The organism is Streptomyces sp. NPDC050448 (assembly GCF_040655295.1).
GTDB lineage: Bacteria > Actinomycetota > Actinomycetes > Streptomycetales > Streptomycetaceae > Streptomyces.
The window spans coordinates 36,369-147,500 of the sequence record NZ_JBFAJR010000013.1 but is presented as its reverse complement, the minus strand read 5'-3'; the positions used below and the strand labels follow the sequence as shown (position 1 = coordinate 147,500).

Below are 111,132 nucleotides of genomic sequence, written 5' to 3'. Positions count from 1 at the left end.
AGCATTTCCTTGGGCGTCGCCTTGGTCGCCGGAAGGAAGCGGGTGCCGAGACCTGCGGCCGGGATCACGGCCTTCTTGATCACAGGGTGCAACTGATTCATGGGCAGAACGATAGTGGGTCGCGCAGACCACTCCAGGTTTGATTCCGGTAAATAGCTCCAGGCTTGCCCCTATTTGAAAGGAATTCAGAGTCAGCTGTGGTAAAGAACCCGCCGCCCCCGTCCGAAAAGGCAGAGCTGCGCCGAGAACTCCTGGCCGCCCGCCGCGCCTTGTCCCCCGCATTCCTGCGTACGTCGGCCCGCGCGCTCTCCCGCTCCGCCCTTGAACTGCCCGAACTGGCCGATGCCCGCACCGTGGCCGCGTACGTCTCCGTCGGCAGCGAACCCGGCACGCGCGATCTGCTCGACGCCCTGCGCGCGGCCGGGAAGCGCGTGCTGCTGCCCGTCCTGCTGCCCGACAACGACCTCGACTGGGCGGCGTACGAAGGCCCGGGCAGCCTCGCCGAGGCCGCCCACCCGGGCAAGATGCGGCTGCTGGAGCCGGCCGGGCCCCGGCTCGGGCCGGGCGCGGTCACCGGCGCCGACGCCGTCCTGCTGCCCGGACTGGCCGTCGACGGCCGCGGGATGCGCCTCGGACGCGGCGGGGGCTCGTACGACCGGGTGCTGGCCCGCCTCATGCTCGCCGGGGCGCATCCCGCGCTGGTCGTGCTCCTCTACGACGAAGAGGTGGTCGCGCGGGTCCCGGAGGAACCGCACGACCACCCCGTTCAGGCGGTGGCCACCCCGTCGGGGGTGGTCAGATTCACGGCTTGAGGGTCAGCGTCTCCACCGTCGCCTTGTCCACGGACTCCTTGCCGAACGGCCAGTCCAGCAGCTCGCCCTTGGCCCACATGTCCGTCTGGTCCGTGTAGTTGTCGTGGTACGCGTGGCCCGAGGCGCCGGTCAGGTTGATCCAGCGGGACTTGTCCAGGTCGCCGAGGTTCACGACCATGCGCATCGACGGGACCCAGGTGACCCCGTACCCGCTGGAGGCGTTCCAGCCGGTCGCGTTCACGGTGGCCTCGCCGCCGCCCAGGTTCCACGGGCCGCGGTTGAGGAGCCACTGCAGGAAGCCGGGGCCCTCGGTGCCGATGGTCTGGTTCTTCAGCGTCAGCTGGTGCAGGCGGCCCCAGCTCCAGGTGGACTGGTCCTTGCCGAGCTTGGCGGTCAGCTCCCAGCGGGCGTCCTTCATGGCCCGCGCGAACAGCTGGTCGCGGGTGGCGGTCGCCGGCTGGTTGCGGGCGGCGGGCGTCTGCCACCAGGCCGACTTCTCGTCCTTGACCAGGCGGCGGACCACCTCGAACCAGCGGTCGCCGCCGTCCGGCTGCGCCGAGTCGGGGCCGCGCGTACCGCACTCGCGGACCGTCTTGGCCAGGTCGTCGACCGGACCGCTGCTCTCCTCCTGGACGTTCATGCAGCTGCCCTCGATCCGCAGCTCCTTCGGCATCTTGTCGCCGAAGGACAGCTTGAGGATGTTGCGCCAGACCGCGTTGAAGTACGCGGCCGCCGCCGAGTCGGGCTCCTGCGTGTAGTTCCAGCCGTCCAGGAGCTTCTGGGCGGAGCGCACGTCCGGGTCGGAGACCTCGATCTTGGCCAGCATCGGGGTCAGCAGCGCGGCGATCTCGCTGCTGTTGTCCATCTGCATGGTGCGCATGTCGTCGGTGGAGATCTTGCCGCTGTCCTTGGTCTTCGCCTCGATGAGGTCGTTGATCCGCTGGCTGCGGGCGCCGTAGCCCCAGTCGGTGGTCAGCACGTACGGGTACTTGCCCGGGCCGGTCCCGTTCTCCACGACGGCCTGGTTCGCGGTGACGATGTAACCGCGCGCCGGGTTGTAGTCGTACGGCATCTCGTCCTGCGGGATGTAGCCCGCGTTGCCGTCCTTGCCGCCCTTCCAGGCGTACTTGGAGTCCCAGCCGGGGGCCGGCATGCGGCCGTCGCCGGCGCCGCGGATCGGGATGCGGCCCGGGGCCTGGTAGCCGATGTTGCCGGCGGGGCCCTTGTTGTCGGCGTAGATCAGGTTCTGGGACGGCACCTCGAAGTCGCGGGCGGCGGCGCGGAAGCCCGCGAAGTCCTTGGCCCGGTCGAGGGCGAAGACGGCGTCCATCGACTTGCCGGGGTCCAGGGCGGTCCAGCGCAGGGCGACGGCGTAGCCGTTGCCGCGGTCGGGGGCCGAGCTGGAGACGGGGGCGCGGCTGCCGACCGTGCCGAGCTCCTCGCTGCGGTCGGAGATCAGCGGTCCGTTGTTGGTGGTGCGGACCGTGATCTTCTTGCTCGTGCCGCCCGCGATCTTGATGACCTCTTCACGGGTCGTGAAGGGGACCACCTTGTTGTCGTAGACGTAGCCCTCGGGCTTGACCTGCTCGAGGTAGAGGTCGGTGACGTCGGCGCCGAGGTTGGTCATGCCCCAGGCGATGTCGGCGTTGTGGCCGATGACCACGCCCGGCATGCCGGAGAAGGTGTAGCCGGCGACGTCGTACTTGCACTGGTTCGAGACCGCGCGGCAGTGCAGGCCCATCTGGTACCAGACCGAGGGCAGCTGCGGGGACAGGTGCGGGTCGTTCGCGAGCAGCGGCTTGCCGGTGGTCGTGTACTTGCCCGAGACGACCCAGGAGTTCGAGCCGATGCCGCTGCCGTTGGGGCCGAGGATCGCGGGGATCTTGTCCAGCGTGGCGGCGAGCGAGGTGAGGGAGGTGCGCAGGCCCGCGGTCGCGCCCTGGGCGCTCGCGTTGTCGGCGAGGCCGCTCGCGTCGGATGTTGCGGTGGCGGAGGCCGCCTGGGCCTGGGAGCCGGACGCGCTGCCGGAGCCGGCGGAGCCCGAGCCGGAGCCCGATGCCGTCGAGCCGGCGGCCGCGCCGCCCTGGGGGGCGTACTTCCCGCCCTCTATCTTGCCCGTGTCGACGATCGGCTTGTTCCGGTCGAAGGGGTACGGCGGGTAGAGCTCGTCGATCTGCGCCTGCGTGAGCTTGTTGGACATCAGCGCGCGGTCGATCTCGTCCTGCATGTTGCCGCGCAGGTCCCACGCCATGGCCTTGAGCCAGGCCACCGAGTCCACCGGCGTCCACTGCTCGGGCTGGTAGTCGTCGCTGAGCTTGAGGGCGGAGTGCTCGACGGAGAGGTCCTTGCCGGACTTCCCCTTCAGGTACGCGTTGACCCCGTCGGCGTAGGCCTGCAGGTACTTCTTCGTCTCGGCCGAGAGCTTGGTGTCGTACTCCGCCTGCGCCACCTGGCGCCAGCCGAGCGTGCGCAGGAAGGCGTCGGTCTCGACCTGGCCGGGCCCGAACATCTCGGAGAGCCGGCCGGAGGTCATGTGGCGGCGGACGTCCATCTCCCAGAAGCGGTCCTGGGCGTGGACGAAGCCCTGCGCGCGGAAGAGGTCGTCGTCGTTGTCGGCGTAGAGCTGGGGAATGCCGTGGGAGTCGCGCTTGACCTCCACGGTCCCGGTGAGGCCGGGGACCTTGAGGGTGCCGGTGGCCTGGGGGAACGAGGCGCGGACGTTGTCCATGCTCCAGTACGTCCCGTACCCGAAGCCCGCGAGGAGCGCCAGGACCAGCACGAGCACGATCAGACGGGCGCGTCGTCCCTTCTTTTTGACGGAAGGGGCGGTTTCGTTGGCGGGCATCGCTGTCCTTAGAGGGGCAGGGTGGTCCTGGGAGTGCTGGGAGCAACCATAGGCGCAGGACCGGTCTCGTTGATCCGCCAGGGGTCGAGGTGACGAGGACAGGGCCCAACAGGCGTTTCACAATGTGGTTATCACGTAAAGAGCGCGTCAAATATTAGGTAAGGTAACGAAGTACTTGCTGATCTTGTCGGACTTGTCGCCTGGAGGAACGTTCCGCCTGGCGCCTTGAGGAAAGGGCCGCCCGCTGACCGTCCACACGCTCAATGAGCTCCTGCTGGTCTGCTCGCTCGTGCTGCTCGTCGCCGTCGCGGCGGTACGCATCTCTTCACGCAGCGGCCTCCCCAGCCTGCTCATCTACCTCGGCATAGGCGTAGCGATAGGCCAGGACGGGATCGGCAACGTCGTCTTCGACAACGCCGAACTGACGCAGGTCATCGGTTACGCCGCGCTCGTCGTGATCCTCGCCGAGGGCGGTCTGGGCACCAAGTGGAAACAGATCAAGCCGGCCCTGCCGGCCGCGATCGTCCTGTCGCTGATCGGCGTCGCGATCAGCGTCGGCGTCACGGCGGCCGGCGCGCACTACCTGGTCGGACTGGACTGGCGGCAGGCCCTGCTGATCGGCGCGGTCGTCTCCTCGACCGACGCGGCGGCCGTCTTCTCCGTCCTGCGCAAGGTGCCGCTGCCCTCCCGGATCACGGGTGTGCTGGAGGCGGAATCCGGCTTCAACGACGCCCCCGTCGTCATCCTGGTCGTCGCCTTCGCGACCGTCGGCCCGGTGGACCCGGGGTACATCCTGGTCGCCAAGATCGCCCTGGAGCTGGCGATCGGCGTCGCGATCGGCCTGTCGGTGGGCTTCCTGGGGGCGTACGGCCTGCGGCACGTGGCACTGCCCGCCTCCGGCCTCTACCCGATCGCCGTGATGGCGATCGCCGTGACGGCGTACGCGGCCGGCGCGCTGGCGCACGGCTCCGGCTTCCTCGCCGTCTACCTGGCGGCCATGGTGCTCGGGAACGCGAAGCTCCCCCACTGGCCGGCGACCCGGGGGTTCGCGGACGGGCTCGGCTGGATCGCCCAGATCGGCATGTTCGTCCTGCTCGGCCTGCTGGTCACCCCGCACGAGCTGGCCCAGGACTTCTGGCCCGCCGTGGTCATCGGGCTGGTGCTGACCACGGTGGCGCGGCCGCTGGAGGTCTTCGTCAGCCTGCTGCCGTTCCGGATGCCCTGGCAGGAACAGGCCCTGATGTCCTGGGCGGGCCTGCGGGGCGCCGTGCCCATCATCCTGGCCACCATCCCGATGGTGACCGGGATCGCGGGCAGCGACCGGGTCTTCAACATCGTCTTCGTGCTCGTCGTCGTCTACACCTTGGTGCAGGGGCCGACCCTGCCGTGGCTGGCGCGCAAGCTCAACCTCGGCGACAGCGACGAGGCCGCCGCGGACCTGGGCATCGAGTCGGCGCCGCTGGAGAAGCTGCGCGGGCACCTGCTGTCGTTCTCGATCCCGGACGCCTCGCGGATGCACGGCGTCGAGGTGAGCGAGCTGCGGCTGCCGCCGGGGGCGTCGGTGACGCTGGTGGTCCGGGACGCGAAGAGCTTCGTACCGCTGCCGTCGACCGTGCTGCGGCACGGGGACGAGCTGCTGGTGGTGGCCACGGATCCGGTACGGGACGCGGCGGAGGCGCGGCTGCGGGCGGTGGCCCGGGGCGGCAAGCTGGCCGGATGGCTCGGGACGGGCTCGAACGGATCTTGATCGGGGCTCGGTCCGCGCTCGAACGGAGAGTTAGAGCGTCGTTCTAATTCTACGTTTTCGGGGGTTTGCGGGCCGTTTCACCCCGCTTCGAAGGATTGTGGACTGCGAACTTCCAGTTAATCGCAGGTGAAGACACTTGCTGTCGCCGGAATCACAGGACGCAACGCCGGGCTGCCTGTACGATAAAGGCACACCACATCGAACCAACTCTGCCTGACGCAGAGCTGGCGCGACCGCAAAGCGGCCGTGGCACCCTCCCGCAGTGGGCGCCCAGGTATCACTCGGTTCTGCGCAAGAGGACAGCTCTCGGGGCTCCCACATGTACGGGTGCGGTCGCTCACAAGGCGGCACACCGTCCGCAGACGGGGACGCTCTACCAGGCAGCGGAAAGGCCAGGCCGTGACATCCGCGGTCACGACCGACAAGTCCGCACGCCCCGGTTACGGGCAGCTCCTGCGCACGCCCGGCGCCATCGGCTTCGTTCTCCCGGGATTCGCCGCCCGGCTCCCCTTCGGCATGCTGACCATCAGCATCCTTCTGCTCGTCCAGCACACCACCGGTTCCTACGGCAGCGCCGGCATCGTCGCCGCCGTCACCGGCGTCTCGATGGCGCTGTCCGCCCCGGTGATGGGCAAGCTCACCGACCGCCGCGGCCAGAGCGCCGTCCTGGTCCCGGTCGTCCTCATGCACTCCGCCGCCGTGAGCACGCTCGTGGCGCTCGCGCTCCTGGGCGCCCCCGTGTGGGCGCTGGCGCTCGCCGCCGTCCCCGCCGGCGCCTCCGTCCCGCAGGTCGGGCCGATGGTCCGGGCCCGCTGGGCCGCCAAGCTCGAGGGCTCCCCGCTGCTGCCGACGGCCGCCGCGTTCGAGTCCGTCACCGACGAGTTCACCTTCGTCGTCGGCCCGGTGCTGGCGACCGCCCTGTGCACCGGCGTCCACCCGGCCGCCGGCCTGATCACCGAGGCCGCGCTGACGCTGGCCGGCGGTCTGGTCTTCGCCGCCCAGCGCGCCACCCAGCCGAAGCCGCACGCCCAGGCGGCGGGCGGTGAGAAGCACGCCTCGGCGCTCTCCTTCCCGGGCCTGCGGGTCCTGATCGTGGCGTTCCTCGGCATCGGCGCCGTCTTCGGCGGCATGCAGGTGTCGCTGGCCGCCTTCTCCGAGGAGATCGGCAACCCGGGTGCGAACGGCCTGCTCTACGGCATCTTCGCGGCCGGCAACATGACCGCGGGCATCGCCTGCGGCGCCATCGCCTGGAAGATCGGCCCGCGGCGCCGGCTGCTGCTCGGCTACGCCGGCCTCACCGTGGCCGCGTCGGTCCTGTGGACCGCCCACTCGATGATCCTGCTGGGCGCGCTCGGCCTGGTCGTCGGCCTGTGCATCGCCCCGGCCCTGATCACCGGCTACACGATGATCGAGTCGCTGATCCCGGCGAACGCCCGGACCGAGGCCTTCACCTGGCTGACCGGCGCGGTCGCCTTCGGGCAGGCCACCGCCGTGACCCTGGCCGGCCGCCTGACGGACGCGCACGGGTCCTCGTACGGCTTCCTGGTGCCCATGGCGGGCACCGTGCTGGCGCTGGCGACCCTGCTGGCGCTGCGGTCGAAGCTGGCTCCGAAGGCCCCGAGCCGGGTCATCAACTCGTCGACGGGACCGGCCGCGAACGCGACCGCCGCCCCGGCCGGGCAGGCCCCGGCTGCGCGGGTGAACGAGCGTGGTCTCGGTCACCGCGTGCCGGTGACGGTGGACTGATCGGCCGGAATACGTCACCATGGAACGTCGTTAGCACTCATCGAGTCAGAGTGCCAGGAGGAAATTCGTGCCGACCTACCAGTACCAGTGCACCGAGTGCGGTGAGGGCCTTGAGGCCGTGCAGAAGTTCACCGATGACGCACTGACCGAGTGCCCGAACTGCAGCGGACGCCTGAAGAAGGTGTTCTCCGCGGTCGGCATCGTCTTCAAGGGATCCGGTTTCTACCGGAACGACAGCCGCGGCGCTTCGTCGAGCAGCACCCCTGCCTCGAAGCCGTCGACGCCTGCCGCCCCGGCCGCTTCGTCGACGTCCAGCACGTCTTCGGCGTCGAGCTCGAGCAGCAGCTCCACCTCGGCTGCCTGATCCCCGTTCTCTGATTTCGTTCGTTTTCCGCAAGGCCCCGCCGCCCCTTCCGGGCGGCGGGGCCTTGCGCATGCCCGGTTAGGGTGACGGCATGGCTAACGCAGAGATCGGTGTCATCGGCGGCTCGGGGTTCTACTCCTTCCTGGAGGACGTCTCCGAGGTCCGGGTGGACACCCCGTACGGGCCCCCGAGCGACTCCCTCTTCCTCGGCGAGCTGGCCGGGCGGCAGGTCGCCTTCCTTCCCCGCCACGGCCGCAGCCACAAGGTCCCGCCCCACAAGATCAACTACCGGGCCAACCTGTGGGCGCTGCGCTCGATGGGCGTGCGGCAGGTGCTCGGCCCGTGCGCGGTGGGCGGGCTGCGCACGGAGTACGGTCCGGGCACGCTGCTCGTTCCCGACCAGCTGGTCGACCGTACGAAGTCCCGGGCCCAGACCTTCTTCGACGGGGAGCCGCTGCCCGACGGAACGGTGCCGAACGTCGTGCACACCACCTTCGCCGACCCGTACTGCCCGGTCGGCCGCTCGGTGGCACTGGCGGCGGCCCGGGACCGCGCGTGGGAGCCGGTGGACGGCGGCACGATGGTCGTGGTCGAGGGCCCGCGGTTCTCGACCCGCGCCGAATCGAAGTGGCACGCGGCGATGGGCTGGTCGGTCGTCGGAATGACGGGCCACCCGGAGGCGGTCCTCGCCCGCGAGCTGGGGCTCTGCTACACGTCGATGGCGCTGGTGACCGACCTGGACGCGGGCGCGGAGACGGGTGAGGGCGTGTCCCACACGGAGGTCCTGAAGGTGTTCGGCGAGAACGTCGGCCGGCTGCGCGAGGTCCTCTTCGACGCGGTGGCGGCGCTGCCGCCGACGGAGTCCCGCGCCTGCCTGTGCACGCACGCGCACGACGGCTGGGACCTGGGCATCGAACTGCCGTAACCGGCGACGCGGCCTCCTTCGCAGCGGTGCAGTTCGCCGCCGCGGGGACTCCCGGGGAAATCTGACCCAGGGCTGTCACATTCCGGCGGGCTGTCCGGTCTCGGCTGGTGAAGAAGCACCGAGACCGACGGACCGCTCCAGGAGGCGACCGACATGCCGCGTATCTCGCTCACCCCGCCCCGCACCCTCCTCATGCGCATCGGCGCCTGGTACTCGCGCCGCAGGTACGGCAAGGTGCTCGACCCCGGCCAGGCGTACGGGCACAACTCGCGCGTGCTGTTCGCGTACGTCCGCCTCGAGCAGCGGGCGGCGAAGTGGAAGGCCCTCGACGCCGGGCTCAAGCACCTCGCGGTGATGGCCGCGGCGGCCCGTATCAATTGCTCGTGGTGCATGGACTTCGGCTACTGGGAGGGGCTGGAACGGGGGCTGCCGGCGCGGAAGATCGAGCAGGTGCCGCGGTGGCGAGAGGCCCGCGAGGCGTTCACGGAGCCGGAGCTGCTGGTGATGGAGTACGCCGAGGCCATGACCGAGACCGAGCCGGCGGTCACGGACGAACTCGCCGCGGAGCTGATCGCCCGCCTGGGCGAGGCGGCGTTCGTCGAACTCACCGCGATGGTCGCGCTGGAGAACTTGCGCTCGCGGGCCAACAGGGCCTTCGGCCTGACCAGCCAGGGCTTCGCGGAGGCCTGCGAGATACCGGCCCGGCCGTGAACGGCACCATGGCGGGGTGATCAACGACAACAGGACGATCGTCGCCCTCGACTTCGACGGCCGCCGGGACGCCGAGGCGCTCGTCACCCGGATCGGGGACGCCTGCGACCACTACAAGATCGGCCTGGAGCTCCTCACCGCCGCCGGGCCCGGCCTCGTCGAGGACCTCGTCGGGCGCGGCAACGAGGTCTTCCTCGACCTGAAGCTCTTCGAGATCCCGAACTCCGTGGCCGGCGCCGTGCGCGCCGCGGGCGCGCTGGGTGCGTCGATGGTGACCGTGCACGCCATGGGCGGTACGGGGATCATGGCCGCGGCGGTGGAAGCGGCCCGGGAGTTTCCGCGGCTGCGGGTGCTCGCGCTGACGGTGGTGACGAGCATGACCGGGAGCGACCTCGCCGACATCGGCATCGACGCGACGACCGACGAGCAGGTGCTGCGGCTGGCCCGGCTGGCGGCGGACGCCGGGTGCGACGGGGTCGTCGCCTCGCCGCGCGAGGCGGGCGTGCTGCGGGACGTACTGGGGCCGCGGCCGCTGATCGTCACGCCGGGTGTGACCCTGCCGGGCGGGGAGGCGGGCGAGCACGCCGCCCGGGCCGGGACGGCGCGGGCCGCCTTCGCCGCCGGGGCCTCGCACGTCGTGGTGGGCCGGCCGGTGACCCGGGCCGCCGACCCGGTGGCGGCGCTGCGGCGGGTCCGGGAGGGGGCGGGCGGGTAGCCGGCAGCCGGGTGGCCCCCGCCTCGCGCCCCCGGCCTCATTCCCCCGCGACGCGCAGCAGCAGCTTGCCGGTGGTGGCGCGGGTGTCCATCAGCCGGTGCGCCTCGGCGGCCCGGTCGAGGGGGAACTCGGCGGTGACCGGCAGCTCGACCTTGCCGCTCGCGGCGAGCCGGAAGGAGTCGGCGGCGAGGGCGCGCAGCGCCTCGGGGTCGTCCTGGGCGAGGGTGAGGACGGAGAAGCCCCCGACGGAGAGCCCGCGCGGATTGAGCTCGGGCTGGCCGATCTGCCAGGGTGCGGCTCCGCCGGCGTTGCCGAAGGCGACGAGGCGCCCGAAGCGCGCGAGGGAGTCCAGGCTGCGGCGGAAGGTGTCGCCGCCGACGGGGTCGAGGGCGAGGTCGACTCCGCGGCCTCCGGTGGCACGGCGCACGCCCTCGGTGAACCCGTCGCCGACGAACACCTCGTCGTAGCCGTACTTGAGGGCTTCCGCGGCCTTCTCGGGGCGGGATACGACGCCGTAGACGGCGCGCGCTCCGGCGAGCCGGGCGACCTGGACCGCAACGGTTCCGACGCCGCCGGCCGCGCTCTGGACGAGTACGGTCTCCCCGGCGCGCAGCCGGCCGACCTCGTGCACGAGCCCCTGGACCGTGGGCAGGACGGTCGGCAGGGTGGCGGCGGTGCGCAGGGAGATGCCCTCGGGGAGCGCGAAGACGGTCGCGGCGGGGGCGACGGCGACCTCGGCGTAGCCGCTGTGCGAGGTGAGGGCGGCCACCTCCTGGCCCGGGCGCAGCCCCTCGACTCCGGGGCCGACGGCCCGGATCCGGCCGGAGATCTCGAGGCCGGGCCGGAAGGGCAGGGCCTGGACCCGGTAGCCGTCGGCCCGGGCCAGGACGTCGGCGAAGTTGACCCCGGCGTAGGCGACGTCGACGGTCACCTCGCCCGGGCCCGGCTCGGGAACGGGTACCTCGGTGATGTGGAGGACCTCGGGTCCGCCGAACTCCTGGAGCTGGACTGCGCGCATGGCTGGTACCCCCGGCTAGACTGTTCAATGAAAAGCGAACACTGCGGTACGGCGACTGTACGGTTTTCATCGAACATTGCGCAAGGCCGCAGACCTGCAGGGCCGCAAGGGATCCAGGGAGGAACCGCGATGGGACACCGGGCCGAACCCGAGCACACCCACCCCGACGACGTACCCGTCCAGGCCGCCCTCGCCGCACTCGCCGACCCGGTGCGGCTGCGGCTCGTACGGGAACTCGCGGGCGCGGCCGACTGGGAGCGCAGCTGCGGCACCTTCGACGTGCCGGTGGGCAAGGCGGCCCTCAGCCACCACTTCGCGGTGCTGCGCGCGTCCGGGCTGCTGGAGCAGCGCGACCAGGGGCGGGGGCGCGTCAACCGGCTGCGGCGCGCGGAGTTCGAGGCCCGTTTCCCCGGGCTGCTGGCCCTGGTCCTACGCGAGGAGAGCGCCGAAGCCTGACGGCTGCTCACTCCTGTGGGTGACGGCATTGTCCACAGGCTGGGGATTGTCCACAGGCGCGAGCGGGATTTCGCGGGGCGGCGGATCGTAAGGGGTGTCCGGGCGCTGGGCCCGGGCACCGGAAATCGACTCGCTGGCGGTGGCCGTCATGTCCAAGACCTCGTACGTCTCTTCTCCTTCCGCCCCTTCCGCCCCTTCCGCCCTTTCCGCTCCTTCCGCTCCTTCCGCTCCCTCTACGTGTCCCCCTGCGCGCCCGGTACCGCCCTTTCCCCCGCTTCGCGTCGGCCGGGGCGGAGACCGGCTGCGCCGTGCCGTACGGCGCCGGCGGCGTGCCGCATCGGCCGGGCTGGCCGTCCTGGCGGCCGCGCTGGCGGTGGTGGGCGGGACGGAGGCGCAGGCTTCGCGGGGCGCCGCGCCGCCGGAGGTGAAACCACCGCCTGCGGCGGTGCGGTGGGTGTCGGCGCCGGTCCGCATCGCGGACGCGGCGACGGTGCGGCTGCTGCGTCCCGGGGACCGGGTGGACGTGGTCGCGGCGGAGCGCGCGGGGCCACCGCGGGTGGTGGCGGCGGGGGCCCGGGTCGTCGAAGTGCCCGATCCGGAGAAGGGCGTTGGGGACGGCGGGGCGCTGGTGGTCCTGTCGGTGCCCCGGGACACCGCGCGGGCTCTCGTGGGGGCGGGCGCCGTGGCACGACTGGCGGTGACGTTGTGCTGAACCGGGCGGGCGTGCGGTCAAGTCACCACAAGCCGGGCACCGATTGGACACGCCGCGCCCGGACTGCCGTAGCTTTCGGAACCGTTGGCTCCATGTCTGGCGGATTCGAAGAGAGGCTCAGTGGTGAGCGAGAAGAAGAAAGAGAGCGTCCTGGCGGGCTTCAAGGCCTTCCTGATGCGCGGCAACGTGGTCGACCTGGCGGTGGCGGTCGTCATCGGCGCCGCGTTCACGAACATCGTGAACTCGGTGGTGAAGGGGATCATCAGCCCGCTGGTGGGCGCCGTCGGCACGAAGAGCCTGGACGGCTACACGTCCTGCCTGAAGGGCCCCTGCGGCATCGACGCGAAGGGGGACGCCATCGGCGTCAACATCCTGTGGGGATCGGTGCTGAACGCCGCACTGACCTTCCTGATCACGGCCGCCGTCGTCTACTTCCTGATGGTGCTGCCGATGGCGAAGTACCTGGCCAAGATGGAGCAGCGCCGCCGGGCCAAGGAAGGCGTCCAGGAGACCATGGAGATCACCGAGCTGGTGGTCCTCAAGGAGATCCGGGACGAGCTGATCGCCCAGCGCGCTCAGAACGGCCAGGGCGGCCAAGGCGGTCAGGGCGGTGGGGGCGGTTACGGCGGCCACGGCGGTTACGGCGGCCAGGGCGGCTTCTCCGGTGGGCCCGGTTCGGGGTACTAGCAGGTCAGAGGTGGTGCGGCGGCTTCTCGTCGAGGAAGCGCGCCAGGTCTGCGGCGCTCCCGCCGGCGGGCGGCCGCTCGCCCCATCCGCGGTCGGTGTCGTCCGAGGACTGCTGGTCCAGCGGGTCGTCGAAGACGAGCCGGGGCTTGGGCTTCGCCGCGGGCGCACCCTCGGGCCGGGAGTCGGGCTGCGAGGACTGCGGGTCGGAGGCGGGGGCGGTGCTCATGCCTCCAGGGTACGGCCGCCCCCGGCCGGGCCTGCGGTCCCGCGCCCTTCCTCGCACTCGGGCCGCCGGTCACCGGTGGCGGCACCGGGCTGGTAGGTCTCCCGGCGCTGCGAGCGCACCCGAGCGCCTGCCCCTTCGCCTCCCCCACCGTGCGCAGGCCAGGAGGTTCCGCCGCCCGGCAGGCCGCGCGCCTCGCCTGCCCACCGGCGTACGGCTGCTGTCCTGGCGGTATGACGTACGTACCAATGACCTCCCGCAGCCGGGACGAGGGCCACCGGGCCTCGACCCCGCTGGAGCTGTTCTTCGACCTCTGCTTCGTCGTCGCGGTGGCGCAGGCCGGCCGGCAACTGGTCCACGCGCTCGCCGAGGGCCATGTCGGCGCCGGCATCACCGGCTACCTCTTCGTGTTCTTCGGCGTGTGGTGGGCCTGGATGAACTTCACCTGGTTCGCCTCCGCCTACGACGTCGACGACGTGCCGTACCGGCTCGCGACCCTGGTGCAGATCGCCGGTGTGCTCATCTACTCGGCCGGGATCCCGCGCGCCTTCAACGACAACGACTGGACCATCGCCGTCGGCGGCTACCTGGTGATGCGGCTCGCGCTCACCGTGCAGTGGCTGCGCGCCGCCGCAGGGGAGCAGGGCGCCGCCCGGCGCTGCGCGCTCACCTACGCGGCGGGGCTGGTGGTCTGCCAGGCCGGCTGGACGGCGCTGCTCGCGGCCCCCGAGCACTCCCGCAGGTGGCTGTTCCTGGTGCTGGTGATGGCGGAGCTGCTGGTTCCGGTCATCGCCGAGCGCGGCTACCAGACCCAGTGGCATCCGCGCCACATCGCCGAGCGGTACGGCCTGTTCACTATCATCGTGCTCGGCGAGACCATCGCCGCCAGCACGGTCGCGGTCCAGTCGGCGATCGACGAGCACGAGGCGCTGGGCGAGCTGCTGCCGATCGCGGCGGGCGGGCTGCTGCTGGTCTTCGCGGCCTGGTGGATCTACTTCGCCGTCCCCGCGCACGACCGGCTGCGGAGCAACCGCGAGGCCATCCCGTGGGGGTACGGGCACTTCGTGATCTTCGCATCGGCCGCGGCCATCGGGGCCGGCATCGAAGTGGCGATCGAGCACGCTGTCGGCAAGGCCCACATCTCGGCGCTCTCCGCCAATCTCTCGGTGACCGTGCCGGCGGCGCTGTTCCTGGCCTTCGTCTGGCTGCTGCACTCCCGCCACTTCAAGCGCGGTACGGCCCAGCAACTCGTACTGCCGGTCGCGGCGCTGGTGATCCTCGCCTGCGCGTGGACCGGCGGGCTGGCGGTGCTGTGGGCCGGGCTGGTCGCCGCGGCCACCGTCGCCGTGGGCGTGACCTTGGCGCAGCACGAGCGTTCTGGTGCGTGAGGACGGCGGGCGGCGACCGCCGCGGCGGCCCCGGCGAGCGCGCCGGCGACAGGAAGAAGACACGATGAAGGTCCCGGTACAGCGGTACGCGGACACGGGCTCGGGCCCGGCGGTGGCGGAGTACGGGGAGCTCGCCGACCCGGCGTTCTGGCAGCAGCCCCCTGCCGCGCGGCTCGCGGCGTTCGCCCGGCTGCGGGCGCTGGACTCCCCGATCTACGTGCCCGAGGGGAAGGGCCGCGGGCACTGGGCCCTCGTACGGCACGCGGACGTGCAGGAGGCGAGCCGGCTCCCCAAGGTGTTCGCCAGCGCGCCCGGGGTGACCACGCCCGAGCCGGCCCGGTGGGTGCGGGCGCTGTTCGGGGACTCGATGGTCAACCTGGACGGTGCGGACCACGCCCAGCTGCGCAAGATCGTGCAGCGGGCCTTCACGCCGCGGCTGCTGGCGGCGGCCGAGGAGGACATCCACGCGGTGGCCGCCCGGATCGTGGACGACGTACTGGAGGGCGAGCCCGACGAGTTCGTCTCGGCGGTGGCCTCCCGGCTGCCGCTCGAGGTCATCTGCAACATGATGGGCATCCCCGAGTGCTACCGCGCCGAGATCGCCGACCGCGTCAACCACGCCTCGGAGAACATCGGTGTCGAGCGGGGCCTGGCCTCAAGGCTGCGGATGCCCGGGCGCGGGCTGCGGGCCCTGGCCCGGATGCAGCGCATGGTCGCGGGCATCGGGCGGGAGCGGCGCAAGAACCCCACCGACGACCTGATCTCGGCGCTGGTCTGCGCAAACGTGGACGGACAGGCCCTGGGCGCCCGCCAGCTCGGCGCGTTCTTCTCACTGCTGATGGTGGCCGGGGTGGAGACCACCCGCAACGCGATCACGCACGGGCTGACCCTGCTGACCGACCACCCCGGACAACGGGACCTGCTGCTCGGGGACTTCGAGACGTACGCGGACGGCGCGGTGGACGAGATGATCCGGCACTCGACACCGATCATCCAGTTCCGCCGGACGGTGGCCGCCGAACACACCCTGGGCGGGCACCTGTTCCGGCCCGGCGACAAAGTGGTGCTGTACTACGCGTCCGCCAACCGCGACGAGGCCGTCTTCCCCGATCCCGACGCCTTCGACATCACCCGCTCGCCCAATCCGCACCTGGGCTTCGGCGGCGGCGGCCCGCACTTCTGCCTGGGCGCGCACCTGGCCCGGGTGGAGATGAAAGCCCTGTTCCGCGAACTGCTGACCCGGCCGGTCGGGCTGCGGGCGGTGGGGCTGCCGGACCTTGCGGGGTCGAACTTCGACAACCGGGTCCGCTCACTCCGCTTCGCCTTCGAACGCCCGTAGGGCCCCGCATTCGGCGACGGGCCCCGGCACGGAGAACCGGCCACCGGGCGGGCTGGGGCCCGGCGGCCGGAGCGGGGGGACGGGCGGGGCGGGTGGGCCCGGCGCAGTGCGTGGACACACCCGTGCGCGGCCCCTACTGGAGGCGCCGGACGGCGAGCACGCAGTGGGCGCTGCCCGTGAGCACGGCCTCGTCCCCCGCGAACTCCTGGAGGGTCTTCGGCTCGACCGGCCGCCCCGGGACCGCCTCGGGCCAGGCGCGGGTGGCGAACAGGAAGTAGGCCTGGCCGCTCTCGTTCGCCGCGGCGACCCACTCGTCCGGGGCGGTGCAGGTCGCGTTCAGCCCGGGGAGGGTCAGCGCGACCTGGTTGTCCGCCAGCACGATCTGCACCGGGAAGGCGGCCGGGTTGCGGGTGCCGTCCATGACCACGTCACCGATGGGCAGGCCGATCTCCTCCAGCAGCCCGCGGGCGGCCGCCTCGCCGGCCTCCCGCCCCTTCGGTCCGTCGCCGAGGGTGTAGGCGAGCAGATACGGGATGTCGTGGCCCTCGGAGGGGTCGCCGATCCAGGCGAGCACCGAAAGGGTGCCGAGCTGGGACCGGTCGATTTCGGCTTGAGTTGAAGTCATGCGCCGCACCCTAGCCGCCTCTCCCCCCACCCTTTCACGGCCTTTCACCCGAGCGGGCTACACCGCCCAGAATCCCTCTCCGGAATTCGCCCGCATGTTCGCGTCCTGGTACTGGAGACGCACAATGCGCGCCTTTTCCGGGATTTCGAACACCACCCATCCTTCGGCCCGCTCACCGACGGCGAGGGAACCGAAGACGAGCGGTTTGCCGGTCGTCAGCTCACCGGTCGGCACCACCGGGTGGCGACCCCCCGCGCTGTCGTACGCCCACATGCGTCCGAGGGCCCCGTACGAGGCCCCGCCGACGTTGACGAACGACATCGAGGCGGCCACCCAGCGCTTGCCGGCGGGCGGGGCGTAGTCCTTCTCCACGCTGACCGCGGGGTCGACGTACGCGGTGAGCACGGCCTGGAGGTGCCGGCCCACCTGGCGGCCGCGCACCCGTACGGAGTCACCCACATGGGCATCCTTCGAGGCGGCCTGGACCGCCCCCGGGGCCGGGGCCAGGGCCGCCGGATCCTCCTCGGCCCCCGGCGCACCGTCGTCCACCGGGACGGCGGGCGCCGCGGCGGGGGCGAGCGCGGCCCCCTCGGGGGCGCCGGAGCAGGCCGTGGCACCGAACAGCAGGAAGGGCAGGAGAGCGGCGGCGAGGACGGAAGCGGACTGGCGCATGCGCGATCCCTTCGGGGACCTTCGGGGATGTAATTCGGCCAGTCTCACGCGCCCGAGCGGGCAATTGCACACAGCGACACGGGTGTACGGAAGGAGTTGCCCGCCATCTGCCAGCACAATGCGTTTCGGCGCTTTTGCGCCGACCCACCCCCCATGGAGGATTCATGCGAGTTTCCACCCGCCGAATGGCCGTGACGGCGCTTTCCGCGCTCGCCGCGGCCACCGTTTTGACCACCCCCGCCGGCGCCCGGGCCCAGGGCGATGAAATTTCCGTACAGAAATTCGGTCACATCTCCGGAGACGGCCAGGTCACCCTTTTCGGGACCTACACGTGCGCACCCTCGTCACCCCGTGGAGTGCAGATCCAGGTCACTCTCGTGCAGGACGGAACCCGCCTCGGCTTCGGCGGCGAGGAGGCCGTCTGCGACGGAGGGCAGCACGACTGGTCCGCGACCACCTCACTGCGCCTGACCCCCGACGTGCACCCGGGTCCGGCCGGCGCGGAGGCCCGGCTCCAGTCGGCGAACCTGCACTCCGGGATGACCCTGCGCGTGTCCTACCTGGCACAGGCGGAGCGGGACGTCGTGCTGGAGCGCAAGGACCGCTGACCCGGCCCGCGCCCGGTAGCCGCCGCTACCGGCAGGCGGGAGCCACGCCGGTCATCGACATGAACGCGACCGTCCGGCAGCCGGGATCCGTGTGCGGGCGCTCCGCCGTCCGGTGCACGGCCGCCGGCACCCCGACGGCCAGCAGGAGCAGTGCGAGCAGAGCGGTCGTGGCGCCCTTGCCCGGCCGCTTGTTCAGCCGGTGCACGGCGGGATCCGGGTCCATGTGGTCGTCCGTTCCATGGACCGCATCATCACTCCGGCCCCGGGACGCCACAACTCGGCGTGAGCAGCCGGTCACCCCATGCTCCGCATGCTCCCCGCGACGTCGAACTCGCACCACACGGCCTTGCCGTCACCCCGGGACTCCACTCCCCAGTGCGTGGCCAGCGCGTCCACCAGCAGCAGCCCGCGCCCGGTGGTCGCGGCCTCCCCCGGGGTGCGCCGGCGCGGCCAGACACTGGAACGGTCCTTCACCCACAGCCGGATCCGCCGGACCGGCTCCGGCAGCACCTCCATGGTCAGCACCGCCCCGCCGTCCGTGTGCAGCAGGGCGTTGACCAGCAGTTCCCCGGCCGCCAGTTCCACGTCGTCGGCGAGCTCCGGCATGCCCCAGTCGCGCAGGGCCTGGCGCAGGGCGTAGCGGGCCTCCGAGAGGCCCTCCGGGTCCGCCTGGTGGATGTACTGGTGGATCCGCGGGGCCCGGTGGGTGCCCGGGTCGGGGGCCCGGCGCAGCACCAGCAGGGCCACGTCGTCGCCGGAGCCCCAGCGCTCCCAGAGCCGGTCCGAGAGGTGGTCGGCGAGCGCCCCCGCCTCCTGCGGCCCGCTGCGCACGGCGTGGGAGAGGGCCTCCATGCCCTGGGTGATGGCGGTGCCGGGCTCCTCCACCAGGCCGTCGGTGCACAGCACCAGCGTCTCCCCGGGGACCAGGTCGAGCCGGGTCTCGGGGAAGTCCTCCTGCTCGAAGACCGAGGCCAGTCCGAGCGGCAGTCCGCCGCGTACGTTGGGCCAGCCCGTACGCCCGTCGGTGTGCCGGATCAGCGGCCCGAGATGGCCCGCGCGGACCGCCCGTACGCCGCCGGTCTCCAGGTCCACCTGTGCGTACATGCAGGTCGCGAAGCGCTCGGTGTCCAGCTCGGCGAGGAAGCGCGAGGCCCGGGCCAGCACGGTCGACGGCGGATGCCCCTCCCCCGCGTACGCCCGCAGCGCGATCCGCAGCTGGCCCATGATCGCCGCCGCGTGCGTGTCGTGGCCCTGTACGTCGCCCACGACGATGCCGACCCGGTCGCGGGGCAGCGCGATCACGTCGTACCAGTCCCCGCCGACCTCCCGCCCGCTCCACGCGGAGTGGTAGCGCACCGCGATCTCCCCGCCGCTGATCTCCGGGATCCGGCGCGGGAGCATCGAGGCCTGCAGGCCCGTCGCGAACTCCCGCTCCTGGTCGAACAGGAGCGCCCGCTGGAGGGACTGCGCCACGATGCCGGCCAGGCCCAGGCACAGGTTGCGCTCCTCCGGGCTGAACTCGGTGCGCCGCCGGTAGAACAGCACGAGCCCGCCGATGGCCTTGGCCTGCGCGATCAGCGGCAGATAGGCGGCGGCGTCGAAGCGGATCCGCCGCAGGTAGTCCGCGAGCAGCGGGAACTCGCCCGCCAGGTCGGTGAGGGAGGTGACGAACCGCGCCTTGCGGGTCAGTACCGCCTGCGACAGCGGAAGCGAGCCGTCCAGCCGGGTGAACCTCCGCTCGCTGAGGATCTCCAGTGACTCCCCGCTCAGCGCGATGATCTTGATGGCGCCGTTCTCGACCAGCCCCAGGGCCAGCCCGTCGGCACCCAGCCGCTCCAGCGCTCCCGCCCCGGTCAGCGTGGCCGTGACGTCGTCGACCGTCACCGCCCGCGACAGGGCCTCCGTCGTCCGCTGCACGATCGTGGCCTGCTGGGCCCGCGCCGACTCGAGCTTGCGCAGGATGGTGGCGTGCGCGAGCTCGGCCGTCGCGTCCCGCACGATCCCGACGATCCGCCGGGGCCGCCCGTCGGCCTCCCGCAGGATCCGGCCCTGCGTGTGCGTCCACTGGTCGACGCCGTCGCGGCGCTGCACCGTGAAGTACGAGCCGTACGTCTCCCCGCCGCCGTCCAGCGCCGCCAGCGTGGATTCCGACAGCCGGGCGCTGTCGTCGGCCGGGATCCGCAGCCCCAGCCCCTCCGGGGTGTCGTCGAACTCCTCCCGCTCGAGGTCGAAGACCACGAGCCCGGCCTCGTCCAGCGTCAGGGTCCCGGCATCCAGGTCCCACTCGAAGCTGCCCATGCCGTTCAGCGCGAGCCGCTCCCCGGGCCCGGTCACAGGGGCCCGGCTGCCCTGCTCGGATCTGTCGCGCTCCGCCGCTGCCAAGAGACACACCACCTAACGGCCGGGCCAGCACGGCTGGGAGATCAGCCGCTCCCACTCCTCGTCAGGATGCCCCGGGAGGGTGCGCCCGGCCTCCCGCCAACGCCTGACGAGGGAGAGGTAGATCGTCGGCTGGTCCGGTGTCGCGTACGCGGGAGGGGCGTACGGCGAGGCGGTCCTGGGCGCGCCGGGCTGCTCCGCCCGGCTGGCGGGGATGCGTACCCAGCCCCGGCCCTGTGCTCGCTGCTCCGCACTCATCGCGGACCCCTCTCCACCTCACCGCAGAGACGTCTTCGGATGCCCGGCACCGGCCCGGTCGGGGCGTACGGTCCCGGTGGAGCCCGTCGGCCTGCCCCGGGCGCCGAGGCGCTTTCGGACTCCTTTGACCAGTCTCCCCGCCGTGAAGCCCGCACCATGCACGAATCGCATGGAAGGGCCGAATGAGGGAGCGGTCAGCAGCCCCGCGAAGAACAGTCCGGGCCAGGAGGACTCGAAACCGGCGCTCAGCTCCGGCGCGCCGGAGTCCCCGACGGTTTCGAGGGCGGCCCGCAGCCGGGCGTCCAGCAGCTCGAGGCGGCCCAGGTGCGGGGTGAACCCGGTGGCCGCGACGACGTGCGCGACGTCCAGAACGACGGACTCCCCGGCCGCGGTGGTCAGCCCGAGCCGGGTCCGCTCGCCCACCGGCACCGCCCGGTGCAGCCGGTGCCCCAGCAGCACCGGGACGCTCCGCTCGAAGCGGTCCCGCAGCCACCAGGCCCCGGCGGGCCCGAGCGCGGTCGCCGCGATCCGCTCCCGGGCCGGGGCGGGCAGCCGGCGCACCGCCCAGGGCGCCTCCGACCACACCCAGCTGCGCCAGCCGGTGCCGAGGCCGCTGTGCGGATCGCGCAGGGAGCGCAGGGCCGGACGCTCCAGCGGCTGGGGGACGGTGTTCCAGTTCAGCCGGGACCGGCGGGCGACGAGACAGGGCCGGGCCCCGTTCTCGGCCAGCAGGGCGGCGGTCTCCAGGGCCGCCTGACCGGCCCCGATCACGGCGACCTCCCGGCCGGCGAACCGGGCCAGGTCGCGGTGGCCGCTGCTGTGCGAGCCGTGCCCGGGGGGCAGGTCCCGCAGCGTCTGGGGGAGGTGGACGAACGGCATCACCCCGACGGCGAGCGCGACCGTGCGGGCGAGGAGCGGCGGCCCCTCGGCGGTGCGGATCAGGAACCCGTCGCCCTGCGGGGTGACCTCGGTGACCGTCACCTCCTCCACCTCGGGCACGGCGTGCCGCGCGAACCACATGCCGTACGAGCTGAAGGTGCCGATCGGGAGCGGGCTGCCGTGCTCGGCCGCCAGCCCGCGGGTGGCGCAGTACGCGGCGAGGGTGTGCCGGCCGTCGGGCGAGGACAGGTTGGAGGACCAGGGCTCCGACTTCAGGTACATGCCATCGGGCATGTGGTCCCGCCACGAGGCCATGGGCCGCCCGAGCACCCGTACGCCGAGTCCGGCCGCCACCGCGTGCGCGGCGATCGACAGCCCGTACGGCCCGGCGCCGACCACGACAAGATCGTCCATCCGCGTCACCGCTGTCCCTCCAGTCTCATGGACTCCCCGCCTGTGTTCACTCCCGCCCGCCCGGACGCTTCCGGGCGGGCGGCGGACGGCGGGCGTCATCTGGTCACCAGTTCGTCCGGTTCGGCGGTGGCCGGCGGGGTCAGGCCGCGGGCACGCTGGCGCGGGGTCCGGACCACCGCACGGGCCGTCCGGCGGCCGTGGGCCGGGACACCGCGCAGGGCGCGCGCACCCTTCCCCGCGCCCCGGCCCAGGAACGCGGCGAGCATCGCGAAGAACGGCATCGGGTCGTCGGCGGCGAACCAGGCCGCCTCCACCCGGCCCCGCTCCGCCCGCGGCGCCATCCGTACCGGCCCGGGCCCGCCGCCCCCGGCGCGATCCTGCCCGGCCGTACCGGCTCCGGGCCGTCCCGGGGCCGGAACGCGGCCCGCGCGGCGGCCCGCCCGGCCCGCGGGCCCCGGTGCGGAGTCCGCGAGGCGGCCGGCCGGGCTCCCCGCAGCCGCGGCCGAGCCGGTGCGGCCGGATGCCGAGGGGGCCGGGAGCGGTGGGCGGGCCGGGGACCGCCCGGGGAGCCGGCGGCCGCGGACCGCCGCCAGCAGGGCGTAGTTCTCCGCGACGAACACCCGGCCCGGACCGCCCGAGGGCTCCGGGACCCGTTGCCCCGTCAGGTCCAGGTACATCGCCTGGACCACGTCCAGCCCGCCCGCATCCGTGAACAGCCGGAACTGCGCGCCCGGCCGGGGGTTGAAGTCCACCAGCCGGAAGCAGCCGCTCTCGTCCCGGCGGAAGTCCAGGTCCAGGATCCCCTGGTAGCCCAGCCGCTGCGCGATCCGCAGCCCCGCCTCCTCCACCGCCGGATCCGGCAGCCAGCGCCCCACCGCCGTCAGCCCCGTACGCACCGGCCACGACAGCTCCTTGCGGCCCGACCCCGCGAGCAGCGGACGCCCGCCGCGGGTGAAGGCGCCGTGGAAGAACCAGTCGGTGTCCGTCCCGGCCGGCAGGAACCGCTGGAGCAGCAGCCGGCTCCCGGCCTCTCCCGTGCGCTCGTACAGGCGCCGCGCCTCGGCGGGGGTGTGCACGAGCGTGGTGCTGCGCAGCCCGCCGCCCGCGGGCAGCAGCCAGGGCCGGCTCCACTTGGCCACCACCGGCAGGCCCAGGCGCCACGCGGCCTCCGCCGCCTCGGCCCCGGTCGCCGGGATCACGGTCTCCGGGTGCGGGATGTCCCAGCGCGCGCACAGCCGCGACAGCTCGGCCTTGTCCGCCACCCGGGCCGGCAGCCCGTCGGGCTGCCGGGGGATCCGGAACCGCCGGTCGAGCATCGGCGCGATCCGCGCGACGGCGATGGCGCTCAGGTCGTCCATCGCGACGAGCACCGCCGGCCTGCCGATCCGCTCGGACACCCCGACCAGGCACTCCAGCAACGTCTCCGGAGCGTCGGGGTCCAGCCCACCGGCCGGCCCGGCATGCGCGGCGTGCAGGTAGCGCGAGCGCCCCATGGGACCTCCCCCGGCCTCGACGACGGCATGGACCTCCACGCCCCTGCGCCCAAGAGATCTGACGGCGCCGAGGGTTCCGTGGTGGAACGGATTCCGATCGAGTCTGAGCACTACAGCGGGCACATGGCTGTCGAACGCGTGCATGGGAACGGTGTCTTTCACCTAGTCGGAGCAAGCGGGGAGGATACGCAGCTGCGAATGGCCTACGCAGCGGTCACCGGACAGGCCATTCGTCAGATGTGATGCCTAACGTCTTTGACAAGCACACCGATTCAGGAAAGTTCGGGAGACGCCATGCCCAGACCACACCGCCGACTGGCGAGCACCTGCATCGGTACGGTCACGGCCGGACTGCTCGCCACCGGAGCCGCGCTCGCGACCCCCGCGACGGAGCAGCCCAAGGGCTCCGGCGTCGCCATGGGCGCCTTTCTCGACTCCGGTCCGACCGGAGTCGCCCGGATCCCGCACCTGTCGCGCTGGCTGGGCGGCAAGGAGATCCGGGTCGGCCACACCTATCTGCCCGGAGACCGCTGGGCCCACATCGAGGGCCCCGACTTCCTTGAGCCCTGGGCCAAGTGGCGCCACGCCAAGTCGAACCGGCTCTTCGTCCTGAACGTGCCCATGCAGGAGCACAACGAGGACCGGATCCCCGACCGCCGGGTGGCCCAGCTGATCCGGGCGGGCGCGGAGGGCGAGTTCGACCGGCACTTCAAGAAGCTCGCCGAGCGGCTGGTTCAGCTGGGCGTCCCGGACACGGTGATCGTGCTCGGCTGGGAGATGAACGGCGCCACGTACACGCACCGCTGCGGGCCGGACCCGGAGAACTGGAAGGCGTACTGGAAGCGCATCGTCAACACGATGCGCTCCGTCCCCGGCCAGCATTTCAAGTTCGATTTCACTCCCAACCGCGGTACGGACGCGATCGGCTGGACCAAGTGCTACCCGGGCGACGACGTGGTCGACGTCATCGGGATGGATTCGTACGACCAGGCCCCCGGCCGGACCTTCGACGAGATGATCACCCAGCCGTACGGGCTCCAACAGCACGTCGATTTCGCGAAAGCGCACGGCAAACCGATCTCGTACCCGGAGTGGGGGCTGTTCCGGCACGGGGACAACCCGGAGTACGTACGGCGCATGCTGAAGTGGATCGAGCAGCACAAGCCGCTCTACCACACCATCACCGACTACTGCCCGCACGGCGTGTGGCAGTGCAAGCAGAACCCGCAGTCCGCGAAGGCCTTCCGCGCCGCACTCGCGCCCGAACGGCCGGACCCGGTCCCGACCCCCGTGGTGCCCACGCCGGTCATCCCGACGCCGGTGATCCCGACCCCGGTCGTACCGATCCCCGAGATCCCGACCCCGGCCGTGCCGACCCCCGAGATCCCGACCCCGGTCGTACCGACCCCCGAGATCCCCGTGCCCCTCCCGGCGATCCCGTCGCCGGAGGTCCCGGTGATCCCGGTGATCCCGAGCCCGCAGGTCCCGGTCCCCTCGCCGGAGGCCCCGAGCCCCGTCCCCGAGCCCGAGCCCGTGCCCTCGCCGGAGGCCCCGAGCCCCGTCCCCGAGCCCGTGCCCTCGCCGGCCGTTCCGTCGCCCGAGACCCCGGTGAGCCCGGATCCGGACCCCGTCCCGGTGCCGGTCCCGTCGCCGGAGATCCCGAGCGCGGTCCCGAGCCCGAGCCCGGTCCCGAGCCCGGTCCCGAGCCCGGTCCCCAGCCCGGTCGTGCCGAAGCCCCAGCCGACCGAGCCGCCCGCCAACAGCATGGAGTGGTGCGTGCCGGTCAACTTCGGCGAATGGCTCTCCAAGCTGCTCGGCAATCACTCGGTCTGCATCAAGATCGACTGGGGCAAGGACTCCGGCTTCTGGCCCTGGTAGACCCGTCATCGGACCCGCAGTTCGTTGAGCCGCGCCCGCCAGTCCCTGGCGGCCGGCAGGGCCTCGCGCAGCGCGTCCACCGCCCGCTCGCGCCCCGCCACCTGCGATTCGTGCAGGCGGAGCAGGGGTGCGAGCGTCGTCCTGGCCAGCAGGAACCGCTGGTTGACGACCGTCTCGGGCCGCCAGTGGTTCTTGTACGGCTCGTTGCCGCGCAGGAAGCTCACCACCGGGCGGCCCTCCGCCAGGGCGCGGCCCGCCTCGTAGCGCAGCAGCAGCGTCGCCACGTCCACCTTCCGGGTCCGCAGGTCCGGATCGGCCCCGTACAGGTAGCCGCCGCTCAACGCCCCGGACAGGAGCGTGACGTTGGCCGCCACCACTTTCCCGTCCAGCCGGAACTCGGTCAGCCGGCCCTCGCCGGCCCGCACCATCCGCCGGGTGGCCCGGGTCAGGTGCTCGGCGAAGCGGGGCCTCAGGTGCTCCGGGGTCACCCCGCGGCCGCGCCACTGCTTCTCGTGGAGCCGCAGCAGCGTCCGTACGGCGCGCGGCACTTCCTGCTCGGTGACCTCGCGCTCCTCGATACCGGCCGCGTCGGTCTTGCGCAGCTTGGCCCGGACCCGCTGGGCCCCGGACGCCGGCATCCGCTTGACCAGCTCGTCGAACGGCAGCGCGGGCAGCTCCATGCAGGTGGAGTCGGTGAGCTTGCTGCGGATCCCCGGCCACTGCCCGTACAGCGCCTCGGCAGCGGCCCCGGGCCGTACCTCGCGCAGGTCGACGACCGCGCCGCGGGCGGCCCGGTGCAGGCCGCGGGCCAGCGCCGGGACGACCTGGCCGGCGTACTCGTCGGCCACCAGGACGTCGAAGTAGTCGGTGATGCCGCCGCCGAGCGGCACCAGGAGCGGCAGCGGCCGGTGGACGAGCATCAGCGCACACGCGCCGACGAGTTCCCCGCCGCGCCGTACGAGCACGATCCGGAGCCGCCCGTCCCGGCCGTACGAGAGCCACCAGGAGTGCAGCCAGGCGTGGCTCTGGAAGGGGGTGGCGGTGGGACAGGCCCGGAAGAGCCGGTTCCACGGCTCTTCCAGCGCGGCGAACTGCCGGGGGTCGCGGCACAGCGTCACCGACAGGGCCCCGGCGGAGCCCGTAGTCATCGCACGGACTCCTTCTCCTTGGTCTCGTTGTGGTCGCCCTGGGCGGGCAGGGAGGCGTACTCCTCGATGACCGGCTGCCCCTCGGGCCGCCGGGTGCGGCGGGGCCGGGCCAGCATCCACAGCCCGCCCAGCAGCCCGCCGGCGCACAGCCCGACGGCCCCGCTGATGGCGGCGGACGGCGAGGCGGGGTCGCTCGGCGCGACGGCCTGGTTGAACAGCAGCAGCTGGACGCCGGTGTTCTTGGCGGCCTGGTTGCTGCTCAGCGAGAGCGCGTCGGCCACGGCGTTGGCGATGTCGGCGGCCTCGGCCGGGCTCTTCGACGTCCCCGTGATGGCGATCATCGGGGACTCGGGGGAGGTCTCGGCGCGCACCTGTGTACGGAGCCGGCGGGCGGGGATGCCCGCGCGGGGCTGGGCGTACGCGAGGGTGGAGCTGCTGGTCGCGATGCGCGCGTACGCCTGGGCGAAGCCGAGGGCGGTGGCCGGCTCGGTGGTGTCGTCCGGGACGGCGACGACGTAGCTGGTGGCGGCGTACTCGGGTGCCTTGAGCACCCCGTACGCCCCGCCCGCGGCCAGCCCCAGCACGGCGGCGGCGGGCAGCGGCCACCACGCGGGCGGCGGCAGCAGCCGTACCTTGCGGCGACGGCGGTCGGTCTTCTTCTGATCGGCGGTGTCGGCCATGTGCGTGCCTTCCTGAGGGGATGGGAGTTCGTTCGGGCCCCGCTTCGGGAAGCCCTTCGGGGGTGCGTGGATCAACCGGCCCCGGCCGGCCGGCCCGGCTGCCCGGGACCTGCGTCGTGCGCTCGGCCGGCCGCATCCCGCCCGGCCGCCGCCTGCGCCGCGGTCGGCGTCGGAGAGGCGGAAGCGGGCTCCGGCCCCGCCCCGGCGGCAGTGGCGGGCACTCCCCGCCCGGGCTGCACGGCCCGCCCCGCCTGGGGGCCCCTCCCGGCGGTGGCCGGGGGAGAGTGCGGCGCGGGGTCCGGGGCAGCGCCCCGGGAGTCCGGCCCGCGGCCGGACGCCGGCCACACCCCAGCGGGCTCCGGGGCACAGCCCGGCAGCTCAAGCCCCGCCGGTGTCTGAGCCACCGGGCCGGGTGCGGAAGCGGACGGCACCCTGGGGGTCCCGGGGGCGGCGGGCCCGCAGCCCGGCTCGGCCGGGGTCCCGGCCGAGCCGGCGGTGCGGCCGGACAGGGCCAGGCCGTAGACGGCGAGGAGTTGGTCCGCACTGCGGGCGATGTCGTAGCGGCGGACCACCGGTGGCGGCGGCAGCCGGCGCGCTCCGGCCTCCATGTGCCCGCGCAGGGCGGCGACCAGCTCCTCGGTCCCGGTCCCGATCCGCCGCGCCCCCGGCGCCTGCGCGGCCGGCAGGTCGTCGATCGCCGGGCAGGTGACGTGCAGGACGGGCAGCCCCGCCGCCAGGGCCTCCACGACGGCGAGACCGAAGGCCTCCTCCCTCGACGGGGACACGAAGACGTCCATCGCGGCCAGCAGCGCCGGAATCCCCGGCGTCCGCCCGTCCCCGCTGTCGCCCAGCGGGTCCCGCTCCCCCAGGAGGTGGATCCGGCTCTGCGCGCCCAGCTCCGCGGCCAGCCGCCGCAGCGCCGCCCGTTCCGGCCCGTCCCCGGCCAGCAGCAGATGCGCGCCCGGCAGTGCCGCCACCGCCCGGACCAGCGAGTCGAACCGCTTGCCCGGCACCAGCCGCCCGACCCCGCCGACCACGAACGCCCGCTCGGACAGCCCGGTCCGGGCCCGCGTGGCCCTGCGGGCACCCTCGTCGAAGCGGAAGCGCGCGGCCTCGATCCCGTTCGGTACGACATGCACCCGCGCGGCCGGGACCCCCCACCCCACCAGCCTCGCCGCCACGGTGTCCGAGACCGCCACGGTCGCCGCGCCCAGCCGCTCACTGCCCAGGTACAGCGCCCGCACCCCGCCCGTCAGCGGCCGGCCCTCGATCTCGCCCTCGCCGAGGGAGTGCTCGGTCGCCACGGTCGCCCCGACCCCCGCGAGCCGCGCCGCGAGGCGCCCGTACACGCAGGCCCGGTACAGGTGCGTGTGCACGAGGTCGTACTGCCCGCGCCGGATGAACCGCACCAGCCTCGGCAGCGCCCGCAGGTCCCGGTTGCCCCGCATCCCCAGGTGCACCACCCGGACGCCGTCGGCCCGCAGCCCCTCGGCCACCGGCCCGGGGTTGGTCAGCGTCAGCACGTCGCAGCGCATCGGCATGTGCCTCAGCAGCAGCCGCAGTTGCTGCTCGGCGCCGCCGACCCCGAGCCCGGTGATGACGTGCAGCGCGCGCACGGACTTCATCGGTGCACCGCCCGCCGCAGCTCCCGCATCCGGTGCCGCAGCTGCTTGATCCGCAGCCGCCCGGCCCCGTCCGCCTGGCTGACGTGGGTGCGCGGCAGGGCGTGCGGGCCCGCGAGCCGCCCGGGGTCGATCGCGCAGGCGTACCCGTACCCGGCGGCGCGCGTCGCCGTGACGACCCGCTCGTCGAGGTGCCCGTACGGGTAGCAGAACCCCTCCGGCAGGGTCCCCGTCAGCTCCCGGATCAGCTCGCGGCTGCCCCGCAGCTCCTGCTGGAGGATGTCGTCGGCGGCCGCGGTGAGGTCCTGGTGGAGCAGCCCGTGCGAGCCGATCTCCTGTCCGGCGGCGGCGACTTCGCGGATGCCCTCGGCGGTCAGCAGGGACTTGCGCGGGCCCAGCGGGTCCCACGCGTTGTCCACCCCGAGCCGCCCGGGCAGGACGAACAGCGTGGAGGTGCAGTCGTGGCGGCGCAGCAGCGGCAGCGCCCGGGTCAGGTAGTCGGTGTAGCCGTCGTCGAAGGTCAGCCCGACCAGACCGGCGCCGCGCCCGGCCGCGTGGGCCCGGAGCAGTTCGCCGACGGACACTCCGCGCAGGCCGCGGGAGCGCAGCCACTGCAGCTGGGCCTCCAGCGTGCCCGGGGTGACGGTGATGCCGTACGGGTCCTCGGCGGGGTCGGTGAACTCGGCGACCGAGTGGTACATCAGGACCCACGGCGAGGCGGTCCGGCGGGCGGGGGCCATTGCGGCGGCCGGCGCCGTGCGGGTGTCAGCGGGCATTGCGGAACCTCTGGGTCATCTGGGTGATCTGGGCGGTCAGGGAGGTGATCTCGAGCGCCCGTATGGCCATGCCGCAGGCGCCGAACATGGCCGGGACGAGCAGGCAGCCGAGTGCGGCGCTGAGCAGCGGGTCGGGGATCATCGGCCCGGCGATCCAGCCGGTGCCGCAGGCGCCGACGGAGGCGAGGGAGAGCCGGCCGATGCTGAGCGCGACCCGGCGGACCTGGATGGCGACGATCCGCGAGCCGAGCCCGGTGAGCAGCAGGGCGGCGGTGGTGGTGATGCCGGCCGCGTTGGCGCCGGCGATGCCGGACGTGCCCCACCAGCGGACGGCGAAGGCTCCGGCCACGATGTTGACGAGGAGTCCGGCGCCCATCGCGAGCGCCGGGAACCAGGTGGGCCGGGCGGTCGAGAAGAAAGGCCGGGACAGCGCCCCGACGAGGCAGTGGCCGAGGAGTCCGAAGCCGTAGACCCGCATGACGGAGGCGGTGGCCAGGGTGTCGCGGTGGGTGAAGGCGCCGCGTTCGAAGAGGACTTGGATGATCTGGGGTGCGTACCCGATGACGAGGGCGCTGCCCATGAGGACGGCGAGGGAGGCCAGCGCGAGGTCCTGTTCGACGCGCCGCCGGGCCTTCTCGCGCTCGCCGCCGGCCATGGCCTGGGCGACGACGGGGAAGGTGACGGTGCAGATCATCAGGGACAGCACCATCGGCATCTGCGCGACCTTCTGCGCGTAGTTCAGGTGCGAGATGGCCCCGGGCGGCAGCGAGGCGGCCAGGAACCGCTCGACCAGGACCTGCGACTGCCGGAACACGGCGAAGAAGATCACCGGGGCGATCAGCCCGAACGCCATCAGGGTGGGCCGGTCCCGGTCGCGCTGGCTGCGCGGCGCGCCCTCGGCGCGGGACGGGCCGAAGCCCACGTTCCGGATGAACGAGGGCAGTTGGACCAGCACCATCAGCAGTCCGCCGACGGCGACCCCGGCGGCGGCGGCCCGCACCCCCCACACCGCGTGCAGGGCGACCATCGTCCCGATGATCCCGACGTTGTACGAGACGTAGATCGCGGCCGGCGGCACGAAGGAGCGGTGTGCCCTGAGCGCGGCGCTGAAGTACCCCGCGACCCCGAAGGACAGCACGGTCAGCGCGGTCATCCGGGTGCACTCCACGGCCAGGTCCGGGTCCGGCAGTCCGGGCGCGAGCACGGCGACGACGAGCGGCGCGGCAACGACGAGCAGGGAGGCGACGGCGGCCAGGAGCATCGCCAGCCGCGGCAGGGTCGCCGCCACGAGCAGCCGTACGGGGTCCTGTGCGCGGGCCTCCTTGCGGGTGAGCCCGGCCCGGACGGCCGCCCGCCGGGCCAGGGCATGGCTGAACGCGGGCACCATCAGCAGCGCCATGGCGTCCTCGATCAGCAGGGTCGAGGCCATCTCGGGCACGGTCCAGGCGATCAGGAAGGCGTCGCTGTCGTGCCCGGCCCCGAAGAGGTGCGCGATGGTCTGGTCCCGGACCAGCCCGAACACCGCCCCGGCGGCGGTCAGTCCCGCGGTGACGGCGGCGGCCTTGGCCAGGAACCGCCCCAGCGGAGCCGGTGCGCTCCCGCCCGGGGAGCCGGTGCCTGCGGGCATCCCGGGTGCACCGGCCGCCCGCGCACGGGCCGGGTCGGGGTGCGGCGGACGGCCCGCAGCCGCGGCGACTTCGGTCGCCGCGGCTGCGGGCCGCCGCCAGGGCGTCGTATCCGTCACCGGCCGTCCGCACCCGGTACGGCGCGCAGGCCGGCCGCAAGGCCGGTGCGCCCGCCCGCGGCTGCGGCGAGGCCGGAGGCGTCGCGCCGGGAAGGCAGGGCCCACCAGGCCGCCAGGCCGATGATCACCCCGGTCAGGACGGTCGACGGCCCGCCGATGTCCGCGTACAGGAAGTCGGTGAGCTGCCAGACGAACAGCCCGATCGCGATCAGCCCGCAGTCCCGGATCCCCCCGCCGGACGCGTACCGGCGGATCCCGGCGACGAGCAGCGCCGCCCAGCCTCCCGCCAGCGCGGTCAGCCCGACCAGGCCCTGCTCGCTCAGCACGAGCAGGTACATGTTGTGCGGGGAGAGCAGCGGCTGGCGGATGTACGCCTGCCCCGCGCCGGCGGTGTCGCTGCCGGAGGACAGCCCGAGCGAGGAGTGCCCGTCCCGGTTGGCCGGGAAGCCCTTGAGGCCCACCCCGACCGCCGGCCGCTCGCGCCACATCGACTCGGCGGCGGCCCACATCGTGTAGCGGTCGGTCACCGACTGGTCGGGGGCGCTGGAGACCTGGGTGATCGAGGTCAGCCGCTCCACGACCATCTCGGAGCCGACCCCGAGCCCGCCCACCAGGACCACACCGGCCGCGGCCAGCGCGAGGAGCACCTTCAGCGCCCGCCGGATCCCGGCCAGCACCATCACCAGCACCGTCGCGCCGGCCGTGGCGATCCACGCGCCCCGGCTGAACGACAGCACCAGCGGCACCACCAGCACCAGGGCCGCGCCGCCCGCCGCCCGCCGTACCCGGCGCGGCAGTCCCGGAGCCAGCGCCGCGGCGGTCGCCACGACCAGCCCGTACGCCACCACCGTGGCCATGCCCATCACGTCGCCGGGGCCGAAGGTACCGACGGCCCGCACGTCCTCGCCCTGGTACGAGGCCCCGGTGTGGGTCGCGTACTGCACGACCCCCACCGCGCCCTGCACCAGCGCCAGCACCACGAAGCACCCGGCGGCCAGCCGGAACTCCCCGGCGTCGCGCACCAGCAGCACGATCGCCGCCGGGACCAGCACGAACACCTGGAGGTAGCGCACGAAGCCGGGCAGCGCCGCGTGCGGGTCCCCGGCGGTCGCGGTCGCGACGGCCAGTCCCACGGCGGGCACACCGAGGACCACGACGCCCAGCGGGCTCAGCTCCCGCACCCGGCCGCGCAGCGCCTGCACCGCGCACACCAGCACCAGCACCAGCGAGGCGGCATCGGCCGGGCCGACCTTGCCGGAGGTGCTCGCGTCGCCCGCCGCGATCGGGGCGAGGAGCAGCAGGACGGTCGCGGCGAGCGGCAGCAGCGGCCAGTGCCGCCGCAGCAGCCCCGCCGCGTCGGGCCGGAAGCCGCCGGGGGATACGGCGAGGCTCATCAGCTGCCCCCCAGCCGGAAGCGGAAGAAGGAGGCCGCGGTGCGGGCGAGGATCCACACGTCCTGCCACAGCGACCAGGTGTCGATGTAGTGGTTGTCGAAGCGGGCCCGGTCCTCGATGGAGGTGTCCCCGCGCAGGCCGTTGATCTGGGCGAGCCCGGTGATGCCGACGGGCATCCGGTGCCGGGCCTCGTAGCCGGGGTGCACGGCGGCGAACTTCGCCACGAAGAAGGGCCGTTCCGGCCGCGGTCCGACCAGGCTCATGTCACCCCGTACGACGTTCCACAGCTGCGGCAGCTCGTCCAGCGAGGACTTGCGCAGGAAGGAGCCGATGGGGCTCATACGGTGGTCCCCGGCGACCGTCCACCGGGTGGCGGACTCGTGCTCGTCGGCGCGCAGGGTACGGAACTTCAGCAGGGTGAAGGAGCGCCCGTACAGGCCGACCCGCTCCTGCCGGAAGATCACCCCGGGCCCGTCGGAGATCCGTACGGCGAGCGCGCACACGCCCATCACGGGCGCGGCGGCGATCAGCGCGATCGCGGCCAGCGCCCCGTCGACGGCCCGCTTGACCCAGCGCTCCACCGGCCGGGACGGGCGCGGCAGCAGCGGCTGCACGGCGTACCCCCACAGCTGGTCGGCGGGCTGCGCCACCCGCATGCCGGTCACCTTGGCGGTGCCGGCCGGGTCGGCGAGCCAGAGCCGGCAGCCGTGGTCGTGGAAGAGCCGGACGAGGGAGGCGGTCCGCTCGTCGGCCTCCGGCGGGCAGGTGAACACCGCGTGCCGGACCGAGTTCTGGATGACGGCGCGCCGGATGTCCTCGTGGGTGGCGAGCACCGGCACGGCGGCGGCGCTGTCCTCGGCGGCGGTGGTGTCGGCGAGCCCGACGGGCCGCAGCCCGTACTCGGGACGCCCGTGCAGGGCGGCGGCGACCGCACTCGCCCCGGCGCCGGGACCGACGACGAGGGCGGAGGCGGGGCGGAGGCGGGCGGAGCGGCGGCGGAGCCGGTTGACCAACCCGCGGCCCGCGCACGTCAGGACGATCTGCAGGCAGACGGCGCTCAGCAGGGCGGACCAGCCCAGGGCCTGGCCCGGTGCCGCGGCGGCCACGACGGCGGCGGCTGCGCACCACAGGACGGCTGCCCTCCCGGCCAGCGCGGGCAGCTCGAGCAGCGCGGAGGGCGCGAGCCGCGGCCGGTACAGCCCGGCCTGCGCGTGCAGCGCGGCGAGCAGCACGGCGACCGGGGCGGCCGCCTCGGGCGGCACCGCCGCCCCGGGCCGGGCCAGGAGCGTCGTGGTGAGTACGGCCGCCAGCGCATCGGCGGTCAGCAGCGGGACGGCCCCGTCGCGGCGCCGGACCCGCTGCGGCCGCACCAGGGGCCGGGCCTGGTCGGCCCTGGACCGGCGTGGGGGGTGGATGGCGGTCACGGACCGTCGGACGGCTGCGGTGCCGGCGGCGGCGCCGCCCGACCCCGTGCCGCCCTGCCCGGTGTGCCGGGCGGGTGCGCTGTCCATCGTCATCGGCTGATGCGCTCCTGGTTCAAGGGCCGGGGCCTGCCCAGCAGTTCGTGGTACAGACCGGTGACCGCGTCCGAGGTCCGTCGCACGTCGAAGTCGGTCCGGGCGTGCTGCTGGGCCTGCTCCCCGAGTTCGGCGAGCAGCCCCGGTTCGGCGAGCAGCCGTCCCAGGGCCTTGGCCAGGGCCGTCGGGTGCTCCGGCGGTACCAGGCAGAGCCGTCCCTGGCCGGGCGGCAGGCTCTCCCTGGCACCGCTGACGTCGCAGACCACGACCGGTCGGCCGCAGGCCATGGCTTCGAGCGGGGCGAGCGCCATGCCCTCCCACCGCGACGGCAGTACAACGAGATCGGCGGCCCGAAGCCACGGTCGGATGTCGGAGGCGGCCCCCGCGAAGAGCACTCCGGGTGGAGCGCTGCGGCGCAGGCGCTCGGCGTCGGGGCCGTCGCCGACGAGCGCGAGGCGGGCGTCGGGAAGGTTGCCGAGCACCTCCCGCCAGGCCCGGAGCAGGATGTCCTGGCCCTTCTGCCGGCAGAGCCGGCCCACGCAGACGGCGAGCGGCCCGTCCCCCAGGAAGGCGGTGGGCAAGGGGAGTTCGGTTCGCGCCCGGGCCCGGTCCGCGTCCCGGTCGGGGCCGCCGGGGCGGAAGTGGTCGAGGTCCACGCCGTTGCGGATCACCGACCAGTGGGCGGAGATCCCCTCGGACTCGCCGACCCGGCGTTCGGCCTCGCTGACGCAGAGCACCCGGTCGGCCCAGCGGGCCCCGAACCGCTCCCAGCGCAGGGCGAGCGCGGCGGTGGCCCCGCCGACGGCGTCGAAGGACCAGGCGTGCGGCTGGAAGACGGTGGGCACGGCCCCGCGCACGGCCAGCCGGCCGGCCAGCCCGGCCTTGGCGCTGTGGGCGTGCAGGATGTCGGGCCGGACCCGGCCGATCACCCGCCGGGCGCCGAGCACTTCGGCGGGCAGGTCGGGCCCGGGGGCCCGCCCGGCGCGCCAGGTGAGCACCTCGGCCCCGGCCGCGCGGGCGGCGTCGGCGAGCCGTCCGCCGCGCGGGCAGCCGACGGCGGTCCGCAGGCCGGCGGCCGTCTGGGCACGGACGAGGTCGACGACGACGCGGGCGACACCGCCGTCGACGGGCTGGACGAGATGCAGGACGGACAGGGGGCGGGGAGTCGGAGCCTGCGCAGGGGAGGACCTTGCAGGGGGAGGCTGTGTCGGCACGCGGAGCGGTCTCCTACGTTCAGCGGCGCGCGTCTGTCTGAACGAAGAGCACGCCGAGGAATTGACCCTGGCTTTCGCCCGTGAACCTGAAGCTCAGGCTGCGGGCGCCACCGGACAGGGCGGGACTCAGGTCGAACACGTCCGCGTCATATCCGAGATTATTCATATGTTCGGGCTGTCGCACGAAAGAGGGATGCCCGAATTCCGTGATCGTGGAATTCATAACATCATTAAAAGGATTTTCGGCATCGCTGACTTTGACCCGGCGGCCACTGTCGGAGGTCACCGTGAGTGAGTCCCCGAGCGTTCCGCGGTCCCCGTCGTACGCGACCACCCCGGCCTTCCCCGCGGACCCGGCGGCCGCGTTCAGGCCGGCGATCTCGACCGTCTCGCCCGCCGCCTCACCCGCACCCGCGGCGAGCGCCTCGAAGCCGTCCCACAGCGAGATCCGGCGTACCGGCTCCTGCGGGTGCTCGTAGGCCACGACCAGCGTCCAGCCGCCCCAGGCCCCCACCTCGGAGTTGCCCATCGCGATGTTCAGCTGGGCGACCGTCCACATCCCGGCGCCGCCCTTGCGGACCAGCGGGGTCACGTCGGCCGAGGCCTGGTAGGCATCGCTGCCCGCGTCCGTGCGGTGGCCGATCACGGTGTCGGCGAGGATCTCCGTGTAGGCCCCGCCCGGCTCGGCGACCAGCACCCGGCCGTTGTCCTCCGGCGGCTTCTGCTCGCCCACCCGCAGGTTCCCGCCCCAGTACAGGCGGGCGTACGAGACCTTCGCGCCCTGCGGGACCTTGAGCTCGGCCCGGGTGGAGTTGTAGGTGTCCGGGTCCTTGTCGACCTCGCTGTAGAACATGTCGAAATCACTGTTGACCCCGTCCGCGCCGCGCTTGACCTCGGCGCACGGCGCGGCGTCCGGCGCCTCCTCGCGGCGGCAGGCGATGGAGGAGTTGGAGGCCCGAACCAGCCCGCCGCGCTGGACGGCCTGGTAGCGCTGCGTGAACGGAACCTTGGGCATTTCCCTCACAGCGGGTGCCGCGGGGCCCGGCGGGGCAGCGGCACCCGCAGCGGGGACGTTCACCGAAAGTACGAGGCAGGACAGCAGACCGAGCGTGCCGAGGATTCTGCGGGACGAACCCATGACCCTGTCTCCATTTTCGATCAAGGGGACAAAACAGGAGTGAACTTTGTCAGAAATCAGGCGGGAAATCACGCCGGACTCGCTCGTACGGCCTTTTGGGCGATAACACGCACCCTCGCGGGCGGCGGGTCGTTATGCGGTTGCACCATCGTTCGGGCCGAAAGGGAAATCGGAGATGCAGAAGAGGCTGATGCGCGGCACCACCACGGCGGTCGCGGTCGCTGCGGTGCTGACGGGCGGCGCGGGCCTCTCCTCCGCGCACGGCGGCGCGACGACGGAGGGCTTCGCGGCGGGGTCCCCCGGCGTGGCGAGCGGCAACCTGCTCCAGGTCCCCCTCGACGTCCCGGTCAACGTCTGCGGCAACACCGTCAACGCGATCGCCCTCCTGAGCCCCGCGTTCGGCAACACCTGCGTCAGCGCCTGACCGTCAGCGGTTCGTCAACCGCGCCAACCCCAAACGTCGGCATCCGGGTGAATCCACGCAACCCGAACCGGATCCCGGCCGTTGATCCGGGTGCTCCACTACCGGGCAATCCAGCAAAAAAGGGACGATAATGATCAAGAAGATGATGGCCACTGCGGCTGCTGCAGCCTCGGTCGTGGGCATCGGTGCCGCCATGGCCCCGCAGGCGATGGCCGTCGGGAACGACAATGGCGTCAACACCGTCAACGGCAACGGCGCCTCGCAGATCTACGGCAACCAGGCCACCTACGGCACCATGAGCCCCCAGATGGCGCTCATCCAGGGCTCCTTCAACAAGCCCTGCATCGCACTGCCCGCGAAGGCCAACCTCCAGGGGCTGCTCGGCGCCTCCCCGATCAACCTCCAGGACATCAACGTCCTGTCGAACCCGCAGAACCAGCAGTGCACCGAGAACTCCACCCAGGCCAAGGGCGACGAGGCCCTCTCGCACATCCTGGACAACATCCCGATCCTGTCGGGCAACGGCTCCGCCGGCAGCTGATCGCACCCGGTGTCAGCGAGGCCGTCGCACCCGTTCGGGTCGCGGCGGCCTCGCCGCTTGTCGGCTCCGCGAATACCGCGTAAATCCGCCGAGAATTCCGGGAGGCGTACGTTGGGGTGAATTGCGGAGCCGCCCGCGAAAATCTGCGGTTTCTTTTTCCGGACCCACTCGTTGTTATTTCTGCAGTGGACACGCCCCTGCGGGAAGGATCGAAACAAATGACGTACAAGAAGGCAGTGGTGCTGGCCGCCGGCGTTCTGATGGCCGCCGGTGCCGCCTCGCCCGCCATGGCCGACGCGGCCGCCGACGGCCAGGCCATCGGCTCCCCCGGCGTTCTGTCCGGCAACCTGGCCCAGTTCCCGGTCCACGTCCCGGTCAACGTCTGCGGCAACACCGTCAACGTGTCCGCCCTCCTGAGCCCCGCGTTCGGCAACACCTGCATCAACGCCTGACGAAGCGCCTGCCCGCAAGGGCAAACCTCCTCGGGGGTGGCCTCGGAGTGCACGGCGGTGCACTCCGAGGCCGCCTTCGATTCAGCACCGGCGGGAGTGCCGGTAGACAGGGAAGGACCCATGCGACAGGTACTGAGCCGACAGGTACTGGGCAAGGGAGTGCTGACGGCGGCTGCCGCCTCGAGCCTGCTGTCGATCGCGACCGGCGCGGCCTACGCGCACTCGGGGGCGATGGCCGAGGCCTCGCATTCGCCGGGTGTGCTGTCCGGCAACAGCGTCTCGGTACCGATCACCCTCTCGCCGAACGTGTGCGGCAACAGCGTGGACGGCGGAGGGGCGCTCAACCCCTCGTTCGGGAACAAGTGCGCCACCACGTCCGGTTCGGACGCCCACCACGCCGACCACGACCGCTACCTCAGCCCCGAGCACGCCGAGGCCTTCGAGCACTACCTCGAAGAGCGCCAGGGCGGCCGGCACGCGCTGCCGGAGCAGCGTCGCGAGGAGCCCCGCCACGAGGAGTCCCGCCGCCAGGCACCGCGTCACGCGGCACCCCGGTACGAGGAGTCCCGCGACGAGGGCGGCTACGGAAGCTCGGACGAGCAGGGCGACCGGAGCCACGGCGGACCACGCGGGCAGGGCGGCTCGGACGAGGAGGAGTGCGACGAACACCCGCACGCCCTCCCGGCCCCGGCGGCCCACCACACTCCCCCGGCGCCCGAGCGGCCGCAGCCTCGGCCCCATCCGAAGCCGAAGCCGGAGGCGGAGCACCCGGCTCCGAAGCCCGTCCCCCATCCGGCCTCGAAGCCCGTTCCGGTCCCCGAGGCTCCCGTGGCGCAGACGCCCGCGCTGCCGCAGCCCGCGCCGGCCCCGGTCCCCGCCCCGGTGCCCCTCCCGGCCCCGGTCGCCAAGGAGGCGCCTGCCCCCGCACAGGTGTCGGCGCCGACGCTCGCCGAGACCGGCGCGGGTCAGCTCGGCGCCGCGGCGGCCCTCGCCTCGGCGCTGGTCCTGGGCGGCGCCATTCTGTACCGCAGGTCCCGTATCGCCTGACCGGCAATACCGGTAATCAGAAGAAATATCGGCCGGAGAATCCCTTGTCGGATTCTCCGGCCGTTGCCGTACGCGTTTCCGGAGCGGCGGGGAATCGTTACCCAGGGCGAAAGCGGCGCGACGGTCGCCGCTGACGCCCTTGTCCATGAAAGAAGAGGATTTCGATAATGAAGCTCACGAAGGTCGCCGCGGTCATCGCCGGCTCCGTTGCCGCGCTCGGCGCGTCCGCTCCCGCCTTCGCCGCCGAAGCCCCGGCCGCGATGCCCCCCATGAGCCTGACGGGCGGGGCCACCGAGGCCTTCAACTCGCTCGCCCCGGTCACCGAGTCGCTCCCGCAGACCCTGAGCAACGGAGTGGCCGAGCAGGGCGAGACCGTCACCAAGGTCGTGGACACCGCACAGCGCGTCAACACGATCCGCAACAATGCGCCGGGCGAGGTGCTCGGCATGGCGAACGGGGTCACGCAGGCGTCCCCGCTCCTCGGCGGCGTCCAGCTCAACGGCGGGGCGCACTGAGCCGGTCGAGTCACCCGCCCCGGCACAAACCGCTGTGGGCGCCACCGGCAAGGCCGGTGGCGCCCACAGTCAGGTGTGCCGGCTGACGTCAGTTGTTGACGCAGACGTTGCCGAACGAGGGGTTCAGCGCAGCGGGCCCGTTGGCGGTGTTGCCGCAGATGTTGACCGGGACGTGGACCGGGAACTGGGCCAGGTTGCCCGAGAGGACACCGGGGGAGCCCACGGCCGCACCCTCGGCCGACGCGTCGGCCATGGCGGAGCCGGCGGCACCGGCCGCAACGAGACCGGCGGAGGCCAGGACCAGGGCGGCCTTCTTGGCAGAGTTCATGGGATGTGCACCTTCTGTTCGATGTTCTGCCCCGATGCGGGGCTCACACCGAGCGAAACGGTCCAGCCTCCCGGACGACACGGCCTCGCGCGCAATCAGACCTGTTCAGCTCAATGGTCGTCATCACGCGCGGCTTTCCGGCCGTCCCGTGTCACCCTGCCTCCCCGCTACGGAAGACCGGGGCCCTCCGGAACGATCTCCACCGGCGTCAGGACCGGGTTGGCCGGTACCGGTGCCGGCCGGGCCGGGACCGCAGGCTTGGAGACGGGGGCGGCCGGCTTGGAGACAGGGGCTGCGGGCTTGGAGACGGGGATGTCAGGGATATCGGGGATATCGGGGATATCGGGGATCTCCGGAATTTCCGGGATCTCGGGGATGGTGGGGATCTCGGGGATGGTGGGGATCGAAGGGGTCGCGGGGATCTCGATCGGCAGCGTCGGGATCGCCGGCAGGCTCGGCAGCGTCGGCAGCTTGATCGGCGGGAGTGTCACCCCGGGCAGCAGGGTCTGGAGGTACTTGGTGAGTCCGTCCAGGGTCGCGCCGATCCCCGCGAGGAGGTCGTCGAGCGGGCCGGCCGCCGCCACACGTCGGTCGATCTGCTGCTGGGCGGCCGCCACCCTTTTCCTGGCGGCGGCGGCCGTGTCACCGTCCGCGGCGCCCGCGGGGGCGGCCGCGCCGGAAAGTATGACGACGGCGAGGGCCGACGGGACGAGGACGCGGATGCGGAACGGCTTCGTGCGGTGCATAGGGGTTCCTTACGGTGGTCGCACAGAGGCGGACCCGAAGCGATCCGCTCCCTTGCCCACCGTGCGAAGGCCCTGCACGGAGCGCAACCGGAGCGTGAAGGGTCCCGATCGACCGTGCGGGCTGCGTGCGGGCTTCGCGCACGCGTCCGCAGAAGGCTCACCCGGGGCGGCGAAAAACCTTGGTCCGAGCGGCCGTTTGAGTGAAGCCGCGGAACCAACCCCCCGGCAGGGCAGTTGACCAGGACGCTCCACTAGCGGGCACTCGTGCGACAAAAGGACCAATGATGTTCAAGAAGATCATGACTGCTGCCGCCGTCACCGCCGCCGCCGTCGGCGCGGGCGCTGCTGTTGCGGCCCCGGCCATGGCCATCGGCAACGACAACGGGATCAACACCGTCAACGGCAACGGCGCTTCGCAGATCTACGGCAACCAGAAGACCGAAGGCGCCATGAGCCCGCAGCTCAGCCTGGTTCAGGGCACGCTCAACAAGCCCTGCATCGGCCTGCCGGTGAAGGGCAACATCCAGGGGCTGCTCGGCGCCGCCCCGATCAACCTCCAGGACATCAACGTCCTGTCGAACCCGCAGAACCAGCAGTGCACCGAGAACTCCACCCAGGCCAAGGGCGACGAGGCTCTCTCGCACATCGTGGACGACATCCCGGTCCTGTCGGGCAACGGCTCCGTCGGCAGCTGATCTCCGCTCCCCTTCCTTCCGCGGTCCGGGCCCGCCCCGCCCGTGAAGCGATGTGACGAGGGCCCCGGCAGCCTCCAGCTGCCGGGGCCCTCGCGCGCGCCGGGCCGTCACCCGGTCCAGAACTCCCACCAGCGGGTGAGGATCAGCATCCCGATCACGCCGATGTGCAGGGCGGGCGGGGCCCAGCCGAACTCGGTGAAGAAGCCCTGCACCGCAGCGGGCGCGGGCAGCGCGCCGGTGCGGACGTTGTGGGCGGTGACCGCCCAGAACATCAGCAGGGTGGCCACCCAGGCCAGACAGCACCACAGGCAGAGCGCGTTGATCTCGTACAGGGACTGGACCATCAGCCAGCTGCAGAAGCCGACTCCGAAGAGGGTGCCGGCGTTGAGTCCCAGCCAGAACCAGCCGCGGTAGCGGGCGCCGGCCAGCAGGCCCGCGCCGACGCACACGACGGCCCCGTACGCGACCAGCCCCAGCAGGGGGTTGGGGAAGCCGAACGCCGCCGCCTGGTCGCTCTTCATGACGCTGCCGCAGGAGACCACGGGGTTCAGGCTGCAGGCGGGCTTGAAGTCCGGGTCCTCCAGCAGGAGGAACTTGTCGAGGGTGATCACCCAGGAGGCCAGCACCCCGGCGGCTCCGGTGAGCACCAGCAGCCATGCCGGCGCCCGCGGGGTGTCGGCCGGTTCGTCCTCGTGTCGACTGCGGGGCCGCCCCTGCTGGCGGGGAAGGCCCACTGTTTTCGTTGCCATACGGCCCATGTTCCCGCGCTCCGGCACAGACCGGGGCGAATCATGCTCATCCCTACGCAAGTTGACCTGAAGGGATGGCGGGAACCCCTGATACTTCCCGGACGTTTTACCGAACCCCGGACGCGATGTCAGAGCCAGGGGCTACGTTGAGCTTCCGCGAAGTCACTAGCTGCGACGGCCTGGAGACCCCCCTTGAGCGATCCGTACGAGACAACCGAGGCGCACCTCGAGCGACTCCTGGGCCGCGCCCTCAACTCCTTCGACCTGCCGGACCGGTTGGTCGAGCGCCTCGGTACGGCGCTCGCCCACAGCTCTTCCCTGTACACCACCCACCACAGCCCGGCAGCGGGACTGTGGCGGGAGACCCACCGGCACACGTACCTGCTGTCCGACGGCGGTTCGGCGGTCCTGTGGGAGCTGGCGTACCGACTGGAGGGCGACCGGACGATCCGGCACGAGGTCTTCGTGAGCAAGGCGGAGACCTACCTGGCCGTGGCCCGGCTGTCCGGCGACGCCCCCGCGGAGGCCTCGTTCGACCCCGCGCTGGACCCTGCGCTCGCCGCTGCCGAGGAGGAGCCGGACACCGATGTGGCGGTGCTGGGCGCGCTGTTCGCGGCCGGGGCCCCCGCGCAGCGGCACCGGGAGCACGCGGTGGAGGATTCCGCCGACCATGCCCGCCGGGTGCTGCGGCGCGCGGAGAACCCGGACCGGCCCGGCGAGCGGACCGCGCTGCTGCTGAGATCGGCGTACGCGCACCAGATCACCCAGGCGTTCGGCACCCGGCAGTGCAGGGCGGACGGGCGGGGCGCCGGATTCAGCCTGTACGAGCACTCGTTCGTGCTGCTGGACGGGAGCGAGGTCAGCCTGTGGGAGGTCGAGCACACGGCGACGCCGGACGGGCGGCACATGTGCGAGGTGTACGAGAGCGAGGCGGCCGCGCGCGGAGCGCTGGAGCTCCGCGCGCGGGTGAGATGAGGCCCTAGGGTGCGGCGGGGGCGGACAGGGGGAGGTCCAGGGGCGGGTTCTCGGTGACGTGGACCGCCTCGGGGCGCAGGTCCGCGGGGACCGGCATGGCGCTGCCGGAGAGCTGGACCGCGGCCGCACCGTGGGCCAGCGCCGAGACGAGGGCCTCCGGGCCGGTCCCGCCCGCGATCAGGAAGCCGGCCAGGGAGGCGTCGCCCGCCCCGATGTCGCTGCGGACGACGGCCACGGGGGCCGTGCCGTGGAAGGTGCCCTCGGCGCTCACCAGGAGTTGGCCGTCCGCGCCGAGCGAGGCCAGCACCGCGCCCGCGCCCCGGGAGCGGAGCTCCTGGGCCGCCCGGGCGACCTCGCCCAGGGTGACCAGGGGGCGGCCGACCGCCTGGGCGAGCTCCGAGGCGTTGGGCTTGATCAGGTCCGGGCGGGCCGCCAGCGCGGCGGTCAGCGCCGTGCCCGAGGTGTCCAGTGCGACCTTGGCGCCGGCCTCGCGGGCGCGGGCGACCAGGTCGGCGTACCACTCGGGCGGCAGGCCGCGCGGGAGGCTGCCGCAGGCCGCGATCCAGGCCGGGGCGTCGGCCGTGGTACGGACGGTCTCCAGCAGGAGGGCGGATTCCTCCGCGGTGAGTTCGGGGCCGGGCGCGTTGATCTTGGTGACGGTGCCGTCCGGTTCGACCAGCGTGACGTTCGAGCGGGTCTGTCCGGCGACCGTCACCGCGGTGACGTCCACGCCCTGCGCGCCCAGCAGTTCGGCGATCAGTGCGCCGGGGGCGCCGCCGAGCGGGAGGACCGCCGTCGTGAGGACTCTCGCCGCGGCCACCGCGCGGGAGACGTTGACCCCCTTGCCCCCGGGGTCGACGCGGTCGCGGGTGGCGCGCAGCACGGCGCCGCGGTCCAGCGAGGGCACCTCGTACGTCCGGTCGAGGGAGGGGTTCGGGGTGACGGTGAGGATCATACGAGCACGACTTCCGTACCGGCGGCCTCGATGGCCGACTGCTGGGCAGGGGCGAGCCCCTGGTCGGTGATGAGGAGGTCCACGTCCGTGAAGGAGCCGAAGCGCGCGAAGTGCTCCTGGCCCGCTTTCGAGGAGTCGGCGAGCAGCACCACCCGGCGGGCTGCTGCCATCGCGGCCCGCTTGACGGCGGCTTCCGCGAGATCGGGGGTGGTCAGGCCCTGCGCCGAGAAGCCGTTCGTGGCGAGGAAGGCGACGTCGGCGCGGATCTCGGCGTAGGCGCGCAGCGCCCACGCGTCGACGGCGGCCAGCGTGCGGCGGCGGACGCGGCCGCCGACGAAGTGGAGGTCGATGCCGGCGTGGTCGGCGAGCCGGGCGGCGACGGGCAGCGCGTGCGTGACCACGGTGAGGGCGATGTCGACGGGGACGGCGGCGGCGAGGCGGGCGACGGCGGCGCCCGCATCGAGGACGATGCTGCCGCCTTCGGGGAGTTCGGCGAGGGCGGCGGCGGCGATGCGGTCGTTCTCGTCGGCGCCCGTGAGTCGCGCGCCCGGGTCCGGTTCGAAGTCGAGGCGGCCGGCCGGGATGGCCCCGCCGTGCACGCGGCGGACCAGGCCGGCCCGGTCCAGGGTCTTGAGGTCGCGGCGTACGGTCTCGGCGGTGACCTGGAAGCGGTCGGCGAGGGAGAGGACGTCGATGCGGCCCGCCTCTCGGGCGAGGCGGAGGATCTCCTGTTGGCGCTCCGCTGCATACATGTGGGGTTCGCGTCCGTTCGGTGCCCAGCTCTGGGATTACGCCCCCCACCGTACGCCCGTTTCCTAGCAAACCAAAGCAAACGGGCATGTCCGCCAACAGAAGCGGACATGACCGTCGCGGGGAGCTGCAAGGGACGGCTACCCGGCGGGGACCGCCTCCGGCGCGGGCGCGGCCTGCGTACCGCCCTCGCGCTGCTCCATCGGGACCGACTTGCGCGGCAGCACGAACATCACCCCGAAGATCACGACCATCACGGCCACGATCCACCACAGTGCGCTGTGGAAGGCCTCGACGTACGGCGCACCGATGACCCTGTCGTCGTCGATGAGCCCGAAGAAGACCACGGAGGTGAGGCCGAGGCCCAGCGCGTTGCCCATCTGGCCGGTGGTGTTGATCAGGCCGGACGCCGAGCCGGCGTGCTCGCGCGGCACCTCGGACAGCACGGTGTCGTTGAGCGGGGCGACGATCAGCCCCATGCCGGTGCCCATGACGATCAGCGGCGCGGCCATCTGCCACGAGGCGATCTCCATGCCGTAGCGCTGCGCCTCCCAGATGTAGAGGAGGAGGCCCGCGGCCATGGTGAGCGCGCCCGCCTGGAGCACCTTGCGGCCGAAGCGCGGTACGAGCTTCTGGACGGAGAGGCCCGCGGCGGCCGAGACGGCCAGCGAGAACGGGATGCCGGTGGTGCCGGCCCGCAGGGCGCTCCAGCCGAGGCCCATCTGCATGTACAGGGTCCAGACCAGGAAGAAGATGCCGGTCGCGATGCCGAAGGTCAGCTGGACGGCGATACCGCCCGCGAAGCTCTTGACCTTGAAGAGGGAGAGCTCGACCAGCGGGGAGCCGTCCTTGCGGATCTTGTACTTCTCGTACGCGATGAAGGCGGCGAAGACGAACGGTGCGGCGGCCATGCAGACGAAGCCCCACAGCGGCCAGTCGTTCTCCCGGCCGTGGGTGAGCGGGAAGATCAGCATGACCAGGGCGAGGGTGGCCAGCACCACGCCGACCAGGTCCAGGCGCAGGGTCTTGGGGGCCTTGGACTCGATGATGAACTTCCGGCCCAGGAGGATGCCGGCGATGCCGACGGGCAGGTTGATCAGGAAGATCGGGCGCCATTCGAGACCGAGGATGTTCGACTCGGTGAGCAGGGCGCCGAGCATCGGGCCGGAGACGGCGCCGAGGCCGACGACCGCGCCGAACATGCCGAAGACCTTGCCGCGCTCGTGGGGCGGGAAGGTCACGTGGATGATCGCCAGCACCTGCGGGACCATCAGGGCCGCCATGCCGCCCTGGAGGATGCGGGAGGCGACGAGCATGTCGGGGTTGGCGGCGGTGCCGCAGAGCAGCGAGGCGGCGGTGAAGCCGGCGATGCCGATGAGGAAGAGGCGCTTGCGGCCGTAGACGTCACCGAGACGGCCGCCCGTGATCAGGCCGGCGGCGAAGGCGAGCGCGTAGCCGGCGGTGATCCACTGGATCGCGCTGGTGGAGGCGCCGAAGTCCTCGCGCATGCGCGGTATCGCGATGTTGACGATCGTGACGTCGACCAGGTCCATGAAGGCCGCGGTCATCACGATGGCGAGCGCCAGCCAGCGGCGGCGGTCGGCGGGCGAGCTCGATGCTGCTTCGTCGTGGACGGTGTCGTTCCGCTCTTCTTGTACGGGCCCGTTCTCTCTCTCGGGCGATCTCTTGGACGTCTCGGTGCTCATGAAGAGAAACCTAGACGGCATGTAGGTCAGTTGGTGTCCTATTTCACTGGCAACCTGGATGGCATGACGGACACCCCGGCACGGCTGCTCACCCTGCTCTCCCTGCTCCAGACCCCGCGCGAATGGCCCGGGAGCGAGCTGGCGCAGCGGCTGCGGGTGAGCTCGAGGACGATCCGGCGCGACATCGAACGGCTGCGGGAGCTCGGGTACCCGGTGGAAGCCACGCTGGGCGCGGAGGGCGGGTACCGGCTGGTGGCGGGGGCCGCGATGCCGCCGCTGCTGCTGGACGACGAGGAGGCGGTGGCGATCGCGGTGGGGCTGCGGGCGGCTGCCGGGCATGCGATCGAGGGGGTGGAGGAGGCATCCGTACGGGCCCTCGCGAAGCTGGAACAGGTCCTGCCGGGGCGGCTGCGGCACCGGGTGGGCGCGCTGCAGTCGGCCACGATCGCGGTGACTCGCGGGGACGGGGCCAGCGTGGATCCGCGGACGCTGACGACGATGGCGTCGGCGGTGGCGAGGCCGGAGCGGCTGCGGTTCGCGTACCGGGCGCGGGACGGGGTGGACTCGCGGCGGCTGGTGGAGCCGTACCGGCTGGTGAGCACGGGGAGCCGGTGGTACCTGGTGGCGTACGACCTGGACCGGGAGGACTGGCGGACGTTCCGGGTGGACCGGGTGGCGGAGCCGTTCGCGACGGGTGCGCGGTTCGCTCCGCGGGAGATGCCGATGGAGGCGGCGGAGTTCGTACGGCGCGGGCTGCGGGGTGGGGAGACCTACGCGGTGGAGGTGTCGTTCGCGGGCCCGGTGGAGGCGTTGCCGGGGTGGCTGCGGGCCGATGCCGAGCCCTTGGGCGGGGGCTGCCGGGTCCGGTTCTCCAGCGGGGACTCCCCGGAGTGGCTGGTGGCCCGACTGGCCCTGACCGGCATCCCCTTCACGGTCCGCACCCCGGACTCCCTGGCCGCCGCGGCCCTTGCGCTGGCCGCGCGTCTGGCCTCGGCGGCGGCGCCGTAGCCCGGGGCTTCGCCCCGGACCCCGCGGGGCGGAAGGGAGCCCCCGGCGCCTGGGGGGATAGACGCCGGGGGCTCGTTCAAGGGGGCTTCGCTGCGGGCCGCGTCAGGCCACTGCGTCGAAGCCCGTGTCGCGGGCCATGCGCTTCAGTTCGAGGAGGGCGTGCTTCTCGATCTGGCGGATCCGCTCGCGCGTCAGGCCGTGCTGCTTGCCGACCTCCGTCAGGGTCCGCTCGCGGCCGTCGTCGATGCCGTACCGCATCTTGATGATCGACGCGGTGCGCTGGTCCAGCTTGCCCAGCAGGTCCTCCAGCTCCTCGCTGCGCAGGAGCGACAGGACGGACTGCTCCGGGGAGATCGCGGAGGTGTCCTCGAGGAGGTCGCCGAACTGCGTCTCGCCCTCGTCGTCCACGGACATGTTCAGGCTGACCGGGTCGCGCGCCCAGTCCAGTACGTCGCCCACGCGCTTCTCCGTCGAGTCCAGCTCGGCGGCGATCTCCGCGTGGTCCGGCTCCCGGCCGTTCTCCCGGTTGAACTCCCGCTGGATGCGGCGGATCCGGCCGAGCTCCTCGACCAGGTGGACGGGGAGGCGGATGGTGCGGGACTGGTCGGCGATGGAGCGGGTGATGGCCTGGCGGATCCACCACGTGGCGTACGTGGAGAACTTGAAGCCCTTGGCGTAGTCGAACTTCTCGACGGCGCGCACCAGGCCCGCGTTGCCCTCCTGGATCAGGTCGAGCAGGGGCAGGCCGCTGCGCGGGTAGCGGCGCGCGACGGCCACGACGAGGCGGAGGTTGGAGCGGATGAAGATCTCCTTGGCGCGCTCTCCCTCGGCGGCCAGCGCTTCCAGCTCCTCGCGCGCCGGGGACTCGCCCTCGCGCTCCGTCTCGCCGTCGAGGATCTGTCGGGCGTACACGCCCGCCTCGATGATCTGCGAGAGCTCCACTTCCTTGGCCGCGTCGAGCAGCGGGGTACGCGCGATCTCGTCCAGGTACATGCCCACCAGGTCGCGGTCGGCGATCTCCCCGCCCACAGCGCGGGCGCTGCCCCTGGACTGACGACGGGCGACGGCGCGGGTTGCCATGCGTGCTCCCTTGCAATGAGTTAGGTCGCGGTGCGGCTGCTGGAACGCGGCTCCGCGTCCCTGGACACTCTCCCGAGTGCCCGCTTCCGAAGGAAACAACGACTGGAATCGGGACAGAATTCCCACGCCGGTCCCTCTTTTTCGAGATCTTGCAGTATCCTGCCCCGCCACCCCCCGCCCCGGAGGGGGCGGGATGCCGTCAGAACTCGAAGAGGTGCAGGTCAGGCCCGCCCTCGAGGCCGGCCCGGAAGACCTCGCCGACCCGTCCGGCCATCGCGTCCGTGAGACCGCCGTCACACTCCGCGACACGCGCCGTGGCTGCACTCCGACTCTGAAGACGGCCCTGGCCCGCTTCCGGTTGCCCGGACAAGCGACCCATTCCTAGCCGAACTGGACCGAACGCTTCGAAAGGCCCATCCAGAAGCCGTCGACCACGTCGGAGCGGCGGGCGAGGTCGCCTGAGGCGTCCGCGGCGCCGAGGGTGACGAAGAGCGGGGCGAAGTGCTCCGTACGGGGGTGGGCCAGGCGGCCCGCCGGGGACTTGGCCTCGAAGTCCAGCAGCGCGTCGACGTCGGACGCGGCCAGCGCCTCGCGGCCCCACGCATCGAACTCCGCCGACCAGGACGGCACCCCGGGGCCGGTGTGGCGCAGCGCGGCCAGGTTGTGGGTGAAGAAGCCGCTGCCGACGATCAGGACGCCCTCGTCGCGCAGGGGCGCGAGCTTGCGGCCGATGTCCATCAGGCGGCGCGGGTCCAGCGTCGGCATGGAGATCTGCAGGACCGGTACGTCGGCCTCCGGGAACATCTCCACGAGCGGGACGTACGCGCCGTGGTCGAGGCCGCGGTCCGGGATGTCCTGGACGGGGGTGCCGGGGGCCTGCAGGAGTGCCCGCACCGAGGCGGCGAGCGCGGGGGCGCCCGGGGCGTCGTAGCGGACGCGGTAGTAGTGCTCCGGGAAGCCCCAGAAGTCGTGGACGAGGGGAACCCGCTCCGTGGCGCCGAGGGCGAGCGGGGCCTCCTCCCAGTGCGCGGAGACCATCAGGATCGCGCGGGGGCGGGGCAGTGCGGCGGACCAGGCGGCCAGTTCCCCCGGCCAGACCGGGTCGTCGGCGAGGGGCGGGGCACCGTGGCTCAGGTAGAGCGCCGGCATGCGGGCCGGGTTCCGGGCGGGGGTCGGGGTGGTGGTCACGGGGCACTCCTCGTCGTCAGCACGGGGCTGGCACAAGACTGACCCCGTGTCGTTCAAATTCGAACGACACGGGGTCGGCAGTCATTCCCGGGGTTCCCCGAGCCGCGTCAGTGGGCGATCACCGGGACCTTCACCTCGGCGCCTGCGCCGTCGCCGGAGGCGACCGGGCCGCCGGCGCCCGGACGGCCCGTGTTGATCAGCGTCAGGGCGATGGTCGCGCTGGCGACGAGGATGCCGACCGCCCACCAGATGGCGGTGGAGTAGCCCTCCACCATCGCCTGGGCCTGGATCAGCTTCGCCGCCGGGCCGCCCGCCGCGGCCGCGTGGTCGGTCAGGTACGCGGTGGTCGCCGAGGCGGCGATCGTGTTCAGCAGGGCGGTGCCGATCGCGCCGCCCACCTGCTGCGAGGTGTTGACCATGGCGGAGGCGACACCGGCGTCGGCCGGGTTCACCCCGTGCGTGGCCAGCGACATGGCCGGCATGAACGCCGTGCCCATGCCCAGGCCGAGCATCAGCTGCGCCGGCAGGATCAGCGCCGGGTACGAGGACCCGACCTCGAGCTGGGTCAGCATCAGCATGCCGGTGGCGGCGAGCAGGAAGCCCGGGCCCATCAGCAGCCGGGGCGCGACCCGGGTCATCAGGCGGGCGCCGATCTGCGTGGAGCCCGTGATCATGCCCGCGATCATCGGCAGGAAGGCGAAGCCGGTCTTGACCGGCGAGAAGCCCTTCACGACCTGGAGGTAGTACGTGAGGAAGAGGAACAGGCCGAACATCGCGATGACGGCCAGGCCCAGGGAGAGGTAGACACCGCCGCGGTTGCGCTCCAGCAGGACGCGCAGCGGCAGCAGCGGGGACCTCACGCGGGACTCGACGAACACGAAGGCCGTGAGCAGCACCGCCGAGCCGATGAACATGGCCACGGTCACCGTGTCCGACCAGCCCGCGGACGCGGCGCGGGTGAAGCCGTAGACCAGCGCGACGAGACCGAGCGTGGACAGGGCCACGCCGGGGATGTCGAGCGGGGCGCGGTTGCGGCCGCCGACGGGCTCGCGGACGACCAGCCAGGCACCCGCGGCCGCGACGATCGCGAACGGGATGTTGACGAAGAAGGTCCAGCGCCAGTTGAGGTACTCGGTGAGGAATCCGCCGAGGATCAGGCCGACGGCGCCGCCGCCACCGGCGATCGCGCCGTAGATGCCGAACGCCTTGGCGCGCTCCTTGGCGTCCGTGAACATGACGGCCAGCAGGGACAGGGCGGCCGGCGCCAGCAGTGCGCCGAAGGCACCCTGAAGGGCGCGGGCACCCAGCATCATCGCCTCACCGGTGGCGGCGCCGCCGAGCGCGGAGGCCAGGGCGAAGCCGGTCAGACCGGTGATGAAGGCGTTCTTGCGGCCCCACTTGTCGGCGATGCGGCCGCCGAAGAGGAGCAGCCCGCCGAAGGCCAGCGCGTACGCGGTGATGACCCACTGGCGGTTGCCGTCGGAGATGCCGAGGTCGGTCTGGGCGGACGGGAGGGCGATGTTCACGATCGTCGCGTCGAGGACGACCATCAGCTGCGCCAGGGCTATGAAGACGAGTGCCTTCCAGCGGCTGGGATCGGCAGCCGGTGCGAGGCCGGCGGCTGTTTTTGGCATGGGGATACCCACTTCACTGTGCGGAATGACTAAGAAGATTGCGTTTTAGCGGGGTTTACGACGCTAACGGGCGCGACCCGGGGCGTCACATGGTTTTCTGCCTCAGGTCCTCGAGGGTGGCCGCCGAGCCCGGCAGCTCGGAGCGGGCCGGGGCCCGCAACCCGTCCAGGAACAGCTGGAGATGGCGGTGGACGAACCCGTCCACGTCGAGGCAGGTGATGCCCGGCAGGGGCCGGCTGAGCTGGGAGAGGGCGACCATCAGGTCGCCGACGCCGATGTCCGTGCGGATCAGCCCGGCCTGCTGGCCGGCGGCCACCAGGGCCTCGACGGCTTCCGCCAAGGCCTCGCGGGCCGCGATGAGTTCGGGGTGTTCGCTGTCGAAGTCCCCGGCGAGCATGGGACACAGGGCACCGATCCGCTCGTCCGCAGCGGCGTGCGTGAACCGGCACAGCGCGGCGAAGGCGTCGGGCTCTTCGGCGAGCGAGTCCTCGGCCTGGGCCGTGACCCGGTCCATCACGAAGAGCACGACGTGGTGGACCAGCGCGGCCCGGTCGGGGAAGTGCCGGTAGAGCGTGGCGTTGCCGATGCCCGCCCGGCGGGCGACCTCGTCGAACGGTGCGCCGGAGCCCAGCTCCACGAGCACCTCGCGCGCCGCCACCAGGATCCGCTCGCGGTTGCGGACGGCGTCCGCGCGCGGACGCGGGACCCGTGTGGGAACCGGTTCCGCGGCAGACGTCTCCACGGCCGGGTCCACGGCCGGCGCCGGGGCGGACGCGGCCACCGCGAGGGTGGTGGGGCGCTTCATGCGAGGGCTCCCTGGGCCTGGGACTCGTACCCGCCCCCTCAAACGGGGAGCCGGCCCCCGCTTTGCGGGACTCCCGTGCAAACGGGGATTGCATCCCCGGTTATTTCACTCTCCCGCGTGACCCGAGTCACACCACGCTTCCCGTTCGGACGCACCCGGCGCGCGGGCGCGTCGCAGCCGACGGAGGGTGATCGCACAGAGCGCAGTCCGGGCCCGGCCGGCTGCCGCGGACCCGAAGGCGATCTCCATGCCGCAGACCCGCCACCGGATACGCACACCCCGCCGTGCCGGCGCCTACATCGGCCTCACCGTGCTGGCCCTCGGTGTCACGGCCACCGCGAGCACCGGGATAGCCGACCGCAGCCACTCCGCGGCCGGGCCCGTGGCCACGAGCGCCGAGTCCGCGCTGGCACCCTGCCGGATCACCGGCGCGATGGGCGTGCAGATGTCCGAGGGCCTGCCGACCCCGCCCGGGTACTCCCGCTCGACCGGCGAGGTCCGGGCACTGAACCTGATGATCGACTTCCCGGACGCCAAGGGCGAGGGCGCCGCGCTGGACCGGCTCGCGGAGTTCTTTCCCCAGACCTCCGACTGGTTCCGCACCAGCTCCTACGGCCGCCTCCGCTACCGCGCCGAGGCGCCGATACGGACCTGGCTGCGGATGCCGATGCCCTTCGCCGCGTACGGGATCGGGCGCGGATCCGCGTACGAGCCGGGCTACCGGCAGCTCGTCGAGCACATCGCGAAGGCCGCCGACTCCGAGGTGGACTTCAGCCGCTACGACCTGGTCAACATCCTGGTCACGCCGAACGCAGGCCCGTCCGCCCTGGACACCGTGCTCTCGGTGACCTTCTCCGGCAACGGCGACGCCCCGATGGCCGACGGCGTGCCGCTCGCCAACACGTCCTTCGTCTACAGCCGCCAGGACGACGGCTCGGGCTCCTACCGGGAGACCGGCTACCGGGTGCTCCCCCACGAGAACGGGCACGTCTTCGGGCTGCCCGACCTGTACACCTCCGACGGCGGGGGCGCGGTCGGGCACTGGGACATCATGAGCGAGGACTGGGGCTCCAACAACGACCTGCTGGGCTGGCACAAGTGGAAGCTGGGCTGGCTGGACGGCTCACAGATCAGCTGCGCCTCGAAATCCGGCGTCAGCGACCACACCCTGACCCCGCTCGGCGTGGAGGGCGGCACCAAGCTGGCCTTCGTACCGCTGTCGGAGAGCGCCGGGTACGCGGTGGAGGTGCGCACCCAGACCGGGAACGACGAGGCCGTCTGCAAGCCCGGCGTACTGATCTACAAGGTGGACTCCCGGGTGGACACCGGGCGCGGGCCCGTCACCGTCTCCGACAGCGCGAGCGGCAGCGGCGGCTGCACCCGGCGGCCCAACGTGCACGGGGAGCTCTCGGACGCGCCGTTCCGGCCGGGCGAGACCTTCACCGACGACAAGGCGGGCGTCAGCGTCTCGGTGGTGGGCGAGCTGCGCAACGGCAGCTTCCAGGTCCGGATCACCCGCCCCTGAGGGACGCACGGCCCGACCGGCCCCGGCACGGCCCCGGTCCCGACCCTGGCCCCGGCCCCGGCCCCGATCCCGGTCCACGCGGACCCGAGACCAAGGAGACACAGGATGACCGGCACCCCCGAAGAGCGGCTCACCGCCGCCGGGCTCACCCTCCCGGAGACCCTCGCCCCGCTGGGCGCGTACGTGCCCGCCGTGGTCAACGGGCACTACGTGTACACCTCCGGCCAGCTCCCGATGGTCGACGGCGCCCTCCCGCTGACCGGCAAGGTCGGCGCCGAGGTCAGTGCGGAGCAGGCCACGGGACTGGCCCGGCAGTGCGCGCTGAACGCGCTCGCCGCGATCGCCTCGGTCGCCGGTGACCTGTCCGCCGTCAAACGCGTGGTCAAGGTGGTCGGCTACGTGGCCAGCGATCCGCGGTTCACCGGCCAGCCGGGGGTGGTCAACGGGGCCAGCGAGCTGTTCGGCACCGCCTTCGGCGACGCCGGCATCCACGTCCGCAGCGCGGTGGGCGTGGCGGTGCTGCCGCTGGACGCGCCCGTCGAGGTCGAGGTCACCGTGGAGCTGCACACCCCGATGGGCGTCTGAGGCGCTGCCCGGCTGCCCGACCGCCCGTCCCCTCAGCACCCGGTGATGTGCTCCGGGCGGACCGGGACCCGGTTCAGGGGGCGGCCGGTGGCCGCGCGGATCGCCGAGACGATCGCCGGGGTCGGCGACAGCGTCGGGGCCTCGCCGACGCCGCGCAGCCCGTACGGGGCGTGCCCGTCGGCGAGTTCCAGCAGATCGACCGGGATGCCCGGGGTGTCCAGGACGGTCGGGATCAGGTAGTCCGTGAAGGAGGGGTTGCGGACCCGGGCGGTCACCGGGTCGACGACGATCTCCTCCATCACCGCGAGGCCGAGGCCCTGCGTGGTGCCTCCCTGGATCTGGCCGATGACGGACAGCGGGTTGAGGGCCTTGCCGACGTCCTGCGCCACCGCCAGTTCGATCACCTTCACCAGGCCGAGCTCGGTGTCCACCTCGACGACCGCCCGGTGCGCGGCGAAGGAGTACTGCACGTGGCCGTCGCCTTGGCCGCTCTCCCGGTCGAAGGGCTGCGTGGGCCGGTGGCGCCACTCCAGTTCGAGCTCGACGGCCTCGTCCGCCAGCAGGTCGGCGAGGTCCGCGAGGACCTCCCCGCCGTCGGTGACCACCTTGCCGCCCTCCAGGAGGAGTTCGGCGTGCGCCCAGGCCGGGTGGTACGAGCCGAACCGGCGCCGGCCGATCTCCAGCACCTTCTCCCGTACGGCCTCGCAGGTGTGTTTCACCGCGCCGCCGGTGACGTACGTCTGGCGGGACGCGGAGGTGGAGCCCGCGTTGCCGACCCGGGTGTCCGCCGGGTGGATGGTGACCCGGTCGACGCCCAGCTCCGTGCGGGCGATCTGCGCGTGCACCGTGACCCCGCCCTGGCCGACCTCGGCCATCGCGGTGTGGACGGTGGCCACCGCCTCGCCGCCCACCGCCTCCAGGCGGACCCGGGCGGTGGAGTAGTCGTCGTAGCCCTCGGAGAAGCCGACGTTCTTGATTCCGACGGCGTAGCCGATGCCCCGGACCACGTGCTCGCCGTGCGTGGTGTTGGACAGGCCGCCGGGCAGGTGGCGGATGTCGGCGCCCTGGCCGGCGCTCTCCCACTGCCGCTCGGGCGGCAGCGGCATCGCCTTCACGCGGCGCAGCAGCTCGGCCATCGGGGCCGGGGCGTCGACGAGTTGGCCGGTGGGCATGCGGGTGCCCTGCTCCATGGCGTTGAGCCGGCGGAACTCGACCGGGTCCATGCCGAGTTCGGCGGCGACGCGGTCCATCTGGGACTCGTACGCGAAACAGGCCTGGACGGCACCGAAGCCGCGCATCGCCCCGCAGGGCGGGTTGTTGGTGTAAAGGCCGATCGCCTCGATGTCCACGTTCTCCACGTCGTACGGGCCGAGGGCGAGGGAGGCCGCGTTGCCGACGACGGCGGGCGTGGAGGAGGCGTACGCGCCGCCGTCGAGGACGATCCGGGCGGTGACGTGGGTGAGCTTTCCGCCGAAGGTCGCGCCGTGCTCGTAGGCGAGCTTGGCGGGGTGGCGGTGGACGTGCCCGAAGAACGACTCGAACCGGTTGTAGACGATCTTCACGGGCTTGCCGGTGCGCTGGGCGAGCAGGCAGGCGTGGGCCTGCATGGAGAGGTCCTCGCGGCCGCCGAAGGCTCCGCCGACCCCGGAGAGGGTGAGGCGGAGCTTCTCCTCGGGCAGGCCGAGGACGGGGGCGACCTGCTTGCGGTCCACGTGCAGCCACTGGGTGGAGACGTAGAGGTCGATGCCGCCGTCGTCGGCGGGTACGGCGAGTCCGGACTCGGGGCCGAGGAAGGCCTGGTCCTGCATGCCGACCTCGTACTCGGCGCGCACGACGACGTCGGCGCGGGCGCGGGCGGCGGCGACGTCGCCGCGCTTGACCGGCTGGCGGTGGACGATGTTGGGGTGCGGGGTGTGGGGCGCATGGCGGTCGTCGCGGTCCGGGTGGAGCAGGACCGCGTCGGGGGCGGTGGCGCTCGCCTCGTCGGTGAGGGGCGTGAGGACCTCGTACGCGACCTCGATCCTGGCGGCGGCGCGGCGGGCCGTCTCGGGGTGGTCGGCGGCGACGAGGGCGATCGGCTCGCCGTGGAAGCGGACGCGGCCGTCGCACAGGACAGGCTGGTCGACGAACTCCAGGCCGTAGCGTTTGGCGGCGGGCAGGTCGTCGTAGGTCATGACCGTGTGCACGCCGGGGACCTTGAGGGCCTCGGTGACGTCGAGGCGGGTGACGAGGGCGTGGGCGTGCGGGGCGCGCAGGGTGTGACCCCAGAGCATGTCCTCGTGCCACAGGTCGGAGGCGTAGGCGAACTCCCCGGTGACCTTGAGGGTGCCGTCGGGGCGCAGGACGGACTCGCCGACGCCGCCGCGGGCGCCGGCGGTCGGCTGCGGGCGCTGCGTGAGGGAGCCGGGGGTACGGATCGGGGATGCGTCGGCCATGGAGGTGGGTCCCTTCGGGATGGGCTCGTGGTTACGCGGCTCCCCGCAGCGGGCCGCCGCTGCCGCCTCCGCCGGCCCGGTACTCCTCCCAGGTCCACAGGAGCTGGCGGCGGGCCAGGACGCCGACGGCGTGCCGGCGGTACCGGGCGGTGCCGCGGACGTCGTCGATCGGGTTGCAGGCCGCGGCCGCGAGATCCCCGAACTGCCGGGCGATCGACGGGGGGATGACCTTGCGGGACTCCCAGAAGCCGCCCTCGTCGAGGGCCGCGGCCAGGAACTCCTCCGCCGTCTTCGCCCGGATCGGCGTGGGGGCCGCCGAGCCGATGCCCGTACGGACGGTCCGGGTCGCGGGGTGCAGGGCCAGGCCGAAGGCGCAGACGGCGATGACCATGGCGTTGCGGGTGCCGACCTTGGAGAACTGCTGGGGCCCGTCCGCCCGGGCGACGTGGACGGCCTTGATCAGCTCGTCGGGGGCGAGGGCGTTGCGCTTGACCCCGGTGAAGAACGCGTCGATCGGGATCAGCCGGGAGCCCCGTACGGACTCCACCTCCACCTGCGCGCCGGCCGCGAGCAGCGCCGGGTGCGCATCGCCCGCCGGGGACGCCGTACCGAGGTTGCCGCCGACGCTGCCGCGGTTGCGGATCTGCGGGGAGGCGACGGTGTGCGAGGCGAGGGCGAGACCCGGGAGTTCCGTACGGAGGTTCTCCATGATCTGCGTGTACGGGACGGACGCGCCGAGCCGTACGACGTCCTCGCCGATCTCCCATTCCTGCAAGAGCCCGATGCGATTCAGGTCCATGAGGTACTCCGGCCGGCGGTGGTCGAAGTTGATCTCGACCATCACGTCGGTGCCACCGGCGATGGGCACGGCGGCGGGGTGCTCGGCCTTGGCGGCGAGCGCCTCCTCCCAGCCGGCGGGGCGAAGGAAGTCCATGGGTGTCCCATGAACCAGGGTGTTCGGCCTCAAACCGAATTACCCGGAATTCCCCCGGCCATCGCGCTGCTGCTGGGGCTGGTTGATCGTGACGGAGCCGAAATCCCGGCCCAGAACGACCCCGCTCTCGAAGGTGCCGCCGCTGATCGTGTTCCGGACGGCCGTGGCCTGCGAGGCCTCGCGCCAGTCCGGGTTCACCTCGTCCAGCAGCTCCGTGAGCTCCCGTACGGCCGCCGGGTCGGACTCCAGGACCGTCCGCAGGCGCTCCCGCCAGCCCTCTTCGACCTGCTCCGCGGCCGCCTCGTCGCCGTCGGCGCGGGCCAGGAGCAGCTCGGCGCGGGAGGCGCGGAGCTCCGTGTCCGTCCGTCCGAGGAGACGGGCCAGTCGCCCGCTCGTATAGGTCCAGGCGTCCGACGCCATCAGCCCGACGATGGTCGTCGCACCCGCGGTCACCAGTGCCGCAACATCCATGCCGATCACGCTAGCCGTAGGCTGGCGGCGGCGTGGGCGGATCGGGAAAGTGAGCGGCATGGTGCGGACGGAGCGGGGGCTGCCGGACCGCCGGTGGCTCACGGTGCCGGCCGGGCGCACCGTCCTCGGCGTCATCCACAACGTCACCTCGGCGACGCGGCTGCTCGACGTGCTCGCCGTCTTCGAGGGCGACCCGCGGGTGCGGGTGGTGTTCACGTGCACCGGGTCGTCGGCGCTGGACGGCGGGGTCGCGGAATACGCCGCCGCGCACGGGCTGTTCCTCATTCCCTGGGAAAAGGCCCTGGCGCAGGAATTCGACCTGGCGGTGAGCACGAGCCGCGGTGGAGATCTGGAGGAGATATCCGCCCCGCTCATAGGCGCCCCGCACGGGGCCGGATACAATAAAAAACTCAGCAGGAATCCGGAATCCGGAATCCGGAATCCGGAATCCGGAATCCGGGGCCGGGGCCGGGGCCGGGGCCGGGGGTGGAGGCGGGGCCGGGGCGTTCGGGCTCTCGGCCGAGTGGCTGCTCCACGACGGTGAGGTCGTCCCGTCCGCCATCGTCCTCTCGCACGAGGAACAGCACGCCCGCCTGCTCCGCGACTGCCCCGAGGCCGCCCCGTACGCCCACGTCGCCGGCGACCCCTGCGCGGACCAGCTCGACGCCTCCGCGCCCTTCCGTACGGAATACCGCGCCGCCCTCGGAATCCGGCCGGGGCAGAAACTCCTCCTGATCACCTCCACCTGGGGCCCGGATTCCGTCCTGGGTGCCGCTCCCGATGCCGTACGCCGGGCCCTCGCGGAATTGCCGTACGACGAATACCGCGTCCTGGCCGCCGTCCACCCCAATGCCTGGTACGGCCACGGCGGCTGGCAGATCAGGAACTGGCTGGAGCCCTGCCTGCGCGCCGGGCTCATGCTGCCGCCGCCCGCCGGGGAGACCTGGAAGGCCGCGATCTGCGCCGCGGACGCCTTCCTCGGCGACCACGGCTCCCTGTCCCTGTACGCTGCCGCCCGCGGACTGCCCGGGCTGCTCGCCTCCTTCGGCGCGGACACCGTCGCCCCCGGCTCCCCCATGGCCTGGCTCGGCGAACGGCTCCCCCGCCTGGACCCGGTCCGCCCGCTGGCCGCCCAGCTGGCCGAGGCCGTCGCCCTCCCCTCGGCGGCGGCCCGCATCACCTCGCGCCCCGGCCGCTCGCTGGCCCTGCTCCGCCACCTGTGCTACCGCCATCTCGCCCTCCCCGAGCCGCAGTTCCCGTGCGTGCCGCGGCCCGTCGCGGTGCCGGAACCCTCCCCGCCGCGCTCGCCCGTGGGTCCCGCGCTCTACGTCGACACCCGCGTCACCGGCTGGGAGGTGGCCGTACGCCGCTACCCGGCCGAACCGCAGCGCGGGGCCGCCGCCCACCTGGGCGCCGACGTGCACGTGGTGGCCGACGCCGCCGAGCCGGATCCGCGGCTGCGCGGCCTCGCCGATGTGCTGGTGGCGCGGCCCGGGGCCGATCCGGTGGCGGTGTTCGCCCGGAACCCGGGATGCGCCCTGGTGGCCGGGCCCGGGCCGCGGCTGCTGCTGCGGGGCGGGCGGGAGTTCGGGGTGCCGGCCGGGGTGGATCCCGCGCTGGCGGGGTCGGCGCTGCTGGCCCTGCTCGGCGAAGGCCTCGACGCGGAGACGGAGTTCACCCTCCGGGTCGGCGGCGCCGCCTCAGCCCTGCGCCTGAGCCGCACCGCGGGCGAGGCGGATCCGGGCTTCCTCGGCCCGGATGCTGCGCAGTGACCCGTACAGCTCCAGCGCCTCCTGCCAGTCGGCCCGCGCGGCCGCCGGGTCGCCGAGGGCCGCGCGTACGTCTCCCCGTACGAGCACGGCGTCGGCCCGGTTGAGCGTCGGCGCGGCGAACGCCTCCAGGGCCGCCGCGAGCGGTTCGGCCGCCTCCTCGGGGCGTCCGGCCGCGAGGCGGGCCATGGCCTGGCGCAGCCGGGTCTTCGCCGCGTTCCCGGTGTCCGGTTCGGCGAGCGCCAGGAACCCGCGCAGCGCCTCGGCCAGATGCGCGGCGGCCTGTTCGTGCCGGCCGGCCGCGCTCGCCGCGTTGCCCTGGTGGTACTCCAACAGGGCGCGTCCGCGCGGGTGTTCCAGGTCGCCGAGGGCCGCCAGGGCCTGCCCGTACAGCTCGGCGGCCGCCTGCGGATCGCCCTGCGCGGCCGCGATCCGGCCGAGCCCCTCCAGGGCGGAGGACTCGGTCCGCGCGTGCCCTCCGGTGCGGCGGGCGCTCTCGCGGGCCGCGTCGTAGTGCCGGCGCGCCTCGTCGAGGTCCTCGGCGGAGCCGCGGTCGGCGAGGGCGAAGGCCAGCTCGAAGTGCATCCGGGCGAGGAGGAGCCCGTCGCCGGTCCGGCCGGCCGCGTCGACGGCGAGCCGGGCGATGCGGATCCACAGGGCGTGGTGGCCGCGGTCGAGGAACAACCCGTGGACGGCCTCGGCGAGCAGGCAGAGCTGCGCCGGCTCGGTCCCGGGCAGTTCGGCGATGGCGACGAGGTTGTTCCGGTCGGGCTCCAGCGCCTCCAGGGCCTCTGCCTTGTCCCGGAACACGCCGGTGAGCGCGCCCGGTTCGGCGAAGAGGGAGCCGGCCCGCCAGCGCGCGGAGATCCGCTGCTCGGCGGCCGCCGACCGGTGCAGGTACCAGTCGACGACACGCGGCAGGACGTCGTCCGAGGCGGGACCGGCGGCCAGGATCTGGGCGTGCCCGTGCAGGACCCCGTTCAGCCGGGAGCGCCCGGGTCCGGACCGCTCGAGCAGCCCTGCCGCGTAGAGGGGGCCCCGTACCCCGGGCGCCAGCTCGTCGAGGAGGGCGTCGGCGAACTCGGGGGTGGGGTGGACGCCCAGGAGGCGGAATCCGCGCCGCACCTGCGGGTCGAGGGCCTCGTAGGCGAGGTCGAAGAGGCGGCGGGGCATCTCGAGCGCCTCCAGGATGTTCTCCCGTGCGATCCGGGCCGCCAGCCCCTCGACCCCGTCGGACGCCGGATCGGCGGCGCAGGCCGCGGCGATGCGCACGACGTACGGCAGCCCCGCCGAGGCCCGCAGTACCGTGCGCAGCGCCTCCCCTGCCGGTACGTGCTCCCCCGCGACGGTGCGGAACAGCTCGGCGCACGCCTCCTCGTCCAGCTCCGGCACCGCGAGCCGCACCGGCAGCCGCCCGCCGCCCTGGTCCTGCTGCTCGAACGCGCCGAGCCGGAACCTGCTGGTCAGCACCACCATGCTGCCCGGATGGCCGGGCAGCAGCCGGCCCACCTGGGCCGCGGAGACGACCCCGTCGAGGACGACGAGCGAGGGCAGGCCGGCGGTCAGGCTGCGAAAGCGCGCGGCCAACGCATGCTCGGTCGAAGGGAGTTCGGCGCGGGGCGTGCCGAGCACCCCGATGAACGACTCGAGCACGGCGGTGGTGTCGGCGGCGTCCCCGACCCCCTGGGGGCTCATGTCGGCGTAGAACACCCCGCCGGGGAAAGCCTCCTTGCGCTGCTGCGCCCAGTGCAGGAGCAGCCCGGTCTTCCCGACCCCGACGGTGCCGTGCAACAGCACCAGCAGCGGCGCGCCCTGGCCGTCGCGCCCGGCGAGCAGCTCGTCGAGCCGGGCCCGCGGGGCCTCGCGGTCGACGAACCCGTCGGGCCCGAAGGGCAGCATGCGGGGCACGGGCGCAGCCATGGGGCCATGGTGGGCCACCCGGGAGTCCCGGCCCATGATGACCGGGCCGTAGAAGGTGCCGCCGGAGATGTTGCTGCTCACCGAGTCCACGGCCCGCAGTCTCCCAGCACCCCCACCCGGACGAACCCCTTCCGCCGGATCATGGCCGATAACCACCGCTACGCCGTCCGGACTCCCGGCTGGCCACCCCTGCCCCGAAGCCTCCGGGACGCAGCCATCCACAGCTACTCTTCTCCTTCGCGTCAGCGACGGTATCGGCGTGCGACACGCCGGTTCGGTCGATCCGGCCGAACCGGTCCGCCGTGCGGCGGGCCGCACACCGGCCGACGAGCTTCTTCCGCGCGGCCTGAGGCAGTCGGTTGCCTGCGCGGAGTGCCGCAGCCGGCGTCAGAGGCCAGGTCGCAGGTCAGCGGCCCCACGCAGCTCGCGAAGCCGCGTTGGCTTATGGGGGCGCATCCGCGCAGCACGATCCGCTAGGCTGTCGGTGGTCAGTCGGCTACTGCGCGCGTGCTGGGGAGAATGTCCGCCAGGATACCGCCCTCAACTCCTGCGCCTGTCTGCTGACCAGGGCGTTTGACTCGCCGGGATGGTGAACCCCACTGGGGTTTCGCCCCCGGGTTTCCGTCAAACCCCGGCCTTCGTGGGGCTTGCGGGAAAACTTAAAAGCGCAGTTCAGAGGGCTCTTCGCGAAGGCCCTCGGAACGTCTGCCAATTTTTCCTGGAACGTTCAGCCCATCGCTGCAGGTCAGCGGTTGGAGCGAGCCCCTAAGCCACTCTGCGGTCAATCCGGGATCCTGCCTGCCTATACCGCCCCATTTCTGGGAAGGGAGCCCCCGCCGCTCGATGACAGCCATCTGCCGATTGCCTACGGCCCGATCTACGTGAGTCCCGGTCGGCATGTGGCCGAGCATGCTCGCTGAGCCGGCACAACAGCTACGACGCCTACCTCGCCCGTGCCGGCATGCAAGCAGCATCGCGTGAAGGAAAACCGCGACCGTGCCGCGAACTCGGGCACCCGCATCGCGCGCAAGCACCACGAGGAACTGCGCCCGCTGGTCGGCCGGATCTCCGAACTCATCACGCAGAACCGGTAGAAGTGCGGCGTGGTGAGGACGAGGCCCACATCGGCGCCCTGCCCACCGCCCTCGTGAGGGGGCGGCGCCGTCCGCACCCACCTCGCGTGCAAGGGGCGACGAGGTCGGCGCCGTTCTCCGTGACTCGCCCGGAAGGGCAAGCGCCTGTTCGTGAAGCTTCGACCGCAAGCCGCTCGGTGAACTCAGCGCCATCTGGCTCGAGATCGCCCTGGGCCGTCCGCTCAAGGCGTACGCCGAAGGCGTCACCTCCGTACAGGCCGGTCCGGGCGCCGACGAGGCCAAAACGGCTGCGCGGCATCAAGGCCCGCCAAAGCCGCGCGGTGATCCTGGGCACCGACACCGCGCTGCCTCCTGAAGCCGCCAAGCTTCACGCCGCCTTCGGCAAGGCCCATCGCGAGGCTCTGGGCGCAACCACTGGAGCCGAGCAATGCGATCGACCGCCTGAGGCCAAGCTGCTCGGCAACACCCGGCAGAGGCTCCGCCGGGCGAGCTGGGAATCGAGCGTCAGCGAGTGCCTACTACCTGCCACTCATCCCTGGGGGTGGTGGAGAATAATCTCCCGCACATCCATCAACCATTGACGCAGCCGCACACCCTGCGGCGGGAGAATACTGAGCCCCAGCGTAGCCGCCGACTTCTTGAGCAGTTGATCCGATTCATTGAGGATCAGGAATTCTTTGATCTCGCCCGCCACCTGCCGGAGGTCACTCTCTTCAGCGCCTGAAACATAGTCGTCCAGGGCTTCTCTGTGCGAGGAGTACTCCAGTGAGAAATCTTGATGGAAGTATGCTGCCATCAGGTGCGAGAGTTCAGGAAAGCGTTCTCTCCATTCCCATGCGGTCTCAGGAGGCAGCTGAGAGGGTGGCACCGGTTCTGCAAGGAACCGCCGGAGGTGCCCGCCGATAACGGCAAGGCAGCCCTCCACCGTCCCCCCGCGGGGAGGGCGGATGTGAGGCAAAAGATCGACGTCATCCGCGATCTCATCATTGAACAGGCCGGTCTCTAGGAGATCGTCGATTTCCGCTGCCGCCTCGACTGCACGCGCGGGATCGAGCGCGGCTTGCCTGAGGTAGGCACTGAGCGCAACTCCGCTACGCTTCTCTGTGTCATCGAAGACAAAACCAGTCTCCTCATAAGAACACAGGAGCTGACGCAGCTCACGAAAACGGTCGTCCGACGGTGTCACCTGTTCGTGCCTTACTCTCGCGCTACGGAATAGGATATGAAGTGAGAACTCGGTAGCCGCTCGCAGCGGATGGATCACGCTTCAGGACCACCTGTACGCCGTTCACCCATTGCGCGGCGGTTCCGCGCTTGAAGTTCTCCCGCGTTAGAATCATGCCGGTTGCCTCGTCGAAGCGCATAGAGAAATCTATCTTCGTGCTCTTGGGTTTAGCGAGCCATTCGTCGATATTTTTCTGGTGTCTCAGCATCGCAGCATCAGTGAATCTCTGGGCCGACTCCTCATCTATGTACCTTGATGCCGCATCCATCTTGGGGCTGAGTCGAAGGCGCGTACGCAGGTCACGCGTAGTCATCTTCACGTGCCGCTCGATGGTATGCGAGCCGTTGATCCCTTCGTCACCCGGGACATCGGCACGGTATTTGGGATTGACTGGTCCCTTGCGCTTGTTACGAGGCCACGCGTTCGGCTCTCCGTCGCGCAGGAGCATGCCGAGATCGCCTGCTTCGGCCCCGAGCCCGTTAGGCAACGCAAATTCCGGGGTGTAGCCCGGCAGACGGACACCGCCCAGAAGGCTGCCCCAGCCGCCACCCTCCCTTGCGAGCTGGAACGTCTTCCCGGCTCCCCCGAAGGCTCCGCCGGTGAGGGTTCCGTAGACTCCGGCGTCCCGGGCTTCGTCCAGGTTGAGGCCGCCGGTCTGGACGCCGGCCGCTATCTTGAGCGGCTGGGCGACGGCGAGGTCGACGGTGACGGATTCGATGCCCGCGATGGCTGCGGTCGCGAAGACGGTGCCGGCGATGATGGCGACCTCGGTCGTGAGGGCCACGCCCACGGTCGCGGCAAGCTCGACGATGGTGGCCGTGGCGGCCGCCGCTGCGACTTCGGTGGCTCCGAGGGTGAAGAACGCCAGGGCCGTGCCGGCCACGATGACGGCGCCGGCGATCTCCAGTTCGCGGTCGAGTTTCTTCTTCGCGTCGGCCACGGCATCGGCGTACTTGTCGATCCCGTCGGCAAGCGACCGTGGGCCGTCGACGAGGTCTTGGAGCCAGCCCTTCTTGTCGCCGTAATAGCGGGCCCAGAAGGGATCGGCGAATGCGGAGATCGCCTCGCCGGTGTTGTTGTAAATCAGTGTCTGAGCGGCCTTGTTGGAGGCCGCTGCGATGTCTTCCATGTCGTCGGCGAACGTCCGCCAGGCGTTGGCGATGTCACGCAGTTTGCCTACGTTTCCGGCAGGCCACTCGATGCCGGTGACGTCGGTTACGACCTCCCGGACCTTGTCGCTGGTGCTCACTGCTGGTGGCCCGAAGCGCCGGGCTCGCCGTGGGGCGGGGGTGTGATCTTGCGGAACATGGCCCCGATCAGAGCATCGTTTTCTATGTGTCCGTCCGCCATGTCGGTCATCGCCGTGTGGATGCTCGCCAGGCCATCCTTGATGATGCCTGCGGACTTCTCCATCTGGGCGACGATCGGCTACGCCAGTTCCGCGTGCTGAAGGACGCACTGCCCCACTGCATGGGCGTCGTCTACGACGGAGCCTTCCGCGGTGTCCACCGCGACGCCCTCGCCCGGGCCGGCCTATTGGCCATCAACAAGCAGCACGGCTCCGTCGCCCCCGTCTTCTACGAACGCATCAGCCCCTGCCGAAGCGGTCACGAGCTCTGGTGCGACCAAGGCCGCATCGCCGAGAGCATCCGCATCGACGACGGCACCCGCATCCTCGAACCCCTCCCCATCACCAAGCTCGAGCACCGTGCGGGAGCCGCCAAGAGCCGCTGGTACCACGTCCTCAAGATCCCCTGCCGCCACGGCGACCACGACTACCGCGTCCCCGTCGGCATCACCACCACCCCTGCCGACCGGACCCTGCGCTGCGTCGACACCGGCAAGCGCATCAAGAGCGACAGCGAACGCGGCTTCCACCGAGCCGAATACCTTCAGCAGATCCCCGAGGCCAGCCTCACCCACCAGCTCCTCTACCCCTACCGCGCCGACTCCGAGTCCGTACACAGCCAATTCGACCAGAGCCTCTGGAATCGCCGCATGATTGCCTACGGCGTGGATCGCCAAAAGATCTTCGTCCTCGGCTTCGCCCTCTCCCAGAACGCCACCAGCCACCAGATCCACCTCCAGGCCCGCATCAACGCCCAACAGGTCCTCCGCATCGCCTGACACCCCTCGACCCCACGACGGCCGCGCCCACCCCAGGGCGCGGCCGTCGCTCCGTTAAAAAGGCCCCATCCATGACAAGCGGAACAGAACGGATGCTCCAGCAGCCTGCCCACACCCGTGCAGCACCCCCGGCCTCCCCACCCACCACCTCAGACGCTCAGAAACCCCAGGTCACGACGATGCCTTCGCCTCAGGCCCACTCCCACGGCAATCCATGCGACCACTCCCAGCACGATCCGCTAGGCTGTCAGCGGTCAGACGACTACCAGGCGTGTGCCGGGGAAAGTGTCCGCGAGGGCACCTCCGCCCGGGCGTGCGCACGTCATCCGACCAGCACGCTTGCCGAAGCGGCTCGGACAATCCCTCTGGGGTTTCCGGCAACGTTTCCGACAAGCCCCGGCCTTCGTAGCTCAGGGGATAGAGCACCGCTCTCCTAAAGCGGGTGTCGCAGGTTCGAATCCTGCCGGGGGCACAGCACGCAAGGCGCTGCCCTGGGATTTCCTCCCGGCGAGGCGCTCTACTCGGCCCCGGACTCCTCGTCCGGGGCCGTTTGCGTGAGCGGTGCGTGAGCGGACGTGCTGTCGGCCTCCGGGATTGCTGCCGACGGATCGGCACGCCCCAGCAGCGTGGGCCAGGGTCGCGGCGCCGTGGCGCAGGTCGTGGAGGCGGATCGGCGGGAGCCCGATCTCCTCGTACAGCTCGATGAAGCGGCGCGTGACGTTCGCCGGGTGGAGGAGCTCACCGTTCTTGCGGGTGAAGACGCGGCCCGTCTCCACCCACGCGCTCTCCCACTCGGCATGCGTACAGCCGGTCCTCGGCGATGTGGTCGAGGAAGAGACCGGTGTGCTCCGGCGTCCAGACCATCACGGGGGAGGGCTTCTCTCCCCGGCATCCTGGCGGGCATCGCAGGAGCCGTGGCCGCGGACGTCCAGCGGCTCCCGATCGCGGACGGGGCCTTGGGTGCGGTCCTGGCCATGCACATGCTCTACCACGTCGAGGACCAGGCCCGAGCCGCCCAGGAGCTGGGGCGCGTTCTGGCCAGGGGCGGCATCGCCATCGCGTCCACCAACAGCAGGACCGACAAGCGTGAACTGGAGGACCTCTGGCGACGAGCCGCCGGCGACGTCCTCGGCATCCCGGAAGGCCCCGCCCGAGTACAGCTCTCCGCCCGCTTCACCCTGGAAGACGCCCCCGCCCTTCTGGGCGCCCCCCGGAGTGATCGAAGTGACCGACGCCGAGCCTGTGGTCGCCCACCTGGCTTCGTACGAGGCGTGGGCCGACCAGATGGGCGTCCCCTTCAAGGAGACCGTCGAGCGGGCCCGGGAACGGGTGGACGAAACGATCCGGGCGGAGGGCTCGTTCCGCGTCACCTGCCTCGGCGGGATTCTCGTCTGCGGCCAGCGTGTAGCCGCACGTAACCTCGGGCCGTGATGGAGCCTTCCGTGCCCCAGTGGGAGCGGATAAACCTTCCAACCGACGGCTGTCAGGCGGCGAGGAGGGCCGCGATACCCGATCGGCCGGTCTGCGCTTGCCTCTGCTGCGACCGGGCAGCCGCTTCGGTGAAGGGTTAATCTGGCGCCAGAAGCGGAGGCTGCCATGGCACAGCAGATCCAGGACTTCATGACCGGCCACCCCGTCACCGCCCGCACGCTGACGTCGCTGTCCGAGGCAGCCCGTCTCATGCGCGACGCGGACATCGGTGACCTTCTCGTTGTCGACGACGACGGACGCCTGAAAGGCATCCTCACCGACCGGGATCTCGTCATCCGAGCAATCGCCGAGAACAGGGACCCTGCCGAAACCACCGTGCGTGCCGTCTGTAGCCCGGCCCCCGTCACTGTCCAACCGCAGGACGCTCCCGGTCGAGCAGCGGACCTCATGCACGAACACGCGTTGCGGCGGCTTCCCGTGACCGAGGAGGACGGGTGCTTGGTCGGTATCGTCACCCTGGGCGATCTCGCGATCGAAGGCGACCCGGACTCCGCCCTCGCGGACATCTCGACCGCCGAGTCCAATGGCTGAGGCGATTCCATGATCACGGTGTCGATACCGCTGATTCCCGCCCCTGACGGCGATCTGCTGATACCAGCAGGCCACGTCACCGCTCTGCTGCGCAGCCTCGCCGCCGATTGGTTGCGCTCGACGGATATCGGAGAGATGCGCGGCGATGAGCAGACCGTCACTGACCTGTCCCGCGTTCTGAATGAACTCGCCGATCAGATCGACGTCGAATGCATCGGATTTACATCCAGACCGCAGCAGTAGTCCCTCCGGCCTCTCGGATCAGGAGCTCGTCTCAGGCCAATGCCGTTGACATTGCCGCAAATGAACGGCATTGCCCCTAAGGGCTGTCCCGTAACTGCTCTCTGGCAGGGCCGCCCTGGTTCTACCAACGGTCAGCCGCCAGGACGGTGGAGGGGTAGCTCTCGTGGGGGATCGTGATCGGTCGTGTGGCTGACGCACGGTCGTTGAGGTTCGGCAACGGTGGGGTCATGCCGATCACACGTCTCGCCCTTCCGCTTGGCGACACCGAGCGCCCCGTCCCCGTTTGGGCTCTGAGTCTGGCCAAGGCCCTCCCGTTCATCGTGCTGCCGCACTGCCTGTGGCGGCTCCCGTTCGCCGTCGGCTTCACGATGGGCACGGTCGAGCCGCACCGGCCGCCTCTGCCCTGGTGGGCGCCGGGCTACGTCGTTGGCCTCAGTGTGCTCACCGAGGCGCTGTGTCTGCTGACCACTGGGCTGGTGGCCGGCTGGGGCGAGCTGTTCCCGCGCTGGATCCCGTTCGTCGGCGGCCGTCGGGTGCCCCCGCTCGCCGCCCTGATCCCGGCGGTCCTGGGCGGCCTGGCCCTGGTGGCGATGTTCGATCTCATGCCGCTCGCCTGGGCGGGCATCGTGCCCGAGGTGGGGTTCAGCAACGGGTGGTGGATGGCCCTGGCCCGGGTGTGCATCAGCCCGGCGCTGCTGTGGGGTCCGATCGTGCTGGCTCTTGCCTGGGCCTACTACCGGCGCCGCCAACCTGCCTGATGGGTTCGTCGGTCCAGATCCGGCCGAGTCGGGTGTCAGAGCGGATGAGATGATCTCGGTGTGGCTGGTGTGATCAAGGCGTCAGAGCCCTCTTGGATAACCCCGTTCACCGGGTTGAGCCCCCGCGACTTTCGCAAGCTGATGACGGCCCTGCGTCGCGAGGGTGGCGATGATATTCGCCCTGGCCGACCGTGGGGTCTGCCCCTTGAGGATCGGGTCCTGCTGGTCGCGGCCTACTGGCGCACCAAACTGACGTTGCGACAGCTCGCGCCACTATTCGGGGTGTCCAAGTCGGCGGCCGCCCGCATCATCGACCACATTGGCCCGCTGCTCGCGCTCAAGCCGCGGCAACGCTTCCGCAAGGGCACCGTGCTGATCGTCGACGGCACCCTGGTTCCGACCCGCGACCACACGATCGCCGAGCAGTCCAAGAACTACCGGTACTCCACCAACCACCAGGTGGTCATCGACGCCCACACCCGCCTGGTCGTCGCTGTCGGCAAGCCCCTGCCCGGCAACCGGAACGACTGCAAGGCCTGGGAGGAATCCGGCGCCAAGGACGCGGTCGGCCGAACCACGACGATCGCCGACGGCGGCTACCCGGGCACCGGCCTGGTCATCCCTCGCCGCCGACCCAAGGGCGGCGAGCTCACCGAGTGGCAAGCCGAACACAACCGTGAGCACAAGCAGGTCCGCGCCCGCGTCGAACACGTCTTCGCCCGGATGAAGACCTGGAAGATCCTCCGCGACTGCCGTCTCAAGGGCGACGGCGTCCACCACGCGATGCTCGGCATCGCCCGCCTGCACAACATCCTCCAGGCGGCGTGAGGCGGGCGACCGCCGAGCATCGACCCCGGCCCGAGACGCCCGAAGATCAATTACGGGACAGTCCTTAGGCGGGCTGGTTGGACAGAACGTCCGCCGGAACCTTCGTCCAGACCTGGTTTTCGAAGAGGACCCACACCCTCGTCCCAGCGTCGTTCTTCTCGGCTTTGGCACTGGCGTTCATGCTCGCCTCGTACGACTCGCCCTTGGCCGGGTCGCCCGTCGTGCCACGCAGCCCCTTGGGGAGCCAGCCGTCCTCACCGATCTTGTGGTCTTGGATGAGATAGACAGTTTCATTCGGGTTAAACGTCATGCGTGCATTTTGTCCGCAAGGCGGGCGCCATGCGGACAGTTCAGCCGCGCGGTCCGCATGTTCCCTCGATCGGACGAACAGATCGTCACCACCCAGGGGCCCCGCCGGGAGCGGGGCCCCTGGGGCATGCCCACTAGGGCCGGTCGCAGCAGCGAGGTCAGCCGTCCCGTGCCCGCGCCTTCGTGACCAACGCCGGTGACAGCACGGTGTCGGTGATCAACACCAACGCCCTCACGGTCACATCCGTCCCCGTCGGTCACACGCCCATCGGGGTGGCAGCGGAACAGTCCCGCCCCCGCGTCTACGTGGCCAACCGCAGCGGCGACACGGTTTCGGTGATCAACACCAGCACCAACAGGGTGATCGCCACCATCCACGTCGGCAACAACCCGCTCGCGGTGGCCGTCGTCGGCTAAGCCTCGTCTAAAGCGGGAGTATCCCACCGCCTGCCTGCCCTCGTGTGGCGGGCTGTGGGGCGGGTACAGGGCCGGGCAGCGGGCCCGGCTGCGGGTGCGGATCGGGTCGCGGGGCGGGTGACGGCTGTGGATCGGGTTCAGGCTGTGGCGGGGCGGGTGGCACCGGGTCCGGCCCTGGAGCCGGGACCGGCCCAGGCAAGGGTCCGGGTTGCGGACCGGGGCCGGGACCCGGCGCAGGGGTCCGGGTTGCGGACCGGGGCCGGGACCCGGCGCAGGGGTCGGGCTGGGAGGTACGGGATCATTTGGAGGAGTACCCATGTTTTCTCCCTGCTGTCGGGGCCTGGCCGGCACCTACCGGCGTGGAGGGGTCGGCGGCGGTTCAGGGATCGGCTCCGGTCCCGGGACGGGACTGGGGACCGGCCTCGGTGTATGAGGAACCGGGCCCGAGCCTGACGGGAGCGGATGGGTTGGCGGCGGCCCGGTCCTCGGGGGCCCGCCCCTGCTCCTGTGCGTGTATGCGTTCGCGTTCGTCATGGTGATCCAGCTCATTACGGGAATCATTCCTCGCTCCTTCGCCTGCCCGCTCGCGTCCGGTCGAATCTCCGCCGTCCTCCATCGATTGGTTCCCGTCTGCGTTCCACCGCGCGAGTGCTCGCCCAAACTCTGGAGCGGGAGGGTGACGCCGGTGCGGGGACCCGCCTGCACACCTGATCAAACCCGCCCTTGCGGGGCCGGGGCCCGCTACGTCCGGCCGGGCTTGTGATGCCGTGTCGCGGCTGCCTCGACCTGGGTCACGGTCAGTCCGGTTTCCTCGCACAGGCCGGCCTGACTGGCCTCCGAATCCGCCACATGACGTGCGACCGGAATGGGTTCCCTTCGTCTCCCAGGCTTCCCCGCCGCTGCCATCCGGTCGCCGTCATGCCGGGCGTCTGCTCCCATCGGGCTCCGCCATGCCCGGTCTCAGCCGGTCTTGAGGAGGTCTGAGCGGGGTAGACGCGCGATAATGGAAGCGCGTGCAAGGAGGCAGTCATGTCTGCCGACATCATGCGAAGGAGATTCCCATTCTCCCCGTGGAGCCCGGACTTGCCGGCACCGACCTGGACAAGGCCGTGGACATCACGCCGCACGAAGGCGCCCATGGCCGGCGAGCAGGCCGCCGCCCGCCGGATTGAGATCACGAGGTGTCGGTCATGTCCACTGATGCGATCGTGATGCTCAGGGAGGATCACAAGCGGGTACGGAAACTGATCCGCGCTTGCCGTGCCGCGGACGGAGATCAGGGCACAGAAGGGCTGGCCGGGGACACCAGCGGGCAGGGCGAGATCGTGAATGAGTTGCTGCACGAACTGACCGTCCACATGTTCGTCGAGAAAGAGGTCATGTACCCGCAGGTGCGTCGGCTCATGCCCGAAACCGCACCCTTGGTGCTGGAGTTCCAGGAGGAGCACCACGTGGCGGACGTACTGGCCCGCGAGCTTGCGGGCATGCAGCCGGGCGACGAGTCCTACGCCGCCAAGCTGCATGTGCTGATCGACACTGTGGAGCGGCACCTGGCGGCCGAGGAGCAGGAGTGGTTCCCGCAGGTGCGGGAAGCGCTGGGCCGCAAGGAACTGCAGTCGATCGGCGTGCAGACGGCGGCGGTACGCGAACGGGCGCCGGAACGCCCGCACCCGTCGGCGCTGAGCAAACTGGCCGAGCTGACTGCGTAGACACCGTGAAGCCGCGGGCCCGGTCCAGCCGGATCCGGGGGTTTATGCGCAGCATTCTCTCCGTCAGCCATCCCACGGAAGTGCCACAAGGCCAGACGCGCACGTTCCAGTGCCGATGACGGGGGACGCCTACGGCGAGCCAGGCGTGGACCTCGGTGGGGGACCTTGGCTGTCCCCGGCCGCGAACTCCCTCACGAATGCGGCGCAGAACGCGGCCAGATCAGCCGGCCTGCGGCTCGTAACGAGCGTCGCGGGCGCCGCGTGACAAACGTGTACCTCCTCGTCCACCCAGGTACCGCCCGCGTTCCGGATGTCGGTCGCCAGACTCGGCCACGAGGTCAGCGTCCGGCCCCGTACGACATCCGCTTCCACGAGGGTCCAGGGTGCGTGGCAGATCGCCGCAACCGGCTTGCCGACGTCGAAGAAGCTCCGTACGAATCCGACCGCCCGCTCGTTCATGCGCAGGGCGTCGGGGTTGGCGACCCCGCCGGGCAGGACGAGCGCGTCGAAGGTGTCCGAGGTGTCACCGGCGAGCAGGTGGTCGACCGCGTAGGTACCCGCCTTGTCGAAGTGCCTGAACGCCTGGACCCGTCCGGGAGCGGTCGAGACCAGCTGCGCGATCCAGCCGTTCTCCCCCACCGCTTTCCAGGGTGCGGTGAGTTCGATCTCCTCCACGCCCGAGGGTGCAGTCAGGAACGCGATGCGCACGGCCCTCACTTCCTTCAGTGTCCGAGAGCGCGCTTGAGTTCCGTCTTGTCCATCTGGGAGCGGCCCTTGATGTTGCGCTGCTTGGCCTCGTTGTAGAGCTGCTCCTTCGTCGGGCCTTGGGAACCGCTGTCGGAGTGCTGCCCGCCGCGCTTGTAGGAGGACGTGTCGTTGAGGGAGGAGCGGCTCGCCGTCTTCGACTCGCCCGCGCGGGCGCGTTCCTTGTTGACGGTGCGGGCAGCGATCTCCTTGGCCCGCTTCGGGCTCTCACCGCGCTGCTCGGCACCCTCCTTTATGTGTTCGTACTGGCGTTCACGCTTGGGACTGGAACCGCGGGGCATGGTGACTCCTTGCCTGGGATGAGACCTCGATGACAAAACCGCTGCGGGGTCGGGTGGGGATTCGGTTCAGCGGGATGGACAGGTCTTGTTGCGGTACGGCGGGGTCGGTGGCGGCGAGGGCCGACGAAAGAGCGGTGAGCAGGGAGAGGGTGATGTCCTCACCCGGGCACCGGTGGCCGGTCCGCGCGTCGCCACCGCCCTGGGGGATCAGTTCGCCGGGGCCGGGTTCGCGGTCCAGGAAGCGCTCCGGGGCGAAGTCGTACGGCCGGTCCCAGAGTGCGGGGTCGTGATGGTGCCCGTACACGTCCAGCAGGAGGAGGGTACCCGCCGGGATCTGGTCACCGGCGAAGGTGAGTTCGCGGGCGGCCTGGCCTGCGATGAAGGGCACGAAGGGGTAGAACCGGCGGACTTCGTGAGCGAACGCGCGTGCGCGGGCGGGGCTGTCGATGCGCAGTTGGTCACGCCGGCCCGGATGGCGGTGGAGCGCGTGTGCGGCGAAGGTGACGTACCAGGTGACGGCGACGGTCGGACGGATGATGTTCAAGAGTTCGACGGCCGCCGTGTGCGGATCGAGCAGGGCGGAGTCCGCCCCACGGTGGAGGGCGACCGTCTCCAGCACCGTCCCGGAAGCCAGGTGTGGGTCGTCTGCGCGGACGCGGTTCACGGCGGCCATGAGGTCCCGCTCCTGGCGGTGCCTGGCACGGCGGGCGCGTACGTGCCGGGGTCCAGCGGTGGCGAACCCGTCCACCATGGCCACGCAGTCCTTGGCGATCTCTCGGGCCGCGTCGCCCGGGGCCGGCAGACCCACCCAGTCGCATATCGCCCCCGCGAGCAGCGTTGCCACCTCGTCGAACAGCACCACTGCGCGGCCCTCCCAGCGGGTCACGGCTTCGCGCCAGCCGCTCTCCACCCGCGCGGTCAGGCCACCGATGCCCTCGGGTGACATCAGCAGCGATGCCAGCAGCTCCTTGCGCGCCCGGTGCCGTGCTCCGTCCAGGGTGTGCACCGCTCCCCTGCCGAAGAGGGTGTCGAGCACCGGTGACGGCAGCGCACCGTGCCGCTCGACGCGGCTCTCGTCGTAGAAGAGGGCAACGGCATCGGGACCGTGCAGCAGCAGCGCGGGTCGCCCCACCAGGCGGGCGTGCACGACCGGCGCGTCGTCATGGGCCCGGCGTAGATCGGGTGCCCATGCATAGCCGTGGGCCAGCAGAGACAAGGTGCTGTCAATGTGGTGACCGGACATACCATCCACCTACCCGGGGCAGGGACGCGCATTCGGGCCGGTGTCCGATGGTCTCGGCAGACGGGTCAAGAGCCCATGGAGCGGAGGATGCGGAGGATCACGGATGGTCCTCGCTGCCTAGCCATACCGGCACCACCTCGATTTTATCGCTCCTTGATTTCATCGCTCCTTGCTCGACTGCCTGCGGCACCGCTGCGCGCGGCGACCTCGTCGAGCGAGCGCAAGAGGGTGGTCTCGCCCCAGTCCGACACCAGGGGCTGGGCGGTGGGTCAAGGGGACTCGGCTTGTCGGGCGCCTTCTCCGTGGTCTGACGGGGCGTGGCCTCGTCCACGGGCTGGCGGGTGCCGGGTCGGGGCGCCAAGTCGGCCTGGAAGATGACGTCGTTGGTGCGGTGGCCGTCCATAGTTGTCCGGGTCCTCGCCCGCAGACCCACCAAGAGCCAAAGCCCCTGGTCAGAGGCGTACGAAAGCCCTCCCGGCCGGAACCGGAAGGGCTGCCGCCGCTATCGACCGGCGACGCGGGGCGCGGGTCGCAGGTCATAGGGCGTGGGTCGTGGGATCAGCTCAGGCCTCTACTGCGTTCGCCGATGCGGTCACCCTGCGGAGTGCCGGCCCGCTTGAGGGCCGCCTTCGTGTGCAGTCCACCCTTGACCTTGCTCCGCACCGGCCCGCTGAAGCCGTGGCCTGCCGGGCGCGGCGGCCGATCCGGCTCCTGGGCCTGGAAGGCCTCTCGGAAATCCTGCTTCTGCTGCTCTTTGCTCATCCCGTCGTCAACTCCCTCGGGAAGCACCCAATCGGACTATTGGGATGGTATGCAGATATACGGAGCGACGCACCCGGACCGGATGTAAAAAAATCCCGATCAAGGACGCGGCGGAACCACGTGCTCCGGCGGCTCCGCCACCCGCCGGCTCAGCTCCTCCGGGCACGGCGTCCCCCGCGGCAGCTGGTACTTCGCCGCCACCCGGTACACCCCCGGCCCCGGCGCCAGCAGCTCCGTCCACACATCGCCCTCGGTGTCCGGAGCCGCCTTGAACAGGCACCCGGCCGTGTTCGCGTACTCCTTCGGCGGCGTGCCCGAGCCCCCGCCCCCTCTGCGCGCCTTCGACGCGAGCGTCTCCTGCGGCGGCGGCACCGGCCTGCCCGAACCGTCCACCAGCCCCAGCCACGGCGAGTGCGGGATCCGCACGAGCACCCGCCCGGCCGCCTTCACGTCGATGATCAGCTGGTCGGCGCCCGCCCGCACCACCGTGGCCTGCCCGGACACCAGGTCCGTCGGCTCGTCCACCTTGAAGAGCTGCCAGTTCGCGTCGCCCCATACCTGTTGCAGGTACGGGAGCCCCCCGCGCACCAGCTTCGCCTCGCCCTCCCCGCCCGAATCGGGTTTGTCGGCGGGCAGCACCACGTAGCGCACGGCCCAGCGGTCCAGCCAGCCCCGGTAGCTCTCGGCCGTGAGGGTGTCGTCGTAGAAGAGCGGGTTCCGCTCCAGGTCCGCCTGCCGGTTCCAGCCGCGCGCGAGGTTCACGTACGCGGGGAAGGCCGAGGACTCGCGGTGACTGCTGGCCGGGACCACCTCGACCCGGCCGCGCTCGGCACCCGCCTTCTTCAGCTGGTCGACCAGCGGGGCCAGCTCCCGGTTCCAGGCGGCCACCGGGGTGGTGCGCACGATGTCCGTGATGCTGTTGGAGGTGATCCAGAAGTTGACCCCGACGAACGCGAACAGCACCGCGTACCAGTGCCGGGTGCGCGGGACCGCGTACGGGAGGGCCGCGAGCAGCACGGCCCCGCCGAACAGCATGACCAGCCGGGTGACGTTCGAGCCGACCTGCGAGTCGATCGCCCAGGTCAGAAGGACGCCGACGGCGTAGACGGCGGAGGCGATCCGGACCGTCTTCCACCGCTTCGGTACGAGAAACAGGATCGCCAGCCCGAAGAGGAACGGCGGCGCGGCCGAGCCGAGCTTCATGGGCTGCGTCCCGGAGAAGGGGAACAGCCAGGCCGACAGCCCGACCACCGCCGCCGGGGCCAGCCCCAGCGCGTACGCCCCCGGGCGCCGCCCGGACAGGAACAGCGCGGCCGCGACCACCCCGAGGAACAGTCCGGCGACGGGGCTGGAGGCGGTCGCGACGCCGGCGAGCGGAGCCGCCACCGCGGCCTTGGCCCAGCGCCGCTCCGCCCATGTGCGGGGCCAGCAGAAGACGGCGGCGACCGCACCGAGCGCGAACATCGCGCCGAGCCCGAAGGTGACCCGGCCGGACAGGGCGTTGCAGAGCAGCCCGTACACCCCGGCCAGGGCCGGCCACAGCGGCTCGCGGACCGCGGCGCGGCTGCGGGTCAGGATCAGTGCGAGCAGCCCGGCCGAGACCGTGCCGGCGACCATCATCGTGGTCCGCACGCCGATCATGTACATCACGTACGGGGACACCACGCTGTACGAGACGGGGTGCATGCCGCCGTACCAGGCGAGGTTGTACGCCGAGTCCGGATGGCGGCCGACGAACTCGGCCCAGGCGTCCTGTGCGGCCAGGTCGCCCCCGCTGTTGGCGAAGCTGAAGAACCAGACGACGTGCAGCACCGCGGCCAGCGCGGTGGCGACCACCACCGGGTGCCGGCGGGCCCAGCCGAGGATGCCGGGGACCCCTATGCCGCCGGGCGCGGGAGCGGAGCCGGAGGCGGCGGCCTCGGGCACACCGGATCCGCCGGCGGCGGCTGGTGCGCTCCGGCCCTGTCTCTCGCCCTGGTTCTGGCCTTGGCCTTGGCCCTGGCTCTGCTGCTCAGCGGTGGTCACTGCCGTACTCCCCGGACGTCCCGGACTCCCCGGCGCATGGGTCGAACATGTGCGTCCCGTCTGTGTCCCGTTCCCGGGTCGCTAGACGCGCGGCGGCGCCCCGGGGTTGCCCGGGGCGCCGGAATCACGCGGTCACCTCACCGATGGCGGCGATCAGCCGACACGGGTCAGTTTGCTGCCGATGCCGGGCGCAACGAGATCACTCTGCAGCGCCACCGGCACCTTCACCTGGCTGGCCCCCTCGCCGACGGTCAGCACGCCGATCTCGGTGCCCGCCTTGGCGGTCTGCGGGAGCTTGGCGTCCCCGTCGGCCAGCTTGATGTCGACCGTGAGCGACGGCCAGCCGACCGCCTCCACGTCGGCGGTGGCCACGACCGGGGTGCGGCCGTCGAGGCCGTCGTCCACGTACCCGACGACGTCGCCCTTCTTCACCACGGTCGCGTTCACCAGCATCTTCTGCGTGGCGAGCATGACGTTCTTGCTGGCCCCGATGGCGGTGCCGAGGATCGGCACGCCGTGCTGGCCGAGGACCGCGCCGACGATCAGCTGGTTGGTCTTGCCGACCTTCTTCTCGGCGGCGAAGAGCAGGTTGCCGCCGGCCTTGGTGGTGGAGCCGGTCTTGAGGCCGACCGCGCCGTTGAACGGGACGAGGTCGTTCCAGTTGCGCCACGGCTTACCGGAGGGGTCGGTCCAGCTCGGCAGCTTGGTGATCGCGATCAGCTCGGGCATCTCGACGACCTTCAGGCCGAGCTTGACCTGGTCCTCGGCGGTGCTGACCGTCGTCGCGTCCAGACCCGAGGGGTCCGTGTACGTGGTGTTGGTCATGCCGAGGTCCTTGGCGGCCTCGTTCATCTTCTTGACGAACGCCTCCTGGTCGCCGCCGCTGTCCCAGCGGGCGAGGAGCCGCGCGACGTTGTTCGCCGACGGGATCATGATCGCGGCGAGGGCGTCGTACTCGGAGATCTTGTCGCCCGCCTTGAGCGTGTTGACCGTGGACTCGCCGTCGGAGTCCTTGTTGCCGTCGTCGACCGCGGTCTTGTCGATGTCGATCATCGGACCCTTTTCCCCCTTCTTCAGGGGGTGGTTCTTCAGGATCACGTACGCCGTCATCGTCTTGGCGACACTGCCGATGGCGATCGGCTTCTGCTCGCCGAAGCTGCCGACGGTGCCGAGGCCGGCCGCGGCCATGTACGCCTGGCCCTCCTTCGGCCACGGCAGGACCGGGTTGCCGCCGTCGAAGGTGTACGAGGCCTTCGCGGTCATCCTGAGCTTCGGCTCGGGCATCGGGCGCACGAGCTGGACGACCGCGAGGATGATCGCGAGGAGCACGACGAGCGGGGCGTAGATCTTGAACCGCCGCGTGGCCGTGCGCAGGGCGCTCGGCGGCGGGGGCGGGTTGTTGGTGAGGTCCGCGAGCATGTCGAGCGGCGGCTTGGGCGGCAGCGGCTGCTGCGTGGTCCGCTCGGTCCGCTCGGGAACGACCGGCGTGGCCGCGGCGGCCGCCGGGGCCGGGGCCGGGGCCGATGCCGCGGGCTTGGCGGCCGCAGGGCCCCCGTCCTTGCGCAGCGGCACGAACGTGCTGGCCCGCTCCCCACCGACCGCCTTCGGCGGCACGGGCCGGGAGGCCACGGGCTTCTCGGGGGCCGACGCCGATGCGGACTCCGATGCCGGAGCCGGAGCCGGCGCCTTCGTGCCCGGCTTCACGGCCCGGAAGACGGCGGTGCGCTCGCTGTCGCCCGGGTCCTCGGCAGGCTTCCCTGCGGGCTTCCCGGCAGCAGCCGGCGCGGCCTTCGCGCCCCCGGAAGCGGAATCCGGCTTCACCGCGCGGAACACGGCGGTGCGCTCACTGTCCGCCGACTCGTCGGAAGCCTTGCCCGCGGCGGGGGCCTTCGCGGCACCCGAGACGGAATCCAGCTTCGGAGCCCGGAAGACGGCCGTGCGCTCGCTGTCCCCCGCGTCCACGGCGGCGGGGGAAGAGCCCGGGGTGTCGCCCTTGCCGTTGTCCTTCGCGTTGCCCTTGGCGTCACCGGAACCGGAGCCCGGCTTGGCGGACGCCTGGGCAGCACCCGAACCGGAACCCCCGGCAGGGCTTCGGTCACCGTCGACCGGCTTCTCGGCGGCGGGCGCCGGGGCACCCGTACCGCTCCCCGGCTTCACGGCACGGAAGACCGCGGTGCGCTCGCTGTCCGCCGCCCCCTTGGCCGAGGCCTCGGCAGCAACGTCCGCACCGCCCTTGGCCGAAGCGGACGCGGACGCGGAACCCGGCTTCACCGCACGGAAGACCGCGGTGCGCTCGCTGTCCGCCGCCCCCTTGGCCGAGGCCTCGGCAGTGGCTTCCGAGTCACCCTTGGCGGAAGCGGAACCCGAATCCGGCTTCCCGGCCGACGCATCGGCAGCGGCCGGCTTCGCAGCCGCGGACGCCGGGGCATCCGTACCGCCCTTGGCGGAGGCCGAAGCCGAGCCCGGCTTCGCCGCGGCCGACGCCGGCTCGCCCGCAGAAGCGGAATCGGAGTCGGAGTCGGAATCGGAGCCGTCCGAGTCCGGCTTCGGTGCACGGGAGACCGCGGTGCGCCCGCTGTCGGGCCCAGACGAGTCGGACTCGGAGTCCACCCGTCCGGAGGACCCGGCGCCCGGCTTCGGCTTATCGGCGGAGCCATCGGCTTCCGCGTCGGACGTCGCCACCCACGCCGCCACCGCCTCGCGCAGCGGATCCCGGTTCTTGCCCTCACCGGATGCGGTCTCGGACTCGGGTTCCCGCGGCCGCAACACCGACAACCTCGGGTCACGCTCCGCGGAGGACCTCGCCGCCCCCGACGCTCCTTCATCAACCGACTTGTCGGGGGACTCGCCCGCCACCAGTTCCTCCTCGATCGCGCCGCGTCCGGCTGTCCGAATGTCTAACAGTGTCCCGTGTCGGGGGCATCGCCCTCGTGCTAGACGAGAACGACATAGCGCCGGTTCCCCCACAAAGCGACCAGGCGCTCTCGACAGATGAATGTGAGAGGCGTCACCCTGTCACTCATCCACGCGGGGAGGCATGGATGGGCAGGAGCCGCAGAACAATTCCGGAGGAGCTTCTGCTGCTCGCTTTGGACCCGACCACGGGTACCACGGCGCAGCCGCAGTCGCTCGACCTCGGCCTGGCCGGGGCACAGCTAGTAGAGCTGGCTCTGGCAGGACGGATAGCCCCTGACGGGGATCGTATCGCCGTGGTGATGCCACGGCCGACAGGAGATCCGACTCTGGACTCCGCACTGGAACTGCTGCGCAGGCGCGGCAGCCCGGTACGGGCCGTCCACTGGATCGGTGGACCCCGGTTGGGGCTCCGCCAGATTTACCTCGCTCATCTGGAGCGTTGCGGCATGGTCCATGCCGTCGCGGGACAGATGTGCGGAGTGCTGCCGACGACTCGCTACCAGGCGACCGACACGGCGATCAGCCGGGAGATCCGTGCCCGGCTCGACAGTGCGATCCGCACCGGCGTACCGCCGGACCCGCGGACCGCGGCGCTCGCCGCACTGGCCCACGCGGTCGGACTCGGCAAGCACCTGTACCCCGGCAACGAGGGGCGGTCGTCCAGGTCCCGGCTGCGGGATCTGATCCGGCACGACCCGATGGGCGGACTCGTGGCGCATGCCGTCATGGACGTCCAGAACGGTGTGGCTGCGCAGCCGCGCCGTGACCGCGCACCGGCGGCTCCGCCGCCCGCCCGGGCCACGGCGAACGGCGTTCCGCTGCAGGCACGCCGGACGGGCGCGATGGCCCGCGCGGCCGCGCACTGATCCACCGATCACGGCTCTACGGATTCACCGCTCCACCGAACCGCCATCGCCGCAACCGGCGTCCCCGATGACCCGGTTCGGGAGCCGCCAGCGCGCGGGATGGCGAGGCCGGTCCGCCGGCCCCGCCGTCCCGCGCGTCGGCGTTTCCGCGCCGTTCTCCGGCGCCGCCCCGCCCTTCGGTGGCAGTCTGCTCACCATCAGACACGCTGAGAGACAGAACCAGAAGAAGGCGGAGGTGCCGTTCAAGTGGCGTCCAATGTCAATCCCACCGTCCGACGCCGCCGACTGGGCATGGAGTTGCGCAAGCTCCGCGAAGACAAGGGCATGACGGCCGAGCAGGTCGCCGAGCGCCTCCTCGTCTCCCAGTCGAAGATCAGCAGGCTGGAGAACGGCCGCCGTTCCATCAGCCAGCGCGACGTCCGCGACCTGTGCGACGTGTACGAGGTCGAGGACCGCCGGCTCGTCGACTCCCTCATGCAGATGGCCAAGGACTCCCGCCAGCAAGGCTGGTGGCACGCCTTCGGCGACATCCCGTACAGCGTCTACATCGGCCTCGAGACCGATGCCGCCAGCCTGCGCACCTACGAACCCCAGATGGTGCCCGGCCTGCTCCAGACCCCGGAGTACGCCCAGGCCCTCATCCGCGGCGCGCTGCCCGAGACGGCCCCGGTCGACGTGGAGAAGCGCGTCCAGGTGCGGATGCACCGGCAGAAACGACTCTCCGAGACGGACAACAACAACCCGGAGGTCGGGCCGCTGCGGCTGTGGGCGGTCATCGACGAGGCCGCGCTGCGCCGGCACGTGGGCGACCCCCAGCTGATGATCAAGCAGCTCGAGTACCTGATAGAGCAGTCCGAACAGCCGTACATCACCGTGCAGGTGATGCCGTTCTCGATGGGCGCCCATCCGGGCGTGAACGGCCAGTACGCCATCCTGGAATTCCCGGATGCGTCCGACTCGACGGTCGTCTACATCGAGGGCGTGACGAGCGATTTGTACCTGGAGAAGGCCAACGACGTTCAGAAGTACAGCGTGATGTACGAGCACCTGCGCGCGCAGGCTCTCAATGTCGAACAGACACGGCAGTTCATCGCCGAGATCATCGGCGAGTATGCGGGCAAGGGGAAGTAAAAGCGGAGGCAGCGGACACCGTACGGGCGGGCAGGTGGCGAGGGGGGCCGGTACGGTACACCGTCTCTCCCCAGCCACAGAAGTCCTGAATGGAATATGCCACCCGGTCGGGTGAACGACCCCTTCACCCGTCGGAAGGTGCCGGTAGCGTCGATCACGTCGGTCAGGGAAACCGAAATGGCCGACACCTCACTGGCACAACTCGCTGAACCGGAGAGAAACATGGCTATTCGTCAGGGCGCCACGGACAACTGGACCAAGTCCTCCTACTCCGGCGGCAACGGCGCCTGCGTCGAGGTCAAGTCCCCCGTCATGGAGGCCATCGCGGTGCGCGACTCCAAGGTGCAGGACGGCCCGTCCCTCACCTTCGCGCCGGGCTCCTGGACCTCGTTCGTCACCGACGTCACCGAAGGCCGGCTGGGGCGCCTCGCCTGAACGTCAGGACGTACGACCCCACCGATCCCCCCTGTGCACCACGCACAACAGCTGCATTGCCTGCATTACAGGCAGTACCCGCACCACCTGCACCACTGACTGGAGCCCTCTCGACTGGCCCGCCGTCCCGGCCGAGGGGGCTCGGCCATGTCCGGCTCCGCCCCGCGCCCGCGTTCCGCGTTCCGGCTAGCGGAGCTGGTCGACGTACCGGTCGGTCCCCGGCACCGTCGGGATGAACGGCGCCACCAGCTCCACCCGCCCCAGCCCGGCCTCGGCCACCTCGGCGTCCAGCCCCCGGAACCGGTCCCAGCAGGTACGCGGATCGGCCTCCAGGAACCACAGCAGCGTCAGCCGGGTGTCGACCCCCTCGACCTGCTTGACGTACGTCATCCGGTCGCCGGGCAGCGGGGTCGGCCGGAAGACCGTCACCATCGCGGCCGGTGAGCCGTGCAGCCGCTTCGGCAGGGCGCGCGAGCGCAGCCACTCCAGCAGCTCCGCCCGCTGCTCGGGCCCGTCGGCGTCGACGACCTGCACCACGAGGCCGGCGTACGGGTGGTCGAGTGCGTGGAAGTCCCGGGGGCCGGCGGCCCCGTCGCGGTAGACCGTGGCCTCGTGGTCCTGGAAGGCTGTGAAGACGTGGGTGCGGTCCTGGTAGACGCGGCCGTCCCGGCCCAGTCGCTTGTTGATGCCGACGGTCCACTTCATGTGCTCGTCGTAGCGGCCCTCGGTGACCCAGTACGTGGACATGTAGCACCCGGCGGTGACGGGCTGGGCGACGGCCGACTTCTCCGGGTAGCGCAGTTCCTGGAGTTCGCGGGTGGCGACCCAGCGGCGGCCCGCGTACATCCAGGGCATGGCCATGGCACCGGCGTAGTAGTGGTCGTCCTCGTACCAGCGGTTGTACGCGTGCTCGTGACCCGGGTGCGGTTCGACCATGGTGATCAGCGCATGGCCGGGCCGGACGCCGTACGGTCCGACGGCCGCGAGCTCTGCGTAGGCGTCTGCGCGGGTCTCCTGGCTCTGCTCTTCTGTCGTCATGGGGAAGTTGTCTAGCTGATGAGACGTCAGATGGGGAGGGGGTGCGGGGCGTTCCACCCCTTGACATATAGGTGCCGTATGCATCTTTTCGTGGCCAGGATGCGCGCACCCGCCTCCACAGAAGGAGCATCCATGCCGTCCGCCGCCACCGCAGCCGCCCTCCTCCCGTCGCCGCCGCCCGCGTTCGCCGCCCGCGCCGTCGCCGCCGCCGGCTCGCCCATCCGCGAGATCCTCGCCCTCACCGCGCGCCCCGGGATGATCTCCTTCGCCGGCGGCCTGCCCGCACCGGAGCTCTTCGACACCGAGGGCCTGCGGGCCGCGTACGACGCCGCGTTCGCGGTGTCCGCGAGCCGGGCGCTGCAGTACTCGACCACCGAGGGCGCGCCGGAGCTGCGGGAGGCGGTGGCCGCGCGGGCGACGGCCCGGGGGCTGGGGACCACCGCGGACGACGTACTGATCACCACGGGGTCCCAGCAGGCCCTCTCGCTGATCACCTCGACGCTCGTCGAGCCGGGCGACGCGGTCCTCGTCGAGAACCCGACCTACCTGGCGGCGCTCCAGTGCTTCGGACTGGCGGGGGCGCGGGTCATCCCCGTCCCCTGTGACGAGCAGGGGATCCTGCCCGACGCGCTGGAGGAGATCGTGGCGAGGGAACGCCCCAAGCTCCTCTACTCGGTGCCCACCTTCCAGAACCCCACCGGGCGCACCCTGCCGGGCGCCCGGCGGGCGGCGGTGGCGGAGATCGCGGCGCGGTGCGGACTGTGGCTGGTGGAGGACGACCCGTACGGAGACCTCCGGTTCGAGGGGGCCGAGGTCCCGTGGCTCGCGGCGCACCCGGGGGCGGAGGACCGTACGGCGCTGCTCGGGAGCTTCTCGAAGATCATGGCTCCGGGGCTCCGGCTGGGCTGGCTGCGCGCGCCGGCCGCGCTGCGGCGGGCGGCGGTGGTGACCAAGCAGGCGGCGGACCTGCACACGTCGACGGTGGACCAGCTGGCGGCGGCCCACTACCTGCGCGAGGTGGACCTCGACGCGCACGTCACCACGGTCCGTACGGCCTACCGGGCCCGGCGCGACGCCCTGCTGGCGGGCCTGGGCGCGGCCCTTCCTGCGGGCTCGGCCTGGAACCGCCCGGAGGGCGGCATGTTCGTCTGGGCCCGCCTCCCGGAGGGCCACGACGCGACGGCCCTGCTGACCGCGGCGATATCGCGCGATGTGGCCTTCGTCCCCGGAGCCCCCTTCTACACGGGCACCCCGGACCCCCGCACCCTGCGCCTGTCGTTCACGACGCACACGCCGCAGGAGATCGGGGAGGGGCTGGCGCGGCTGGAATCGGCGTGGTGAGGGGCCATCTGCCCCTGGCCGAAGCCGAGATGGGCGACCGGTCTCTGACAGAATCGGCGTCAATGAGAGCGATACATGGATTCAGGCCACTGTGGCTGGCCGGCACCGTCCTGATGGCCGTCACCTCGATCGCGGGATGCGACGGCTCCGGCAGCACGGGAGGCGGCGCACCGGCCCGCAGCCCCTCCTCCTCCTTCCCGAACATCTCGGGACCGGAACCGTCGCTGCCGCCGCTGCCCGGCGGCAGCGGCGCCGGCGGCAGCGGCGGAGATCCGGCCAAGCCGGTCGACTTCCAGGGCGGCGGCGCCGTCATCCGGCCCGACGGCTCCATGACGTTCCCCCTGGACGCGTACGACTCGGCGGAGGACGAGGCGGTGCTCGCACGGGCCGAGACGGCGCTCGGCGAGGAGTGCATGCGGACCAAGGGGCTGGAGCTGCCCGCCTCGCTCAGGATGGAGAGCGGGCCCGCGCAGCCCGCTCCGTACGTGCTCTTCGGTGTGATCGACATGGAGACCGTCAAGGTCTCCGGCTACCGGGAGCCGTCCCCGCCCGGCGCCCCGGCCGATTCCCGTGCCGCTCCCTCAGCCTCCCCCTCGGCCTCCCCCGCGCCGTCCCCGGCCGCCGGGGCGCCCGCGGGCCCCGGGGCCGGGGCCGGGGCCGGGAACAGCCCGGCGCAGGACTCCGGGGAGATCGCGCCGGCCGTGGCCGAGGCGTTCTTCGACGATCCGCGCAAGGGCAAGGTCGGCTGCGAGGGACAGGCACGCGCGAAGGTGCACGGCCAGGATCCGCAGACCCTGTTCACCCTGCTCCAGGACTACCGCTCGGAGGCCCTCGCCGCCGCCCAGGGCGACAGCCGCGTACGGGCCGCGACGGCCCGGTGGAGTGGCTGCATGAAGGACGCCGGCTTCAACTACCCGGACCCGCTGGCCCCCGGACACGACCGGACTCTCCTGGGCCGGGGCCTGCCCACTCCGGCGGGCGCCACCCTGCCCCCGCCGTCCCCCGCCGAGATCGAGGTCGCGGTCGCGGACATCACGTGCAAGCGCCGGACGCAGTACCTGCAGACCGTCGCCCTCGCCGACGCCGCCTATCAGCAGCAGATCATCGGCAAGCAAGGCCAGCGCCTGCGCGCCGCGCAGCAGGAGCAGAAGCAGCACGTGGAGGCGGCCGGGAAGATCCTCGCGGCCGGCCGCTAGGCGGGGCCTCACACCTCAGCGGGGCGAACGCAGGCGGGGCCTGCCGAAACGATTCGGCAGGCCCCGCCTCACACCTCAGCGCCAGCGCTGGTTCTTGGACGTGTTGACGTCGTTGACGTTGGCGTAGATGCCGCCGTGGCCCTCGTCGTCCAGGATGTAGCCGGTCTGGCGATTCCTGAGCTTCCAGCCGGTCGAGGTCGAGATCTCGTCCCACCGCTGCCACGAGTTCGTCTGGTCGCGCCGGGGGTTGCAGTCCTCGGTGTAGACCTGCCGGTAGTAGCCCACGAGGCACTTCCCGGAGTGATGGGCCTGCAGGTTGTAGCTGCCGTCACCGTTCTGAATCTCCAGCCACCCGTCCCAGTCCGAGACGGACTGCACCTCGTCACCCCTGACGGAGCCGTCGTCGTACGAGCTCAGCCAGCGGTCGGTCTGCTTGTTCCGCCAGGTGACCCAGCCGTCCGCCTGGGCCGGGGCGGCGACCGCCACCAGCACCGGGACAGCCGCGGCGAGCACAAGCGCCCTGACCATTTTCTGCTTCATGCAGGTTCCCTCCGTACACGGGGGACCGGTCGGCCGGGGGCACACCCCGCACCACCCTCCCCCAACCAGGCATGATGTGTGACTTTCAGTCAACCTGGCCGAGAATAGCAGGACTTGATCACCCTTCAGGCTTATCGGTCATCCCGCCCGGGAGCCGCCGGGACGGGGGGCGCGGCCGCCACCCCCGACCCCTTCCCTCCCGTGCCTCCGCGCCGTAACCTGACGCCCCGTCAGAAATTGGGAGCACCCCTCGCCGGGAGGCACGCGCATGCTGCTGCAAGGGAAGACCGTCATCGTCTCCGGCGTCGGAGCCGGACTGGGGCACCAGGTGGCCGCCGCCGTCGTGCGGGACGGCGGGAACGCCGTGCTCGGGGCGCGGACCGAGGCCCATCTCGTCAAGTCCGCCGCCGAGATCGACCCCGACGGGACCCACACCGCCTACCTGCCGACCGACATCACCGACGAGGGCCGGTGCGCGGCCCTGGCCGAGCTCGCCCGCGCCCGCTTCGGCGGGATCGACGCCGTCGTCCACGTCGCCGCCTGGGACTCGTACTTCGGCGGCCTCCAGGACGCCGACTTCGGCACCTGGCAGCAGATCATCGATGTCAATCTGCTGGGGACGCTGCGGATGACGCGGGCCTGCCTGCCCGCCCTCAAGGAAGGCGGCGGCTCCGTCGTCATCATCGGGACGCAGTCCGCCGTGGCCGCGCCCAACGAGGTGCAGCAGGCCGCCTACGCCGCCTCCAAGGGCGCGCTGACCTCCGCGATGTACTCCATGGCCCGCGAGCTCGGCCCGCACCGGATCCGGGTCAACACCGTGCTGCCCGGCTGGATGTGGGGGCCGCCCGTACAGGCCTTCGTCACCTTCACCGCCCACACCGAAGGCGTCCCCGAAGCCGAGGTGCACGCCCGGCTCACCGAGCGCATGGCGCTGCCCGACCTGGCCACCGACGGGGACGTCGCCGATGCCGCCGTGTTCCTCGCCTCCGACCGGGCGCGGGCGATAACCGGCCAGTCCCTGCTGGTCAACGCCGGTGAGCTGATGCGATGAGCCCCCTGAGCCCCCTCGCCGCCGGGCCGTCGGATCGTATGCTCACCGCATGACCACTCCGAGTGACGCTCCGACCGAAAACGCGATGCGCCGCGCGCTCCGGAGGGCCCGCGACGGCGTCGCGCTCGACGCGACCGAGGCAGCCGTACTCCTCCGGGCGCGCGGCGAGGACCTCGAAGACCTCGCCGCCTCCGCCGCCCGGGTCCGCGACGCAGGCCTGGAGGCCGCCGGGCGGCCCGGCGTCATCACGTACTCGAAGAGCGTGTTCATCCCCCTCACCCGCCTGTGCCGCGACAAGTGCCACTACTGCACCTTCGCCACCGTCCCCGGCAAGCTCCGCCGGGCCGGCCACGGGATGTACATGTCCCCCGACGAGGTGCTCGACATCGCCCGCCGCGGCGCCGCACTGGGCTGCAAGGAAGCGCTCATCACCCTCGGCGACAAACCCGAGGACCGCTGGCCCGAGGCGCGCGAGTGGCTCGAAGCGCAGGGGTACAGCGACACCATTTCGTACGTACGGGCCATCTCCATCCTGATCCTGGAGGAGACGGGCCTGCTGCCCCATCTCAATCCGGGTGTGCTGTCGTGGGCCGACTTCCAGCGGCTCAAGCCGGTCGCGCCCTCGATGGGCATGATGCTGGAGACCACGGCCACGCGTCTGTGGTCCGAGCCCGGCGGCCCGCACTTCGGCTCCCCCGACAAGGAGCCGGCGGTGCGCCTGCGGGTGCTGGAGGACGCCGGACGGTCCTCCGTGCCGTTCACTTCCGGACTGCTCATCGGGATCGGGGAGACGTACGAGGAGCGCGCGGAGTCGCTGTTCGCGCTGCGCCGCATCTCCCGCGCCTACCACGGCATCCAGGAGCTGATCATCCAGAACTTCCGCGCCAAGCCGGACACGGCGATGCGCGGCATGCCCGATGCCGAGCTGGACGACCTCGTCGCCACGGTGGCCGTCGCCCGGCACATCATGGGCCCCTCGGGCTGCCTCCAGGCGCCGCCCAACCTGGTCGACGGGGAGTACGCCCGGCTGATCCGCGCCGGCATCGACGACTGGGGCGGCGTCTCGCCGCTGACCCCCGACCACGTGAACCCCGAGCGCCCCTGGCCCCAGATCGACGTGCTGGCCGAGCAGTCCGCGGCGGCCGGCTTCGCGCTGCGCGAGCGGCTCTGCGCGTACCCGGAGTTCGTGCAGCGCGGCGAGCCGTGGCTGGACCCGCGGCTGCTGCCGCACGTACGGGCGCTCGCCGATCCGGAGACGGGCCTCGCGAACCCGGACGCCGAGGTCACCGGCCACCCGTGGCAGGAGCCGGACGAGGGGTTCGCCGCGTACGGGCGCACCGACCTGCACACCGCCATCGACACGGAGGGCCGCACCGGGGACCGGCGCGAGGACTTCGACCACGTGTACGGGGACTGGGAGGCGCTGCGCGAGGCGGCGGCGCCCGGCATGGTCCCGGAGCGCATCGACACCGACGTGCGGGCGGCGCTCGCGCAGGCCGCCGACGATCCGACGGAACTGACCGACGCGCAGGCGCTGGCGCTGCTGCACGCGGACGGCCCGGCGCTGGACGCGCTGTGCCGGATCGCGGACGACCTGCGCAGGTCGGTGGTGGGCGACGACGTCACGTACATCGTCACGCGGAACATCAACTTCACGAACGTCTGCTACACCGGCTGCCGCTTCTGCGCCTTCGCGCAGCGCCGCACCGACGCCGACGCGTACACGCTGTCGCTGGACCAGGTCGCCGACCGGGCCGCCCAGGCCTGGGACGTGGGCGCGGTCGAGGTGTGCATGCAGGGCGGCATCCATCCGGACCTGCCCGGGACGGCGTACTTCGACATCGCGCGCGCGGTGAAACAGCGGGTGCCCGGGATGCACGTGCACGCCTTCTCCCCGATGGAGGTCGTCAACGGGGCCACGCGGACGGGGATGTCCGTACGGGAATGGCTGACGGCGGCCAAGGAGGCCGGGCTGGACTCCATCCCGGGCACGGCGGCGGAGATCCTGGACGACGAGGTCCGCTGGGTGCTGACCAAGGGGAAGCTGCCGGCGGCGGACTGGATCGATGTCATCACGACGGCGCACGAGCTCGGGATCCGGTCCTCGTCGACCATGATGTACGGGCACGTGGACCAGCCGCGCCACTGGCTGGGGCACTTCCGCACCCTGGCCCGGATCCAGCAGGCCGCGCTGTCCAACAACGTGGGCGGCTTCACGGAGTTCGTGACGCTCCCGTTCATCCACACCAACGCCCCCGTGTACCTGGCGGGCATCGCCCGGCCCGGCCCGACGGTCCGCGACAACCGCGCGGTGACGGCGATGGCCCGGATCCTGCTGCACCCGTACATCACCAACATCCAGACGAGCTGGGTGAAGCTGGGCGCGGAGGGAGCGGCCGAGATGCTGCGGTCGGGAGCCAACGACCTCGGCGGCACGCTGATGGAGGAGACCATCTCCCGCATGGCCGGATCGAGTTACGGCTCGTACAAGTCCGTCCGGGACCTGATCGCCGTCGCGGAGACCGCCGGGCGGCCCGCCAAGGCCCGTACGACGCTGTACGGGGAGGTGCCGCAGGAGCGGCAGCAGGCGGCGCGCGCCTCGGACGGGCACCTGCCGGAGCTGCTGCCCGTACTGGACTAGGACGGGACGCGGTGGGGCCCGGCCCGGGAACGATCCCGGGCCGGGCCCTCGTCGTCACCGCTGCGCGCGCCGTCAGCCGACGAGGAGGTCCTTCTTGAGCTGCTTCAGCTCGCGGGCGTCCAGGCCGAGCCCGTCGCTCAGGTAGCGGTCGAAGGTGCCGTACTTCGCCTTGACCTCGTCGTAGCCGGAGTTCAGGTACTCGGGGCGCACGTCGAGCATCGGCTTGTAGACGGCTGCCTGCTGGGCCGGCAGGTGCGACAGGACCGCGTCGTTGGCGGCCTTGCGGTAGTCGTTGCTGGCCAGGTAGTCGGCCATGACGGTGTCGCCCGGCACGCCGAGGGCGGTCAGCAGGGTGGCGTTCGCCCAGCCGGTGCGGTCCTTGCCGGCGGTGCAGTGGAAGAGGACCGCGCGGTCGCGGTCGCGCTCCAGGCCCGCGAAGACCTGGCCGTACGCCTTCTTGCCGCCCTCGCCGCCGACCATCGCCTTCTCGGCGTCGACCATGGCCTTGACGGCCTCGTCGGGCGATTTCGGCAGGGTCTGGAAGGAGCCGGAGCCGGCGAAGACGTCGGCGACGGTGTACTTGGCGCCGGCCGGGACCTTGTCGGCGTCCTTGGTGCGCTCGCTCTCCATGCGGAGGTCGAAGACGGTCCTGACGCGCAGGCGCCGGAGCTTGGCCAGGTCGGCCTCGGTCAGCTTGTCGAGGGCGTCGGAGCGGTAGACCTCGCCCATCTTGACCCACTGGCCGGTGGTGGTGCGGTAGCCGCCCGCGTCGCGGAAGTTGACCGCCCCCTCCAGCTTGATCAGCCGGTCGGCGAGGTGCAGGCCGACGCCGCGGCCGGGCTTGAAGTCGAACCACTGGCGGTCGGCGGCGGGCAGCCCCGACACCGTTGCGCTGCCCTCGGCTCCGCCCTTTGCGACGACCTTGCCGTTCGCCTTGATCTCGACCCGCTTGATGCCCGGGGCCTTCCACTTCAGGGTGTACGCACCGCCGGCGGAGGCGGTGGCGGTGACGGTGGCCTCGGTGAAGGGGATGGCGGTCCGGCTGTGGTGGTGGCCGGTCCAGGGGAGGTCCCAGCCGGTGGAGGCCGAGGCGGCGGTGGCGGCGGGGGCTGCGACCAAGGAAGCGGTGAGCGCGGAGGCGACGACGGTCGTGGCGAGGAGTGCCTTCTTCATGCCCCTGAGGCTGTTGGCCGCCGAAGAACTCTGCATGAACGAGACATGGCCGAAACCGACCGACTCCAAGGCGAGTGGCAAAACGTGCCACTCGGGGATCAGGGCCGATCAAGGCGCGCTACCTGCACATCTTCCGACCTTTTCGGACCGGATGTGAACGAGATGTCTGCAGGCTGCTGGTCTTCGCCCCTGTACGCATTCCGGCCTTTCTGCGCGCGCATACGGGCCGCTGGACCGCCTCCCTCCGGATTCGATCGGACGTGTCCATTACAGTGCGCGCCAAAGCATGCGGGGGCGGGCGAGGAGATCGCGATGGACACGGCGACCGAAAAGGCGGCCGGCGGGCACGCAGCACCGGACGGCCCCGGGACCGGCCCGAAGACCGGTCCCGGAACGGGGGCCGGGGTCGAGACCGGGTCCGCGGCCGGGACCGGGATCCGGGCCGGGACCGGGATCCGGGCCGAGGCCGGGAGCGGGGCTGGGGCCGGGACCGGGGCTGGGGCCGGGACCGGGGCTGGGGCTGGGGCCGAGGCCGGCGCTAGGACTGGCGCTGGGATCCGGGTCGGGTCCGGCACCGGGGCCGGGGTCGACAGTAGGGCCGGGAGCGGGAGCGGGGTACGGAGCGGCGGTACCCTCGGCGGCCGCGCCGCACTGGCCACCGGCCTGTGGGGGCGCGCCGAACAGCAGGACTTCCGCAGCCGCGTCCGCGGCACCCTCCTCGGCTCCGCCCTCGGCGACACCTTCGGCGCCGCCGCGGCCGGCCTCCCCCTCGACGCCATCCGCGAGGCGCACGGCCCGCAGGGCCTGACCGAGCCCGCCCCCGCGTACGGCCGCCGCGGCGCGGTCACCGCCGCCACCCAGCTCACCCTGTTCACCGTCGACGGGCTGATCCGGGCCCACGTACGCCGGGACACCGGCGCCTGGCACCCGCCCACCGACATCCACCGCGCGTACCTGCGCTGGGCCGCCACCCAGCGCGACTGGGGCCCCGACGAGCGCCGCAAGGACAACGGCTGGCTCGCCCGCGAGGAGTGGCTCTACGCCCGCCGCGGCGCCGACCGCGCCTGTACGACCGGCTTCGCCGACGACATCCTCGGCACCCTCGACCGGCCGAAGAACCCCACCGCCCGCGACGCGGCCGCCGCCACCCGTTCGGCCCCCTTCGGCCTGCTGGTCGGCTGGGATCCCGCTCTGGTCCTCCAACTCGCCACCGAGTGCGCCGCGCAGAGCCACGGCCACCCCACCGCGTACCTCTCCGCCGGGGCCTTCGCCGTCATCGTCCACGGCCTCACCCGCGGCGACTCCCTCGACGCGGCCATCCAGCGCGCCCTCGGCGTGCTCGGCGCCCGCCCGGGCCACCGGAGCGTCACCGACGCCCTCCAGCGCGCCGTCGCGGCCGTCCCGCAGGGCCCGCCCTCCCCGGACGCCGTCGCCTCCCTCGCTCCGGGCGAGGGCCGCGGCGCCGAGGACGCCCTCGCCGTCGCCGTCTACTGCGCCCTGGTCGCCGAGGACGTCCCGCACGGCCTGCGCCTCGCCGTCAACCACGGCGGCGATTCCACCGCCACCGGCGCCCTCTGCGGCGCGCTGCTCGGCGCCCTCCACGGCGAGACCGCCCTCCCGGGCGCCTGGCTCGCGGACCTCGAAGGCCGCGCCACCCTGCTGGAACTCGCCGACGACTTCGCCCTCGAGATGACCCAGGGGCCCTCCCTGCACGGCCCGGCGGTCTCCGCCCCGGGCTGGCCTGCCCGCTACCCCTGCGGCTGACGCCCCCTCAACAATCCGACCCGCAGGCCGTAGCGTGGCCCTTCGCCGGTCCCGGGAGTCACGGACAACCCGTACAGCCGGGAGGACCCGGACAGCCCGGAGATCCCGGACAGCCCTGGAGAGCCACGGAGGTGCCCTCAGCCATGCGGATCGCCACGACCATCTTCCTGACCGACCACACCATCTCCCCCGTCCGCCTCGCCCGTTCCCTCGAGGAGCGCGGGTTCGCCGGGCTCTACCTCCCCGAGCACACCCACATCCCGGTCAGCCGCGACACGGCCGCGCCCATGGGCGGCGAGCTCCCGGAGATGTACGGGCGCACCCTCGACCCCTTCGTCGCCCTCGGCCAGGCCGCCGCCGTGACCGAGCGCCTCACCGTCGGCACCGGCATCACCCTGGTCGCCCAGCACGACCCGATCGACCTCGCGAAGCAGGTCGCCACCCTGGACCACCTCTCCGGCGGCCGCTTCACCCTCGGGATCGGCTACGGCTGGAACGTCGAGGAGGCCGCCGACCACGGCGTCGACTGGCGCACCCGCCGCGAACTGGTCCGGGACCGGATGGCCCTGATGCGCGCCCTGTGGGCCCCGGAACCCACCGCGTACGTCGGCGAGTTCTCCTCCGTCCAGGCCAGCACGGCCTACCCCAAGCCGGTAAGGCCGCCGCGCGAGCTCGGCCCCGGCCACCCCCTCCACGGCCCCCGCACCCTGATCGGCGGCGCGGCCGGCCCGAAGCTCTTCTCGGCCATCGCCGACCACGCCGACGGCTGGCTCCCCATCGGCGGCGGCGGGCTCTCCGAGTCCCTGCCGGTGCTGCGCCAGGTCTGGGAGACCGCGGGCCGCGACCCGAAGAGCCTCCAGGTGGTCCCGTACGCGGTCCAACCGAATCCCGGCAAGCTCGGCCACTACGCCGACCTGGGCATCGAGGAGGTCGTCCTCCAGCTCCCGTCGGCCGAGGAGGCCGAGATCCTGCGCGTGCTGGACGCCTACGCGCAATACCTCTGAGCCGCTAAATCGGTCGACGTGGGCGAGGCCGCGGCCCGACCATGACCCCGAGAGGGGGCTGATCCATGCCGGGCCAGCGCAAGCGCAAACGGAGCAGGGAGCGGGCCTACCGCCGGGCTGCGGACGTACCCGGCCACTGGGAGCCGCTGTTCTCGACCCAAGAGCATGCGGAGATGAAGGAGTACGTCCGCCGCCTCCACGCCGAGAGCAAGGTCACCGACCCGGCGCACCTGCGCATCGACATGTTCTGCGGCCGCCTCGTCCACCCGACCTCCTATCGGGTGAGCATCTTCGTCCCGGAGGGATCCGAATGAACCACCAGTGGGAGAGCCTCCCGGCCGGCATCCGCGAACAGGCCGACGGGTACGTCCTCCAGGACCGCCTGATGTATGCGGTCCGGACGGTCTGGGAGGCGGGCCGCGCCCAGGGCCTCGGCCTGAACGCGGCCCAGGGACTGATCTCCGCCCGCTACGAGCACTTCGGTGACCGGGTGGCCCGCACCCCCGACTCCCCGGTCGACCTCGACTCCCTCGCGGCCCGTGCCGCCGGCCTCCCGGGCCGTGTGGTGGCGGTCGAGGCCGTCTGGGACGGGGACACCGTCCACGACTGGTTCGTGGAGCTGCTGGCCATCACCGACGCCCCCGCCGGGCAGCGCCACCTGGCCACCATCTACTGGGGCACGGCCGTCCGCGCCCTCGGCGACACCGACCCGGGCCCCCTCGCCCCGCATGCCGCCCTGGCCACCCGGGCGGGCTCGGCACTGGCGACCCACCTCGGCGTCCCGTTCCACTTCGCCAGCCCGACCAAGCCCGACGACGAGGCCCCCCGCTGGCGGCCCTGACGGGGCGGTGCGGCGCGCTCAGTCCGCGATGCGCCGCACGGGCTGCCCCGTGATGCGGGCGATGGTCTCGAAGTCCGCGTCCTGGTGGAGGACGGTCAGTTTGTGATGCTGCGCGGTGACGGCGACGAACAGGTCCACCGGGCTCGCGCACTGGTGGCAGCCCTCGTCGGCCATCCTCTGCTGGAGCTCCGAGGCGTCCTCCCAAACGGAGTCACGGGCCACGAAGTACGGGAAGGTCTCCCGAAGCAGACCGTCGGCCTCGTAGTAGGCCGGACGGCCCCCGACGGCACGCAGGAACTCCTGGCGAACCGGTTCACACAACCCCACGACTCCTGAGGTGACCACCTCGTCCCATGCGGGAGCGGCCTGCCGGCGGTAGAAACGGACGAGTGCGCTCGTATCGATCAGGAAGCTCTCGCTCACGCGACGGATTGCCTTCCCGGCTCCCGCACGCCCCCGGCATCGCCACCTTCAATGGCGGAGAAGTCGATCTCGCCGTCGGCGACCATCTGCCGCATACGCTCAACCGCAGCAGCTCTGCGGCGGCGATCGGCGATCTCCCGCAGGGCGGCGTTCACGGTGTCCCGCTTGGTCGTGGTGCCGAGGTGCCGGGCTGCTTCCGCCAAGGCCTCGTCGTCCAGGTCGATCACCGTTCGGGACATCGCGGCCTCCAGACCGGGCGTATATACGATTCCCAAAAAAGATATCACCGTCGGCCGAGCTCGGCCCAGACCGTCTTGCCGATCAGTCGGTCCACGGCCCCCCAATCGGCGGCGAGGGCGTCGACGATGCGCAGGCCGTAGCCGCCTTCGGCCTGGTACACGTGCGGCTGCACCGCGGGCCGCCGCTCCCGGCGGGCGTCGGACACCTCGATGCGGAGCACGCCCTCGAGGAGCGTCAGCTTGAGCTCGAAGTCCCGGCCGGGGGCGTGGCCGTGGGTGACGGCGTTGGCGGTGAACTCGGCGACGATCCGCTCCGCGTCCTCGGACAGCGGGGTGCGGTGGGGGATCCCCCAGCTGTGCAGCTCGACGAGGGCCAGGCAGCGGGCCAGGCGGGCGCCGCGCCGGGTGCTGCTGAAACGCTGCGTGAACACGCGTACGAGGGTCTGGGTGGGGCCAGAGGGTGTGGTCATGGAGCCAACGTCCCGCGTGAGCGGGGAAGTTCCCCAGCCACCCGACCGCTACTTTTCATCTGTACGAGTTCACGCTCTGGACAGTAGCGGTCACCGCCCGTGAACCTGGCGTCCGGGAGGTGACCGCGATGGTGAGCCAGGACGACAGCGGTGACGGCGAGGCAGGACCGGATGGCGGCCTGCGGAACTTCGGCGCGACCGTGAAGGCCTTCCGTAAACGGGCCGAACTCACGCAGGAGCAACTGGCCGAACGGGTCCGGTACTCGGTCCAGTACGTCGGCTCGGTCGAACAGGGACGACGCCATCCGTCCGTGAAGTTCGTGAGCCGGGCGGAGGAGGTTCTGGACGCTTTCGGCGTCATCCGCATCGCTGCCAGGGAGCTGACGCGGAGGAGGGGGCTGGCGTCCTGGTTCAGGCAGTGGGCGGAGCTGGAGGACATCGCGGTCGCGCTCAACACGTACGAGTGCCGCTCGGTCCCTGGCCTCTTACAGACGGAGGCCTACGCGCGCGCCCAGATCGACAACGTCCCTCCCGTGGCCACACCGGGTGAGGCCGAGGCACGCATCATGGCCCGTGCCGAACGACAGAAGCTCCTGGTGCGCACCCCGTACATCGCCTTCAGTTTCATCATCGAGCAGGCGGTGATCGAGCGGCAGACCGGCGGAGCGGAGGTCACGCGTGAGCTGATCGACCACTTGCTGGAGTGCGCGACACTGCCCAACGTCGACATCCAGATCATGCCAACGATCCAACCCCTTCACGCGGGCACCGATGGCCCCTTCCGCCTCCTCGAAACCGAGGACAACGAGTGGCTGGGCTACAGCGAGGGGCAGCAGTCAGGCCTCGTCATCTCCGACCCGAAAGACATCAGCATCCTTCATCAGCGGTATGCCAAACTTCGTATCCAGGCCCTCAATCCCGCTGACAGCACGGGCCTGTTGATGCGAATGCGAGGATCCCTGTGAACAGCTCCCCGTTGCGGTGGTTCAAGAGCAGCTACAGCGGAAGTCAGGGCGACGACTGCCTCGAGGTCGCCCTCTCCTGGCACAAGTCCACGTACAGCGGCAGTCAGGGCGACAGCTGCGTCGAGGTCGCCGCATGCGCCGACGCCGTCCACATCCGGGACTCCAAGCTCACCGCGAGCCCGGAACTGGCCGTGCGCCCGACGACCTGGACGGCTTTCCTCAGCGGGGTCACCGGAGCCTGAGCTTCGGCCCGACGGCGTCGGGAGAGGTGCCGGGGGCTACCCGTCAGTCCCATCGTCGTTCCGGTGCGGGCCGGCCCCTCAAGGGCGCTCCTTCGTCGCGTCGCTTCGCGATGTCGCTGCGCTCCACCCTTGACCGCCCGTCCCACCCCGGAAAGACAAGGACTGTCGGGAAGCCCCCGAAGGAACGGCATGGGGGACAGATGGGCACACGGGTCCATCAGCGATACCGACCGGGGGCCCCTGCCGTCCGCACCCGGCCCACCGGCACCACCGAGCTCGGCCGGCGACGGGGCCGCGGGGAGGCCGCGCCCCCTCCAGGGCCCATGGAAAGCCCTTTCCGGGTCCTGGCAGGGTCAACCCGCACCAGACAGGGAACGGATGACGAGGCGGTGCGGGGTGGGCCCGCAGACGCATCCCATCGCTGCGCGGTCCTCTCGGCTTGGCGTCCGACGACCGTCCGTGGCTGGACATGGGCGCGATCGACTGGTGAAGCGCTGACATCGGTGTTGACATCACTTTCGCCAGAACAGGTGGTGGGTCACGCCGCTCGGGCTGGGCACGACGTCAAGGTGGAACCGGTCGCGCAGCTCATCGGGCGACTCCCAGAGACGCAGTCCGGTCCCGAACTTCACCGGCGAGACCGCTACGTGAAGGGTGTCGACGAGGTCGGCGTCAAGGAACTGCCGGATCGTGGTGACCCCGCCGCCGAGTCGGACGTCCTTGCCCTGCGCCGCCTCCCGCGCCTGCTCCAGGACCGTGGCCGGGTCGGCGTCGACGAAGTGGAACGTGGTGTCGGAGAGCGTGAATGAAGGCCGCTCGTGGTGGGTCATGACGAACACCGGAGTGCGGAACGGCGGCTCGTCGCCCCACCAGCCGCGCCAGTCGTGGTTCTGCCAGGGCCCGCGCTGGGGCCCGAACTTGTTGCGGCCCATGATCTCGGCCCCGATGTTGTGTGCGTAGTCTCGCGTGAAGTAGTCGTCGAGACCGCGGCTCCCACCGGGCTCGGTACGCATGGGCCAGCTCGCCGTGGCGCCGGCCCAGGCGAACAGCTTCCCGGGATCGGCGTGGCCGAACGGCCTCTCGAGGCTCTGGTCCTCGCCGGCACCGATCCCGTCGCTCGAGACGTTGAAGTTCTGGACTCTCAGCAGCTGCACGTGTCCTCCTGTTGCCGACAACAGTGACGAGACTCCCCGGGCCGGGAAAACTCATCGCTGCGTCCCTAAGTCGTGGGCGCCGCCGTTCATGTGTCGATGACGATCGGTGATTTGTTCTCATGCGGGCCAGTTCGATCATGGTTGAATGCTGCGTCGCGGCGCTCGGGGTGATGATGCCGCGCGCTCGCCCTCTCTTCACGATGTGACGCGCGTCATATCGGCCTCATGTCACGAACGGAAGGGCAGCTTGCGTCTGGTGGTCGTCCGCACGGCGGGAACGACCGACACGAAAGAGGCAGCAGAGCGATGAACGCGACAGCAGCGCAGCAGCACGAGGTCCTGGTCCTGGGCGCCGGCTACGCCGGACTCTCCGCCGCGATCCAGCTCGCGGCCCGCACCAAGAAGCGTGGGAACCTGCGAGTGACGCTGGTGAACCCCTACGACACCTTCACCGAGCGGCTCCGACTGCACATGACCGCCACCGGCCAGGAGACGGCCGAGATGAGCATCCCGGAGCTGCTGGACGGCACCGGCGCCGACTTCGTCCGCGGCTGGGTCACGGCTGTGGACACAGGGGCCAAGACCGTCCGGATCGACGACGACCGGGCCCTGCGCTACGACACCCTGGTCTACGGCCTCGGCAGCATCGCGGACACCGTCGCCGTCCCCGGCGTGGACGACCACGCCTACACCCTCAACAGCCCGGAGGACGCCGCCCTCCTCGCCGACCGGCTGACCCGGCTCGACGGCGGGACCGTCGTGGTCTGCGGCAGCGGCCTCACCGGCGTCGAGGCCGCCGCGGAGATCGCCGAGCGGCACCCGGAGCTCCGGGTGGTGCTGCTGGGCCGGCAGGAGCCGGGCGCAAGCATGCACCCGAAGGCCAAGGCCTACCTGGACGCGGCGCTCGCCCGGCTCGGCGTGCGGGTGCGCAGCGGCGTCGAGGTGGCCAAGGTTCTGCCGGACGGCGTCGAGCTCGCGGACGGCTGCGGCATCCCGGCGGCCGCAGTGCTGTGGACCAGCGGCACCCGTGTCTCGCCGCTGGCCGGCGCCGCGGGGCTGACCGTCGACGAGCACGGCCGGGTGGTCACCGACGGCGCACTGCGCTCGGTCTCCCACCCGGACGTCTACGTCGTGGGCGACGCGGCGGCGATCCGTCAGGGCTACGGCGTGATGCACGGGACCTGCCAGAGCGGCATGCCCACCGGCGTGCACGCGGCCCTCTCGATCCTGCGGGTACTGGCCGGCAAGGAGCCCACGCCCTTCCGCTTCGGCTACTACCACACACCCGTCAGCCTGGGCCGCAGCGACGCCGTCGTGCAGTTCACCCGCCCCGACGACAGCCCGCGCCGGATCGTGCTGACCGGCAAGCGGGCCGCGAAGTACAAGGAGACGGTCACCGCCGCGCCGTGGCCGACCTTCGCCCGCATGAAGAAGATGCCCGCCTCGGGCGCGTTCTGGCCGCACGGCGGCCGCTACACCCGGATCAGGAGCGCCAAGTGACCCAGCCGCAGCATGCCGGCCCCGACCAGCTCGCCTTCCAGCAGTACCGCACCCTGCTCTTCTCCGTCGCCTACCGCATCCTCGGCTCCGCCGCCGACGCCGAGGACGTGGTCCAGGACGCGTGGCTCAAGTGGTCGGCGGCCGACCGTTCCCAGGTCGCCGACCCCAAGGCCTACCTGACCCGGATCGTCTCCAACCTGGCGATGGAGCGGCTGCGTTCGACCCGCCACCAGCGCGAGACCTACGTCGGGCCCTGGCTGCCCGAGCCGATCCTCACCAGCCCGGACACCGCCGACGGCGTCACCACGGCGGACTCGGTCTCCATGGCCCTGCTGGTCGTCCTGGAGACGCTGAGCCCCCTGGAGCGCGCGGTCTTCGTGTTGAAGGAGGTCTTCGCCTTCAGCTATGCGGAGATCGCTCAGGCGGTGGAACGCTCGGAGACGGCGGTCCGGCAGGCCGCGCACCGCGCCCGCGAGCACGTCCAGGCCCGCCGGCCCCGGTTCACCGCGGACCGCGCCCGCCAACGCGACGTCACCGAGCGTTTCTTTGCCGCGACGACGGGCGGCGACATCAACACCCTCATGGAGCTGCTCTCCCCGGACGTGACGCTGTGGACCGACGGCGGTGGCAAGGTCCGCCAGGCCCTGAAGCCGGTCATCGGCCTGGAGACCGTGGCCCGTTGGTTCGCCGCGCTCGGCACCGTGACCTACCAGGGCATCGAGCCCGGACAGATGCAGGCAGAGCTCACCTGGATCAACGGCGGCCCGGGCGTGGTCTTCCGCGGACCAGACCGCGTGATCGCCACGCTGACCTTCGACTTCGACTCGGAAGGCCGCATCTCGACCATCCACAACGTGGCCAACCCCGACAAGCTCCACGCCGTCGCCGACGGCACTCGGCACGCACTCTCCTGAACCGCCCGATCGATATCGGCGCGCCGGCTCGGCGCGGTTCACCCACCCCCTACACGGGCGGCGTGGCTCGACTCGGGGCAGAAGCCCGTGCTGCCAGCGACCGGATCGCGAACGCGACGGTCGCGGCGGCAGCAACCATCCCGACCCCGAACACCACCGTCATGCCGGTCCCGGTCCACCCGCGCAGACGCGCCGCACCGGAGGTGGCCAACATGACGCCCATGCACAGCAGCATCGGCAGTTGACGGTTGCGCGGGAGGCGCTTGGCCTCATCCCGCCGCCGGCCGCGCACGAAGAGCACCGCGACCTCCAGAAGGAGCGCGACACCCACCGCGAGGCCAAGCCAGGCAGAGCTTGCAGAGAACATGTTGGTCATCATGAGGCTGTCGCTCCTGGAAACACAACGCCCGGACCCGGAGTATCACGCCCAAGCGCAGCCCAGATCCCGAAGCCACCGACGATTGAATTGATCGTCGTTCTCCGCTCCCCCTCACGTCCGCATCGCCCGGCCCTCCACCGGCCGGCCGGGGTGCGGGCGGACGTGCGGGCGCCGGTGCGGTGCTCTAGCGTCGGAAGGGCGGGGGTGACCGATGCGTCGAGCCGGTCGCCCCCCGGAGTGCCTGCTCCGCGCCGCCCCCGCCCGTGGTCCGGCGCACTCGCGGATCGCGTGACCGACCGAGAGAGCAGGTGCATCCGCATGCGTCCGTCGGCCCGTATCCCCGGCATCCTCGCCGGCCTGGTCCTCGCCGCCGGCGGCGTCCTCTTCGCCGCCCCGGCCGCCACCGCCGCCCCCACCAGCATCCAGGACTGCGAGCAGTACCTCGTGCAGCACGGCAAGCAGGTCACGGACGCCGTCGGGCAGGCGTGCTACGAGGGCCAGATCGGCAACCAGACCAGCTGCGCCGCGAGCCTCCAGGCGGCCGGCATCTCCGCGAACGTCGCGAGCGGGGCCTGCCGCGCGGCTCACTAGGAGCGCGGCCAGAACTGGGCCAGCGCCACCTCCTTGTACGGCGCCGGGCTCACGCTCAGGTCCCCCGCGAACGGCCGGTCCAGGACCATCACCAGCAGCAGCCCGCCCCAAGACCCGGCCCGGGGCCCGCCGCCCCCGAGCCGGATCAGCGGGCCACCGGGGTCTTCGGCAGCCCCTGCAGGGCGCTGCCCGCGCCGATGAGCGAGGAGTCGGTGGCCTTGGTGGCGGACCCGGCGGCGGAGGCGGTCACGGCCACGGCCGTCTTCGTGTCCTGCACGGCCTGGGCCGGGTGGTCGACGACGTCGCCGACGCGGTGGGCGAGCGGGGCGGCCGCCTCGAGGGTGGGCCCGTCGGCGTGGGCGGCGACGGGGGTGAGAACGAGGGCGGCGCCACTGGTGAGGACCAGGGCGGCAAGGCGGCGCTTCATGGGGTTCATACCGTGCAGAACGACCCGCCGGGACCCCGGTCACCGCCCGACCCCACTTCGGGGTGGCCATCTGGCGTCCTGCCCGAGATCGTCGCCGAGTTCGGCGACGATCAGTACGTCCTGGGCTGAGCCGTCCGGTGAGGAAGGCCAGGTGCGGGCAGCGGCCCGCGCCCGGCCCCCTGGCCCGGCCCTGTCCGGCCGTTCAGCCACCCGCCCAGACGATCGACTGCATCTCGCTGTACGCGTGCAGCGCGTACGAACCCACGTCGCGGCCGACGCCCGAGCGCTTGAAGCCGCCGAACGGGGCTTCCATGTTCCGGCCGATCGTGTTCACGCCGACCCCGCCCGCCCGCAGCCGGCGCGCCACCCGGAAGGCGCGCGCCGCGTCCCCGGACCACACGTAGCTCAGCAGGCCGAAATCGCTGTCGTTGGCCAGGGCCACGGCCTCGTCCTCGCCGCCGTCGAAGGGGACGACCACGACCACCGGGCCGAAGATCTCCTCGCGGACCACCCGCATGTCGTTCGTGCAGTCCACCAGCAGGGTGGGGGCCACGTAGAAGCCGCGGCCGTCCCCGACCACCGGGCGTTCGCCGCCGTACGCGATGCGCGCGCCCTCCTTCCGCCCGAGCTCGATGTACGACTCCACCCGGTCCCGGTGCGCCGCCGAGATCACCGGGCCGACCACCGTGCCCGCCACTGCCGGGTCGCCGACCTTCATGAAGGCCAGGTAGCCGGTCAGCTTCCCGATCAGCTGCTCGTAGACAGCCCGGTGGGCGATCACCCGGGTCGGGGCGGTGCAGATCTGGCCGCTGTAGAAGGAGAAGGTGGTGCCGATCCCCATCACCGCCGCGTCCAGGTCGGCGTCGTCGAAGACGATCGCCGCGCCCTTGCCGCCGAGCTCCATGAGCTGCCGCTTCATCGAACGGCCGCACACCTCCGCGATGCGCTGCCCGACGCCCGTGGAGCCGGTGAACGACACCATGTCCACGTACGGGGAGTCCACCGCGGCCTCGCCGACCTCGACCGAGGTACCGCAGACCACGTTCACCACGCCGGCCGGGACGCCCGCCTCGTGCAGGGCCTGCGCCATCTTGAACACCGACAGCGGATCCTGCGGGGCCGGCTTCACCACCACCGTGTTGCCCATGGCCAGGGCCGGGGCCACCTTGCCCGCCGGGTTCGCCCAGGGGTTGTTGTACGAGGTGATGCAGGTGACCACGCCGACCGGCTGGCGCACCTCCAGCGCCCCCAGGATGCTCGCCTTCCCCATCGGGCCGGCCTCGGTGACCTGCGGCGGCAGGGCGCGCTCCACCGGTTCGAGGGCGCCCTTCGCGTACCGCCGGAAGCGGGAGACCCCGACCCCGACCTGCATCCCGCGGGCGATCCCGGTCGGTGCGCCCGTCTCGGCCCGGGCGAGGGCGGCCCACGGCTCGTACGCGCGCTGCATGACGTCCGCGGCCCGGTCCAGGATCGCCGCCCGCTCCTCGGGGGCCGTCCGGGACCAGCCCTCGAAGGCGTCCGCCGCCGCCCGCGCCGCCTCCTCGACCTGTCCGCGCGAGGCCTCCGGCGCGAGCCCGACCACCGACTCGTCCGCCGGGTTGACCACCTCGTAGTGCCCGGCGGCCGGCTCCACCCACTCGCCGCCGATGTACAGCCGCTGCCGTACGGGCTCGCTCATCGGGTACTCACCGTCCTCGTGTCCCGGCCCGAGCGGAGCACGATCCCGGGGATCGCCCCCGTGATCTCGTCGTCGCGGATGGTCTCCACGCCGTTGACGCGGACGGACACGATCCCGATCGCGCGGGCGTCCAGCCGCGGGCTGTCGCCGGGCAGGTCGTGCACGAGCGTCGCGGGCCCGGCCTCGATCCGCTCCGGGTCGAAGAGCACCAGGTCCGCGTGGAAGCCCTCGGCGATCCTGCCGCGCTCGCGCAGCCCGAACAGCTGCGCCGGGTCGTCGGTGAGCATCTTCACCGCCTGCTCCAGCGGCACCAGCTTGCGGCCGCGCAGGCAGTCCCCGAGGAAGCGGGTCGTGTACGGGGCCCCGCACATGCGGTCCAGGTGCGCGCCGGCGTCGGAGCCGCCGAGCATGACGTCCTCGTGCTGCCAGGTCTCGGCGCGCAGGGCCCAGCTCGCCGGGTCGTTGTCGGTCGGCATGGGCCAGAGCACCGTGCGCAGGCCGTCGTTGGCGCAGATCTCGACCAGGCACTGGAAGGGGTCCTGGCCGCGCTCGGCGGCGATGTCGTTCACGACCCGGCCGGACAGGCCCTCGTTCTCCTTGCTGTACGTGTCCCCGATGACGTAGCGGCCGAAGTGGGCGAGGCGCCGGAAGACCCCGGCCTCCTTGCTGTCGGCTCGGCGCAGCATCTCGGCGCGTACGCCGGCGTCGCGCAGCTTCGCGATCCGCTCGGGCACGGGCAGGGCGAGGATCTCGCCCCAGCCGGGGATCAGGTTCAGCGCGCAGAAGGTGCCGAGGGACATGTTCATGGGGGTGAGGATCGGCATGGTCAGCGCGACGATGCGGCCACCGGCCTTGCGGGCGCGCTCGCTCGGTATGAGCTGGCGGGGCACCCGTTCGGGGACGGCGGCGTCGATGGTGAGGACGTTCCAGTTCAGGGGGCGGCCGGCGGCGGCGCTCATCTCGACGAAGAGGTCGATCTCCTCGTCGGCGAACTGGTCGAGGCAGCCGGCGACGATCGCTTCGAGCTGGGTGCCTTCGTGTTCGGCGACGGCTTTCGACAGCGCGATCAGCTCGGCGGGCTTGGCGTGGCGGGAGGCGACGGGGGCGCCGTCGCCGTCGGAGTGGGTGGCGGACTGGGTGGTCGACAGGCCCCAGGCGCCGGCGTCCATGGCGTCGTGGAGGAGTTCGAGCATCTGCTGCATCTGCTCGGGGGTGGGCTGGCCGCCCACGGCGTCCGCGCCCATGACGTGCCGGCGCAGTGCGCAGTGGCCGACCATGAAGCCGGCGTTGACGGCGATCCGCCCTTCGAGGGCGTCGAGGTACTCGCCGAAGCCGGACCAGGTCCAGTCGACGCCTTCCTCGAGGGCCTTGAGGGCCATGCCTTCGACCTTGCTCATCATGCGGCGGGTGTAGTCGGCGTCCTCGGGGCGGTCGGGGTGCAGCGGGGCCAGGGTGAACCCGCAGTTGCCGCCGGCGACGGTGGTGACTCCGTGGTTCATGGAGGGGGTCGCGTACGGGTCCCAGAACAGCTGGGCGTCGTAGTGCGTGTGGGGGTCGACGAACCCGGGGCACAGCACGAGCCCGTGCGCGTCCTCGCTGGTCCGGGCCTCTTCGGTGATGCTGCCGGGCTCGCCGATGGCGGCGATCCGCCCGTCCCGGATCCCGACGTCGGAGGTGAACGCGGGGCATCCCGTCCCGTCCACGACGGTGGCTCCCCTGATCAGGTGGTCGAGCATGACGTCCCTTCTTCCGTTGACGGATGCGGGCCCGGCCGGGGTGCGCACGGCGGGCCGCCGCCGTACGCACCCCGGCCGGTTCCGCGTGGGGGCGGGGCCCCCCGGGACGGCGGTCCGGGAAGACGCCGTCCCCGCTCTCCTCCACCCGTCAGGCGCCGGCGGCGTCCCGGAAGCGGGTGGTGCGGTGGACCGGGTCCGTGTCGATCTCCGGGATGACGTGCTCGCCGATGAGCTTGACGGTGGTCATCGTGTCCTCGTACGAGACGCCGGTCGGCAGGCCGAACGACAGCTGGTCGGCGCCCGCCTGCTCCCAGCGCTTGCACTGCGCGAGCACCTCGGACGGGTCCCCGCAGATCAGCAGCTCCTCGGCGATCAGCAGCTCGATGATCTCCGCGTTGTACTCGGGCAGCGTCTCGGGCCACTGCGGGATCGCCTCGGGCCGCGGGAAGGTGTCGTGGTAGCGGAAGACCAGCGACTGGAAGCGGTTCATGTTCGCGTTGACCGCGATCTCCACCGCCTTGTCGTGCGTCTCGGCGCAGATCGCCGTCGAGGTGACCATGACGTTGTCGTTGACGAACGCGCCGATGGCCTTGGCCTCCTGGATGGCCGTCTTGTACTGCTCCAGCACCCACTCCATGTCGGAGACCTTCTGGACGCTGAACCCGAGGACGCCGAGGCCCTTCTTCGCCGCCATCGCGTACGAGGAGGGGGAGCCGGCGGCGTACCACATGGCCGGGTGGGCCTTGCCGTACGGCTTGGGGAAGATCTTCCGCGGCGGCAGCGACCAGTGCTTGCCCTGGAACCCCTCGTATTCCTCCTGGAGGAACATCTTGGGGAACTCGGCGATGGTCTCCTCCCAGATCTCCTTGGTGTGGTTCATGTCCGTGATGCCGGGCAGGAAGCCGAGGATCTCGTGGCTGCCCGCGCCGCGGCCGGTGCCGAACTCGAAGCGGCCCTTGGAGAGGTGGTCGAGCATGGTGACCTTCTCGGCCACCTTGACCGGGTGGTTCACCGGGGCGAGCGGGTTGAAGATGCCGGAGCCGAGGTGGATGCGCTCGGTGGCGTGGGCGAGGTACGCGAGGAACACCTCGTTCGCCGACAGGTGCGAGTACTCCTCCAGGAAGTGGTGCTCGGAGGCCCAGGCGTACTTGAAGCCGGACTTGTCGGCCTGGATGACGTACTCGGTCTCCTCGATCAGCGCCTTGTGCTCTGCCTCGGGGTCGACCTTGGACCGCGCCTCAGGCACGTATCCCTGCACGAAGAGCCCGAATTCCAAGGGGGTTCACCGTCCTTTGGTTTCTGACGTGTCGTCAGATTCGATGGGTCGACTGTTCCACCGCGGGAGCGGGAGCGTCAATACCTGACGCTCCATCAGATCAGGCCCGGGGGCGGACTAGAGGATGCTGACGCCCGCCATCCAGCCGCCGTCGATGACGAACGGCTGCCCGGTGATGTACGAGGAGTCCTCGCTGCTCAGGAACAGGGCCAGCTTGGCGATCTCGTCGGGCCGGCCCACCCGCCCCATCGGCACGACCCGCCGGTAGAGCTCCGCCATGGCGTCCCGGGCCTCGTCGCTCATGTTCGCCGGGTCCAGCAGGCCGGGATTGGCCATCGGGGTGTCCACGGCGCCCGGGCACATCGCGTTGACCCGGATGCCCTTGGCGGCCAGCTCCAGCGCGGCCACCCGGGTCAGACCGACGATCGCCGCCTTGGTCGCCGCGTACGAGCCGACGTAGGCCATGCCCGTCAGGCCCGTGTACGAGGAGGTGTTGACGATGGTGCCGCCGCCGGCCGCCTCGATCTCGGGGGCGACGGTCTTGATGCCGAGGAACGCGCCGACCTGGTTGACCTGGACCAGCTGCTGGAACTCCGCCAGGGGGGTCGAGACCAGCTCGTTGAAGCGCAGGATGCCCGCGTTGTTGACCAGGCCGTCGATCGGGCCGAAGGCCTCCTTGGCGGCCGCGACGGCGGCCGCCCAGTCCTCCTCCCGGCTCACGTCCAGCCGTACGTACCGGGCGCGGTCCTCGCCTATCTCCTTGGCGACGGCGGCGCCCTGCTCGTCCAGTACGTCGCCGATGAGAACCTTGGCGCCCTCGGCGGCGAAGAGGCGGGCCTCCTGCTCGCCCTGGCCGCGCGCCGCGCCCGTGATGACGACGACGCGCCCGTCCAGCTTGCCCATGGTCATGCTCCTGATCGTCTCGGCCTAAGCGTTGAGGAGGGGGCCGACCTCGGCCCCGAAGGCGGTGATCTGGTCCGTCAGCTCGGCGCGGTCGCGGCTGCGGAAGCGGACCTGGATCTGGTCCACGCCGAGCGCCCCGTACTCCCGCAGGGACTCGGCGAGCGCCTCCGCCTTGCCGGTGAGGGTGCGGCGGCCGGTGTCCCAGCCGGGCTCGCCGACGTACAGCGCCTCGGTGATCGCGCCGAACTCGATGGGGTCCGTGACCCCGGCCGCGGCGCGGAGCTCCTTGATCCGGGCGATCTGGCCCGGCAGCCTGTCGCGCGGGTCGCCCTGCGGGAGCCAGCCGTCGCCGCGCACGGCGGCCCGGCGCACGGCGGCGGGCGAGGAGCCGCCGACCCAGACGGGGATGCGGGCCTGGGCGGGGCGCGGCCGCTGGCCGAGGTCCTTGAAGGAGAACAGCTCACCCTCGAACTCCGGGTACTCCTCGGGTCCGAGGGCGGCGCGCAGCGCGTCCAGGGTCTCGTCGAGGACGGCCCCGCGACCGGCGAAGTCGGCGCCGAGGATCTCGAACTCCTCCTGCACGTGCCCCGCGCCGACGCCGAGGATCAGCCGGCCGCCCGAGAGGTGGTCGACGGTGGCGTACTGCTTGGCGCTGAGCAGCGGGTGGCGCAGGCCCAGGATCGCCACGTGGCTCAGCAGCCGTACGCGCGCGGTGATCCCGGCGAGGAAGGCGAGGGTGGCCACCGGGTCGTACCAGACGGTGCTCATGGGTCCGGCGAGCCGCCGCGGGATGGCCACGTGGTCGCAGGTGGCGATGTACCCGAAGCCGGCCCGGTCGGCGGCCCGAGCCACCTCGGCGAGGTCGAGGGCGGTGGCCGCAGCCTCCCAGGGCTCGGCGTAGATGGTGCTCTGCGACTGGATCGGGAGCTGCATCCCGTAGACCAGCCGGCCTTCCGCAAACACGCGTGCCATGCCGCCTCCGCTTCGTCTTCCGCCGTTGCCTTCGCCTTCATCGCGGCCGCCGCGGCGTCCTGCCGGCGCCGGGGGCCATCGTCGTAGCTGACGATCCGTCAGGCAAGGGGGTGGGCGGATCCATCCGTCCGGGTGTTGCACGCGGTCCTGCTCAGTGCGTGGTGGACGCACTGGTCATCGCCACCGCCACCCTCTCGTCCGGGCACGCGAAGGTGGCCTCCTCCGATGGGTCCCACGTACCGAAGCTGTGCGCGGCTGCGTCCGTCGGGCGGCCCTCACCGGTGCAGTGGGTACGCGTCTGAGCGCTGCGCGGGGTCTTTGCCGGGAGGTGGGCAGCCCTTAGGGTGCCGCGGGTGGATCTGATTCTGACGCTGGTCAGCGGGGTGGCGTGGACCGTCGTGTACGTCGAGGCGATCCGGGTCGGGCTGCGGGACCGCACGTACGCGATGCCGGTGGCCGCGCTCGCGCTGAACTTCGCGTGGGAGTCGATCTATACCGCGGGCGAGTTCATGGACGGGGTCTCCCCGCAGGGGGTCGTCAATGCCGTGTGGGCGGTCGCCGACATCGCGATCACCTGGACGTACCTGCGGTTCGGGCGGGACGAGCTGCCCGAGTTCGTGACACGGGCCCTGTTCGCGGCGTGGAGCGTGCTCGTGTTCGGCACCGGATTCGCCGTGCAGTGGCTGTTCCTCGCACACTTCGGGGCGCACGACGCGACCCGGTACGCGGCGTTCCTGCAGAACCTGCTGATGTCCGGGCTGTTCATCGCCCTCTACGCCGACCGGCGCGGGCCGCGCGGGCAGTCCCTCGTGATCGCCGTCGCCAAGTGGCTGGGCACGCTCGCCCCGACCCTGCTCTTCGGGGTCGTCGAGGACTCGCCGTTCATCCTCGGGCTCGGCATCATGTGCAGCGTCTTCGACCTGGCGTACATCGGGCTGCTCCTGCGCGGCCGGGCCGCGCCCGCCGGAAGCCGGACGGCCGGAAGCCGGCCGGTCAGAAGCCGGCCGGTCCCATCACGATGACCGGCTTCGCCGCCGGGTCCAGGGTGGTCAGGAGCTTCTTCATGGCCTCCTTCGGGATGCCGATGCACCCCTGCGAGGGGCCGTCGTGGTCGACGTGGAGCCAGATGCCGCCGCCCTTGTCCTCGCCCTCCGGCCTGGCCAGGTCCAGCGGGGAGACCCCGAGCCGGCGGTTGTAGTCGATCGCGATGACGTACTCGAAGGCGCCGGCGAGGGACTCGCCGTTCACGCCCCGGCCGGTGGGGACGAAGAGCCGGTTGCGGTCGTACGGGAACTTCGTGCCCGGCGGCTTCGCCAGCAGACCGCCGGCGTCGGACAGGGTGAACACGCCCACGGGGCTGGTGAGGTCCCCGTCCTCGCGTTCGACGGACGACCAGCCGTTGGCGCCGTTGCGCGCGGGCCAGCTGTCGGTCCGGACCCAGTCGGCGCCGGCCGCCGGCCGCGTGTAGAGGGCCACCGTGGACTCCGAGGAGTCCCTCCTCTTGCCGGTGACCAGGACGAGCTGGCGGGCGGTCGCCGGGATCCGGTCGGAGGTCTCCTCACTGACGCCGGTCAGGCCCTCGGCGGGGCCGCCGCCCGGGGCCGTGGGGGCGGCCGGGGCGCCGGGGGCGCCGCGTACCCGGCGGGCGGCCCGAGCGTCGCCGGCGAGGCTCTTGGCACCGGCGGTACCGGTGGCACCCGCCGCGGCGGGCGCGTCCCCCGGGCGGTCTGCGGTCAGGGCCTGGGTCGTCCCAGCGGGGGTGCCCTCCTGGGTCGCGTACACCCATCCGGCCCCCAAGACCAGCACGCCCAGGGCGGCGGCGACGGCGATCCGCCGGGGCGGACGGATGCTGCCCAACGTGCGGGGACTGCGGGAGCCGGCGCGGGGGTGCTTGCTCATGTCTGCGACGGTACACACGCGATCATCAGTGATTCCTGAGGCGAGGCCGTCCGGTGCGGCGCGGGTGTCGCCGGAAAGCGGACCCGGCCCGTCAGCCCGGCGCGCCGCCGGGCCGGGCATGCCTGCGCGCATGCCTGCGGGCCCGCCCCTCCGCGGCCGGGGCGCCCCGGCGTGGCGGGGGGCCCCGCCGGGGGGCGCCCGGGGGGGCGGGGCCGCGCGGCGGGGGGGCGGGTCGCCGGGGAGCGCCCGGGCCGC

109 protein-coding genes, 1 tRNA gene and 4 pseudogenes (1 of these 114 cut by a window edge) are annotated in these 111,132 nt (G+C 72.0%); 54 read left to right on the top strand and 60 right to left on the bottom strand.

Going from position 1 to position 111,132, the window contains the following annotated elements:
• On the bottom strand, positions 1–101 hold the 5' end (the start) of the coding sequence (galU, locus tag AB0I68_RS18165; protein ID WP_363178300.1) for a UTP--glucose-1-phosphate uridylyltransferase GalU. The gene continues 802 nt to the left of window position 1, outside the view; 101 of the gene's 903 nt are visible here — the first part of the coding sequence; its start codon is at positions 99–101; its stop codon lies off the left edge, out of view.
• 96 nt (positions 102–197) lie between these two features.
• Here galU and AB0I68_RS18160 point away from each other — a divergent pair, with 96 nt between their 5' ends.
• Positions 198–812 (top strand): 5-formyltetrahydrofolate cyclo-ligase, encoded by a 615-nt coding sequence (locus AB0I68_RS18160; RefSeq protein WP_363178299.1) that lies wholly within the window; start codon positions 198–200, stop codon positions 810–812.
• On the opposite strand, the gene AB0I68_RS18155 is transcribed toward AB0I68_RS18160, so the two are convergent.
• Positions 802–3,657, bottom strand: coding sequence for a penicillin acylase family protein (locus AB0I68_RS18155; RefSeq protein ID WP_363178298.1), 2,856 nt, complete (start codon positions 3,655–3,657; stop codon positions 802–804). The genes AB0I68_RS18160 and AB0I68_RS18155 overlap by 11 nt on opposite strands.
• A 244-nt stretch (positions 3,658–3,901) precedes the next feature.
• Here AB0I68_RS18155 and AB0I68_RS18150 point away from each other — a divergent pair, with 244 nt between their 5' ends.
• The 6 genes from AB0I68_RS18150 to pyrF all read left to right on the top strand — a co-directional run bounded on the left by AB0I68_RS18150 (position 3,902) and on the right by pyrF (position 9,865).
• Complete coding sequence (locus tag AB0I68_RS18150) at positions 3,902–5,404, top strand: potassium/proton antiporter (RefSeq protein WP_363178362.1); 1,503 nt, start codon at positions 3,902–3,904, stop codon at positions 5,402–5,404.
• Positions 5,405–5,803: 399 nt separating this feature from the next.
• Positions 5,804–7,150: an MFS transporter gene (locus AB0I68_RS18145; protein ID WP_363178297.1), complete on the top strand. Its 1,347-nt coding sequence runs from the start codon at positions 5,804–5,806 to the stop codon at positions 7,148–7,150.
• 67 nt (positions 7,151–7,217) lie between these two features.
• On the top strand, positions 7,218–7,514 hold the full coding sequence (locus tag AB0I68_RS18140; RefSeq protein ID WP_363178296.1) for an FmdB family zinc ribbon protein: 297 nt from the start codon (positions 7,218–7,220) through the stop codon (positions 7,512–7,514).
• A 91-nt stretch (positions 7,515–7,605) separates the two neighbouring features.
• Complete coding sequence (locus AB0I68_RS18135) at positions 7,606–8,439, top strand: S-methyl-5'-thioadenosine phosphorylase (protein WP_363178295.1); 834 nt, start codon at positions 7,606–7,608, stop codon at positions 8,437–8,439.
• A gap of 153 nt (positions 8,440–8,592) precedes the next feature.
• Positions 8,593–9,150, top strand: a complete 558-nt coding sequence (locus AB0I68_RS18130; RefSeq protein WP_363178294.1) for a carboxymuconolactone decarboxylase family protein — start codon at positions 8,593–8,595, stop codon at positions 9,148–9,150.
• Between the two features lie 16 nt (positions 9,151–9,166).
• The gene (gene pyrF / locus AB0I68_RS18125; RefSeq protein WP_363178293.1) at positions 9,167–9,865 is read left to right on the top strand and encodes an orotidine-5'-phosphate decarboxylase; all 699 of its coding nucleotides are present in this window, start codon (positions 9,167–9,169) and stop codon (positions 9,863–9,865) included.
• Positions 9,866–9,902: 37 nt separating this feature from the next.
• Here pyrF and AB0I68_RS18120 read toward each other — a convergent pair whose 3' ends face one another.
• Positions 9,903–10,883, bottom strand: coding sequence for a zinc-binding dehydrogenase (locus AB0I68_RS18120; RefSeq protein ID WP_363178292.1), 981 nt, complete (start codon positions 10,881–10,883; stop codon positions 9,903–9,905).
• Between the two features lie 129 nt (positions 10,884–11,012).
• Here AB0I68_RS18120 and AB0I68_RS18115 point away from each other — a divergent pair, with 129 nt between their 5' ends.
• The 3 genes from AB0I68_RS18115 to mscL all read left to right on the top strand — a co-directional run bounded on the left by AB0I68_RS18115 (position 11,013) and on the right by mscL (position 12,738).
• A complete protein-coding gene (locus AB0I68_RS18115) occupies positions 11,013–11,339 on the top strand; it encodes a helix-turn-helix domain-containing protein (RefSeq protein ID WP_363178291.1) in 327 nt (108 codons plus the stop codon).
• A 148-nt stretch (positions 11,340–11,487) separates the two neighbouring features.
• Complete coding sequence (locus tag AB0I68_RS18110) at positions 11,488–12,051, top strand: hypothetical protein (protein ID WP_363178361.1); 564 nt, start codon at positions 11,488–11,490, stop codon at positions 12,049–12,051.
• A 123-nt stretch (positions 12,052–12,174) separates the two neighbouring features.
• The gene (gene mscL / locus AB0I68_RS18105) at positions 12,175–12,738 is read left to right on the top strand and encodes a large conductance mechanosensitive channel protein MscL (protein WP_363178290.1); all 564 of its coding nucleotides are present in this window, start codon (positions 12,175–12,177) and stop codon (positions 12,736–12,738) included.
• Between the two features lie 4 nt (positions 12,739–12,742).
• Here the strand turns inward: mscL and AB0I68_RS18100 are convergent, their stop codons facing one another.
• Positions 12,743–12,964 (bottom strand): hypothetical protein, encoded by a 222-nt coding sequence (locus AB0I68_RS18100; protein ID WP_363178289.1) that lies wholly within the window; start codon positions 12,962–12,964, stop codon positions 12,743–12,745.
• Positions 12,965–13,194: 230 nt separating this feature from the next.
• Between AB0I68_RS18100 and AB0I68_RS18095 the strand changes: the two genes are divergently transcribed.
• Together AB0I68_RS18095 and AB0I68_RS18090 are read left to right on the top strand one after the other, a co-directional pair.
• On the top strand, positions 13,195–14,349 hold the full coding sequence (locus tag AB0I68_RS18095) for a low temperature requirement protein A (protein WP_363178288.1): 1,155 nt from the start codon (positions 13,195–13,197) through the stop codon (positions 14,347–14,349).
• A 64-nt stretch (positions 14,350–14,413) separates the two neighbouring features.
• A complete protein-coding gene (locus AB0I68_RS18090) occupies positions 14,414–15,688 on the top strand; it encodes a cytochrome P450 (protein ID WP_363178287.1) in 1,275 nt (424 codons plus the stop codon).
• Between the two features lie 133 nt (positions 15,689–15,821).
• On the opposite strand, the gene AB0I68_RS18085 is transcribed toward AB0I68_RS18090, so the two are convergent.
• Together AB0I68_RS18085 and AB0I68_RS18080 are read right to left on the bottom strand one after the other, a co-directional pair.
• Positions 15,822–16,313, bottom strand: a complete 492-nt coding sequence (locus AB0I68_RS18085; RefSeq protein WP_363178286.1) for a DUF5949 family protein — start codon at positions 16,311–16,313, stop codon at positions 15,822–15,824.
• 57 nt (positions 16,314–16,370) lie between these two features.
• Entirely contained in the window at positions 16,371–16,985 is a 615-nt protein-coding gene (locus AB0I68_RS18080; RefSeq protein WP_363178285.1) for a hypothetical protein, read from the bottom strand.
• Positions 16,986–17,149: 164 nt separating this feature from the next.
• Here AB0I68_RS18080 and AB0I68_RS18075 point away from each other — a divergent pair, with 164 nt between their 5' ends.
• Entirely contained in the window at positions 17,150–17,593 is a 444-nt protein-coding gene (locus AB0I68_RS18075) for a DUF6299 family protein (protein WP_363178284.1), read from the top strand.
• A gap of 25 nt (positions 17,594–17,618) precedes the next feature.
• On the opposite strand, the gene AB0I68_RS18070 is transcribed toward AB0I68_RS18075, so the two are convergent.
• The 5 genes from AB0I68_RS18070 to AB0I68_RS18050 form a co-directional block, all read right to left on the bottom strand.
• Positions 17,619–17,816, bottom strand: coding sequence for a hypothetical protein (locus AB0I68_RS18070; RefSeq protein ID WP_363178283.1), 198 nt, complete (start codon positions 17,814–17,816; stop codon positions 17,619–17,621).
• Positions 17,817–17,887: 71 nt separating this feature from the next.
• On the bottom strand, positions 17,888–19,891 hold the full coding sequence (locus AB0I68_RS18065) for a SpoIIE family protein phosphatase (protein ID WP_363178359.1): 2,004 nt from the start codon (positions 19,889–19,891) through the stop codon (positions 17,888–17,890).
• A 96-nt stretch (positions 19,892–19,987) separates the two neighbouring features.
• A complete protein-coding gene (locus AB0I68_RS18060; RefSeq protein WP_363178282.1) occupies positions 19,988–20,230 on the bottom strand; it encodes a hypothetical protein in 243 nt (80 codons plus the stop codon).
• 18 nt (positions 20,231–20,248) lie between these two features.
• Positions 20,249–21,523, bottom strand: coding sequence for an NAD(P)-binding domain-containing protein (locus AB0I68_RS18055; RefSeq protein ID WP_363178281.1), 1,275 nt, complete (start codon positions 21,521–21,523; stop codon positions 20,249–20,251).
• 95 nt (positions 21,524–21,618) lie between these two features.
• Positions 21,619–23,016 carry an ATP-grasp domain-containing protein gene (locus AB0I68_RS18050; protein WP_363178280.1) on the bottom strand — a complete coding sequence of 466 codons (1,398 nt, stop codon included), beginning with the start codon at positions 23,014–23,016 and terminating at the stop codon, positions 21,619–21,621.
• Positions 23,017–23,310: 294 nt separating this feature from the next.
• Between AB0I68_RS18050 and AB0I68_RS18045 the strand changes: the two genes are divergently transcribed.
• Complete coding sequence (locus AB0I68_RS18045; RefSeq protein ID WP_363178279.1) at positions 23,311–24,894, top strand: glycosyl hydrolase; 1,584 nt, start codon at positions 23,311–23,313, stop codon at positions 24,892–24,894.
• Positions 24,895–24,899: 5 nt separating this feature from the next.
• Here the strand turns inward: AB0I68_RS18045 and AB0I68_RS18040 are convergent, their stop codons facing one another.
• The 9 genes and pseudogenes from AB0I68_RS18040 to AB0I68_RS18000 form a co-directional block, all read right to left on the bottom strand.
• The gene (locus AB0I68_RS18040) at positions 24,900–26,042 is read right to left on the bottom strand and encodes a GNAT family N-acetyltransferase (RefSeq protein ID WP_363178278.1); all 1,143 of its coding nucleotides are present in this window, start codon (positions 26,040–26,042) and stop codon (positions 24,900–24,902) included.
• Complete coding sequence (locus AB0I68_RS18035; protein WP_363178277.1) at positions 26,039–26,722, bottom strand: lipopolysaccharide biosynthesis protein; 684 nt, start codon at positions 26,720–26,722, stop codon at positions 26,039–26,041. Before AB0I68_RS18035 ends, AB0I68_RS18040 begins: the two co-directional genes overlap by 4 nt.
• Positions 26,723–27,228: 506 nt before the next feature.
• Positions 27,229–28,338 (bottom strand): annotated as a pseudogene (locus AB0I68_RS18030) (glycosyltransferase); the annotation flags it as partial.
• Between the two features lie 5 nt (positions 28,339–28,343).
• A complete protein-coding gene (locus AB0I68_RS18025; protein WP_363178358.1) occupies positions 28,344–29,084 on the bottom strand; it encodes a polysaccharide deacetylase family protein in 741 nt (246 codons plus the stop codon).
• A gap of 25 nt (positions 29,085–29,109) precedes the next feature.
• Positions 29,110–30,747 carry a lipid II flippase MurJ gene (locus tag AB0I68_RS18020; RefSeq protein ID WP_363178276.1) on the bottom strand — a complete coding sequence of 546 codons (1,638 nt, stop codon included), beginning with the start codon at positions 30,745–30,747 and terminating at the stop codon, positions 29,110–29,112.
• Between the two features lie 113 nt (positions 30,748–30,860).
• Positions 30,861–32,258, bottom strand: coding sequence for an O-antigen ligase family protein (locus tag AB0I68_RS18015; protein WP_363178275.1), 1,398 nt, complete (start codon positions 32,256–32,258; stop codon positions 30,861–30,863).
• On the bottom strand, positions 32,258–33,769 hold the full coding sequence (locus AB0I68_RS18010; protein WP_363178357.1) for an exopolysaccharide biosynthesis polyprenyl glycosylphosphotransferase: 1,512 nt from the start codon (positions 33,767–33,769) through the stop codon (positions 32,258–32,260). The genes AB0I68_RS18015 and AB0I68_RS18010 overlap by 1 nt, the downstream gene beginning before the upstream one ends.
• Before the next feature lie 2 nt (positions 33,770–33,771).
• Positions 33,772–34,989, bottom strand: a complete 1,218-nt coding sequence (locus tag AB0I68_RS18005) for a glycosyltransferase (protein WP_363178274.1) — start codon at positions 34,987–34,989, stop codon at positions 33,772–33,774.
• Positions 34,990–35,008: 19 nt separating this feature from the next.
• Positions 35,009–36,199 (bottom strand): DUF3344 domain-containing protein, encoded by a 1,191-nt coding sequence (locus AB0I68_RS18000; RefSeq protein ID WP_363178272.1) that lies wholly within the window; start codon positions 36,197–36,199, stop codon positions 35,009–35,011.
• A 118-nt stretch (positions 36,200–36,317) separates the two neighbouring features.
• Here AB0I68_RS18000 and AB0I68_RS17995 point away from each other — a divergent pair, with 118 nt between their 5' ends.
• The 5 genes from AB0I68_RS17995 (at position 36,318) to AB0I68_RS17975 (ending at position 39,106) form a co-directional block, all read left to right on the top strand.
• Positions 36,318–36,551 (top strand): chaplin, encoded by a 234-nt coding sequence (locus AB0I68_RS17995; RefSeq protein ID WP_363178356.1) that lies wholly within the window; start codon positions 36,318–36,320, stop codon positions 36,549–36,551.
• Positions 36,552–36,681: 130 nt separating this feature from the next.
• Positions 36,682–37,092 (top strand): rodlin, encoded by a 411-nt coding sequence (locus tag AB0I68_RS17990; RefSeq protein ID WP_363178271.1) that lies wholly within the window; start codon positions 36,682–36,684, stop codon positions 37,090–37,092.
• A 218-nt stretch (positions 37,093–37,310) separates the two neighbouring features.
• On the top strand, positions 37,311–37,544 hold the full coding sequence (locus AB0I68_RS17985; RefSeq protein WP_363178270.1) for a chaplin: 234 nt from the start codon (positions 37,311–37,313) through the stop codon (positions 37,542–37,544).
• Positions 37,545–37,664: 120 nt separating this feature from the next.
• Positions 37,665–38,591, top strand: a complete 927-nt coding sequence (locus AB0I68_RS17980; protein WP_363178269.1) for a chaplin family protein — start codon at positions 37,665–37,667, stop codon at positions 38,589–38,591.
• A gap of 167 nt (positions 38,592–38,758) precedes the next feature.
• Positions 38,759–39,106: a hypothetical protein gene (locus AB0I68_RS17975; RefSeq protein WP_363178268.1), complete on the top strand. Its 348-nt coding sequence runs from the start codon at positions 38,759–38,761 to the stop codon at positions 39,104–39,106.
• 88 nt (positions 39,107–39,194) lie between these two features.
• On the opposite strand, the gene AB0I68_RS17970 is transcribed toward AB0I68_RS17975, so the two are convergent.
• Positions 39,195–39,434 carry a chaplin gene (locus AB0I68_RS17970; RefSeq protein WP_363178267.1) on the bottom strand — a complete coding sequence of 80 codons (240 nt, stop codon included), beginning with the start codon at positions 39,432–39,434 and terminating at the stop codon, positions 39,195–39,197.
• Between the two features lie 167 nt (positions 39,435–39,601).
• Positions 39,602–40,180: a hypothetical protein gene (locus tag AB0I68_RS17965; protein ID WP_363178265.1), complete on the bottom strand. Its 579-nt coding sequence runs from the start codon at positions 40,178–40,180 to the stop codon at positions 39,602–39,604.
• A 284-nt stretch (positions 40,181–40,464) separates the two neighbouring features.
• Between AB0I68_RS17965 and AB0I68_RS17960 the strand changes: the two genes are divergently transcribed.
• Entirely contained in the window at positions 40,465–40,875 is a 411-nt protein-coding gene (locus AB0I68_RS17960; protein ID WP_363178355.1) for a rodlin, read from the top strand.
• Between the two features lie 107 nt (positions 40,876–40,982).
• Here the strand turns inward: AB0I68_RS17960 and AB0I68_RS17955 are convergent, their stop codons facing one another.
• Complete coding sequence (locus tag AB0I68_RS17955; protein WP_363178264.1) at positions 40,983–41,633, bottom strand: vitamin K epoxide reductase family protein; 651 nt, start codon at positions 41,631–41,633, stop codon at positions 40,983–40,985.
• A gap of 183 nt (positions 41,634–41,816) precedes the next feature.
• On the opposite strand from AB0I68_RS17955, the gene AB0I68_RS17950 reads away from it, so the two are divergent.
• Complete coding sequence (locus AB0I68_RS17950; protein ID WP_363178263.1) at positions 41,817–42,599, top strand: DUF6227 family protein; 783 nt, start codon at positions 41,817–41,819, stop codon at positions 42,597–42,599.
• 4 nt (positions 42,600–42,603) lie between these two features.
• Here AB0I68_RS17950 and pfkB read toward each other — a convergent pair whose 3' ends face one another.
• From pfkB to AB0I68_RS17935, 3 genes are all read right to left on the bottom strand, one after another.
• Complete coding sequence (gene pfkB / locus AB0I68_RS17945; protein WP_363178262.1) at positions 42,604–43,554, bottom strand: 1-phosphofructokinase; 951 nt, start codon at positions 43,552–43,554, stop codon at positions 42,604–42,606.
• Positions 43,551–44,306 (bottom strand): DeoR/GlpR family DNA-binding transcription regulator, encoded by a 756-nt coding sequence (locus AB0I68_RS17940; protein ID WP_363178261.1) that lies wholly within the window; start codon positions 44,304–44,306, stop codon positions 43,551–43,553. The genes pfkB and AB0I68_RS17940 overlap by 4 nt, the downstream gene beginning before the upstream one ends.
• A gap of 138 nt (positions 44,307–44,444) precedes the next feature.
• The gene (locus AB0I68_RS17935; protein ID WP_363178354.1) at positions 44,445–45,872 is read right to left on the bottom strand and encodes an MFS transporter; all 1,428 of its coding nucleotides are present in this window, start codon (positions 45,870–45,872) and stop codon (positions 44,445–44,447) included.
• 201 nt (positions 45,873–46,073) lie between these two features.
• On the opposite strand from AB0I68_RS17935, the gene AB0I68_RS17930 reads away from it, so the two are divergent.
• A complete protein-coding gene (locus AB0I68_RS17930; RefSeq protein WP_363178260.1) occupies positions 46,074–47,018 on the top strand; it encodes a YafY family protein in 945 nt (314 codons plus the stop codon).
• 102 nt (positions 47,019–47,120) lie between these two features.
• Here the strand turns inward: AB0I68_RS17930 and AB0I68_RS17925 are convergent, their stop codons facing one another.
• The 4 genes from AB0I68_RS17925 to AB0I68_RS17910 all read right to left on the bottom strand — a co-directional run bounded on the left by AB0I68_RS17925 (position 47,121) and on the right by AB0I68_RS17910 (position 51,674).
• Positions 47,121–48,098 (bottom strand): sigma-70 family RNA polymerase sigma factor, encoded by a 978-nt coding sequence (locus tag AB0I68_RS17925; RefSeq protein ID WP_363178259.1) that lies wholly within the window; start codon positions 48,096–48,098, stop codon positions 47,121–47,123.
• Positions 48,099–48,479: 381 nt separating this feature from the next.
• On the bottom strand, positions 48,480–49,247 hold the full coding sequence (locus AB0I68_RS17920) for a class III extradiol ring-cleavage dioxygenase (RefSeq protein ID WP_363178353.1): 768 nt from the start codon (positions 49,245–49,247) through the stop codon (positions 48,480–48,482).
• Between the two features lie 146 nt (positions 49,248–49,393).
• Positions 49,394–50,920 (bottom strand): MFS transporter, encoded by a 1,527-nt coding sequence (locus AB0I68_RS17915; protein ID WP_363178258.1) that lies wholly within the window; start codon positions 50,918–50,920, stop codon positions 49,394–49,396.
• A gap of 85 nt (positions 50,921–51,005) precedes the next feature.
• Positions 51,006–51,674 (bottom strand): TetR/AcrR family transcriptional regulator, encoded by a 669-nt coding sequence (locus AB0I68_RS17910; protein WP_363178352.1) that lies wholly within the window; start codon positions 51,672–51,674, stop codon positions 51,006–51,008.
• A 298-nt stretch (positions 51,675–51,972) separates the two neighbouring features.
• Here AB0I68_RS17910 and AB0I68_RS17905 point away from each other — a divergent pair, with 298 nt between their 5' ends.
• Together AB0I68_RS17905 and AB0I68_RS17900 are read left to right on the top strand one after the other, a co-directional pair.
• Positions 51,973–53,250, top strand: coding sequence for a M6 family metalloprotease domain-containing protein (locus tag AB0I68_RS17905; RefSeq protein ID WP_363178257.1), 1,278 nt, complete (start codon positions 51,973–51,975; stop codon positions 53,248–53,250).
• 105 nt (positions 53,251–53,355) lie between these two features.
• Positions 53,356–53,835: a RidA family protein gene (locus tag AB0I68_RS17900; protein ID WP_363178256.1), complete on the top strand. Its 480-nt coding sequence runs from the start codon at positions 53,356–53,358 to the stop codon at positions 53,833–53,835.
• Positions 53,836–53,867: 32 nt separating this feature from the next.
• Here AB0I68_RS17900 and pucD read toward each other — a convergent pair whose 3' ends face one another.
• From pucD to AB0I68_RS17885, 3 genes are read right to left on the bottom strand one after another with little or no spacing between them, the layout of a single operon-like run.
• The gene (gene pucD / locus AB0I68_RS17895; RefSeq protein ID WP_363178255.1) at positions 53,868–56,270 is read right to left on the bottom strand and encodes a xanthine dehydrogenase subunit D; all 2,403 of its coding nucleotides are present in this window, start codon (positions 56,268–56,270) and stop codon (positions 53,868–53,870) included.
• Positions 56,271–56,301: 31 nt separating this feature from the next.
• On the bottom strand, positions 56,302–57,204 hold the full coding sequence (locus AB0I68_RS17890) for an FAD binding domain-containing protein (RefSeq protein WP_363178254.1): 903 nt from the start codon (positions 57,202–57,204) through the stop codon (positions 56,302–56,304).
• Between the two features lie 39 nt (positions 57,205–57,243).
• The gene (locus AB0I68_RS17885; protein ID WP_363178253.1) at positions 57,244–57,675 is read right to left on the bottom strand and encodes a hypothetical protein; all 432 of its coding nucleotides are present in this window, start codon (positions 57,673–57,675) and stop codon (positions 57,244–57,246) included.
• A gap of 58 nt (positions 57,676–57,733) precedes the next feature.
• On the opposite strand from AB0I68_RS17885, the gene AB0I68_RS17880 reads away from it, so the two are divergent.
• Complete coding sequence (locus AB0I68_RS17880) at positions 57,734–58,219, top strand: hypothetical protein (RefSeq protein WP_363178252.1); 486 nt, start codon at positions 57,734–57,736, stop codon at positions 58,217–58,219.
• Positions 58,220–58,481: 262 nt separating this feature from the next.
• The gene (locus AB0I68_RS17875; RefSeq protein WP_363178251.1) at positions 58,482–59,447 is read left to right on the top strand and encodes a hypothetical protein; all 966 of its coding nucleotides are present in this window, start codon (positions 58,482–58,484) and stop codon (positions 59,445–59,447) included.
• On the opposite strand, the gene AB0I68_RS17870 is transcribed toward AB0I68_RS17875, so the two are convergent.
• The 4 genes from AB0I68_RS17870 to AB0I68_RS17855 all read right to left on the bottom strand — a co-directional run bounded on the left by AB0I68_RS17870 (position 59,376) and on the right by AB0I68_RS17855 (position 65,096).
• Positions 59,376–61,454: a tetratricopeptide repeat protein gene (locus tag AB0I68_RS17870; protein WP_363178250.1), complete on the bottom strand. Its 2,079-nt coding sequence runs from the start codon at positions 61,452–61,454 to the stop codon at positions 59,376–59,378. The two genes, AB0I68_RS17875 and AB0I68_RS17870, sit on opposite strands and share 72 nt — an antisense overlap.
• 1,533 nt (positions 61,455–62,987) lie before the next feature.
• On the bottom strand, positions 62,988–63,644 hold the full coding sequence (locus AB0I68_RS17865; RefSeq protein WP_363178249.1) for a contact-dependent growth inhibition system immunity protein: 657 nt from the start codon (positions 63,642–63,644) through the stop codon (positions 62,988–62,990).
• A 22-nt stretch (positions 63,645–63,666) separates the two neighbouring features.
• Complete coding sequence (locus AB0I68_RS17860) at positions 63,667–64,932, bottom strand: RNase A-like domain-containing protein (RefSeq protein ID WP_363178248.1); 1,266 nt, start codon at positions 64,930–64,932, stop codon at positions 63,667–63,669.
• Positions 64,929–65,096 carry a hypothetical protein gene (locus AB0I68_RS17855; RefSeq protein ID WP_363178247.1) on the bottom strand — a complete coding sequence of 56 codons (168 nt, stop codon included), beginning with the start codon at positions 65,094–65,096 and terminating at the stop codon, positions 64,929–64,931. Before AB0I68_RS17855 ends, AB0I68_RS17860 begins: the two co-directional genes overlap by 4 nt.
• A gap of 30 nt (positions 65,097–65,126) precedes the next feature.
• On the opposite strand from AB0I68_RS17855, the gene AB0I68_RS17850 reads away from it, so the two are divergent.
• Together AB0I68_RS17850 and AB0I68_RS17845 are read left to right on the top strand one after the other, a co-directional pair.
• Complete coding sequence (locus tag AB0I68_RS17850; RefSeq protein WP_363178246.1) at positions 65,127–65,810, top strand: hypothetical protein; 684 nt, start codon at positions 65,127–65,129, stop codon at positions 65,808–65,810.
• Positions 65,811–66,209: 399 nt separating this feature from the next.
• A tRNA-Arg gene (locus tag AB0I68_RS17845) sits at positions 66,210–66,282 on the top strand.
• A gap of 148 nt (positions 66,283–66,430) precedes the next feature.
• On the opposite strand, the pseudogene AB0I68_RS17840 reads toward AB0I68_RS17845, so the two are convergent.
• Positions 66,431–66,695 (bottom strand): annotated as a pseudogene (locus tag AB0I68_RS17840) (hypothetical protein); the annotation flags it as partial.
• A 2-nt stretch (positions 66,696–66,697) separates the two neighbouring features.
• On the opposite strand from AB0I68_RS17840, the pseudogene AB0I68_RS17835 reads away from it, so the two are divergent.
• The 5 genes and pseudogenes from AB0I68_RS17835 to AB0I68_RS17815 all read left to right on the top strand — a co-directional run.
• Positions 66,698–67,241: pseudogene (locus AB0I68_RS17835) on the top strand (methyltransferase domain-containing protein); the annotation flags it as partial.
• A gap of 165 nt (positions 67,242–67,406) precedes the next feature.
• A complete protein-coding gene (locus tag AB0I68_RS17830; protein ID WP_363178245.1) occupies positions 67,407–67,832 on the top strand; it encodes a CBS domain-containing protein in 426 nt (141 codons plus the stop codon).
• 9 nt (positions 67,833–67,841) lie between these two features.
• Complete coding sequence (locus AB0I68_RS17825; RefSeq protein WP_363178244.1) at positions 67,842–68,075, top strand: DUF6213 family protein; 234 nt, start codon at positions 67,842–67,844, stop codon at positions 68,073–68,075.
• A 227-nt stretch (positions 68,076–68,302) separates the two neighbouring features.
• A complete protein-coding gene (locus AB0I68_RS17820) occupies positions 68,303–68,833 on the top strand; it encodes a hypothetical protein (RefSeq protein WP_363178243.1) in 531 nt (176 codons plus the stop codon).
• A gap of 60 nt (positions 68,834–68,893) precedes the next feature.
• Positions 68,894–69,661, top strand: a complete 768-nt coding sequence (locus AB0I68_RS17815; protein ID WP_363178242.1) for a transposase — start codon at positions 68,894–68,896, stop codon at positions 69,659–69,661.
• 64 nt (positions 69,662–69,725) lie between these two features.
• Here the strand turns inward: AB0I68_RS17815 and AB0I68_RS17810 are convergent, their stop codons facing one another.
• On the bottom strand, positions 69,726–69,971 hold the full coding sequence (locus AB0I68_RS17810; RefSeq protein ID WP_363178241.1) for a hypothetical protein: 246 nt from the start codon (positions 69,969–69,971) through the stop codon (positions 69,726–69,728).
• Positions 69,972–70,144: 173 nt separating this feature from the next.
• Between AB0I68_RS17810 and AB0I68_RS17805 the strand changes: the two are divergent.
• The 3 genes and pseudogenes from AB0I68_RS17805 to AB0I68_RS17795 all read left to right on the top strand — a co-directional run.
• Positions 70,145–70,237, top strand: a pseudogene (locus tag AB0I68_RS17805) (hypothetical protein); the annotation flags it as partial.
• A 6-nt stretch (positions 70,238–70,243) separates the two neighbouring features.
• Complete coding sequence (locus AB0I68_RS17800; RefSeq protein WP_363178351.1) at positions 70,244–70,387, top strand: hypothetical protein; 144 nt, start codon at positions 70,244–70,246, stop codon at positions 70,385–70,387.
• A 1,190-nt stretch (positions 70,388–71,577) separates the two neighbouring features.
• Positions 71,578–72,096: a hemerythrin domain-containing protein gene (locus AB0I68_RS17795; RefSeq protein WP_363178240.1), complete on the top strand. Its 519-nt coding sequence runs from the start codon at positions 71,578–71,580 to the stop codon at positions 72,094–72,096.
• Positions 72,097–72,225: 129 nt separating this feature from the next.
• On the opposite strand, the gene AB0I68_RS17790 is transcribed toward AB0I68_RS17795, so the two are convergent.
• From AB0I68_RS17790 to AB0I68_RS17765, 6 genes are all read right to left on the bottom strand, one after another.
• Positions 72,226–72,804, bottom strand: coding sequence for a type 1 glutamine amidotransferase domain-containing protein (locus tag AB0I68_RS17790; protein ID WP_363178239.1), 579 nt, complete (start codon positions 72,802–72,804; stop codon positions 72,226–72,228).
• A gap of 14 nt (positions 72,805–72,818) precedes the next feature.
• Complete coding sequence (locus AB0I68_RS17785; RefSeq protein WP_363178238.1) at positions 72,819–73,142, bottom strand: plasmid stabilization protein; 324 nt, start codon at positions 73,140–73,142, stop codon at positions 72,819–72,821.
• Positions 73,114–74,385: a cytochrome P450 gene (locus tag AB0I68_RS17780; RefSeq protein ID WP_363178237.1), complete on the bottom strand. Its 1,272-nt coding sequence runs from the start codon at positions 74,383–74,385 to the stop codon at positions 73,114–73,116. The genes AB0I68_RS17785 and AB0I68_RS17780 overlap by 29 nt, the downstream gene beginning before the upstream one ends.
• 558 nt (positions 74,386–74,943) lie before the next feature.
• Positions 74,944–75,147 (bottom strand): hypothetical protein, encoded by a 204-nt coding sequence (locus tag AB0I68_RS17775; RefSeq protein WP_363178236.1) that lies wholly within the window; start codon positions 75,145–75,147, stop codon positions 74,944–74,946.
• Between the two features lie 99 nt (positions 75,148–75,246).
• On the bottom strand, positions 75,247–77,028 hold the full coding sequence (locus tag AB0I68_RS17770) for an MFS transporter (RefSeq protein WP_363178350.1): 1,782 nt from the start codon (positions 77,026–77,028) through the stop codon (positions 75,247–75,249).
• Between the two features lie 297 nt (positions 77,029–77,325).
• Positions 77,326–79,938 carry a hypothetical protein gene (locus AB0I68_RS17765; protein WP_363178235.1) on the bottom strand — a complete coding sequence of 871 codons (2,613 nt, stop codon included), beginning with the start codon at positions 79,936–79,938 and terminating at the stop codon, positions 77,326–77,328.
• A 275-nt stretch (positions 79,939–80,213) separates the two neighbouring features.
• On the opposite strand from AB0I68_RS17765, the gene AB0I68_RS17760 reads away from it, so the two are divergent.
• The 3 genes from AB0I68_RS17760 (at position 80,214) to AB0I68_RS17750 (ending at position 82,520) form a co-directional block, all read left to right on the top strand.
• Positions 80,214–80,954, top strand: a complete 741-nt coding sequence (locus AB0I68_RS17760; protein WP_030302629.1) for a GPP34 family phosphoprotein — start codon at positions 80,214–80,216, stop codon at positions 80,952–80,954.
• A 246-nt stretch (positions 80,955–81,200) separates the two neighbouring features.
• Positions 81,201–82,085: a helix-turn-helix transcriptional regulator gene (locus AB0I68_RS17755; RefSeq protein ID WP_363178234.1), complete on the top strand. Its 885-nt coding sequence runs from the start codon at positions 81,201–81,203 to the stop codon at positions 82,083–82,085.
• 222 nt (positions 82,086–82,307) lie between these two features.
• On the top strand, positions 82,308–82,520 hold the full coding sequence (locus AB0I68_RS17750) for a DUF397 domain-containing protein (protein WP_363178233.1): 213 nt from the start codon (positions 82,308–82,310) through the stop codon (positions 82,518–82,520).
• Between the two features lie 186 nt (positions 82,521–82,706).
• Here AB0I68_RS17750 and AB0I68_RS17745 read toward each other — a convergent pair whose 3' ends face one another.
• On the bottom strand, positions 82,707–83,558 hold the full coding sequence (locus tag AB0I68_RS17745) for a hypothetical protein (protein WP_363178232.1): 852 nt from the start codon (positions 83,556–83,558) through the stop codon (positions 82,707–82,709).
• A 132-nt stretch (positions 83,559–83,690) separates the two neighbouring features.
• Here AB0I68_RS17745 and AB0I68_RS17740 point away from each other — a divergent pair, with 132 nt between their 5' ends.
• Both AB0I68_RS17740 and AB0I68_RS17735 read left to right on the top strand, forming a co-directional pair.
• Positions 83,691–84,899, top strand: a complete 1,209-nt coding sequence (locus tag AB0I68_RS17740) for a PLP-dependent aminotransferase family protein (RefSeq protein WP_363178231.1) — start codon at positions 83,691–83,693, stop codon at positions 84,897–84,899.
• Between the two features lie 62 nt (positions 84,900–84,961).
• Positions 84,962–86,095: a hypothetical protein gene (locus tag AB0I68_RS17735; protein WP_363178230.1), complete on the top strand. Its 1,134-nt coding sequence runs from the start codon at positions 84,962–84,964 to the stop codon at positions 86,093–86,095.
• 75 nt (positions 86,096–86,170) lie between these two features.
• Here the strand turns inward: AB0I68_RS17735 and AB0I68_RS17730 are convergent, their stop codons facing one another.
• On the bottom strand, positions 86,171–86,635 hold the full coding sequence (locus AB0I68_RS17730; protein ID WP_363178229.1) for a hypothetical protein: 465 nt from the start codon (positions 86,633–86,635) through the stop codon (positions 86,171–86,173).
• A gap of 268 nt (positions 86,636–86,903) precedes the next feature.
• On the opposite strand from AB0I68_RS17730, the gene AB0I68_RS17725 reads away from it, so the two are divergent.
• Positions 86,904–87,686, top strand: a complete 783-nt coding sequence (locus AB0I68_RS17725; RefSeq protein ID WP_363178228.1) for an SDR family oxidoreductase — start codon at positions 86,904–86,906, stop codon at positions 87,684–87,686.
• Between the two features lie 49 nt (positions 87,687–87,735).
• On the top strand, positions 87,736–90,327 hold the full coding sequence (locus AB0I68_RS17720; RefSeq protein ID WP_363178227.1) for a bifunctional FO biosynthesis protein CofGH: 2,592 nt from the start codon (positions 87,736–87,738) through the stop codon (positions 90,325–90,327).
• Between the two features lie 72 nt (positions 90,328–90,399).
• Here AB0I68_RS17720 and AB0I68_RS17715 read toward each other — a convergent pair whose 3' ends face one another.
• Entirely contained in the window at positions 90,400–91,500 is a 1,101-nt protein-coding gene (locus tag AB0I68_RS17715) for a tyrosine-protein phosphatase (protein ID WP_363178226.1), read from the bottom strand.
• A gap of 651 nt (positions 91,501–92,151) precedes the next feature.
• Here AB0I68_RS17715 and AB0I68_RS17710 point away from each other — a divergent pair.
• The 4 genes from AB0I68_RS17710 (at position 92,152) to AB0I68_RS17695 (ending at position 95,109) form a co-directional block, all read left to right on the top strand.
• Positions 92,152–93,264, top strand: coding sequence for an ADP-ribosylglycohydrolase family protein (locus AB0I68_RS17710; RefSeq protein WP_363178349.1), 1,113 nt, complete (start codon positions 92,152–92,154; stop codon positions 93,262–93,264).
• 143 nt (positions 93,265–93,407) lie between these two features.
• On the top strand, positions 93,408–94,268 hold the full coding sequence (locus tag AB0I68_RS17705) for an LLM class F420-dependent oxidoreductase (RefSeq protein WP_363178225.1): 861 nt from the start codon (positions 93,408–93,410) through the stop codon (positions 94,266–94,268).
• A gap of 65 nt (positions 94,269–94,333) precedes the next feature.
• Positions 94,334–94,582, top strand: a complete 249-nt coding sequence (locus tag AB0I68_RS17700) for a hypothetical protein (protein ID WP_363178224.1) — start codon at positions 94,334–94,336, stop codon at positions 94,580–94,582.
• The gene (locus tag AB0I68_RS17695; protein ID WP_363178223.1) at positions 94,579–95,109 is read left to right on the top strand and encodes a hypothetical protein; all 531 of its coding nucleotides are present in this window, start codon (positions 94,579–94,581) and stop codon (positions 95,107–95,109) included. Before AB0I68_RS17700 ends, AB0I68_RS17695 begins: the two co-directional genes overlap by 4 nt.
• Before the next feature lie 18 nt (positions 95,110–95,127).
• On the opposite strand, the gene AB0I68_RS17690 is transcribed toward AB0I68_RS17695, so the two are convergent.
• The 3 genes from AB0I68_RS17690 to AB0I68_RS17680 are packed head-to-tail and all read right to left on the bottom strand — an operon-like array spanning position 95,128 to position 96,241.
• Entirely contained in the window at positions 95,128–95,532 is a 405-nt protein-coding gene (locus AB0I68_RS17690; protein WP_363178222.1) for a PIN domain nuclease, read from the bottom strand.
• Positions 95,529–95,771: a type II toxin-antitoxin system VapB family antitoxin gene (locus tag AB0I68_RS17685; protein WP_363178221.1), complete on the bottom strand. Its 243-nt coding sequence runs from the start codon at positions 95,769–95,771 to the stop codon at positions 95,529–95,531. Before AB0I68_RS17685 ends, AB0I68_RS17690 begins: the two co-directional genes overlap by 4 nt.
• 44 nt (positions 95,772–95,815) lie before the next feature.
• Entirely contained in the window at positions 95,816–96,241 is a 426-nt protein-coding gene (locus tag AB0I68_RS17680) for an ATP-binding protein (RefSeq protein WP_363178220.1), read from the bottom strand.
• 128 nt (positions 96,242–96,369) lie between these two features.
• On the opposite strand from AB0I68_RS17680, the gene AB0I68_RS17675 reads away from it, so the two are divergent.
• A complete protein-coding gene (locus tag AB0I68_RS17675; protein ID WP_363178219.1) occupies positions 96,370–97,206 on the top strand; it encodes a helix-turn-helix transcriptional regulator in 837 nt (278 codons plus the stop codon).
• Positions 97,203–97,448, top strand: a complete 246-nt coding sequence (locus AB0I68_RS17670; protein WP_363178218.1) for a DUF397 domain-containing protein — start codon at positions 97,203–97,205, stop codon at positions 97,446–97,448. Before AB0I68_RS17675 ends, AB0I68_RS17670 begins: the two co-directional genes overlap by 4 nt.
• A gap of 512 nt (positions 97,449–97,960) precedes the next feature.
• Here AB0I68_RS17670 and AB0I68_RS17665 read toward each other — a convergent pair.
• On the bottom strand, positions 97,961–98,602 hold the full coding sequence (locus AB0I68_RS17665) for a dihydrofolate reductase family protein (RefSeq protein WP_363178217.1): 642 nt from the start codon (positions 98,600–98,602) through the stop codon (positions 97,961–97,963).
• A gap of 306 nt (positions 98,603–98,908) precedes the next feature.
• Between AB0I68_RS17665 and AB0I68_RS17660 the strand changes: the two genes are divergently transcribed.
• Both AB0I68_RS17660 and AB0I68_RS17655 read left to right on the top strand, forming a co-directional pair.
• Positions 98,909–100,102: an FAD-dependent oxidoreductase gene (locus AB0I68_RS17660; protein ID WP_363178216.1), complete on the top strand. Its 1,194-nt coding sequence runs from the start codon at positions 98,909–98,911 to the stop codon at positions 100,100–100,102.
• Positions 100,099–101,016 (top strand): RNA polymerase sigma-70 factor, encoded by a 918-nt coding sequence (locus tag AB0I68_RS17655; RefSeq protein WP_363178215.1) that lies wholly within the window; start codon positions 100,099–100,101, stop codon positions 101,014–101,016. The genes AB0I68_RS17660 and AB0I68_RS17655 overlap by 4 nt, the downstream gene beginning before the upstream one ends.
• A gap of 49 nt (positions 101,017–101,065) precedes the next feature.
• On the opposite strand, the gene AB0I68_RS17650 is transcribed toward AB0I68_RS17655, so the two are convergent.
• Positions 101,066–101,395, bottom strand: a complete 330-nt coding sequence (locus tag AB0I68_RS17650) for a hypothetical protein (RefSeq protein ID WP_363178214.1) — start codon at positions 101,393–101,395, stop codon at positions 101,066–101,068.
• A gap of 318 nt (positions 101,396–101,713) precedes the next feature.
• Between AB0I68_RS17650 and AB0I68_RS17645 the strand changes: the two genes are divergently transcribed.
• Positions 101,714–101,986 (top strand): hypothetical protein, encoded by a 273-nt coding sequence (locus tag AB0I68_RS17645; protein ID WP_363178213.1) that lies wholly within the window; start codon positions 101,714–101,716, stop codon positions 101,984–101,986.
• A gap of 145 nt (positions 101,987–102,131) precedes the next feature.
• Here the strand turns inward: AB0I68_RS17645 and AB0I68_RS17640 are convergent, their stop codons facing one another.
• The 6 genes from AB0I68_RS17640 to AB0I68_RS17615 all read right to left on the bottom strand — a co-directional run bounded on the left by AB0I68_RS17640 (position 102,132) and on the right by AB0I68_RS17615 (position 108,978).
• On the bottom strand, positions 102,132–102,413 hold the full coding sequence (locus tag AB0I68_RS17640; RefSeq protein ID WP_363178212.1) for a hypothetical protein: 282 nt from the start codon (positions 102,411–102,413) through the stop codon (positions 102,132–102,134).
• A 202-nt stretch (positions 102,414–102,615) separates the two neighbouring features.
• Positions 102,616–104,091: an aldehyde dehydrogenase family protein gene (locus tag AB0I68_RS17635; RefSeq protein WP_363178211.1), complete on the bottom strand. Its 1,476-nt coding sequence runs from the start codon at positions 104,089–104,091 to the stop codon at positions 102,616–102,618.
• A complete protein-coding gene (locus AB0I68_RS17630; RefSeq protein WP_363178210.1) occupies positions 104,088–105,827 on the bottom strand; it encodes a D-aminoacylase in 1,740 nt (579 codons plus the stop codon). Before AB0I68_RS17630 ends, AB0I68_RS17635 begins: the two co-directional genes overlap by 4 nt.
• A gap of 148 nt (positions 105,828–105,975) precedes the next feature.
• Positions 105,976–107,103, bottom strand: a complete 1,128-nt coding sequence (locus AB0I68_RS17625) for an LLM class flavin-dependent oxidoreductase (protein WP_363178208.1) — start codon at positions 107,101–107,103, stop codon at positions 105,976–105,978.
• 117 nt (positions 107,104–107,220) lie between these two features.
• Entirely contained in the window at positions 107,221–108,006 is a 786-nt protein-coding gene (locus AB0I68_RS17620; protein WP_363178348.1) for a glucose 1-dehydrogenase, read from the bottom strand.
• A gap of 24 nt (positions 108,007–108,030) precedes the next feature.
• Positions 108,031–108,978 (bottom strand): LLM class F420-dependent oxidoreductase, encoded by a 948-nt coding sequence (locus AB0I68_RS17615; protein WP_363178207.1) that lies wholly within the window; start codon positions 108,976–108,978, stop codon positions 108,031–108,033.
• 158 nt (positions 108,979–109,136) lie between these two features.
• Between AB0I68_RS17615 and AB0I68_RS17610 the strand changes: the two genes are divergently transcribed.
• On the top strand, positions 109,137–109,280 hold the full coding sequence (locus AB0I68_RS17610; protein WP_363178206.1) for a hypothetical protein: 144 nt from the start codon (positions 109,137–109,139) through the stop codon (positions 109,278–109,280).
• Between the two features lie 51 nt (positions 109,281–109,331).
• The gene (locus tag AB0I68_RS17605) at positions 109,332–110,000 is read left to right on the top strand and encodes a hypothetical protein (RefSeq protein ID WP_363178205.1); all 669 of its coding nucleotides are present in this window, start codon (positions 109,332–109,334) and stop codon (positions 109,998–110,000) included.
• Here AB0I68_RS17605 and AB0I68_RS17600 read toward each other — a convergent pair.
• Positions 109,972–110,877, bottom strand: coding sequence for a L,D-transpeptidase family protein (locus tag AB0I68_RS17600; protein ID WP_363178204.1), 906 nt, complete (start codon positions 110,875–110,877; stop codon positions 109,972–109,974). The two genes, AB0I68_RS17605 and AB0I68_RS17600, sit on opposite strands and share 29 nt — an antisense overlap.
• Between the last annotated feature and the right edge of the window lie 255 nt (positions 110,878–111,132).

Bases quoted from the DNA above. Each gene is read 5' to 3' on its own strand.
- AB0I68_RS18155 (WP_363178298.1), bottom strand. From the start codon at position 3,657: ATGCCCGCCAACGAAACCGCCCCTTCCGTCAAAAAGAAGGGACGACGC.
- AB0I68_RS18135 (WP_363178295.1), top strand. From the start codon at position 7,606: ATGGCTAACGCAGAGATCGGTGTCATCGGCGGCTCGGGGTTCTACTCC.
- AB0I68_RS18130 (WP_363178294.1), top strand. From the start codon at position 8,593: ATGCCGCGTATCTCGCTCACCCCGCCCCGCACCCTCCTCATGCGCATC.
- AB0I68_RS18120 (WP_363178292.1), bottom strand. From the start codon at position 10,883: ATGCGCGCAGTCCAGCTCCAGGAGTTCGGCGGACCCGAGGTCCTCCAC.
- AB0I68_RS18115 (WP_363178291.1), top strand. From the start codon at position 11,013: ATGGGACACCGGGCCGAACCCGAGCACACCCACCCCGACGACGTACCC.
- AB0I68_RS18110 (WP_363178361.1), top strand. From the start codon at position 11,488: ATGTCCAAGACCTCGTACGTCTCTTCTCCTTCCGCCCCTTCCGCCCCT.
- AB0I68_RS18100 (WP_363178289.1), bottom strand. From the start codon at position 12,964: ATGAGCACCGCCCCCGCCTCCGACCCGCAGTCCTCGCAGCCCGACTCC.
- AB0I68_RS18095 (WP_363178288.1), top strand. From the start codon at position 13,195: ATGACGTACGTACCAATGACCTCCCGCAGCCGGGACGAGGGCCACCGG.
- AB0I68_RS18090 (WP_363178287.1), top strand. From the start codon at position 14,414: ATGAAGGTCCCGGTACAGCGGTACGCGGACACGGGCTCGGGCCCGGCG.
- AB0I68_RS18085 (WP_363178286.1), bottom strand. From the start codon at position 16,313: ATGACTTCAACTCAAGCCGAAATCGACCGGTCCCAGCTCGGCACCCTT.
- AB0I68_RS18080 (WP_363178285.1), bottom strand. From the start codon at position 16,985: ATGCGCCAGTCCGCTTCCGTCCTCGCCGCCGCTCTCCTGCCCTTCCTG.
- AB0I68_RS18075 (WP_363178284.1), top strand. From the start codon at position 17,150: ATGCGAGTTTCCACCCGCCGAATGGCCGTGACGGCGCTTTCCGCGCTC.
- AB0I68_RS18070 (WP_363178283.1), bottom strand. From the start codon at position 17,816: ATGGACCCGGATCCCGCCGTGCACCGGCTGAACAAGCGGCCGGGCAAG.
- AB0I68_RS18065 (WP_363178359.1), bottom strand. From the start codon at position 19,891: ATGGGCAGCTTCGAGTGGGACCTGGATGCCGGGACCCTGACGCTGGAC.
- AB0I68_RS18060 (WP_363178282.1), bottom strand. From the start codon at position 20,230: ATGAGTGCGGAGCAGCGAGCACAGGGCCGGGGCTGGGTACGCATCCCC.
- AB0I68_RS18055 (WP_363178281.1), bottom strand. From the start codon at position 21,523: ATGGACGATCTTGTCGTGGTCGGCGCCGGGCCGTACGGGCTGTCGATC.
- AB0I68_RS18050 (WP_363178280.1), bottom strand. From the start codon at position 23,016: ATGGGGCGCTCGCGCTACCTGCACGCCGCGCATGCCGGGCCGGCCGGT.
- AB0I68_RS18045 (WP_363178279.1), top strand. From the start codon at position 23,311: ATGCCCAGACCACACCGCCGACTGGCGAGCACCTGCATCGGTACGGTC.
- AB0I68_RS18040 (WP_363178278.1), bottom strand. From the start codon at position 26,042: ATGACTACGGGCTCCGCCGGGGCCCTGTCGGTGACGCTGTGCCGCGAC.
- AB0I68_RS18035 (WP_363178277.1), bottom strand. From the start codon at position 26,722: ATGGCCGACACCGCCGATCAGAAGAAGACCGACCGCCGTCGCCGCAAG.
- AB0I68_RS18025 (WP_363178358.1), bottom strand. From the start codon at position 29,084: ATGGCCCCCGCCCGCCGGACCGCCTCGCCGTGGGTCCTGATGTACCAC.
- AB0I68_RS18020 (WP_363178276.1), bottom strand. From the start codon at position 30,747: ATGCCCGCAGGCACCGGCTCCCCGGGCGGGAGCGCACCGGCTCCGCTG.
- AB0I68_RS18015 (WP_363178275.1), bottom strand. From the start codon at position 32,258: ATGAGCCTCGCCGTATCCCCCGGCGGCTTCCGGCCCGACGCGGCGGGG.
- AB0I68_RS18010 (WP_363178357.1), bottom strand. From the start codon at position 33,769: ATGGACAGCGCACCCGCCCGGCACACCGGGCAGGGCGGCACGGGGTCG.
- AB0I68_RS17995 (WP_363178356.1), top strand. From the start codon at position 36,318: ATGCGCGGCACCACCACGGCGGTCGCGGTCGCTGCGGTGCTGACGGGC.
- AB0I68_RS17990 (WP_363178271.1), top strand. From the start codon at position 36,682: ATGATCAAGAAGATGATGGCCACTGCGGCTGCTGCAGCCTCGGTCGTG.
- AB0I68_RS17985 (WP_363178270.1), top strand. From the start codon at position 37,311: ATGACGTACAAGAAGGCAGTGGTGCTGGCCGCCGGCGTTCTGATGGCC.
- AB0I68_RS17980 (WP_363178269.1), top strand. From the start codon at position 37,665: ATGCGACAGGTACTGAGCCGACAGGTACTGGGCAAGGGAGTGCTGACG.
- AB0I68_RS17975 (WP_363178268.1), top strand. From the start codon at position 38,759: ATGAAGCTCACGAAGGTCGCCGCGGTCATCGCCGGCTCCGTTGCCGCG.
- AB0I68_RS17970 (WP_363178267.1), bottom strand. From the start codon at position 39,434: ATGAACTCTGCCAAGAAGGCCGCCCTGGTCCTGGCCTCCGCCGGTCTC.
- AB0I68_RS17965 (WP_363178265.1), bottom strand. From the start codon at position 40,180: ATGCACCGCACGAAGCCGTTCCGCATCCGCGTCCTCGTCCCGTCGGCC.
- AB0I68_RS17960 (WP_363178355.1), top strand. From the start codon at position 40,465: ATGTTCAAGAAGATCATGACTGCTGCCGCCGTCACCGCCGCCGCCGTC.
- AB0I68_RS17955 (WP_363178264.1), bottom strand. From the start codon at position 41,633: ATGGGCCGTATGGCAACGAAAACAGTGGGCCTTCCCCGCCAGCAGGGG.
- pfkB (WP_363178262.1), bottom strand. From the start codon at position 43,554: ATGATCCTCACCGTCACCCCGAACCCCTCCCTCGACCGGACGTACGAG.
- AB0I68_RS17940 (WP_363178261.1), bottom strand. From the start codon at position 44,306: ATGTATGCAGCGGAGCGCCAACAGGAGATCCTCCGCCTCGCCCGAGAG.
- AB0I68_RS17935 (WP_363178354.1), bottom strand. From the start codon at position 45,872: ATGACCGCGGCCTTCATGGACCTGGTCGACGTCACGATCGTCAACATC.
- AB0I68_RS17930 (WP_363178260.1), top strand. From the start codon at position 46,074: ATGACGGACACCCCGGCACGGCTGCTCACCCTGCTCTCCCTGCTCCAG.
- AB0I68_RS17925 (WP_363178259.1), bottom strand. From the start codon at position 48,098: ATGGCAACCCGCGCCGTCGCCCGTCGTCAGTCCAGGGGCAGCGCCCGC.
- AB0I68_RS17920 (WP_363178353.1), bottom strand. From the start codon at position 49,247: ATGCCGGCGCTCTACCTGAGCCACGGTGCCCCGCCCCTCGCCGACGAC.
- AB0I68_RS17915 (WP_363178258.1), bottom strand. From the start codon at position 50,920: ATGCCAAAAACAGCCGCCGGCCTCGCACCGGCTGCCGATCCCAGCCGC.
- AB0I68_RS17905 (WP_363178257.1), top strand. From the start codon at position 51,973: ATGCCGCAGACCCGCCACCGGATACGCACACCCCGCCGTGCCGGCGCC.
- AB0I68_RS17900 (WP_363178256.1), top strand. From the start codon at position 53,356: ATGACCGGCACCCCCGAAGAGCGGCTCACCGCCGCCGGGCTCACCCTC.
- pucD (WP_363178255.1), bottom strand. From the start codon at position 56,270: ATGGCCGACGCATCCCCGATCCGTACCCCCGGCTCCCTCACGCAGCGC.
- AB0I68_RS17890 (WP_363178254.1), bottom strand. From the start codon at position 57,204: ATGGACTTCCTTCGCCCCGCCGGCTGGGAGGAGGCGCTCGCCGCCAAG.
- AB0I68_RS17885 (WP_363178253.1), bottom strand. From the start codon at position 57,675: ATGGATGTTGCGGCACTGGTGACCGCGGGTGCGACGACCATCGTCGGG.
- AB0I68_RS17880 (WP_363178252.1), top strand. From the start codon at position 57,734: ATGGTGCGGACGGAGCGGGGGCTGCCGGACCGCCGGTGGCTCACGGTG.
- AB0I68_RS17855 (WP_363178247.1), bottom strand. From the start codon at position 65,096: ATGGAGAAGTCCGCAGGCATCATCAAGGATGGCCTGGCGAGCATCCAC.
- AB0I68_RS17830 (WP_363178245.1), top strand. From the start codon at position 67,407: ATGGCACAGCAGATCCAGGACTTCATGACCGGCCACCCCGTCACCGCC.
- AB0I68_RS17825 (WP_363178244.1), top strand. From the start codon at position 67,842: ATGATCACGGTGTCGATACCGCTGATTCCCGCCCCTGACGGCGATCTG.
- AB0I68_RS17820 (WP_363178243.1), top strand. From the start codon at position 68,303: ATGCCGATCACACGTCTCGCCCTTCCGCTTGGCGACACCGAGCGCCCC.
- AB0I68_RS17810 (WP_363178241.1), bottom strand. From the start codon at position 69,971: ATGACGTTTAACCCGAATGAAACTGTCTATCTCATCCAAGACCACAAG.
- AB0I68_RS17795 (WP_363178240.1), top strand. From the start codon at position 71,578: ATGTCCACTGATGCGATCGTGATGCTCAGGGAGGATCACAAGCGGGTA.
- AB0I68_RS17785 (WP_363178238.1), bottom strand. From the start codon at position 73,142: ATGCCCCGCGGTTCCAGTCCCAAGCGTGAACGCCAGTACGAACACATA.
- AB0I68_RS17780 (WP_363178237.1), bottom strand. From the start codon at position 74,385: ATGTCCGGTCACCACATTGACAGCACCTTGTCTCTGCTGGCCCACGGC.
- AB0I68_RS17775 (WP_363178236.1), bottom strand. From the start codon at position 75,147: ATGAGCAAAGAGCAGCAGAAGCAGGATTTCCGAGAGGCCTTCCAGGCC.
- AB0I68_RS17760 (WP_030302629.1), top strand. From the start codon at position 80,214: ATGGGCAGGAGCCGCAGAACAATTCCGGAGGAGCTTCTGCTGCTCGCT.
- AB0I68_RS17750 (WP_363178233.1), top strand. From the start codon at position 82,308: ATGGCTATTCGTCAGGGCGCCACGGACAACTGGACCAAGTCCTCCTAC.
- AB0I68_RS17745 (WP_363178232.1), bottom strand. From the start codon at position 83,558: ATGACGACAGAAGAGCAGAGCCAGGAGACCCGCGCAGACGCCTACGCA.
- AB0I68_RS17740 (WP_363178231.1), top strand. From the start codon at position 83,691: ATGCCGTCCGCCGCCACCGCAGCCGCCCTCCTCCCGTCGCCGCCGCCC.
- AB0I68_RS17735 (WP_363178230.1), top strand. From the start codon at position 84,962: ATGAGAGCGATACATGGATTCAGGCCACTGTGGCTGGCCGGCACCGTC.
- AB0I68_RS17730 (WP_363178229.1), bottom strand. From the start codon at position 86,635: ATGAAGCAGAAAATGGTCAGGGCGCTTGTGCTCGCCGCGGCTGTCCCG.
- AB0I68_RS17725 (WP_363178228.1), top strand. From the start codon at position 86,904: ATGCTGCTGCAAGGGAAGACCGTCATCGTCTCCGGCGTCGGAGCCGGA.
- AB0I68_RS17720 (WP_363178227.1), top strand. From the start codon at position 87,736: ATGACCACTCCGAGTGACGCTCCGACCGAAAACGCGATGCGCCGCGCG.
- AB0I68_RS17715 (WP_363178226.1), bottom strand. From the start codon at position 91,500: ATGAAGAAGGCACTCCTCGCCACGACCGTCGTCGCCTCCGCGCTCACC.
- AB0I68_RS17705 (WP_363178225.1), top strand. From the start codon at position 93,408: ATGCGGATCGCCACGACCATCTTCCTGACCGACCACACCATCTCCCCC.
- AB0I68_RS17700 (WP_363178224.1), top strand. From the start codon at position 94,334: ATGCCGGGCCAGCGCAAGCGCAAACGGAGCAGGGAGCGGGCCTACCGC.
- AB0I68_RS17695 (WP_363178223.1), top strand. From the start codon at position 94,579: ATGAACCACCAGTGGGAGAGCCTCCCGGCCGGCATCCGCGAACAGGCC.
- AB0I68_RS17685 (WP_363178221.1), bottom strand. From the start codon at position 95,771: ATGTCCCGAACGGTGATCGACCTGGACGACGAGGCCTTGGCGGAAGCA.
- AB0I68_RS17680 (WP_363178220.1), bottom strand. From the start codon at position 96,241: ATGACCACACCCTCTGGCCCCACCCAGACCCTCGTACGCGTGTTCACG.
- AB0I68_RS17675 (WP_363178219.1), top strand. From the start codon at position 96,370: ATGGTGAGCCAGGACGACAGCGGTGACGGCGAGGCAGGACCGGATGGC.
- AB0I68_RS17660 (WP_363178216.1), top strand. From the start codon at position 98,909: ATGAACGCGACAGCAGCGCAGCAGCACGAGGTCCTGGTCCTGGGCGCC.
- AB0I68_RS17650 (WP_363178214.1), bottom strand. From the start codon at position 101,395: ATGATGACCAACATGTTCTCTGCAAGCTCTGCCTGGCTTGGCCTCGCG.
- AB0I68_RS17645 (WP_363178213.1), top strand. From the start codon at position 101,714: ATGCGTCCGTCGGCCCGTATCCCCGGCATCCTCGCCGGCCTGGTCCTC.
- AB0I68_RS17640 (WP_363178212.1), bottom strand. From the start codon at position 102,413: ATGAAGCGCCGCCTTGCCGCCCTGGTCCTCACCAGTGGCGCCGCCCTC.
- AB0I68_RS17635 (WP_363178211.1), bottom strand. From the start codon at position 104,091: ATGAGCGAGCCCGTACGGCAGCGGCTGTACATCGGCGGCGAGTGGGTG.
- AB0I68_RS17630 (WP_363178210.1), bottom strand. From the start codon at position 105,827: ATGCTCGACCACCTGATCAGGGGAGCCACCGTCGTGGACGGGACGGGA.
- AB0I68_RS17620 (WP_363178348.1), bottom strand. From the start codon at position 108,006: ATGGGCAAGCTGGACGGGCGCGTCGTCGTCATCACGGGCGCGGCGCGC.
- AB0I68_RS17615 (WP_363178207.1), bottom strand. From the start codon at position 108,978: ATGGCACGCGTGTTTGCGGAAGGCCGGCTGGTCTACGGGATGCAGCTC.
- AB0I68_RS17600 (WP_363178204.1), bottom strand. From the start codon at position 110,877: ATGAGCAAGCACCCCCGCGCCGGCTCCCGCAGTCCCCGCACGTTGGGC.